At 73.7% G+C, this 112586-nt stretch carries 101 protein-coding genes, 2 tRNA genes and 1 pseudogene (1 of these 104 cut by a window edge); 47 read left to right on the forward strand and 57 right to left on the reverse strand.

Going from position 1 to position 112586, the window contains the following annotated elements:
* Positions 1 to 16: 16 nt before the first annotated feature.
* The 6 genes from ACZ6PY_RS10215 to ACZ6PY_RS10240 form a co-directional block, all read right to left on the reverse strand.
* Positions 17 to 90: transfer RNA gene (locus ACZ6PY_RS10215), tRNA-Met, on the reverse strand.
* A 125-nt stretch (positions 91 to 215) separates the two neighbouring features.
* Positions 216 to 289 (reverse strand) — tRNA-Met (locus ACZ6PY_RS10220).
* A 50-nt stretch (positions 290 to 339) separates the two neighbouring features.
* Entirely contained in the window at positions 340 to 1260 is a 921-nt protein-coding gene (locus tag ACZ6PY_RS10225) for a hypothetical protein (protein ID WP_466071004.1), read from the reverse strand.
* Positions 1250 to 1759 carry an RNA polymerase sigma factor gene (locus ACZ6PY_RS10230; RefSeq protein WP_466071006.1) on the reverse strand — a complete coding sequence of 170 codons (510 nt, stop codon included), beginning with the start codon at positions 1757 to 1759 and terminating at the stop codon, positions 1250 to 1252. The genes ACZ6PY_RS10225 and ACZ6PY_RS10230 overlap by 11 nt, the downstream gene beginning before the upstream one ends.
* Before the next feature lie 149 nt (positions 1760 to 1908).
* Positions 1909 to 4917 carry a UPF0182 family membrane protein gene (locus tag ACZ6PY_RS10235; protein ID WP_466071007.1) on the reverse strand — a complete coding sequence of 1003 codons (3009 nt, stop codon included), beginning with the start codon at positions 4915 to 4917 and terminating at the stop codon, positions 1909 to 1911.
* 123 nt (positions 4918 to 5040) lie between these two features.
* Complete coding sequence (locus ACZ6PY_RS10240) at positions 5041 to 6054, reverse strand: YlbL family protein (RefSeq protein WP_466071009.1); 1014 nt, start codon at positions 6052 to 6054, stop codon at positions 5041 to 5043.
* A gap of 184 nt (positions 6055 to 6238) precedes the next feature.
* On the opposite strand from ACZ6PY_RS10240, the gene ACZ6PY_RS10245 reads away from it, so the two are divergent.
* The gene (locus ACZ6PY_RS10245) at positions 6239 to 7441 is read left to right on the forward strand and encodes a zinc-dependent metalloprotease (RefSeq protein WP_466072044.1); all 1203 of its coding nucleotides are present in this window, start codon (positions 6239 to 6241) and stop codon (positions 7439 to 7441) included.
* Between the two features lie 167 nt (positions 7442 to 7608).
* Here the strand turns inward: ACZ6PY_RS10245 and ACZ6PY_RS10250 are convergent, their stop codons facing one another.
* Both ACZ6PY_RS10250 and ACZ6PY_RS10255 read right to left on the reverse strand, forming a co-directional pair.
* Positions 7609 to 8211: a hypothetical protein gene (locus tag ACZ6PY_RS10250; protein ID WP_466071011.1), complete on the reverse strand. Its 603-nt coding sequence runs from the start codon at positions 8209 to 8211 to the stop codon at positions 7609 to 7611.
* A 263-nt stretch (positions 8212 to 8474) separates the two neighbouring features.
* Positions 8475 to 9005 carry a M48 metallopeptidase family protein gene (locus ACZ6PY_RS10255; RefSeq protein ID WP_466071012.1) on the reverse strand — a complete coding sequence of 177 codons (531 nt, stop codon included), beginning with the start codon at positions 9003 to 9005 and terminating at the stop codon, positions 8475 to 8477.
* Positions 9006 to 9482: 477 nt separating this feature from the next.
* On the opposite strand from ACZ6PY_RS10255, the gene ACZ6PY_RS10260 reads away from it, so the two are divergent.
* From ACZ6PY_RS10260 to ACZ6PY_RS10270, 3 genes are all read left to right on the forward strand, one after another.
* Positions 9483 to 9650: a DUF5679 domain-containing protein gene (locus tag ACZ6PY_RS10260; protein ID WP_012014940.1), complete on the forward strand. Its 168-nt coding sequence runs from the start codon at positions 9483 to 9485 to the stop codon at positions 9648 to 9650.
* A gap of 180 nt (positions 9651 to 9830) precedes the next feature.
* Entirely contained in the window at positions 9831 to 10943 is a 1113-nt protein-coding gene (locus tag ACZ6PY_RS10265; protein WP_466071014.1) for a TOMM precursor leader peptide-binding protein, read from the forward strand.
* A gap of 10 nt (positions 10944 to 10953) precedes the next feature.
* Positions 10954 to 12300: an ABC1 kinase family protein gene (locus tag ACZ6PY_RS10270; protein ID WP_466071016.1), complete on the forward strand. Its 1347-nt coding sequence runs from the start codon at positions 10954 to 10956 to the stop codon at positions 12298 to 12300.
* 294 nt (positions 12301 to 12594) lie between these two features.
* Here the strand turns inward: ACZ6PY_RS10270 and ACZ6PY_RS10275 are convergent, their stop codons facing one another.
* From ACZ6PY_RS10275 to ACZ6PY_RS10285, 3 genes are all read right to left on the reverse strand, one after another.
* Positions 12595 to 12960, reverse strand: a complete 366-nt coding sequence (locus tag ACZ6PY_RS10275; protein WP_151462818.1) for a WhiB family transcriptional regulator — start codon at positions 12958 to 12960, stop codon at positions 12595 to 12597.
* Positions 12961 to 13095: 135 nt separating this feature from the next.
* Complete coding sequence (locus ACZ6PY_RS10280; protein WP_262284865.1) at positions 13096 to 13350, reverse strand: hypothetical protein; 255 nt, start codon at positions 13348 to 13350, stop codon at positions 13096 to 13098.
* 130 nt (positions 13351 to 13480) lie between these two features.
* Positions 13481 to 15640: an ATP-dependent DNA helicase UvrD2 gene (locus ACZ6PY_RS10285; RefSeq protein ID WP_466071018.1), complete on the reverse strand. Its 2160-nt coding sequence runs from the start codon at positions 15638 to 15640 to the stop codon at positions 13481 to 13483.
* Positions 15641 to 15731: 91 nt separating this feature from the next.
* On the opposite strand from ACZ6PY_RS10285, the gene ACZ6PY_RS10290 reads away from it, so the two are divergent.
* Entirely contained in the window at positions 15732 to 15974 is a 243-nt protein-coding gene (locus ACZ6PY_RS10290; protein ID WP_254334953.1) for a mycoredoxin, read from the forward strand.
* 57 nt (positions 15975 to 16031) lie between these two features.
* Here ACZ6PY_RS10290 and ACZ6PY_RS10295 read toward each other — a convergent pair whose 3' ends face one another.
* Positions 16032 to 17297 (reverse strand): MFS transporter, encoded by a 1266-nt coding sequence (locus ACZ6PY_RS10295; protein ID WP_466071021.1) that lies wholly within the window; start codon positions 17295 to 17297, stop codon positions 16032 to 16034.
* Positions 17298 to 17500: 203 nt separating this feature from the next.
* Between ACZ6PY_RS10295 and ACZ6PY_RS10300 the strand changes: the two genes are divergently transcribed.
* The 3 genes from ACZ6PY_RS10300 (at position 17501) to ACZ6PY_RS10310 (ending at position 19263) form a co-directional block, all read left to right on the forward strand.
* Positions 17501 to 18481 carry a helix-turn-helix domain-containing protein gene (locus tag ACZ6PY_RS10300; protein WP_466071023.1) on the forward strand — a complete coding sequence of 327 codons (981 nt, stop codon included), beginning with the start codon at positions 17501 to 17503 and terminating at the stop codon, positions 18479 to 18481.
* 72 nt (positions 18482 to 18553) lie between these two features.
* Entirely contained in the window at positions 18554 to 18784 is a 231-nt protein-coding gene (locus ACZ6PY_RS10305; RefSeq protein ID WP_466071025.1) for a DUF397 domain-containing protein, read from the forward strand.
* Positions 18785 to 18993: 209 nt separating this feature from the next.
* Positions 18994 to 19263 carry a hypothetical protein gene (locus tag ACZ6PY_RS10310; protein ID WP_466072046.1) on the forward strand — a complete coding sequence of 90 codons (270 nt, stop codon included), beginning with the start codon at positions 18994 to 18996 and terminating at the stop codon, positions 19261 to 19263.
* A gap of 300 nt (positions 19264 to 19563) precedes the next feature.
* Here the strand turns inward: ACZ6PY_RS10310 and nudC are convergent, their stop codons facing one another.
* The 3 genes from nudC to ACZ6PY_RS10325 all read right to left on the reverse strand — a co-directional run bounded on the left by nudC (position 19564) and on the right by ACZ6PY_RS10325 (position 23359).
* Positions 19564 to 20511, reverse strand: coding sequence for an NAD(+) diphosphatase (gene nudC, locus ACZ6PY_RS10315; protein ID WP_466071027.1), 948 nt, complete (start codon positions 20509 to 20511; stop codon positions 19564 to 19566).
* A gap of 55 nt (positions 20512 to 20566) precedes the next feature.
* Positions 20567 to 21904, reverse strand: a complete 1338-nt coding sequence (locus tag ACZ6PY_RS10320; RefSeq protein WP_466071029.1) for a M16 family metallopeptidase — start codon at positions 21902 to 21904, stop codon at positions 20567 to 20569.
* A gap of 144 nt (positions 21905 to 22048) precedes the next feature.
* Positions 22049 to 23359 (reverse strand): M16 family metallopeptidase, encoded by a 1311-nt coding sequence (locus ACZ6PY_RS10325; RefSeq protein ID WP_466071031.1) that lies wholly within the window; start codon positions 23357 to 23359, stop codon positions 22049 to 22051.
* 229 nt (positions 23360 to 23588) lie between these two features.
* Here ACZ6PY_RS10325 and ACZ6PY_RS10330 point away from each other — a divergent pair, with 229 nt between their 5' ends.
* Genes ACZ6PY_RS10330 through ACZ6PY_RS10345 form a run of 4 tightly spaced genes read left to right on the forward strand, consistent with a single transcriptional unit; the run spans position 23589 to position 26745 of the window.
* The gene (locus tag ACZ6PY_RS10330; protein WP_466071033.1) at positions 23589 to 24650 is read left to right on the forward strand and encodes an ABC transporter substrate-binding protein; all 1062 of its coding nucleotides are present in this window, start codon (positions 23589 to 23591) and stop codon (positions 24648 to 24650) included.
* Complete coding sequence (locus tag ACZ6PY_RS10335; RefSeq protein ID WP_466071035.1) at positions 24647 to 25426, forward strand: ABC transporter ATP-binding protein; 780 nt, start codon at positions 24647 to 24649, stop codon at positions 25424 to 25426. The genes ACZ6PY_RS10330 and ACZ6PY_RS10335 overlap by 4 nt, the downstream gene beginning before the upstream one ends.
* A complete protein-coding gene (locus ACZ6PY_RS10340; RefSeq protein WP_466071037.1) occupies positions 25416 to 26297 on the forward strand; it encodes an ABC transporter permease in 882 nt (293 codons plus the stop codon). Before ACZ6PY_RS10335 ends, ACZ6PY_RS10340 begins: the two co-directional genes overlap by 11 nt.
* A gap of 4 nt (positions 26298 to 26301) precedes the next feature.
* Complete coding sequence (locus ACZ6PY_RS10345; RefSeq protein WP_466071039.1) at positions 26302 to 26745, forward strand: RrF2 family transcriptional regulator; 444 nt, start codon at positions 26302 to 26304, stop codon at positions 26743 to 26745.
* A 122-nt stretch (positions 26746 to 26867) separates the two neighbouring features.
* Here the strand turns inward: ACZ6PY_RS10345 and ACZ6PY_RS10350 are convergent, their stop codons facing one another.
* The 6 genes from ACZ6PY_RS10350 to ACZ6PY_RS10375 all read right to left on the reverse strand — a co-directional run bounded on the left by ACZ6PY_RS10350 (position 26868) and on the right by ACZ6PY_RS10375 (position 37470).
* On the reverse strand, positions 26868 to 28127 hold the full coding sequence (locus ACZ6PY_RS10350; protein WP_466071041.1) for a DEAD/DEAH box helicase: 1260 nt from the start codon (positions 28125 to 28127) through the stop codon (positions 26868 to 26870).
* 212 nt (positions 28128 to 28339) lie between these two features.
* Entirely contained in the window at positions 28340 to 28543 is a 204-nt protein-coding gene (gene cspE, locus ACZ6PY_RS10355; RefSeq protein ID WP_013288421.1) for a transcription antiterminator/RNA stability regulator CspE, read from the reverse strand.
* Positions 28544 to 28743: 200 nt separating this feature from the next.
* Positions 28744 to 32199, reverse strand: a complete 3456-nt coding sequence (locus ACZ6PY_RS10360; protein ID WP_466071043.1) for an ATP-dependent helicase — start codon at positions 32197 to 32199, stop codon at positions 28744 to 28746.
* Complete coding sequence (locus tag ACZ6PY_RS10365; RefSeq protein WP_466071045.1) at positions 32196 to 35900, reverse strand: ATP-dependent helicase; 3705 nt, start codon at positions 35898 to 35900, stop codon at positions 32196 to 32198. Before ACZ6PY_RS10365 ends, ACZ6PY_RS10360 begins: the two co-directional genes overlap by 4 nt.
* Positions 35901 to 36055: 155 nt before the next feature.
* Positions 36056 to 36601 carry an LOG family protein gene (locus ACZ6PY_RS10370; RefSeq protein WP_466071046.1) on the reverse strand — a complete coding sequence of 182 codons (546 nt, stop codon included), beginning with the start codon at positions 36599 to 36601 and terminating at the stop codon, positions 36056 to 36058.
* A 2-nt stretch (positions 36602 to 36603) separates the two neighbouring features.
* Positions 36604 to 37470: an LOG family protein gene (locus tag ACZ6PY_RS10375; RefSeq protein WP_466071048.1), complete on the reverse strand. Its 867-nt coding sequence runs from the start codon at positions 37468 to 37470 to the stop codon at positions 36604 to 36606.
* A 155-nt stretch (positions 37471 to 37625) separates the two neighbouring features.
* Here ACZ6PY_RS10375 and ACZ6PY_RS10380 point away from each other — a divergent pair, with 155 nt between their 5' ends.
* Positions 37626 to 37787 carry a hypothetical protein gene (locus tag ACZ6PY_RS10380; protein WP_357938449.1) on the forward strand — a complete coding sequence of 54 codons (162 nt, stop codon included), beginning with the start codon at positions 37626 to 37628 and terminating at the stop codon, positions 37785 to 37787.
* A gap of 49 nt (positions 37788 to 37836) precedes the next feature.
* Here ACZ6PY_RS10380 and dapE read toward each other — a convergent pair whose 3' ends face one another.
* On the reverse strand, positions 37837 to 38910 hold the full coding sequence (gene dapE / locus ACZ6PY_RS10385; protein ID WP_466071050.1) for a succinyl-diaminopimelate desuccinylase: 1074 nt from the start codon (positions 38908 to 38910) through the stop codon (positions 37837 to 37839).
* Positions 38911 to 38934: 24 nt separating this feature from the next.
* Here dapE and dapD point away from each other — a divergent pair, with 24 nt between their 5' ends.
* The gene (gene dapD / locus ACZ6PY_RS10390; protein WP_466071052.1) at positions 38935 to 39894 is read left to right on the forward strand and encodes a 2,3,4,5-tetrahydropyridine-2,6-dicarboxylate N-succinyltransferase; all 960 of its coding nucleotides are present in this window, start codon (positions 38935 to 38937) and stop codon (positions 39892 to 39894) included.
* Positions 39895 to 39970: 76 nt separating this feature from the next.
* On the opposite strand, the gene ACZ6PY_RS10395 is transcribed toward dapD, so the two are convergent.
* Positions 39971 to 43312 (reverse strand): S8 family serine peptidase, encoded by a 3342-nt coding sequence (locus tag ACZ6PY_RS10395; RefSeq protein WP_466071053.1) that lies wholly within the window; start codon positions 43310 to 43312, stop codon positions 39971 to 39973.
* A 142-nt stretch (positions 43313 to 43454) separates the two neighbouring features.
* Between ACZ6PY_RS10395 and ACZ6PY_RS10400 the strand changes: the two genes are divergently transcribed.
* Together ACZ6PY_RS10400 and ACZ6PY_RS10405 are read left to right on the forward strand one after the other, a co-directional pair.
* On the forward strand, positions 43455 to 44021 hold the full coding sequence (locus tag ACZ6PY_RS10400) for a sugar O-acetyltransferase (protein ID WP_466071055.1): 567 nt from the start codon (positions 43455 to 43457) through the stop codon (positions 44019 to 44021).
* Positions 44022 to 44104: 83 nt separating this feature from the next.
* A complete protein-coding gene (locus ACZ6PY_RS10405) occupies positions 44105 to 46693 on the forward strand; it encodes a hypothetical protein (protein WP_466071057.1) in 2589 nt (862 codons plus the stop codon).
* Here the strand turns inward: ACZ6PY_RS10405 and ACZ6PY_RS10410 are convergent.
* The 4 genes from ACZ6PY_RS10410 to ACZ6PY_RS10425 all read right to left on the reverse strand — a co-directional run bounded on the left by ACZ6PY_RS10410 (position 46670) and on the right by ACZ6PY_RS10425 (position 50035).
* Positions 46670 to 47317, reverse strand: coding sequence for a nucleoside/nucleotide kinase family protein (locus tag ACZ6PY_RS10410; protein ID WP_466071059.1), 648 nt, complete (start codon positions 47315 to 47317; stop codon positions 46670 to 46672). The genes ACZ6PY_RS10405 and ACZ6PY_RS10410 overlap by 24 nt on opposite strands.
* Positions 47317 to 47958 carry an SIMPL domain-containing protein gene (locus tag ACZ6PY_RS10415; RefSeq protein WP_466071061.1) on the reverse strand — a complete coding sequence of 214 codons (642 nt, stop codon included), beginning with the start codon at positions 47956 to 47958 and terminating at the stop codon, positions 47317 to 47319. The genes ACZ6PY_RS10410 and ACZ6PY_RS10415 overlap by 1 nt, the downstream gene beginning before the upstream one ends.
* Positions 47959 to 47963: 5 nt before the next feature.
* Complete coding sequence (locus ACZ6PY_RS10420; RefSeq protein ID WP_466071063.1) at positions 47964 to 48989, reverse strand: prephenate dehydrogenase; 1026 nt, start codon at positions 48987 to 48989, stop codon at positions 47964 to 47966.
* A gap of 77 nt (positions 48990 to 49066) precedes the next feature.
* Positions 49067 to 50035, reverse strand: a complete 969-nt coding sequence (locus tag ACZ6PY_RS10425) for a DUF4034 domain-containing protein (RefSeq protein WP_466071065.1) — start codon at positions 50033 to 50035, stop codon at positions 49067 to 49069.
* Between the two features lie 145 nt (positions 50036 to 50180).
* Between ACZ6PY_RS10425 and ACZ6PY_RS10430 the strand changes: the two genes are divergently transcribed.
* Positions 50181 to 52022, forward strand: coding sequence for a M48 family metallopeptidase (locus tag ACZ6PY_RS10430; protein WP_466071066.1), 1842 nt, complete (start codon positions 50181 to 50183; stop codon positions 52020 to 52022).
* 48 nt (positions 52023 to 52070) lie between these two features.
* Here ACZ6PY_RS10430 and dapC read toward each other — a convergent pair whose 3' ends face one another.
* Together dapC and fdxA are read right to left on the reverse strand one after the other, a co-directional pair.
* Positions 52071 to 53180, reverse strand: coding sequence for a succinyldiaminopimelate transaminase (gene dapC, locus ACZ6PY_RS10435; RefSeq protein WP_466072048.1), 1110 nt, complete (start codon positions 53178 to 53180; stop codon positions 52071 to 52073).
* Positions 53177 to 53503, reverse strand: coding sequence for a ferredoxin (gene fdxA, locus ACZ6PY_RS10440; protein WP_007464872.1), 327 nt, complete (start codon positions 53501 to 53503; stop codon positions 53177 to 53179). The genes dapC and fdxA overlap by 4 nt, the downstream gene beginning before the upstream one ends.
* Before the next feature lie 79 nt (positions 53504 to 53582).
* On the opposite strand from fdxA, the gene ACZ6PY_RS10445 reads away from it, so the two are divergent.
* Positions 53583 to 54533 (forward strand): GNAT family N-acetyltransferase, encoded by a 951-nt coding sequence (locus ACZ6PY_RS10445; protein ID WP_466071068.1) that lies wholly within the window; start codon positions 53583 to 53585, stop codon positions 54531 to 54533.
* Here ACZ6PY_RS10445 and ACZ6PY_RS10450 read toward each other — a convergent pair whose 3' ends face one another.
* The 3 genes from ACZ6PY_RS10450 to mshB all read right to left on the reverse strand — a co-directional run bounded on the left by ACZ6PY_RS10450 (position 54534) and on the right by mshB (position 56504).
* Positions 54534 to 54998, reverse strand: a complete 465-nt coding sequence (locus ACZ6PY_RS10450) for a hypothetical protein (protein ID WP_466071070.1) — start codon at positions 54996 to 54998, stop codon at positions 54534 to 54536.
* Positions 54999 to 55086: 88 nt separating this feature from the next.
* Positions 55087 to 55560, reverse strand: coding sequence for a hypothetical protein (locus tag ACZ6PY_RS10455; protein WP_466071072.1), 474 nt, complete (start codon positions 55558 to 55560; stop codon positions 55087 to 55089).
* Positions 55561 to 55577: 17 nt separating this feature from the next.
* Positions 55578 to 56504 (reverse strand): N-acetyl-1-D-myo-inositol-2-amino-2-deoxy-alpha-D-glucopyranoside deacetylase, encoded by a 927-nt coding sequence (mshB, locus tag ACZ6PY_RS10460; RefSeq protein ID WP_466071074.1) that lies wholly within the window; start codon positions 56502 to 56504, stop codon positions 55578 to 55580.
* Positions 56505 to 56591: 87 nt separating this feature from the next.
* Between mshB and ACZ6PY_RS10465 the strand changes: the two genes are divergently transcribed.
* Complete coding sequence (locus ACZ6PY_RS10465; protein WP_466071076.1) at positions 56592 to 58736, forward strand: S9 family peptidase; 2145 nt, start codon at positions 56592 to 56594, stop codon at positions 58734 to 58736.
* A gap of 52 nt (positions 58737 to 58788) precedes the next feature.
* On the opposite strand, the gene ACZ6PY_RS10470 is transcribed toward ACZ6PY_RS10465, so the two are convergent.
* The 5 genes from ACZ6PY_RS10470 to ACZ6PY_RS10490 all read right to left on the reverse strand — a co-directional run bounded on the left by ACZ6PY_RS10470 (position 58789) and on the right by ACZ6PY_RS10490 (position 64762).
* The gene (locus ACZ6PY_RS10470) at positions 58789 to 60534 is read right to left on the reverse strand and encodes an ABC transporter substrate-binding protein (RefSeq protein ID WP_466071078.1); all 1746 of its coding nucleotides are present in this window, start codon (positions 60532 to 60534) and stop codon (positions 58789 to 58791) included.
* Between the two features lie 95 nt (positions 60535 to 60629).
* Entirely contained in the window at positions 60630 to 61616 is a 987-nt protein-coding gene (locus ACZ6PY_RS10475) for an ABC transporter permease (protein WP_466071079.1), read from the reverse strand.
* Between the two features lie 13 nt (positions 61617 to 61629).
* Positions 61630 to 62631: an ABC transporter permease gene (locus tag ACZ6PY_RS10480; protein WP_466071081.1), complete on the reverse strand. Its 1002-nt coding sequence runs from the start codon at positions 62629 to 62631 to the stop codon at positions 61630 to 61632.
* The gene (locus tag ACZ6PY_RS10485; RefSeq protein ID WP_466071083.1) at positions 62628 to 63662 is read right to left on the reverse strand and encodes an ABC transporter ATP-binding protein; all 1035 of its coding nucleotides are present in this window, start codon (positions 63660 to 63662) and stop codon (positions 62628 to 62630) included. The genes ACZ6PY_RS10480 and ACZ6PY_RS10485 overlap by 4 nt, the downstream gene beginning before the upstream one ends.
* Entirely contained in the window at positions 63659 to 64762 is a 1104-nt protein-coding gene (locus ACZ6PY_RS10490; protein WP_466071085.1) for an ABC transporter ATP-binding protein, read from the reverse strand. The genes ACZ6PY_RS10485 and ACZ6PY_RS10490 overlap by 4 nt, the downstream gene beginning before the upstream one ends.
* A gap of 347 nt (positions 64763 to 65109) precedes the next feature.
* Between ACZ6PY_RS10490 and ACZ6PY_RS10495 the strand changes: the two genes are divergently transcribed.
* From ACZ6PY_RS10495 to ACZ6PY_RS10515, 5 genes are all read left to right on the forward strand, one after another.
* The gene (locus ACZ6PY_RS10495) at positions 65110 to 66546 is read left to right on the forward strand and encodes a TldD/PmbA family protein (protein ID WP_466071087.1); all 1437 of its coding nucleotides are present in this window, start codon (positions 65110 to 65112) and stop codon (positions 66544 to 66546) included.
* Positions 66543 to 67937, forward strand: coding sequence for a TldD/PmbA family protein (locus ACZ6PY_RS10500; protein ID WP_466071088.1), 1395 nt, complete (start codon positions 66543 to 66545; stop codon positions 67935 to 67937). Before ACZ6PY_RS10495 ends, ACZ6PY_RS10500 begins: the two co-directional genes overlap by 4 nt.
* A gap of 239 nt (positions 67938 to 68176) precedes the next feature.
* Positions 68177 to 68983 carry a hypothetical protein gene (locus ACZ6PY_RS10505; protein WP_466071090.1) on the forward strand — a complete coding sequence of 269 codons (807 nt, stop codon included), beginning with the start codon at positions 68177 to 68179 and terminating at the stop codon, positions 68981 to 68983.
* A gap of 11 nt (positions 68984 to 68994) precedes the next feature.
* The gene (locus ACZ6PY_RS10510) at positions 68995 to 70905 is read left to right on the forward strand and encodes a fumarate reductase/succinate dehydrogenase flavoprotein subunit (RefSeq protein ID WP_466071092.1); all 1911 of its coding nucleotides are present in this window, start codon (positions 68995 to 68997) and stop codon (positions 70903 to 70905) included.
* A gap of 3 nt (positions 70906 to 70908) precedes the next feature.
* Positions 70909 to 72012, forward strand: coding sequence for a succinate dehydrogenase/fumarate reductase iron-sulfur subunit (locus ACZ6PY_RS10515; RefSeq protein WP_466071094.1), 1104 nt, complete (start codon positions 70909 to 70911; stop codon positions 72010 to 72012).
* Between the two features lie 85 nt (positions 72013 to 72097).
* Here the strand turns inward: ACZ6PY_RS10515 and ACZ6PY_RS10520 are convergent, their stop codons facing one another.
* Positions 72098 to 72535 carry a (deoxy)nucleoside triphosphate pyrophosphohydrolase gene (locus ACZ6PY_RS10520; protein WP_466071096.1) on the reverse strand — a complete coding sequence of 146 codons (438 nt, stop codon included), beginning with the start codon at positions 72533 to 72535 and terminating at the stop codon, positions 72098 to 72100.
* Positions 72536 to 72719: 184 nt separating this feature from the next.
* Here ACZ6PY_RS10520 and ACZ6PY_RS10525 point away from each other — a divergent pair, with 184 nt between their 5' ends.
* From ACZ6PY_RS10525 to ACZ6PY_RS10540, 4 genes are all read left to right on the forward strand, one after another.
* On the forward strand, positions 72720 to 73040 hold the full coding sequence (locus tag ACZ6PY_RS10525; RefSeq protein WP_466071098.1) for a 4a-hydroxytetrahydrobiopterin dehydratase: 321 nt from the start codon (positions 72720 to 72722) through the stop codon (positions 73038 to 73040).
* A gap of 118 nt (positions 73041 to 73158) precedes the next feature.
* Positions 73159 to 73473, forward strand: coding sequence for a hypothetical protein (locus ACZ6PY_RS10530; protein ID WP_262283890.1), 315 nt, complete (start codon positions 73159 to 73161; stop codon positions 73471 to 73473).
* Between the two features lie 97 nt (positions 73474 to 73570).
* Positions 73571 to 73933, forward strand: a complete 363-nt coding sequence (locus ACZ6PY_RS10535; RefSeq protein ID WP_151462085.1) for a PH domain-containing protein — start codon at positions 73571 to 73573, stop codon at positions 73931 to 73933.
* Position 73934: 1 nt separating this feature from the next.
* A complete protein-coding gene (locus ACZ6PY_RS10540; RefSeq protein WP_466071101.1) occupies positions 73935 to 74657 on the forward strand; it encodes a class I SAM-dependent methyltransferase in 723 nt (240 codons plus the stop codon).
* Between the two features lie 36 nt (positions 74658 to 74693).
* Here the strand turns inward: ACZ6PY_RS10540 and ACZ6PY_RS10545 are convergent, their stop codons facing one another.
* A complete protein-coding gene (locus tag ACZ6PY_RS10545) occupies positions 74694 to 75149 on the reverse strand; it encodes a hypothetical protein (RefSeq protein ID WP_466071102.1) in 456 nt (151 codons plus the stop codon).
* A 61-nt stretch (positions 75150 to 75210) separates the two neighbouring features.
* Between ACZ6PY_RS10545 and ACZ6PY_RS10550 the strand changes: the two genes are divergently transcribed.
* The 3 genes from ACZ6PY_RS10550 to ACZ6PY_RS10560 are packed head-to-tail and all read left to right on the forward strand — an operon-like array spanning position 75211 to position 76932.
* Positions 75211 to 75927, forward strand: coding sequence for a SanA/YdcF family protein (locus ACZ6PY_RS10550; RefSeq protein ID WP_466071104.1), 717 nt, complete (start codon positions 75211 to 75213; stop codon positions 75925 to 75927).
* A 34-nt stretch (positions 75928 to 75961) separates the two neighbouring features.
* Positions 75962 to 76330, forward strand: a complete 369-nt coding sequence (locus ACZ6PY_RS10555; protein ID WP_466071106.1) for a hypothetical protein — start codon at positions 75962 to 75964, stop codon at positions 76328 to 76330.
* A gap of 53 nt (positions 76331 to 76383) precedes the next feature.
* Entirely contained in the window at positions 76384 to 76932 is a 549-nt protein-coding gene (locus ACZ6PY_RS10560) for a GNAT family N-acetyltransferase (RefSeq protein WP_466071108.1), read from the forward strand.
* 219 nt (positions 76933 to 77151) lie between these two features.
* Here ACZ6PY_RS10560 and ACZ6PY_RS10565 read toward each other — a convergent pair whose 3' ends face one another.
* The gene (locus tag ACZ6PY_RS10565) at positions 77152 to 77937 is read right to left on the reverse strand and encodes a DinB family protein (protein ID WP_466071110.1); all 786 of its coding nucleotides are present in this window, start codon (positions 77935 to 77937) and stop codon (positions 77152 to 77154) included.
* Between the two features lie 115 nt (positions 77938 to 78052).
* On the opposite strand from ACZ6PY_RS10565, the gene ACZ6PY_RS10570 reads away from it, so the two are divergent.
* Positions 78053 to 79018 (forward strand): phosphotransferase enzyme family protein, encoded by a 966-nt coding sequence (locus ACZ6PY_RS10570; RefSeq protein WP_466071112.1) that lies wholly within the window; start codon positions 78053 to 78055, stop codon positions 79016 to 79018.
* 104 nt (positions 79019 to 79122) lie between these two features.
* A complete protein-coding gene (locus ACZ6PY_RS10575) occupies positions 79123 to 79899 on the forward strand; it encodes a hypothetical protein (protein WP_466071114.1) in 777 nt (258 codons plus the stop codon).
* A gap of 154 nt (positions 79900 to 80053) precedes the next feature.
* On the opposite strand, the gene ACZ6PY_RS10580 is transcribed toward ACZ6PY_RS10575, so the two are convergent.
* Positions 80054 to 80617 carry a dihydrofolate reductase family protein gene (locus tag ACZ6PY_RS10580; protein ID WP_466071115.1) on the reverse strand — a complete coding sequence of 188 codons (564 nt, stop codon included), beginning with the start codon at positions 80615 to 80617 and terminating at the stop codon, positions 80054 to 80056.
* Between the two features lie 210 nt (positions 80618 to 80827).
* On the opposite strand from ACZ6PY_RS10580, the gene ACZ6PY_RS10585 reads away from it, so the two are divergent.
* Positions 80828 to 81385, forward strand: a complete 558-nt coding sequence (locus tag ACZ6PY_RS10585) for an NUDIX domain-containing protein (protein ID WP_466071117.1) — start codon at positions 80828 to 80830, stop codon at positions 81383 to 81385.
* A 120-nt stretch (positions 81386 to 81505) separates the two neighbouring features.
* Here ACZ6PY_RS10585 and ACZ6PY_RS10590 read toward each other — a convergent pair whose 3' ends face one another.
* From ACZ6PY_RS10590 to ACZ6PY_RS10615, 6 genes are all read right to left on the reverse strand, one after another.
* Complete coding sequence (locus tag ACZ6PY_RS10590) at positions 81506 to 81853, reverse strand: immunity 8 family protein (RefSeq protein WP_466071119.1); 348 nt, start codon at positions 81851 to 81853, stop codon at positions 81506 to 81508.
* Between the two features lie 192 nt (positions 81854 to 82045).
* Entirely contained in the window at positions 82046 to 82429 is a 384-nt protein-coding gene (locus ACZ6PY_RS10595) for a nuclear transport factor 2 family protein (protein WP_466071121.1), read from the reverse strand.
* A 37-nt stretch (positions 82430 to 82466) separates the two neighbouring features.
* Positions 82467 to 83228, reverse strand: coding sequence for a hypothetical protein (locus ACZ6PY_RS10600; RefSeq protein WP_466071123.1), 762 nt, complete (start codon positions 83226 to 83228; stop codon positions 82467 to 82469).
* A 139-nt stretch (positions 83229 to 83367) separates the two neighbouring features.
* Positions 83368 to 84453: a redox-regulated ATPase YchF gene (gene ychF / locus ACZ6PY_RS10605; RefSeq protein ID WP_466071124.1), complete on the reverse strand. Its 1086-nt coding sequence runs from the start codon at positions 84451 to 84453 to the stop codon at positions 83368 to 83370.
* Positions 84454 to 84489: 36 nt separating this feature from the next.
* Positions 84490 to 85236, reverse strand: a complete 747-nt coding sequence (locus ACZ6PY_RS10610; protein WP_466071126.1) for a Type 1 glutamine amidotransferase-like domain-containing protein — start codon at positions 85234 to 85236, stop codon at positions 84490 to 84492.
* A gap of 30 nt (positions 85237 to 85266) precedes the next feature.
* Entirely contained in the window at positions 85267 to 85779 is a 513-nt protein-coding gene (locus ACZ6PY_RS10615) for a MarR family winged helix-turn-helix transcriptional regulator (RefSeq protein ID WP_466071128.1), read from the reverse strand.
* Between the two features lie 94 nt (positions 85780 to 85873).
* Here ACZ6PY_RS10615 and ACZ6PY_RS10620 point away from each other — a divergent pair.
* Positions 85874 to 86647: pseudogene (locus tag ACZ6PY_RS10620) on the forward strand (EamA family transporter); the annotation flags it as partial.
* A gap of 215 nt (positions 86648 to 86862) precedes the next feature.
* Here ACZ6PY_RS10620 and ACZ6PY_RS10625 read toward each other — a convergent pair.
* Positions 86863 to 87327 (reverse strand): hypothetical protein, encoded by a 465-nt coding sequence (locus ACZ6PY_RS10625; protein ID WP_466071130.1) that lies wholly within the window; start codon positions 87325 to 87327, stop codon positions 86863 to 86865.
* A 174-nt stretch (positions 87328 to 87501) separates the two neighbouring features.
* Here ACZ6PY_RS10625 and ACZ6PY_RS10630 point away from each other — a divergent pair, with 174 nt between their 5' ends.
* The 6 genes from ACZ6PY_RS10630 (at position 87502) to ACZ6PY_RS10655 (ending at position 94567) form a co-directional block, all read left to right on the forward strand.
* Positions 87502 to 88011, forward strand: coding sequence for a SigE family RNA polymerase sigma factor (locus ACZ6PY_RS10630; RefSeq protein WP_466071132.1), 510 nt, complete (start codon positions 87502 to 87504; stop codon positions 88009 to 88011).
* Positions 88008 to 88514, forward strand: coding sequence for a hypothetical protein (locus ACZ6PY_RS10635; protein ID WP_466071133.1), 507 nt, complete (start codon positions 88008 to 88010; stop codon positions 88512 to 88514). The genes ACZ6PY_RS10630 and ACZ6PY_RS10635 overlap by 4 nt, the downstream gene beginning before the upstream one ends.
* Positions 88515 to 88739: 225 nt before the next feature.
* Positions 88740 to 90230 carry a DNA-3-methyladenine glycosylase 2 family protein gene (locus tag ACZ6PY_RS10640; RefSeq protein WP_466071134.1) on the forward strand — a complete coding sequence of 497 codons (1491 nt, stop codon included), beginning with the start codon at positions 88740 to 88742 and terminating at the stop codon, positions 90228 to 90230.
* Positions 90227 to 90739, forward strand: a complete 513-nt coding sequence (locus ACZ6PY_RS10645; RefSeq protein WP_466071136.1) for a methylated-DNA--[protein]-cysteine S-methyltransferase — start codon at positions 90227 to 90229, stop codon at positions 90737 to 90739. The genes ACZ6PY_RS10640 and ACZ6PY_RS10645 overlap by 4 nt, the downstream gene beginning before the upstream one ends.
* Positions 90740 to 90776: 37 nt before the next feature.
* A complete protein-coding gene (locus tag ACZ6PY_RS10650; protein ID WP_466071137.1) occupies positions 90777 to 92591 on the forward strand; it encodes an ABC transporter ATP-binding protein in 1815 nt (604 codons plus the stop codon).
* Between the two features lie 143 nt (positions 92592 to 92734).
* Positions 92735 to 94567, forward strand: a complete 1833-nt coding sequence (locus tag ACZ6PY_RS10655) for an ABC transporter ATP-binding protein (protein WP_466072050.1) — start codon at positions 92735 to 92737, stop codon at positions 94565 to 94567.
* A gap of 331 nt (positions 94568 to 94898) precedes the next feature.
* Here ACZ6PY_RS10655 and ACZ6PY_RS10660 read toward each other — a convergent pair whose 3' ends face one another.
* Positions 94899 to 96752: a hypothetical protein gene (locus ACZ6PY_RS10660; RefSeq protein WP_466071139.1), complete on the reverse strand. Its 1854-nt coding sequence runs from the start codon at positions 96750 to 96752 to the stop codon at positions 94899 to 94901.
* 144 nt (positions 96753 to 96896) lie between these two features.
* On the opposite strand from ACZ6PY_RS10660, the gene valS reads away from it, so the two are divergent.
* The gene (valS, locus tag ACZ6PY_RS10665; protein WP_466071141.1) at positions 96897 to 99461 is read left to right on the forward strand and encodes a valine--tRNA ligase; all 2565 of its coding nucleotides are present in this window, start codon (positions 96897 to 96899) and stop codon (positions 99459 to 99461) included.
* Positions 99462 to 99538: 77 nt separating this feature from the next.
* On the opposite strand, the gene ACZ6PY_RS10670 is transcribed toward valS, so the two are convergent.
* From ACZ6PY_RS10670 to ACZ6PY_RS10690, 5 genes are all read right to left on the reverse strand, one after another.
* Complete coding sequence (locus ACZ6PY_RS10670; RefSeq protein ID WP_466071142.1) at positions 99539 to 100021, reverse strand: hypothetical protein; 483 nt, start codon at positions 100019 to 100021, stop codon at positions 99539 to 99541.
* Between the two features lie 181 nt (positions 100022 to 100202).
* A complete protein-coding gene (locus tag ACZ6PY_RS10675; RefSeq protein ID WP_466071144.1) occupies positions 100203 to 100913 on the reverse strand; it encodes an ABC transporter permease in 711 nt (236 codons plus the stop codon).
* A 3-nt stretch (positions 100914 to 100916) separates the two neighbouring features.
* Positions 100917 to 101870 (reverse strand): ABC transporter ATP-binding protein, encoded by a 954-nt coding sequence (locus tag ACZ6PY_RS10680; protein ID WP_466071146.1) that lies wholly within the window; start codon positions 101868 to 101870, stop codon positions 100917 to 100919.
* Positions 101867 to 102748, reverse strand: coding sequence for an ABC transporter permease (locus ACZ6PY_RS10685; RefSeq protein WP_466071148.1), 882 nt, complete (start codon positions 102746 to 102748; stop codon positions 101867 to 101869). The genes ACZ6PY_RS10680 and ACZ6PY_RS10685 overlap by 4 nt, the downstream gene beginning before the upstream one ends.
* Positions 102741 to 103655, reverse strand: a complete 915-nt coding sequence (locus tag ACZ6PY_RS10690; protein ID WP_466071150.1) for an ABC transporter ATP-binding protein — start codon at positions 103653 to 103655, stop codon at positions 102741 to 102743. The genes ACZ6PY_RS10685 and ACZ6PY_RS10690 overlap by 8 nt, the downstream gene beginning before the upstream one ends.
* A gap of 249 nt (positions 103656 to 103904) precedes the next feature.
* Between ACZ6PY_RS10690 and cysC the strand changes: the two genes are divergently transcribed.
* From cysC to galT, 3 genes are all read left to right on the forward strand, one after another.
* Positions 103905 to 105434, forward strand: a complete 1530-nt coding sequence (gene cysC, locus ACZ6PY_RS10695) for an adenylyl-sulfate kinase (protein ID WP_466071152.1) — start codon at positions 103905 to 103907, stop codon at positions 105432 to 105434.
* A 153-nt stretch (positions 105435 to 105587) separates the two neighbouring features.
* Positions 105588 to 106376: a DeoR/GlpR family DNA-binding transcription regulator gene (locus ACZ6PY_RS10700; protein ID WP_466071154.1), complete on the forward strand. Its 789-nt coding sequence runs from the start codon at positions 105588 to 105590 to the stop codon at positions 106374 to 106376.
* Positions 106373 to 107446: a galactose-1-phosphate uridylyltransferase gene (gene galT, locus ACZ6PY_RS10705; RefSeq protein ID WP_466071156.1), complete on the forward strand. Its 1074-nt coding sequence runs from the start codon at positions 106373 to 106375 to the stop codon at positions 107444 to 107446. Before ACZ6PY_RS10700 ends, galT begins: the two co-directional genes overlap by 4 nt.
* 261 nt (positions 107447 to 107707) lie before the next feature.
* Here galT and ACZ6PY_RS10710 read toward each other — a convergent pair whose 3' ends face one another.
* The gene (locus ACZ6PY_RS10710) at positions 107708 to 108925 is read right to left on the reverse strand and encodes an NADP-dependent isocitrate dehydrogenase (protein WP_151464737.1); all 1218 of its coding nucleotides are present in this window, start codon (positions 108923 to 108925) and stop codon (positions 107708 to 107710) included.
* Between the two features lie 134 nt (positions 108926 to 109059).
* On the opposite strand from ACZ6PY_RS10710, the gene ACZ6PY_RS10715 reads away from it, so the two are divergent.
* A complete protein-coding gene (locus ACZ6PY_RS10715; protein ID WP_466071158.1) occupies positions 109060 to 109887 on the forward strand; it encodes an MBL fold metallo-hydrolase in 828 nt (275 codons plus the stop codon).
* Between the two features lie 169 nt (positions 109888 to 110056).
* On the opposite strand, the gene mdh is transcribed toward ACZ6PY_RS10715, so the two are convergent.
* Positions 110057 to 111007, reverse strand: coding sequence for a malate dehydrogenase (gene mdh, locus ACZ6PY_RS10720; RefSeq protein ID WP_466071160.1), 951 nt, complete (start codon positions 111005 to 111007; stop codon positions 110057 to 110059).
* Between the two features lie 100 nt (positions 111008 to 111107).
* Entirely contained in the window at positions 111108 to 111971 is an 864-nt protein-coding gene (locus ACZ6PY_RS10725; RefSeq protein ID WP_466071162.1) for a bifunctional methylenetetrahydrofolate dehydrogenase/methenyltetrahydrofolate cyclohydrolase, read from the reverse strand.
* A gap of 410 nt (positions 111972 to 112381) precedes the next feature.
* Between ACZ6PY_RS10725 and ACZ6PY_RS10730 the strand changes: the two genes are divergently transcribed.
* On the forward strand, positions 112382 to 112586 hold the 5' portion of the coding sequence (locus tag ACZ6PY_RS10730) for a peptide ABC transporter substrate-binding protein (RefSeq protein WP_466071164.1). It continues 1403 nt past the right edge of the window; 205 of the gene's 1608 nt are visible here — the first part of the coding sequence; it begins with the start codon at positions 112382 to 112384; the stop codon falls past the right edge of the window.

The following is a 112586-nucleotide window of genomic DNA, read 5'->3' on the forward strand; positions in this document are numbered from 1 at the left end:
GCCTTTCGTGAACGAGTAGCGGGGACAGGATTTGAACCTGCGACCTCTGGGTTATGAGCCCAGCGAGCTACCGAGCTGCTCCACCCCGCGTCGGCTTGTACAGCCTATCTCATGTCCGTCGTGGAGATCAGCCGGGTTCCCCGATCCGCCGCGCCGGGCCGCACCCGTCATGGCGAAGGGCCCCGGAGTTCCCTCCGGGGCCTTTCGTGAACGAGTAGCGGGGACAGGATTTGAACCTGCGACCTCTGGGTTATGAGCCCAGCGAGCTACCGAGCTGCTCCACCCCGCGTCGGCTCGTTAACCGTAGCGCACGGGCCCCACGGGGCGCAAAACGGGCCGTCAGGCCAGCCACCTCCGGATCGCCTCGACCGCCCGACGGCTGTCCGCGTCGAACCGGGCGCGCTCGGTCGAGGTGCCCTCCCAGCCCTGCTCCCAGACCACGGTGACCACGTCGCCGGAGCGGATCGCGCGGACCAGGTGCACCTCGTCGCCGCCGGTCGGGTCGCCGTTCACGTCCCGCGACAGCGTCCGGGTCTCGAACAGCACCGACTCGTCGCCGTACCCGGTGTCGCCCAGCAGGCGCTGGCGCTGCGTCACCCCGGACGTGTCCGGGACCGGCTGCTCGGGGCAGTCACGCACGGCCTCCCGCAGCTCGGCCAGCGCGTCGTCGGCCCGCCCCGGACGGTAGATGGTGATGCTGTGCCGGTAGCTCCCGTCCGGGACGTACCCCTTCGGGGTGCCGGTCAGCTTGAACGGCAGGCTGCGCGCGCGGCGGGTGACCGTCCCCGCCTCGGCGGGCCTGGCCCCGCAGAGCGCCGGCAGAACCGGTCCGGGGATGAACTGGTCGCCGATGCCCGTGTCGTTCGCGGCGGCCAGGGTGAAGAAGGCCCGGTCCGGGATGCTCGTCGGGCCGGGGTCCGGCGGCCGGGCGCTCGTCTTCGGGGGCGCCTCCGGGACACGCGTGGAGGGCGCCGGAGAGGTGCGGCTCGGCAGCGGCGCGGGCGGGGTCGGGGTGGGCGACGGCGACGGGCTCTCGGTGGTGGTGGCCGGCGCCGGTTCGGCGTCCGGCCCGGCGGCGAGCACCAGCTGCGCCCCGGTGACGGTGCCGGCGACCAGGGCGGCGACGGCCAGCGCACCCACCACGGCCCGCTGCCGCGCCCGGCGGTCGGCATACCGGCGCACCCGGTCCGGGCCCGGGAGCACCCGCTCGTCGGTGTCCACGGCGAGCGCCCTGTAGAGGCGGGTCAGTTCACGCGACATCGTTGACCTCCAGCTCCTCCGCGGCCACGCCGGGCAGCAGCTCGGCCAGCCGGGCCCGGCCCCGGGACAGCCAGGACTTCACGGTGCCGGTGGGGACACCCGCCTCCCGGGCGATCTCCTCCACCGACAGGTCGAACAGGTAGTGCAGGGCGAGGGCCTGCCGGTGCCGGGCCGGCAGCTGCCGCAGCGCCCCGACCAGCAGCACGGTGTCCTCGCCGGGTGGCCCCACGTCGGCCGGCGGGCCGGTACGGCTGGCCGCGAGCCGCCAGCCGCGCAGCCGCCGCCAGCGATCCGTGGCCAACCGGCTGATCACCAGACGCAGCCAGGCCTCGGGCGCGGGATGGTCGGCCAGCTTCCCCCACTGCCGCCACGCGCGGGCGTACGCCTCCTGGACCAGGTCCTGGGCGTCACCGGCGTCGTCGGCCACCGCGCGGCCGTACCGGAGCGCCCGCCCCGACGTGCTGCGGTAGAAGTCGTCGAACGTGTTCGCGTCGCGCATCTGGACTCCGCCTCCCCTCACGCCCACCTGCTCTGATGACGGTGGAAGCGGGCACGAGGTTGCGGGTGTTCCGTCCGGTTCGCGACACGAGCCCGCGGCCCACGACCCTCAGGGGTCGCGGACCACGGGCTCGCGTGGTCGGCTCGGCGTCAGCCGTTCGGTGTCGGGGACGACGAGGGTGGGGCCGGCGGCGACGCCGGAGGGCTGCCGCTGGGGCCCGGGGCGGGCGACTGGTTCGCCGCCGCCTGCGCCTCCTGGAACGCGGACATGGCCTCGTCGAGCGTCTTCAGCGCCCGCCCGTACCGCTCGAAGTCGCCGGACGCCTGGGCGGCCTTGACCTCGGTGATCGCGCTCTGCACGCGGCCGGCCGCCTGGGCCAGCTCACCGGTGAGCACCGGCGGGGTGGTGCCGCCGGTCGGCGGGGCGGTGCCGCCGGTCGGCGGGCTCGTCCCGCCCGAGCTGGGCGGCGCGCCGCCGGGGGCCCGTTTGCCCTGCTCGACGAGCTGCTTGATGCCGTCGCTGAGGTTGTTCGCCAGTACCACGTACGAGCCGCCGTCGCCGTACGACAGCAGCACCCGCTGCAACTGTGGGAACGCGTTCTGGCTGTTGCTCTTCACGTAGACGGGCTCGACGTAGAGCATCCCGTCGCCGAACGGCAGCGACAGCAGGTTGCCGTACTGCACCTGGGACTGCCCCGACGAGAGCAGGTTGAGCTGCTGCCGGATGTCGCCGTTGTTCGTCATCTGCTGGTGCACCTGGACCGGCCCGGAGATGCGGGTCTGGTCCGGCAGCTCCAGCACCTCCAGCTGGGGCCGCCCGTTCACGTACGACCCGGAGATCAGCGCGGCCAGGTTCTCCCGGCGGTTCGGGGTGACCGCCGAGGTGAGCTGGAAGCGCGGCCCCTCCTGCCCGGGGAACTGGGTGAACAGGTAGTACGGGGGCTGCTTCGCGCCGCTGTCCGGGGCGTCCGGCACGTTCGGGACCTGCCAGAAGTCCTGGCCCGAGTAGAAGTCGCCGGGGTCGGTGACGTGGAACCGGGCGAGCAGGTTGCGCTGCACCTTGAACAGGTCGGCCGGGTAGCGGAAGTGCTCGGCCAGCTCCGGCGGGATGTCGCCCTTGGGCAGCACCAGGTCACCGCCGAAGGCCTTGTTCCACGCCTTGAGCACCGGGTCGGCGTCGTCGAACGCGTACAGCTTCACCGTGCCGTCGTACGCGTCGACCGTCGCCTTCACCGAGTTGCGGATGTAGTTGACGTTCTCCCGGGCCAGCTGGAACGTGCCGCGGCCGGTCAGCTCGTCGGCCGTCTCGGCCTGGAGGTTCACCCGCTCCGCGTAGGGGTAGGTGGCCGCCGTGGTGTAGCCGTCCACGATCCACAGGACCCGGCCGTTCACCACCGCCGGGTACGGGTCGCCGTCCAGGGTCAGGAACGGCGCCACCTTCTCCACCCGGTCCCGCGGGTTACGCACGTAGAGCAGCTTGGAGTCGTCGTTGACCGCCTCGGAGAGGAGGAAGTTCGACTCCTGCTCCTTGATCGCGTACAGCAGGCGGCGGGGGAACGAGCCGATCTCGACGCCGCCCTCGCCGCTGTAGGTGTAGTACTGCTCACCACCGCTGGAGGTCGGCTTGTCGAACTCGACGTCGCGGTCCCCGGTCTGCCCGACGATCGCGTAGTCGTCGGCCTTCATGCGCTCGCCGTAGTAGATCCGCGGCTGCTGGGCCGGGATCTGCTCGGTCGGCGAGGTGCACGCCTGCACCTCCTCCTTGGTCGCACCACCGAGGAAGCCGGAGACGAAGTACGGCGTGCCGTTGCCGCAGACCTGGTTGGCCGGCGCCGCGACCAGGCCGTATCCGTGGGTGTAGACGGTGTGCCGGTTGATCCAGTTGCTCTGCTGCGGGGTCAGCTCGTCGTAGTTGATTTCCCGCACGCCGACCACGTAGTCGGAGGTCTTGCCGCTCACCGCGTACCGGTCGATGTCCAGCTTCGGGCCGAAGTCGTAGAAGCCGCGGACCTGCTGGAGCTGCGTGTACGTCTCGGACACCAGCTGCGGGTCGAGCAGCCGGACGTTCTGCACCACCGAGGTGTCGGTGGCCAGGTTGGCCGGCGGGACGAGGTTGTTCGCCGCGTACGCGGTGTTCTTCGTGTCGGTCAGCCCGAAGGCGGTTCTCGTCGCCTTGATGCTGCGCTCGATGTACGGCGCCTCCTTGTCCCGGGCGCTCGGCTTGACCTCGAAGGTCTGCACGGCCCACGGGTAGATGCCGCCGATCGCCACCGCCGAGACGCCGAGCAGGGCGAGCGCGATGCCGGGCCAGACCAGGTTCCGCATCCACGCGTTGGAGAACACGATGATCGCGACGGCCACCACGACGGCGATCCAGGCGAGGATCTCCTTGGCCGGGAGCAGCGCGTTGATGTCCGCGTAACCGGCGCCGTAGAGCTTGGCGCCCTCGTTGTACTCCAGCAGCATGGCCCGCTGGTCCAGCACGTACGCGATGGCCTTGAGCAGCACGAAGACGGCCACCAGCGAGCTCAGGTGGGCCCGGGCGGCGTTTGTCATCCGGTCCCCGACGCCCTGCAGCCGCACCCCGCCGAAGATGTAGTGCACCGCCAGCGCGCCGAGCAGGGCGAGCACCACCGCGGTGAAGCCGACGCCGAGCAGGTAGCGCCAGAACGGCAGCTGGAACACGTAGAAGCCGATGTCGACGTTGAACTCCGGGTCCTTCACGCCGAAGCTGCCGCCGTTGCGGAACAGCAGCCACTGGCCCCACCGGCTCTGCGCGGAGAGGCCGGCGAAGAGCCCGATGACCGCGGAGGCCAGGGCGATCCAGGTGCCGAGCCGGGGGCTCAGCACCATCCGGTAGCGCTCGAGCGTGGCCTGCTCGGCGGAGTGCGGGCGCAGTTGCGGCCGCAGCCGGTGGGCCAGCCAGAGGTTGCCGGCGATGATCACCGCCATGCCGAGCCCGATCACCAGGAACAACAGCAGCCGGGTGGCGAGCACGCCGGTGAAGACCTGGGTGTAGCGGACCTCGTCGAACCAGAGCCAGTCCGTCCACGCGTTGACCCCCCACCCGAGCAGGGTGAAGAGCACGAACACCCCGATCAGAACTCCGATGGTGACGCGTCCGCGCCGGCTCATCCTCGGAAGGGGGCTGCTACGCATGACCACTGTTGGCTCCGCACGCTCGATGTGATCGGCTCCGACCAGGCACCCAGAGTACGGGGTGTTCCTGAACACGTCGGGTCAAGGTCACGTCACGATCGTCCGGCGGCCCTGCGCGCCCGGTCAGCAGCGGGTCGGCTGCCCCCCGGCGCGGAGCTTCTCCAGGGCCGTCAACGCGTCGTCCAGCGACGCCACCTTGAGCAGCGGCAGGTCGGGCTGCGGGTTGCGGACCGCCTCGGCGCAGTTGTCGGCGGGCACCAGGAAGACCTTCGCCCCGGCCTGCTTGGCGCCGACCAGCTTCTGCGCGATGCCGCCGATCGGGCCGACCCGGCCCTCGTCGTCGATGGTGCCGGTGCCGGCGATCACCTTCCCGCCGGTCAGGTCGGCCGGCTCCAGCTTGTCGACGATGCCCAGGGCGAACATCAGCCCGGCGCTGGGACCGCCGATGTCACCGAGGTCGATCTTGAGGGTGAACGGGTGCGGCTGCTGCTGGTCGATCTCGATGCCGATCCGCGGCCGGCCGTCCTGCTCGCGGCTCTTGACCGTGGCCGTGGCCGGCGCGCCCGCCCGGGTGTAGCCGATCTTCAGCTCGGTGCCGGCCGGCTTGGCGCGGATCAGCTCGGTGAGCCGGGCCGCGCTGGACACCGGCTGCCCGTCGACCGAGGTGATCACGTCGTTGGGCTTGAGCACGTCGACCGACGGGCCGCCCGCGGTGACCGTCTTGACCAGCACCCGGATCGGGTAGCCCAGCTCGCGCAGGGCCGCCGTCTCGGCGCTGGTCTGCGAGTTCTGGAAGTCCTCGGCGTTGCGCTGCTCGACCTCCTCCTGCGACTCCCCCGGCGGGTAGACCAGCTCGCGCGGCACCACCGCCTCGTCGGAGGAGAACCAGCCGGCCAGCGCCGAGCGCAGCCGGACCGTCGGCTGCACACCCACCGTGGTCAGCCGGAGCTGCCCGGCGGAGGTGGACGTCGCCCGGCCGGTGACCTGGATGATCTCCTTGCCGTTCTCACTGCCCAGGGTGTTGACCGTCGGGCCGGGACCGAGCACCACGTACGGGATCGGCACGCTCAGCACGCCGACGCTGAGCAGGGCGGTGAGCAGTGCACCGAGGAGTACGGTCACGCCGCGACGTCTCATGCGCCAGAGCGTACCGATCCGGCCCGGAACGTCCGGCGCGGTGACCGCAGGACTTCGCCCTCAGCGCAACGCCGACGCGCGCGACCTGCGGCGCGGCCCGCGTACCGTAGACGTCGTGCCTGATATTCCGTTCGGCTTCGCGCTCCCGGGTGGGCAACCACCAGACCCCAACGATCCCGCGCAGATGCAGCAGTTCATGTCGCAGTTGCAGCACCTGCTCTCCGCGCCGGGCAGCGGACCGGTCAACTGGGACCTCGCCCGGCAGGTCGCCGCGAGCCAGCTCGCCGCCGCCGGCGACCCGGCGGTCTCGCCGTTCGAACGCAACACGGTGGAGGAGGCGCTGCGCATCGCCGACCTCTGGCTGGAGCCGGCCACCTCGTGGCCCACCGGCATCCGCACCTCGGTCGCCTGGAACCGCAACGAGTGGATCTACAAGACCCTCAACGTGTGGCGCAAGCTCTGCGACCCGGTCGCCAGCCGGATGGTCGGCGCCATGGGCGACCTGGTGCCGCCGGAGGCCCGGGCCCAGCTCGGCCCGATGCAGTCGATGGTCGCCACGCTGGGCGGCGCGCTCTTCGGCGGCCAGCTCGGCCAGGCGCTCGGCTCGCTCGCCGCCGAGGTGCTCTCCGCCGGCGACATCGGCCTGCCGCTCGGCCCCGCCGGCACCGCCGCGCTCATCCCGGCCAACATCCGGGCGTACGGCGAGGGCCTGGAGCTGCCCGAGGACGAGGTCCGCCTCTACGTGGCCCTGCGCGAGGCCGCCCACCAGCGACTCTTCCAGCACGTCCCGTGGCTGCGCGGGCACGTGCTCGCCGCCGTCGAGAACTACGCGGCGGGCATCCGGGTCAACCGGGAGGCGATCGAGGAGGCGATGGGCCGGGTCGACCCGACCGACCCGGAGTCGATGCAGGCCATCGCCCTGGAGGGCATCTTCACGCCCGAGGACACGCCGGCGCAGAAGGCGTCGCTGGCCCGGCTGGAGACCGTGCTCGCCCTGGTCGAGGGCTGGGTGTGCCACGTGGTGGACAGCGCCGCGGGTGACCGGCTGCCGAACGTGGTCCGCCTCGGCGAGGCGTTCCGCCGCCGCCGGGCCGCCGGTGGCCCCGCCGAGCAGACCTTCGCCGCCCTGGTGGGCCTGGAGCTGCGGCCGCGCCGGCTGCGCGAGGCGACGGTGCTCTGGTCGGCGCTCACCGAGCACCGCGGGATCGCCGGCCGGGACGCGGTCTGGGGCCACCCCGACCTGCTCCCGTCGGACGAGGACTTCGCCAACCCGGAGGCGTTCGCCGCGACCACCAGCGACCTGGACGAGGAGCTGGCGAACTTCGACTTCACCGCGCCCGGCGCGCCGGAGGAGCAGGCCCGGGGCGAGGACGACGACAAGTCCTGAGCCGCACGTCCCCCGGGGCCCGCACGAGCACTCGTGCGGGCCCCGGCGCGTCCGCCCACTCCCGCTCTGCAGCCCTCGACCGCTGTGCAGCCCTCGACGCCACACCAGCGTCCGACCTGCCCCCGCTCTGCTCCCCCCGACGCAGCGGCCAACACCCGCCGTACGCGTCAGGCGGGCCGGCCGGAGAGCAGTGCCCGGGTCGCCTCCCAGCCCTCGAAGGCCGGGTCGAGCGTGGCCAGGTCGGCCGGGCCGCGCAGCCGCCGCCAGCCGGCGGTGACCGCCACGTCTCCCGGACGCGGGGCGGCGGCACGCACCTCGGTGGGCGCGGCGGTGTCCAGGTCGAGCGCCGGCAACCAGTCGGGCACGGGCAGCCGGGCCGCCACGCCGAGCAGCCCCGCGCCGCTCCCCTCGACAGGTGCGACCGCGACGGGCCGGCTGGACAGCGGCCGGAGCAGCTTGCCCAGGGTGAGCCCCGGCACGTCGGGCGCGTCGGCGACCACCACGGCCGCCTGGTCGTAGCCGGCCAGGGCGGCGAACACCGCGCCGGGGGTGGGCTCCGGCACCTCGTACACGGCCGTGCCGGGCCAGACCACCGCGTCGGCCAGCCAGCGGTCCTCCGGCGTCACCGCCACGGCGGTCTCCACCTCGTTCAGCGTGGCCAGCAGGTCCACCACGTCCTCGGCGAGCGCGCTCCGCCACCGGGCCGGATCGATCCCCGGCGGCGTCCACCTGACCGGGCCGAGCAACGCCACCACCACACGTCGAGCCACCCGACGACCCTAACCCCGCCACCCACCGCCGGCCCGCCGGCGCGGCGTCGATCGCCGTCGGATGCCGTCGGTTGCCGTCGGTTGCCGTCGGTTGCCGTCGGATGCCGTCGGTTGCCGTCGATCATGAAGTTGGCTGCGACAAAGCGGGCGAATCGCGCCGCTAACTTCATGATCGACGCTGAGGGGTGAGGAGTGGAAGGGCAGATGGGCGGAGGGGCGGAGGCGGCGGGAGCGGTGGGGGCGGGAGCGGTGGGGCGGGGGCGTCAGTCGGTCAGGGGGACGCCGGTGGTCGCCGCCACGCCTTCCAGGTAGCCGCGAGCGCGTTCGCTCTTCGGATAGCGGGCCACCAGGGCCCAGAACTCGCCGTTGTGGCTGGGCACGATGAGGTGGGCCAGCTCGTGCAGCAGCACGTAGTCGATCACCCACTCGGGCATGTCCTGGATGCGGTGGGAGATCCGGATGGTGCGGTCGGCGGGGGTGCAGGAGCCCCAGCGGCCGTTCTGGTTGGTCACCCAGCGGACGCTGGCCGGGGCGGCGGCCCGCGCGTGCTCGGGCAGGTAGAGGGTGATCAGTCGGGCGGCCCGGGCCAGCAGCTCGGCGTCGGAGCGGGCGAGCCGGCCCTCACGGGCGGCGAGCCGGGCCAGCATCCGGTCGACCCACTCGCTCTCCTCGGCACGGGAGAACTGGTCCGGGATGAGCACGACGACGCGCTCACCGTCGCGGTACGCGGACACCGTGCGTCGCCGGCGCTGGCTGCGCCGTACTTCGACGACGGGCTTCCGCGTCCCGGCCATCACTGGTCCGCGCAGCCTCGGATGACTGTCACGAGGGAAAGCTAATGCGTACTGACCAGGGGTCCGCAAGAGTCAACACGACGACACGCGCCCGGAAAATGGCGGTTGGTCGTCAGGAGTCCTGAAAAATTTCTTTGCGGCGGCAGTTGACCATCACCTGCGGGCCCCTGTCAACGTTAGGTGATCTACGGACGAGCTGTCGCGGTGGGCCGCCCCGAAGGGGGATCTGAGGGCATTCACCCGGCGTGTCCCCGCGAAACTGACTTATCCGACGTAACGCGGCATGCACACTCTCGACGTCGACTTGCTCACAGAGTCGACGCACAGCTGACATGGAACCGCCCAGACCTGGGTAGGGTCCGCCAACCAGCGGTCACGTGCGTGATCGCGGAGAACCCCCCGGCGCCGGCGCCACCCGTGGCCCGCCGCAGGGAAACCCGCCGGAGGCGTCCGGTGGACGAGACGAGGAGGGCTACCGTGGCCGACCAGGCCCAGACCTACAACGGTTACTGCGTGAAGTGCAAGGAGAAGCGGGACTTCGAGGGCCGTGTGGAGGTCTCGAAGACCGGCATGAACATGGCCAAGGGCAAGTGCCCGGTGTGCGGCACAACAGTGAACCGCATCCTCGGCAAGGCCAAGGTCTGACCCGACCGGGTCGCACGGGGGAGGGGTGGCGACCGCCACCCCTCCCCCGTCGTGTAGCCGACACCGGCTACCGGCCGGTTGTGGAAAACCCGGGTTTTCCTGTGGACAACGCTGGCCACGGCCCGGCGCACCTGTGGACAACGATCGACGGAGAGCGCGGACACGGTCACCATTCGTGGTGTGACCGAACCGGTGCCCCTCGCCCGTCCGACCCTGCTGCCCGGCCTCACCCGGCTGTGGCGGGACCGGCACACCCTCCAACTCGGGGTGGAACCCGGCCCGGCCGTGCTGCTGGAGCTGACCAGCCCGGGCGCCGCCCGCCTGCTCGACCTGCTCGACGGCACCCGGAGCGAGCGCGCCGTGCTCGCGGCAGCCACCGCCGCGCGGGTCCCGCCGGCCGAGGCCCGGCTGCTGCTCGACACGCTCCGGGCCGCCGCCCTCGTCGTACCCGCGCAGAGCCTGCTCCCCCGCGACCTCACCGGGCCGGTCCGGACCCGGCTCACCGGGGAGGCCGACGCCCTGGCCCTGGCCGCGCCCGCCCTGCCCGGCACGCCGGCCCGGCTGCTGCGCCGCCGCCGGGCGGCACGCGTGCTGGTCACCGGGGCCGGGCGGCTCGGAGCGGCGATCGCGGTCGCGCTGGCGCAGGCCGGGGTCGGTCACGTCGTACCCGACCTGGCCGGCCCGGTCCGCCCCGGTGACCTGGTGGGCACCGGGCTGACCGGCGCGGAGCTGGGCCGCCCGCTGGCGCCGGCGGTACGCGCGGCGCTGGCCCGGTGCGCACCGGGCACCGCGACCGCGCCGCTGCGGCCGGGCCGGGCCGACCTGGTGGTCCAGCTCGGCGTCGACCGCCCGGCGCCCCTGCTCGCCACCGGCTACGCGCGCCGCCGCCAGCCCCACCTCCTGGTCGACCTGCGCGGGGGCGTGCCGGTGATCGGTCCGCTGGTCCGCCCGCCGGCGGGACCCTGCCTGCGCTGCCTCGACCTGCACCGGACCGACCGCGATCCGGACTGGCCGGTCCTCGCCGCCCAGCTCGCGGCCGGTGCCGGCGACCGGGTCTGCGCGACCACCACCCGGTTGGCCGCGGCGGCCTACGCGGCGGCCGAGGCGTTGACCCACCTCGACGGGGGCACCCCGGAAACGCTCGGCTGCGCCGTCGAAATCGGGCAGGTCGGTCGCTTCCGGCATCGCCGGTGGCCGCCGCACCCTTCCTGCGGATGCTCCGGTCGTCGCCCGATCCGGTCTGCCGCACCCGCTCCCGGCCGCACAGCAGCAGCGGGGCCGCCGAGTCGGTAACAATGACCGGGTGACCGACATCCCGCGCCGGGCCGTGTCCCGGACCGCCAAGCTCGCCGCTCTGCCGCTCGGCTTCGCCGGTCGGACCGTCCTCGGCATGGGCAAGCGGGTCACCGGGCTCGCGTCCGACGTCATCTCCGCCGAGATCCAGCAGCGCACCGCCGAGCAGCTGTTCAGCGTGCTCGGGCAGCTCAAGGGCGGGGCCATGAAGTTCGGGCAGGCCCTGTCGGTCTTCGAGGCGGCGCTGCCGGACGAGATCGCGGCACCCTACCGGCAGGCGCTCACCAAGCTCCAGGAGGCCGCCCCGCCGCTGCCCGCGGCGACCGTGCACAAGGTGCTCGCCGAGCAGCTCGGGCCGGACTGGCGGGACCGGTTCGTGGAGTTCAACGACACCCCGGCCGCCGCCGCCAGCATCGGCCAGGTGCACCGCGCGGTCTGGCGCGACCCGGGCTACGGGCCGAACGGCGGCCCGCGCCACCGGGACGTGGCCGTGAAGATCCAGTACCCGGGCGCCGGGGACGCCCTGCTCGCCGACCTGAAGCAGCTCTCCCGGCTGGGCGGCATGTTCCGCGCGATCCAGCCCGGGCTGGACGTCAAGCCGCTGCTGGCCGAGCTGCGCGAGCGGATCACCGAGGAGCTGGACTACGAGCTGGAGGCCGAGTCGCAGCGCACCTTCGCGGCCGCGTACGCCGGCGACCCGGACATCTACATCCCCGAGGTGCTCGACGCCGCGCCCCGGGTGCTGATCACCGAATGGGTCGAGGGCACCCCGCTGTCGCAGATCATCCGCGAGGGCACCGAGGAGCAGCGCGACCAGGCCGGGCGGCTCATGGCCGAGCTGCACCTCTCCGCGCCGATGCGTGCCGGGCTGCTGCACGCCGACCCGCACCCGGGCAACTTCCGGCTGCTCCCCGACGGCCGGCTCGGCGTGATCGACTTCGGCGCGGTGGCCCGGATGCCGGAGGGGACCCCCGAGCCGATCGGCCGGATCGCCGCTCTGGCGCTGCGCGACGACGCGGACGGGGTGGTGGCCGGGCTGCGCGACGAGGGCTTCGTCAGCCCCACGGAGCCGATCGACGCCGAGGGGGTGCTGGACTTCCTCCGCCCGATGCTGGAGCCGATCGCCGCGGACGAGTTCCGCTTCACCCGGGCGTGGCTGCGGGCGCAGGCGGCCCGGCTGGCCAGCCCGCGCTCCCCCACCTACCAGCTCAGCCGGCAGCTCAACCTGCCACCGTCGTACCTGATGATCCACCGGGTGACGCTGGGCTCGATCGGGGTGCTCTGCCAGCTGGAGGCGAAGGCGCCCTACCGGGCGATCCTGGAGCGCTGGCTGCCCGGCTTCGCCCCGGTGAGCTGACCGACGCACGCCGAAGGGGCGGTGACCATCCGGTCACCGCCCCTTCCGTGGTGTAGGGATCTAGAGAGCGCCCAGGTCGCGGGCCGACTGGCTGCGGCCACGCATGGCGACGGTACGGGCGGAACGGGTTGCCTCAGTGCTCGTGGTGGTGCCGGCCTGAGGCCGGCGCATTCGAGCCCGGGACAACGCTTCGTGGAGTAGTTGCATCTCGGTTCCATTCGGCAGGTGCAGCATCGATGTCGGCTTTCTCGCGGCCGGTGGGTTCACCGGCGGGGACGTTGGAACGGGGTTGTGTCAGGCTGCCAGCCGGACGGAGTTCCGCGACTCGGACAGCCCACTGGCCGCCAGTCGCGCCTCCGCCTCGACCCGGAGCTGGGCGTCACGGGCGAGGTCCTCCTTGCGCGGACGGCCACGGGGCCGCTTGCGCGGGACGACCGCGCCACGCTCGAAGATCTCGCCGCCCCAGACGCCCCACGGCTCGGACCGCTCCACCGCGCCGGCGAGGCACTCGACGCGCAGCGGGCAGTCCCCGCAGAGCGACTTGGCCAGCTCGAGCTCGGCAGGCGAGTCGGAGAACCACAGGTCGGGGTCGAACTTCCGGCAGGGCAGGTTCGCCTCCACCTCGACGCTCACGTCGAGTGGGGCCAACGCCAGACTCATCCTCCGGTCACCTCTCTCTCACTTCGATCTCGTGGATCGCATTCCTGACGGCACTACGGCGGTGCAAAAAAACTGAGGCCGCGGATCCCGGTATGCGGGTTCCGCGGCCTCGAGGTGAGCCGGTGGTCTGGTGGATCAGACCGGTCTACCTCGAGGTGGAACGCCGCGGACATCCGTGCGCTTCTTGGCGCCATCGATGCCCATGCCCGTGAAGCCACTGGTCCCCTCGATCCCCGCCAGCGGCGCCACGGTCCGGTTCAGCTCGGCCTGAACCTGGGCCTGGTGCACCTGGGGAGTCGACGGTCGAGCGGCAAGGGCCACCCGGACGGACGACAGCGGAGCGCAGGCAGCTGGCATCGCCGCCGGACGCTCATAGGTGAAGATCTCCACGGGTGCCACCTCCCTGTCTTTCCTCGTGCCGACCTTGGACTCATCCCCCGTGAGCAGCCAGAATGGCGCCGCTCGCGAGGTGTGTCCTGAGGCTATTCCTCGCCTCGGGGCGAGGGCAAACGATTTACGGCTAGATTTCGAAACTTTTCTGCGGGCAGACCTCGTCCACCCCCGCACCGGCCACCAGGGCCAGCACCGTATCGCCGTAAAGGCCCAGTTTGCGGGGGCCGATCCCGGCGATCGCGATCAACTCCTCGGTGCGGCCCGGCTTCCGCTCGGCCAGCGCGGTGAGCGTGGCGTCGGTGAAGACCACGTACGCCGGCACCTTCTGCGCCCCGGCCACCCGCTGCCGCCACTCGCGCAGCCGCTCGTACAGCTCCTCGTCCAGATCGGACGGACACGTCGGGCAGCGGCCCAGCTTCCGGTCCGCCCCGGCGAGCAGGGTGGCGCCGCAGATCCGGCAGGAGACCACCTGGGCGCGCCGCCGCTCGGTGCGCCGGGCCGCGCCCGTGCCCGCGCCGGCCCGTTCCCCGCCGCCGGAACGGTCCAGCTGGGGCAGGAACCGGGACGGCCGCCGGGCCCGGCCGCCGGGCGAGCGGGCCGCCGCGTACGACAGCCAGAGCCACTCCCGTGCCCGGGTGATCCCGACGTAGAGCAGCCGCCGCTCCTCCTCGACCTGCTCGGGTGTCTTCGCGTACGTGGTGGGCAGGGTGCCCTCGGCCAGCCCGACGAGGAAGACGGCGTCCCACTCCAGGCCCTTGGCCGAGTGCAGTGAGGCGAGCGTCACGCCCTCCACGGTGGGCACGTGCTGCTGGGCGGCCCGCCGGGCCAGCTCCTCGTTGAAGTCGCCCAGGGTGACCGGGCGCTCGATCGCGGCGGCCTCGCCGATCGGCACCACCTCGGGCGTCGCCGCGTACTCCTCGGCGAGCTGGACCAGCGCGGCGAGCGCCTCCCACCGTTCGCGCGCGGCCCCGCCGGGCGGGGGCGCGTCGGGAGCCCAGCCGACCGCGGCGAGCCCCTCCACGACGGCGGCCGGCAGCGGGGTCTCCCCCGGGATCGACCGGGTGGCGGCGCGCAGGGCGATCATGGCCTGGCGCACCTCGGGGCGCTCGAAGAAGCGCTCCGCCCCCTGCACGACGTACGGCACCGCGGCCTCGGTGAGCGCCTTCTCGTACGCCTCGGACTGCGCGTTGGTGCGGAACAGCACCGCCATCTCCCGGGCCGGGGTGCCGCCGTCGACAAGCGCCCGGCAGCGGGCCGCGACCGCGTTGGCCTCGGCCGGCTCGTCGGTGAAGATCCGCAGCTCGGGTTCGGGGCCGGGCGGGCGTTGGCCCTGGAGCTCCAGCCGGAGCCGGGCCTCCGCCCCCCGGGCCTGGGAGATCACCGCGTTGGCCAGCCCCACCACCTGCGGGGTGGAGCGGTAGTCGCGGACCAGCCGGACCACGGTGGCGTTGCGGTGCCGGCGCGGGAAGTCGATCAGGTAGGACGAGGTCGCCCCGGTGAACGAGTAGATCGTCTGGCTGGCGTCGCCGACCACGGTGAGGTCGTCCCGGCCGCCGAGCCAGGCGTCCAGCAGCCGCTGCTGGAGCGGGTTGACGTCCTGGTACTCGTCGACCACGAAGTGCCGGTACTGGCCACGGACCTGCTCGGCGACGTCGGCGTGCTCCTCGATCCCCCACACCGCGGCACGCAGCAGGTCCTCGAAGTCGATCACGCCGTTGCCGCGCTTGAGCCGCTCGTACGCGGCGAAGACCTCGGCCACCTTCGCCGGCTCGTGCGGGGTCTCACGCAGCGCCTTGGCCGCGGCCACCACGTACTCACCCGGCTCGACCAGCGAGGACTTGGCCCACTCGATCTCCCCGGCCAGGTCCCGGGCGGCGGCCCGGTCGGTCCGCAGACCCACCTTGGCGGCCGCCAGGGTGACCACCCGGACCTTGCTGTCCAGCAACTCGGGCATGGCCCGGCCCTCCAGCAGCCGGGGCGCGAAGTAGCGGACCTGGCGCAGCGCCGCGGCGTGGAACGTGCGGGCCTGGACGCCGCCCACCCCCAGCCCGGTGAGCCGGGCCCGCATCTCGGCGGCGGCGCGGGCGGTGAACGTGACGGCCAGCACGTGCCGGGCGGCGATGTCGCCGGTGAGCGCCCGGTGCGCGATCCGGGAGGTCACCGCCCGGGTCTTGCCGGTCCCGGCGCCGGCCAGGATGCAGACCGGGCCGGCCGGGGCGGTCACCGCGGACCGCTGCTCCGGGTCGAGGCCGGCGAGCACCCGTTCCGCCGCTGAGTGAACCACCACAGCGAGGAATCATTCCAGCCTCCGGTGATGTTGCAGCCATTAGCCTGGCCTGATCGGACCGGGCGCGAGTCACCCCTTGGAGGACCTGACCATGTTGACGATGTATTCCACCTCGTGGTGCGGCTACTGCCACCGGCTGAAGTCGCAGCTCGACCGGGAGGGCATCGCGTACGAGGTGGTCGACATCGAGCAGGACACGAAGGCCGCGGAGTTCGTGATGAGCGTCAACGGCGGCAACCAGACTGTCCCGACGCTCCGGTTCGACGACGGAAGCGCCCTGACCAACCCGTCGATCGTCCAGGTCAAGCAGCACCTGACCAGCATCGCCGGCTGACCGGCCGCACCCGGCCGACAGCGGCCGCCCCCGGACGGGGGCGGCCGCTGTCGCGTCTCAGGGCGCCCGGTGCCGGCGCGGTGCGGCGAGCACCTCGTGGTCGAGCGGGCGGCGCGGGGCCGGAACGTGGACCAGGACCGGCTGGGGCGCGGTGAGCCGGCGGCCGCGCCAGAGGTAGAGGCCGGCGGCCGTCGTGGCCACCCCGACCAGGGCGAACAGCAGGCGGTAGTCGAAGACGCCGACGAGCAGCGCGCCCGCGCCGATGGAGACCGCCTGCGGGCCGCTGACCAGCGCCTCCGCGGCGGCGGCGACCCGGCCCAGCAGCCCCGGCGGGGTCCGCCGCTGGATCAGCGTGTTCAGCCCGACCATGGTCAGCGGCAGCGAGACCCCGGCCAGCAGCAGCGCCACCACGCCGAGCCAGAGCCGGGGGTACGCGAGCGCCAGCGCGGCCGGCCCGAAGAACGTCACCCCGGCGGCGAGCGCCCCCACCTCGCCGGACCGGCGCACCACGGCGGCCGAGACGAGCCCGCCGACCAGCCCGCCGACCCCCTGCACGGTGACCAGCACACCGACGAACGCGGCGTCCCGGCCCAGCCCCAGGTCGACGTACGCGAAGATCAGCGACTCGGTGAAGCCCATCATGAGCGAGCCCAGCCCGTACCCGAGCAGGGCCCGGCGCAGCGCGGGGTCGCCGGCCAGGTGGCGCAGCCCGGCGCCCAGCCCGGCCGGCCAGCGGCGCGCGGACCGGGCCGGTGCGGCCTCGGTGACCGGGAGCACGCCGACGACCGCGGCGGCCGTGAGGAAGCCGGACATGGCCAGGGTGACCAGCAGCCAGCCGCCGACCGCGGCGTAGAGCGCGGCCCCGGCCAGCGGGCCGACCAGCCGCAGCCCCTGCCGGACGGTCTGCAGCACCCCGTTGGCGTCGGCCAGCAGGTCGCTCGGCACCAGGTGCCGGATGAGCCCGCTGAGCACCGCGTTCACCGTGATGTACGACAGCCCGTAGAGCGCCGCCACCACGTAGATCACCCAGACGTCGGCGCGGTCGTGGACCGCGAACAGCGGGCAGAGCAGCACGGCCGCGCCGAGGTTGGCGGCCACGAAGAAGGGGCGGCGGCGGCACCTGTCGACCACCCATCCCACCATCGGGGCCAGCGCCATCGGGGCGATGACCGCGAAGATGGTCGCGCCGGCCATGCCGTCCGAGCCGGTCAGGTCCTTGACCCAGACGGCCAGGGCCAGCAGCAGGATCGACTCGGCCGCCATGCTCGCCAGCAGCGCGACGAAGAGCAGGCGGAAGTCGGGGCGGCGCAGGACGGTGCGCATCGGGTTCCCTCCGGCGGGGGTGCGCCAACGGGCGCGTCGGGGCGGGCGCCGGTGAAGGCACCCCTCCACAGTCCTCTTTTTGTCGCGTGACACGCCCCCGCCGGACCCTCCGACACCGGTCGCGCCGTCCATACTGACCGTGGGGGGCGAATTTCATACAGTTACCGTCGCGTCCTGCGACGGTCGACGGGAAAGAGGACACCGTGCCTCCTGCCGCACCAGGTCCGATCCTGCGCCGCCGCAGGCTCGGCATCGAGCTGCGCCGGCTCCGCGAACAGGCCGGTCTCACCGGCGACCAGGTCATCGAGCGGATCGGCTGGGCCTCCGCGTCCAAGCTGTCCCGCCTGGAGAACGGCCGCAGCCGTCCCGACCCGGACGACGTGGGCGTCCTGCTGACCCTCTACGGCGCGCCGGACGAGCTGCGCGAGGAGCTGCTGGGCATCACCCAGGAGGCCGGCGACATGCGCGGCTGGCTGCGCAACTTCCCGGTCATGACCCAGCAGCAGCGCGCCTTCGCCGAGCTGGAGGCGGGTTGCGCGGAGATCTCCGAGTACAACCCGGTCCTGGTGCCCGGGCTGTTGCAGACCCCCGGGTACGCCCGGCACCGGATCATGTCCGCGGCCCAGGTGGCCGAGGAGGCCGGCGACCTGGAGATCGAGGACCCGGAGACCGAGGTACGCGCCCGACAGGCCCGTCAGTCGCTGCTGACCCGCTCCCCCGACGCGCCGCGCTACACGGCCGTGCTGGAGGAGGCGGCGCTCGGCGGCCGGGCCGGGCCACCCGAGGTGCTGCACGAGCAGATCGCCCAGCTCTGCGAGCTGGCCCTGCTGCCGAACGTGACGCTGCGGCTGCTGCTGCGGGACACCCGGGTCGGTGACTGGTACCTCCCGCCGACCGCCTTCTCGGTCTACCGGTTCGCCGATCCGCTCGATCCGGAGACGCTGGCCATCGAAGGTGGGTTCACCGACGTCATGTCAACCGAGGCAAACACCCTAAATCGCTATAAAGTGGTGTTCGAGTGGCTGAGCTCGGCGGCGCTCTCCGCATCGGACACCCTCTCCTGGCTGATCGAGGCGACGGGACGGCTGACCGGCACGGCAGCCGAGTCCACAGTGGCGTTCGGGCCGGCAACGGCGCCGACCCAGCGCCGCCGCGACTCGGGGCGCCTGACGACGGACCGGTGATCGACGGGGACGGTCCGGCGGCCCGCGGCGTCACTCGTCCCCATCGGAGCACTCCAGACCAGGAGCAGAACCATGAACGAGATCCGCAACAGCTCGTCCGAGCGGCTCGCCGGCGCCGCCTGGCGCAAGAGCACCCGCAGCCAGACCTCCAACTGCGTGGAGGTCGCGCCGCTGCGCACCGGGCCGGAGGCGGTGGCCCTGCGGGACAGCAAGGACCCGCGCGGTCCGGTGCTGCTGTTCAACCGGGCCGGCTGGCTCGGCTTCATCGCCGGCGCGAAGAACGGACAGTTCGACCTGAACTGATCCGGCGAGCTTCCGGGGCCGTCGGCGTGGCGCCGGCGGCCCCTTGCGCGTCCATGCTCGACAACCGTGCTGACCTGGGGTCACCCGATCGGTCGACGCCGCGATCGATAGGCGAGTTTCACTTGCTGGGACGGCTGACGGGCGTAACATGACGCATGAGTGACGTGGAAGTTGCAGCCTGCATCCGTCCGTCCGCACCGGGGGACACCATGCGGTTCCTGATCGTCCGCACCGAGATCCGTGCCGCCGCCGACACCGACATCGCCGCCGCCTGGGCCGATGGAGGTCGGCTGCGGGACGAGACCAGCGCGCCGGAACCGCGCCGCCAGGTCGTCCACGCCGAGGACCGCGACGCCGCACTGCTGCTCGCCCGCGCGCTGTCCACCGTGGGTGCCGTCCGCGCCGGCCGGCACCGGGTCAAGGTGCTGCCCATCGAGGAGATGCACCCGGGTCACCCCTACCAGTGGGGCAGCAGTTGACCCGCCTCTGACGTCCGTCGCGACCGGACCGGCTCCCCCGCCGCGTTCCACGCCTCACCGGTCACGACGGCCCGTGTTCCCGGCCCGCGACCGCCGCGGCAACGACGGTCCGGGCCGGGACCACATCCAGCCCCGACCTCCCCGGCCGCCCGGTCGCCCGGCCGCCCGGTCGCCCCGGTCGCCCCGGTGATCATGAAGTTAGCGGCAAAATTAGCCCGATTTGTCGGCGCTAACTTCATGATCACCGGGGTCGGTCGAGCGATCTTGGAGTCGGCAGATCGCTGGTCGGTAGGTCGCTGGTCAGCAGTGGCCGTCGAGCCAGCGGTGGACCAGGAACAGGGCGATCGACGAGGGGGGCGGGAGCAGCAGGCGGTCGCCGCCGTCCACGCGAACCGGCTGGTCGGCCAGCGCGGCGCCGATCTCCCGCCGGGTGAACCAGCGGGCGTGGGCGATCTCGGCGGGATCCACCCGGATCGGCGCGTCGGCGTCCGCGCGGGCCAGGAAGCCGAGCATCAGCGAGCCGGGGAACGGCCAGGACTGGCTGCCGGCGTACCCGATCTCCTCGACCGCGACGCCGACCTCCTCGCGGACCTCGCGCAGCACGGCGGCCTCGGCCGACTCGCCCGGCTCCACGTAGCCGGCCAGGCAGGAGTAGCGGCGCTCCCCCGGGGTGCGCGGCCAGGTGGCGTTGTTGCCCAGCAGGCAGCGGCCGTCCGGGCCGTCGACGCCGTCGTGCACCAGCACGATCATCGCCGGGTCGGTGCGCGGCCAGATCCGGCCGCCGCCCGGGTCGACCCGGGACCAGCCGGCCTCGTCCACCTCGGTCGGCTGGCCGGTCGACGACGAGTAGCCGTGCCGGACGTGCCAGTTGAGCAGCGCCAGCGCGGTGGTGAAGATGCCGGCGTCGCGGTCGGTCAGCAGGTGGCCGACCTCGCGCAGGTTGACCCGGCGGGTGCCGGCCAGCTCCGGCAGCGGCGCGTCCACCGCGAAGACCGGTACGCCGTCCGAGTCGACGCCCAGGAACATCGGCACCGACCGGGGCACCTCGGGCAGTTCGCCGGAGCCGACCAGCACCAGCTCGGGCGGGGCCGCCACGCCGCGGACCAGCGCGCGGCCGTCGTCGGTCGAGTCCAGCACGAGCACCCGGGCGTGCTCCCACGCCTCGGCGAGCCAGTCCGGGTCGGTCCGCCGGTGCGCCGCCCGGTCCAGCGTGGTCCGGGCCAGCGGTGGGGCGGGCTCGCCGGTCATGCGCCTTCTTCCGTTCGGGACTGCGGGGCTCGCGGGCCCGGCTCGCTCCTCGCGCTCACGCGGACTCCGTGCGGATCGGGGCGAGCCCGGCGAGGCCGTCGGCGACCCGCTCGGCGTCGCCGAGCACCACGGTGACCGCCTGCGCCGGCGCGAGGTAGCGGGCCGCCGCCGCGGCCACGTCGTCCACGGTCGCCGCGGCCAGCCGGGCGGCGTGCTCGGCGAGAAAGTCCAGCCGCAGTCCGTTGCCCGCGTACGCGCTGGTCAGCGAGGCCAGCCCGGCCTGCGTAGACATGCCGAGCTGGAGCGTGCCGAGGGCGTACTGGCGGGCCTGCTCCAGCTCGTCCGGCTTGGGCGGCAGAGTGGCCAGCCGGCCCAGCTCGTACATGGTCTCCAGGAGGGCGGGCGCGGTCACCTCGGTGGCGACCTCGGCGGCGGCGACCAGCACCGACCCGGCCACCGAGTGCTCGATCACCGAGTGCGGCCCGTACGTGTAGCCCTTGTCCTCGCGGATGTTCTCCACCCAGCGGGAAGAGAAGTAGCCACCGAAGAGCAGGTTGGCCAGTTGCAGCGCGGCGTGGTCCGGGTGGGTGCGGGGCACCGCGGGCAGCGCGATCCGCACCGACGACTGCACCGAGCCGGGACGGTCGACCAGCAGCACCGGGCCGGGCTCCAGCGGCGGCGCGGGCGGCAGCTCGGCCGGCTGCCCCTCCCCCTTCCAGCCGGACAGCGCCCGCTCGGCGGCGTCCAGCGCCTTCTCCGGCTGCACGTCGCCGACCAGCACGAGCACCGCCCCGGCCGGGTGCACCCGCTCGGCGTGCAGCCGGCGCAGCACCGGGGGCCGCACCGCGCGCACCTGGTCCGGCTCGGGGGTCTGCACGGCGTACGGGTGCCGGCCGTAGATCCGCTTGAGCAGCGCGGTGCGGGCCAGGTGGGCGGGCTGGCTCTGGGCGACCTGGATGCGGTCGACCAGCCGCTCCCGCTCGGTCTCCACCCAGTCGGCCGGGTAGGTGGCCCCGGTGAGCACGTCGGCGAGCAGCTCCAGCATCCGGTCCAGGCCGGTGACCAGGCCCGCCCCGGAGAGCATCAGCCGGTCGGGGTCGATGCCGGCGGAGAGCCCGCCGCCGACCTTCTGCAACTCCGCGGCGAGCTGGGTCGCCGTGTGGGTCTCCGTGCCGGACAGCAGGGTCTGCGCGAGCATCCCGCCGCGGGCCAGGTGGGTCCGCCCGAACGGCATCCAGAGCCGCAGCTCGACCAGCGGGATCGCGCTGCGGCGCACGGCGATCACGGTGAGGCCGTTGCCGAGCGTGCGCTCGGCCTGCTTGGGGAGCTTGAGTTTGCGGTTGGGACCGAGCGCCGGCAGCGGCCGCGTGCCCGTCTCCACGGTTGCCGTCACTGCGCCTTCTCCGTTCGCGACTGCGGGGCTCGCAAACCCGGCTCACTCCTCGCGCTCACTGAGCTGCCTCCGTTCGCGACTGCGGGGCTCGCAAACCCGGCTCACTCCTCGCGCTCACTGGACTTCCTCCGTTCGCGGCGGCGCTCACCGGGCACCGCCGGGGATGACCTCGATGGACGCCCGGCGCTCCGGTCGCAGGGTGGCGGCGGCGGCGCGCACCTGCTCGTCGGTCACCTCGCCGACCAGCCGGGGCAGCTCGTTGATCAGGCCCGGCTCGCCGCGCTGCTGTTCCAGGACGGCCATTCCCAGCGCCCGGCCGAGCACGGCGTCGGTGTCCCTTAGCAGGTGCGTGGCCATCCGTGCCTGGGTCCGGGCCAGCTCCCCCTCGGTCAGCCCGTCGGTGGCCAGCCGGTCCAGCTCCTCGTCGACGGTCCGCAGCACCTTGTCCACGTCGCCGCCGGGCGGCAGGTGCGCCTGGAGCAGCAGCGCGGTGGGGTCGCGCACGTCGAACGGGTCGCCCATGAAGCCGAGGTAGCCGCCCAGGCTGGTGACCGAGCGGTCCCGCTGGACCAGCCGCTCGACCAGCCGGGAGGCGTCGCCGTCGGTGAGCACCTCGGCCAGCACCACGTACGGCAGGTAGCCGGCGAAGTCGGTCAGCGGGTCGGGCACGCGCCAGGCTCCGGCCACCGCCGGCAGCGGTGCCAGCTTGTCGGTGTACGAGGTGCGCCGCTCCGCCGTGAGGTCGGGCTCGGTGAAGTCGGGGCGTTCCGGGGCGGGGCGGGCCGGCACGTCGCCGAAGTGCCGCTCGATCAGCGCCGTCGCCTCGGCCACGTCGACGTCCCCGCTCACCGCCAGGACGGCGTTGCCGCTGGCGTAGTAGCGGCGGAAGAAGTCGGCCGCGTCGCCGACGGTGGCCGACTCCAGGTCGTCGAAGGAGCCGTAGCCGTCGTGCGCGTTGGGGAAGGTGTCGAACATGACCGGGGGCAGCGTGAGCCAGGGGAACCCGCCGTACGGCCGGTTGAGCACGTTGACCCGGATCTCCTCCTTGACCACGTCGACCTGGTTGCGCAGGTTCTCCTCGGTCAGGCGGGGGCCGCGCATCCGGTCGGCCTCCAGGAAGAGCGCCCGCTCCAGCGCGTTGCTGGGCAGGGTCTCGTAGTAGTCGGTGTAGTCCAGGTGGGTGGAGCCGTTGAAGGTGCCGCCGGCGCCCTGGACGTGCCGGAAGTGGGCCAGCTTCTCCAGGTTCTCCGAGCCCTGGAACATCAGGTGTTCGAAGAGGTGCGCGAAGCCGGTGCGTCCCTCCGGCTCGGAGCGGATGCCGACGTCGTAGACCACCGCCACCCCGATGACTGGGGCGCTGCGGTCGGGGGTGAGCACCACCCGCAGGCCGTTGTCGAGCGTGAACCGCTCGGCCGGGTATTTCGTCGCTGGAATTGTCGCTCTCCGCGTCGGCACGTGATCGACCCTAACGCGTCGGCAGCGCCCGCACCGGCGGTGTGCGCGGGCCCACCGGACGGCGGTGCCGGCCGGTGGCCGAGCGGCGCGACCATCTCCACCGAACAGGTGGGAATTGTCGAGAACTCCCAGGTCGGGCGTCCCGGATCGCGGACGGGTCTTGACGCCGCTCACGGCCTGCCCCAGTCTTCCTACCAACTAAGTAGGAATACTGCGGATTGGATACACGATGAGACGGCTCCCCTTCCGCCGCCTGGTCACCCTGGCCACCCTCGCCGTGGTCGGCGCGGCCACCCTGGGTGCCACCGCGGCCTGCGGCGACGACAGCGACGACGCGGCCGGCGGCTCCGGTCCGGTCACCCTGCGCCTGGGCTACTTCCCGAACATCACCCACGCGCCCGCCGTGGTGGGCGTGGAGAAGGGCATCTTCAAGGAGAAGCTGGGCGACGTCACGCTGGAGACCAAGACCTTCAACGCCGGGCCGGCGGCCATCGAGGCGGTCTTCTCCGGCGCGCTCGACGCCACGTACATCGGTCCGAACCCGACCGTGAACGCCTTCTCGAAGTCCAAGGGCGAGGCGGTCCGGGTGGTGTCCGGCGCCGCGTCCGGCGGCGTCGCGCTCGTGGTGAAGCCGGAGATCACCTCGGTGGAGCAGCTGCGCGGCAAGAAGATCGCCACCCCGCAGCTCGGCAACACCCAGGACGTCGCGCTGCGCTACTGGCTCAAGGAGAAGGGCCTCCAGACCACCAAGGAGGGCGGTGGCGACGTCAAGGTGGTCCCCCAGGAGAACGCGCAGACCGTGGAGACCTTCACCAGCGGCGCCATCGACGGCGCGTGGGTGCCCGAGCCCTTCGTCTCGCGGCTGGTCAACGCCGGCGGCAAGGTGCTGGTCGACGAGCGCGACCTCTGGCCGGACAAGAAGTTCGTCATCACCAACCTGCTGGTCAGCACCAAGTTCCTCAAGGCGCACCCGGACGTGGTGAAGAAGCTGGTCGAGGGGCAGGTCGCGGCCAACGAGTACGTCAACAGCAAGCCGGACGAGGCCCAGCAGGCCATCTCCGACCACATCGGGAAGATCACCGGCAAGCCGCTGGACCTCAAGCTGATCAAGCAGGCCTGGCCGACGTTGGAGTTCACCAACGACCCGATCCCGTCCTCGCTGAAGACCGGCCTGGACCACGCCGTCGCCGTCGGGCTGACCCAGCCGGTGGACCTGAACGGCCTCTACGACCTGACGTACCTCAACGAGGTGCTCAAGGCCGAGGGCAAGCCCGAGGTCGTCCAGCCGTGACGTCGACCGCGACGACCCCGCGCAGCGCGACCGGCTCGGTCGCGCTGCGCGGCGTGACCAAGGTGTACGGCCAGGGCGAGCACGCCGTCCTGGCGCTGGACGGGGTGTCGCTGGACGTCGCCCCCGGCGAGTTCGTCTGCCTGGTCGGCGCGTCCGGCTGCGGCAAGAGCACGCTGCTCAACCTCGTCGCCGGGCTGGACCGGACCAGCGGCGGCCGGATCGAGCTCGGCGAGGGGGTCAACCCCGGCCTCATGTTCCAGGAGTCGGCGCTGTTCCCGTGGCTCACCGTCGAGGGCAACGTCGAGGTGCCGCTCAAGCTGCGTGGGCTGCCCCGGAACGAGCGCAAGGCCCGGGTCGCCGAACTGCTGCGGACCGTCCACCTCTCCGACTTCGGCCGCAAGCGCCCGCACCAGCTCTCCGGCGGGATGCGTCAGCGGGTCGCGCTGGCCCGCACCCTCGCCCTGGACACCCCGGTGCTGCTGATGGACGAGCCGTTCGGCGCGCTCGACGCCATGACCCGGGACATCCTGCACGACGAGCTGGAGCGGATCTGGTCGGAGCGGAAGCTCACCGTGATCTTCGTGACCCACAACGTCCGCGAGGCGGCCCGCCTCGCCGACCGGATCATCCTGCTCTCCAGCCGGCCCGGCCGGATCATCTACTCCACCGAGGTCGACGTGCCGCGACCCCGGCGGATCGACTCGCCGGAGATCGCGGCCATCGCCGCCGACGTCACCGACCGGCTGCGTACGGAGGTGGGCCGCCATGGCCAGTGACACGCTCGCCGGGCCGCGTACCGACGCGGAGATCTCCGGCCTGGACGCCCTCGAGATCGCCGGCCGGGAGAAGGTGCCGTCCCGGCTGCACCGGGTCTGGTCGGCCACCTGGCCCAAGCTGGCCGCGCTGGCCCTGGCCATCGCCCTCTGGCAGGCCGTGGTCTGGAGCGGCTGGAAGGACCCCTGGGCGCTGCCCGGACCGGCGCCGGTCTTCGCGGACCTCGGCCACTACGCGCTCAGCTCGGCGCTCTGGGAGGGCCTGGCCACCACCGCCCGCCGGGCCGCCGTGGGCTTCGCCGCCGCGGTCGCCGTCGGGCTGCTGCTCGGCCTCGCGGTGGCCCGGGTGAAGGTGCTCCGCGCCGCGATCGGCTCGATGATCACCGCGTTGCAGACCATGCCGTCGATCGCCTGGTTCCCCCTCGCGATCCTGCTCTTCCAGCTCAGCGAGCAGGCGATCTTCTTCGTGGTGGTGCTCGGCGCGGCGCCCTCGGTGGCCAACGGCGTCATCCACGGCGTCGACTACGTGCCGCCGCTGCTGGTCCGGGCCGGCCGCAACCTCGGCGCCCGGGGGCTCAACCTCTACCGGTACGTGGTCGCGCCCGCCGCGCTGCCGGCCATCGTGGCCGGGCTCAAGCAGGGCTGGGCGTTCGCCTGGCGCAGCCTGATGGCCGGCGAGCTGCTGGTGGTCATCGCCAGCCGGACGTCGATCGGCGCGCAGCTGACCTACGCCCGGGAGCTGAGCGACCCCGTCCGGCTGATGGCCATCATGATCGTCATCCTGGTGGTGGGCATCGTGGTGGACGCCGCGTTCGGCGCGGCCGACAAGGCGATCCGCCGCCGCTGGGGCGTGCTGGACCAGGCCGGCAACTGAGGCCGTGTACGTCTCCGCGCGCGCCGACTACGCGCTCCGGGCCATGCTCGCCGTCGCCGACGCCGCCGGGTCCACCGGCGACGGAGGGCTCGGGGGCGGCGAGCTGGTCAAGGCGGCGAGCCTGGCCGACCGCCAGGGCATCCCGCTCAGCTTCCTCCAGGGGATCCTGCTCGATCTGCGCCGTGCCGGGCTGCTGCACAGCCACCGCGGCACCGAGGGCGGGTACGCGCTCACCCGCCCACCCGCCGAGATCAGCGTGGGTGACGTGCTGCGGGCGGTGGGCGGCGCGCTGACCAGCGTGCGGGGCATGCCCGCAGACCGGGCCGGCTACCACGGGGTGGCCGCCGGGCTGCGGGACGTCTGGCTCGCGGTGGACGGCGCCATCGCCCTGGTGGTCGACCGGACCACCCTCGCCGACCTGCTGGCGGACCGCGCCGCGGCGCCCTGACCCTCCGGTCGGTGTCGGGCCGCGGGTGCGACGCGGCCCGGAACCGACGCGGTCTCAGCGTCGCGAGGTGGCGGTGTCTGGCAGGCCGGGCGCCGCCACCTCGCCGAGCCGGGGGTGGCCGGTCAGCGGCGGCGCGGGCGGCGGGACCGGGCCGGCCGCGAGGCCTGCGCCGGGTGGGGTGCGGGCGGCGGGGTGATGGTGACCGGGACGCCGCTGGGCTGGCGGGCGCCGGTGACCCGGGTCAGTTCCTCGTCGCCGGAACGGACCCGGGCGGTGTGCGGGGTGATGCCGGCCATGGTCATCAGCCGGGAGACGTCGCGGCGCTGCTCCGGCAGGACCAGGGTGACCACGGTGCCGGACTCCCCCGCCCGGGCGGTCCGACCGCCACGGTGCAGGTAGTCCTTCGCCTCGGTGGGCGGGTCGGCGTTGACCACCATGTCCAGCCCGTCGACGTGGATGCCCCGGGCCGCCACGTCGGTGGCCACCAGTGCGGTGACCTGGCCGGTGCGGAACTGCTCCAGGATCCGGGTGCGCTGCGGCTGGGTCTTGCCGCCGTGCAGCGCGGCGGCGCGTACGCCCTTGGCGAGCAGTTGGCGGGCGACCCGGTCGGCGCGGTGCTTGGTGGCCATGAACAGGATGGTGCGGCCCTCGCGGGCGGCGATGTGGGCCAGCGCGGCCGGCTTGTCCTCCGCCTCCACGTGCAGCACGTGGTGCGTCATGGCGGTCACCGTGGCGGTGCCCGGGTCGACGGAGTGGGAGACCGGGCGGCTCAGGAAACGGCGGACCAGCTTGTCCACGCCGCCGTCCAGGGTGGCCGAGAAGAGCATCCGCTGGCCGTTCGGGGCGACCTGCTCCAGCAGCTTCGTGACCTGCGGCAGGAAGCCCATGTCGGCCATCTGGTCGGCCTCGTCGAGCACCGTGACGGCCACCTCGTCGAGCCGGGCGTCACGCCGGTCGATCAGGTCGTGCAGACGGCCCGGGGTGGCCACCACGACCTCGGCGCCGGCGCGCAGCGCGTCCGCCTGCCGCTGGAGGGAGAGCCCGCCGACCACGGTGGCGCAGCGCAGCCCGAGCGCCCGGGCGTACGGGGTGAGCGCCGCGGTGACCTGCTGGGCCAGCTCGCGGGTGGGCACCAGCACGAGCGCCAGCGGGCGACCGGGGCGGGCGCGGCGGCCGGCCGTGCGGTGCAGCAGCGGCAGCCCGAAGGCGAGCGTCTTGCCCGAGCCGGTGCGGCCGCGGCCGAGCACGTCGCGGCCGGCCAGCGAGTCCGGCAGGGTCGCCGCCTGGATCGGGAACGGCTCGGTGATGCCCTGCGCGGTCAGTTCACTGAGCAGCGCCGGGGCCAGGCCGGTGGCGGCGAAGGTGGGAATGGTCATGGTCATGCGGAAAGCCTTCCTCGACGCGGCACGTGTCGAGGAAGGGCGCCGGGAAGCGGCGCGTCACCGGCGTCACCGGTGGTCACAAGCACGAACCGAAAGGTACAGGCCGGCCCGCCGCAGCACGCCACGTCCCGCAGAGCGGGTGGGCTGCGCGGCGGACCGGCCCGTCACCGCGCCCGGGGGGGCGCGATGGGTGTTACGGAGTGATCCGAAGATCAGAGCGGACGGATGTTCTCCGCCTGCGGGCCCTTCTGGCCCTGGGTCACCTCGAACTCGACCCGCTGGTTCTCGTCCAGGCTCCGGTAGCCGGAGGTCTGGATCGCCGAGAAGTGGGCGAAGACGTCGGCGCCGCCGTCGTCGGGGGTGATGAAGCCGAAGCCCTTGTCAGCGTTGAACCACTTGACGGTGCCAATTGCCATTTTTGTTCGTCTCCTTGACGGAACGTTCGGACCCGCACCTGTTGCGGACCCGAGGAGTGCGTCGCGCGTGGCCGCACGCCGCACCTGTCGCTGCTGGTCGCCCCGCCCGGAGAACTCCGGACACAACAAAGAGCGCCTGGGGCCACAATCCGCCAGGCGCACACAGAGTCTCTGGAAACCAAAACTGCAACGTGGTCAGCCTAGCACGATCTCTGCAACGCCGCGCCCTCTGTCGGAAATTCCGGCACCGCGGCGACGAGGGCGGTCAGTCCCGCGGCGTCGAGCAGGTCGGCGGGACGCACGGTCACCCCGTCCCGGACGTAGTGGAAGGCCGCCCCGACCCGGTCGACCGGCACCCCGGCCAGCTCGGCCCAGGCCAGCCGGTAGACGGCCAGCTGCACGGCCGCGGCCTCGGCCTCCCGCCCGCTGGGCTGCCGGCCGGTCTTCCAGTCGACCACGTCGTAGCGGCCGCCCGGGCGGGCGAAGACGGCGTCCATCCGGCCCCGGACCACCACCCCGGCGATCACCGTGGCGAAGGGCACCTCCACCTCCACCGGCACCCGCTCGGCCCACTCGCTGGCCAGGAAGCGCTCCTGGAGCTCGGTGAGCGCGTCGTCCGGGGCGGCGTCTTCGTCGGCCGCGCCGGGCAGCTCGTCCACGTCGAGCAGCCGGTCGGCGCCGAAGCGCTGCTCCAGCCAGGTGTGGAAGGCGGTGCCCCGCCGGGCGTACGGGTTGGGCTCGGTGGGCATCGGCCGGCGCAGCGTCCGGGCCAGGGCCTCCGGGTCGCGGCGCAGCGCCACCAGCTGCGTCACCGACAGGTGCCCCGGCAGCTCCACCTCGACCGCCTCGGCCCGACGGGCCAGCTCGGCCCGCTCGGCGAGGAGCAGGTCGGCCTCCCGCCGCCAGCGGGTCACCTCGGCGTCCTCGGCGGGCGGCCCGGGGGCGCCCGGCAGTGCCTCATCGGCGTTCCCGGCGGCCGCGGCGCCCGCGGCCAGCAGGGCCTCCTCGCGGCGGGCCGCCTCGGGGTCGGCCAGGCAGCGGCGGACCAGGGCGGCCGCCTCGGCCAGCGCCGGACGGCGGGCGCCGAGCGGGTCGGCCGGCCACTCCGCCCGCAGCACCGTCTCCGTGGTCGGGTTGACCGCGTCCCCGGCGGGCTCGGGCGCCCAGGCGTCGACCAGGTGGCCCTCCGCGCCGGCCAGGCAGGCGTCGTGCACCTCGCGGAGGAAGACCGAAGGGCCGCGGAACCTCTTCGTCCCCTCCCCCCACCAGTAGCCGGAGCAGAGCAGCAGCCGGCGGGGACGGGTCACCGCCACGTACGCCAGCCGGCGCTCCTCCCGCTCGTCGTGCGCCCGCCAGGCGTCGGCGAAGTCCTCCACCGCCCGGACCACCCCGCGCTGGTCCTCCGCCGCGGCGAGGCCCAGCTCGGGGAGCCCGTCCGCGTCGCCGCGCAGCGGGAAGGGCAGCACGCCGAGCCCGCCCAGCCAGTGGTCGGAGTTGCGCACCGGCCCGGGCCAGACGCCCCGGGTGAGCCCGGCCACCGACACCACGTCCCATTCCAGCCCCTTGGCGGCGTGCGCGGTGAGTATCTGCACCGCGCCCTCCACCACCTCGACCTCGCCCGGGGTGAGGCCGCGCTCCTCGTCCTCGGCGGCGGCCAGGTAGGCGAGGAAACCGGCAAGCGTGGCGCCGGGCGTCTCACCGCTGAACCGGGCCGCGACGTCGCCCAGCGCGTCCAGGTGGGCGCGGGCCAGGCCGGCGTCGCCGGCGCCGTCCCGGCCGGCCCGGACCGCCACCTCCACGTCCAGGCCGATGGTCCGCTCGATGTCCGCGATCAGCTCGGGCAGGGACTGGTCCAGCCGGTAGCGCAGCAGCGCCAGTTCCATCCCGTACGACCGCAGCCGCGCGAACCCCTCCGCCGAGTACGCCTGCGCCGGCCCCAGGTCGGCCAGCGCCTCGACCAGGGTGGCCTCATCCAGCGCGTCCACGGTGATCTCCGGCCCGTCGTCGCCGGTGACCTCCCGGCGGGCCCGCGCGATGGCCCGGGCGCGCCGGTGCAGGGCGACCAGGTCGCGGGGCCCGATCCGCCAGCGCGCGCCGGTGAGCAGCCGCAGCAGCGCCGCCCCGTCGGTCGGGTCCGCGAGCACCCGCAGCGTGCAGACCACGTCGCGTACCTCGGGGGTGTCCAGCAGCCCGCCCAGGCCGACCACGTCGACGGGCAGGCCGCGGGCGCGCAGCGCCGCCTCGAGAGCCGGGATCTGGCTGCGCAGCCGGACCAGCACGGCGGTGGTGGGGCGCCGGTACGCCGGGATGTGCTCGGGCAGCGCGTCGGGCATCCCGGCCGCGCCGCGCCAGGCGGCCAGCACGCTGTCGGCGATCCAGTCGGCCTCGTCGGCGTACGTCTCCAGCAGCGCGCAGTGCACGGTGCCGGCGGCCCGCCCGCCGGGGCTGCGGTGCGGGATCGGGTCGCGGACGCTGAGCGCGGCGTGCAGCTCGGGCACCCGGGCGCCGGCCGCCCGCAGCGGCACCGACAGCGCGTTGGCGACGCCGAGGATCTCCGGCCGGTTGCGCCAGCTCGTGGTGAGGCTGAGCACCTCGGCCGGTGCGCCGTCGGTGCGGGCGAACTCGGTGGGGAACCGGTCCAGCGTGCCGGCGCTGGCCCCGCGCCAGCCGTAGATGGACTGGCAGGGGTCGCCCACCGCGGTGACCGGGTGGCCCCCGCCGAACAGGGCGTTGAGGAGCACCACCTGGGCGTGGCTGGTGTCCTGGTACTCGTCGAGCAGCACCACCCGGAACCGGTCCCGCTCGATCACCCCGACCCCGGGGTGGTCGCGCGCCACCCGCGCGGCCCGGGCCAACTGGTCGGCGAAGTCCATCGCCTCGAAGTCGTCCTTGCGCCGGCCGTACGCGCGGACCAGCGGCAGCAGCTTCAGCCGGGTCTGCTGGAGCTGGAGGGCCTTGCGCACGTCGGCGTAGACCCGCCCCGGCCGGGACTGCACCTCGGCGAAGAACCGGCCGGTCCAGGCGGCCAGCTCGTCCGGATCGACCAGGTGCTCGTCCAGCTCCCCGGCGAGGGCGAGCACGGCGTCGGTGATGGTCGACGGCATCCGGTCCACCTCGGACATGTCGCCGTCGTAATTGCGGACCAGCAGGTCGACGAGCTGCCAGCGGGACGCCTCGGTGAGCAGCCGGGTCGTCGGCTCGTAGCCGGAGCGCAGCCCGTGCTCGGTGACGATCCGGCCGGCGTACGAGTGGTAGGTGGAGACGGTCGGCTCGCCCGCCAGGGGATCCTCGTGCGGGTTTCGGCCCTGCCGGCCGAGCCGGCGGATGAGCTGGTCGAGCCGGGTGCGTACCCGGTGCGCCAGCTCCCCGGCCGCCTTGCGGGTGAAGGTGAGGCCGAGGATCTGCTCGGGGCGGACGTAGGAGTTGGCGACCAGCCAGACCACCCGGGCGGCCATCGTCTCCGTCTTGCCCGAGCCGGCGCCGGCGACCACCAGCAGCGGCTCCACCGGCGCGGCGATGATCGCCGCCTGCTCCCGGGTGGGCGCCGGCAGCCGGAGCAGCCTGGCCAGCTCGACCGGGGTGTAGCGGGGGCCGGCGTCGGCGGTCCGGGGCGTCGGGGTGGCGGTGGTGCCGAACAGCGTCGGCTGCGTCGTCATGCGGGCTCCGTGGGCGGCTCGACGACCTGGCGGCCCTGCCCGGAGACCGGGCAGCTCGTGCGCACCGGGCAGACCCGGCACTTCGAGTTGGCGACGGCGGCGAAGGTGGCGGCGGCCATCGTGTCGGCGGTACGCCGGACCAGCGCGGTGGCCCAGCCGGCCTCGGGGCCCTCCCCGGCGGCGGCCTGGGCCTGTTCCTTGGCGTCCTTGGCGCCGGTGCCGAGCTGCACGAGCGCGGCGCCCCCGGACTCCTCGCCGAACTCGGCGAACGCCCCCGCCTCCACGGCCGCCTGGTAGGCGCCGAGCTGCGGGTGCTCGGCCACCTCCCGCTCGGTGACCGCGGTGGACTTGCCGGTCTTCAGGTCGATCACCACGAGCCGCCCCTCGGCGTCGACCTCCAGCCGGTCGACCCGGCCGGTCAGCTCGACGGGCCGGCGCGGGTCGTCGAGGCGGACCGCGAACTCGTGCTCGATGGCGAGCAGGCGCCGCGGGTTGCCGGCCAGCCAGCGCAGCAGCTTGTCCACCATGGCCTCGGCGCGGGACCGTTCCGGGCCGACCATCCAGCGGGCGGCCAGCTCTATGGCGTCGAACCGGGCGGCCACGTACTCCAGCAGGGCCGTCCGGTCGACGCTGGCGTCCTCGGCCAGCATGGCGGCGGCGTGCACCAGGTTGCCGACCCCCTGCGCGGCGCTGGCCGGGGCGCTGCCGCCGTGCCGTTCCAGCAGCCAGCGCAGGCTGCACCGCAGCGCGCTCTCCATGGCCGACGGGGTGACCCGCACCGGCTCGCCCTCGTCGACCAGCGGCCGGTCGTCGGAGAGGCCACGCAGCCCCCACCAGTCGTCCGGGTGCGCGCCGGGCACCCCGGCGGCGGCCAGCCGGGCCAGCTCGGCCGCCGCCGCGCGCCGCCGGGTGACCGGCGCCGCCGGGTCGGTGATCGCGGTACGCAGCTCCGCCACCAGCGCGGACAGGGTGAGCCCGCGCGGCGGCAGGGTGACCGGCAGCGCGCCGGGCACCGCGTCCTGCGGGTCCTCGTCGGCCGCCGGCACGGGACCGTCCGGCACGGGCGGGACGGTCAGCGCGGCACCGTCGCCGGGCCGCCGCCCGGCCGCGCCGCCCGCCGTACGGTCGACCGGCGCCGTACGGTCGACCGGCGCCGTGCGGTCGACCGGCGCCGTACGGTCGACCGGCGCCGTACGGTCGACCGGCGCTGGGGCGCTGTCGCCGGGGCGCCCGTCCGGGCGACCCCGCCCCGGGCCGGCGTCCCCGGTCGTGCCACCGGCGGGGCCGCCGCCGGGGCCGCTCGGGTCCGGCCCGGGTGGGGCCGTGCCGCCCCCGCCGACGGCGGGCGGGTCGGTGGCGGCCAGCTCGTGCAGGAACCGGCTCGGCTGCTCCTCGTGGTCGTCACCGCCGACCGCCGCCGATGCGACAGCGGTGACCAGCAGCCGCCGCCGCGCCCGGCTGATCGCCACGTGGAACAGCCGGCGCTCCTCGTCCAGCAACGCCGAGGTCTGCCCGACCAGGCTGGCCCGCAGCCCGGCGCCGTCGGCCCGGCCGGCGAGCACGTCGACAAGCCGCTCCGAGCCGAGCAGGCTGCCGCGCAGCCGCAGGTCGGGCCAGACGCCCTCCTGCACGCCGGCGACCGCGACCAGGTCCCACTCCAGGCCCTTGGCGGCGTGGGCGGTGAGCAGGCGGACCGCCTCGCCCCGGTCGGCGCTGGCCGCGAGGGTGTCGGCCGGCAGCTCCTGCCCGAGCACGTGGTCGAGGAAGACCTCGGTGCGCGCGCCGGGCAGCCGGTCGGTGAACCGGGCCGCCGCGTCGAAGAGCACCATGACCGCGTCCAGGTCGCGGTCGGCGGCCTCGGCCCGCCAGCGCTGCGCGGTCTCGTGCTCGCCGGTGGCGGCCCGGCCCCGGGTGATCGCCCCGGCCCAGCGCTCGGCGAGGCCACTCTCCCGCCACACCGCCCAGAGCACGTCCTCGGCGGTCGCGCCGGGCGCGGCGGCGGCCTGCCGGGCGGTGTCCAGCAGGTGTGCCACGGTCTGCGCCGGCGCCGCCCAGCGCCGCTCGACGGCGGCCAGCTCGGCCGGGTCGCGCAGGGCCTCGACGATCAGCTCGCCGGACGGGCGGCGGTCGCCGGCGGCCAGCGCGAGCGCCCGCAGCCCCTGGCGCAGCCGCCGCTCGGCGAGCGGGTCCGCGCCGCCCAGCGGCGAGTGCAGCAGGGCCACCGCCGACTCCTCGTCGAGCCGGTCGGGGTCGAGCGCGCAGCGGAGCAGGAGCAGTAGCGGGGCCACGCCGGGCTGGAGGTGCAGCGGCAGGTCCTCGCCGTGCACCACGGTCGGCACTCCGGCGGTGTGCAGGGCGCGCCGCAGCGAGGGCAGCTGCCGGCCGGTGGAGCGGACCAGCACCGCCATCCGGGACCAGGGCACCCCGTCGAGCAGGTGCGCCTCGCGCAACGCGTGGGCCAGCCAGGCGGACTCGCTGGTGGCCGAGCGGAAGGTGCGGACCTCCAGCGCCCCGGGCGGGGCGTCGGGGAGCGGGCGCAGCCGCCGGTGCGCCGCCGGGCCGCGCAGCCGGCGGGCCAGCCGGGCGGTCGCCGCCAGCAGTTCCGGCCCGGCCCGGTAGGAGGTGGTGAGCGTGACCTGGGCGGCCGGCGCGCCGGAGGCGGTGCGGAACCGGTGCGGGAAGGTGGTCACCCCGGCCGGGTCGGCGCCCCGGAAGGCGTACGTGGAGGAGTCCGGGTCGGCGAAGGCGACCAGCGGCTTGCCGCCGCCGGCGACGACGGCGAGCAGGTCGAGCTGGGCGGGGTCGGTGTCGGCCAGCTCGTCGACGTAGACGTGGGCGAGCCGGCGGCGCTCGGCGGCCAGCAGCTCGGGGTCGTCCAGCAGCATTCCGGTGGCGGCCCGGACCAGCTCGGCCGGGTCGTAGGCGATCGAGCCCCGGTTGCTCACGTCGCGCAGGGCGAGGACGGCCACGTACTCGCGGAGGAAGCGGGCGGCGGCCGGCCAGTCGGCGCGGCCCAGCTTCTCGCCCAGCCGGGCCAGCTCGACCGGGCCCACGCCCCGCTCGGCGGCGCGCATCAGCAGGTCGCGGAGCTGCTGGGCGAAGGCCCGGGTGCGCAGCGCGGGGCGCAGGTCCTCCGGCCAGCCGACCGGGTCGTCGTCCGGCTCCTCGCCGACGATGTCGAGCAGCTCGCGGATGATCAGATCCTGCTCGGGGCCGGTGAGCAGCCGGGGTGAGGGTTCGCCGCGCTCGGCGGCGGCCCGGCGGAGCAGCCCGAAGGCGTACGCCGGGAAGGTGCGGACCAGCGGCTCGCGGACCACGCGGTGGCCGTCACCGGCGATCCGCGCCTCGATCCGGTGGCGCAGCTCGGTGGCGCCCCGCCGGCCGAAGGTGAGCACCAGGACGTGTTCCGGGTCGACGCCCTCGGCCACCCGCGCGGCGACCGCCTCGACAAGCGTGGCGGTCTTGCCGGTGCCCGGGCCGCCGACGACGAGCATCGGCCCGTCGGTGTGGGCGACGACCTCGGCCTGCACCGGATCCGGCCGGCGCGGCGGCGGGTGCGCGGCATCGCCCGCGGACCCCCCGGATCGCGGCTCCGTCCCGGCCGGCCCCGCGGACCGACCACCCCCCTGCCCCGCCCCGGCGACCTGGGAGACCCCCGCCCCCACCCCACCGGCCCGGCGCACCAGCCGATACGCCTGCATCCCCGACATCCCACCACGCCGGTACGACACCCCAAAACCCCGCGCCCCGCCCCTCTCCCCCACACCCCCTGCACGGCGATCATGAGGTTGGCGGCACGCAGGGAGATCAACTTCGCCGTCAACCTCATGATCAACGGGGGCGGGGCGGGGGCGGGTCAGGTCAGGCGGGCGTCCAGGAGGTCCAGGGCCGCCGGGACCGTGTCGGCCACCAGCAGGAGGTCCAGGCCTGCGGGTTTGAGGAAGTGCTGCCTGGTCAGGGTGCGCAGCCAGTCGAGCAGGGGGCGGTAGAAGCCGTCGGCGTCGACCAGCACCATGGGCTTGGCGTGCATGGCCAGGGTGGCGGTGGTCCAGACCTCGAACAGCTCGTCCAGGGTGCCGAGCCCGCCGGGCAGGGCCACGAACGCGTCCGACTTGTCGATCATCAGGGTCTTGCGGCTGGCCATCCCGTCGGTGACCAGCAACTCGTCGGACGCCAGGTCGGCGACCTCCAGGTCGACCAGGGCCTGCGGGATGACGCCCAGCGTCCGGCCGCCGGCCGCCCGCGCCCCGTCGGCCACCGCGCCCATCATCCCCACGCACCCGCCGCCGCTGACCAGCGTGTGCCCGCGCCGGGCCAGCTCCGCGCCGGTCCTCGTGGCGAGGTCCAGCCAGCGGGCGTCGAGGGTCCGCGAGGACGCGCAGAACACGCAGACGTTCGCCACGGTCAGCCCTGCTCCGCCGGCCCGTCGGGGGCGGCCTCGGCGGCGGCCTGCTGGTCGGCGCCGAGGCGGGCGACGGCCTCCTCGCGGACGGCCTCCTGCTCGGCCGAGAGCACCGCCTCGGCCTCCACGATGTGCCGGACCGCCTCGTTGACGTCGTCGGTGAGGCAGATCAGGTCCAGGTCGTTCGGGCCGATCTTGCCCTCGGCGGCCATGCTGTTCCGCAGCCAGTCGAGCAGGCCCCGCCAGTAGTCGACGCCCATCAGCACCACCGGGAAGCGGGTCACCTTGCCCGTCTGCACCAGGGTGAGCGCCTCGAAGAGCTCGTCCATGGTGCCGAAGCCGCCGGGCAGCACCACGAAGGCCTGGGCGTACTTGACGAACATGGTCTTGCGGGCGAAGAAGTAGCGGAAGTCGATGGCCAGGTCGACCCAGTCGTTGATGCCCTGCTCGAACGGCAGCTCGATGCCGAGCCCGACGGAGAGCCCGCCCGCCCCGCTGGCGCCCCGGTTGGCGGCCTCCATCACGCCCGGCCCGCCGCCGGTGATCACCGCGTAGCCGGCCCGGGCCAGCGCGCCGCCCATCTCCTCGGCCAGCCGGCACTCGGCGCTGTCCGGCTTGCTCCGGGCCGAGCCGAAGACGCTGACCGCGGGCGGCAGGTCGGCGAGGGTGTCGAAGCCCTCGACGAACTCGGACAGGATGCGCAGCGCCCGCCAGGCGTCCCTGGTCTTCCAGTCGCCCCGGCCCCGGGAGTCGAGCAGCCGCTGGTCGGCGGTGCTGGTCGGGATGGCCTGGTTGCGCAGGGTCACGGCGCCCCGGTGCCGCACCCCGCTCGGCCCGCGGCCGGGTGGCCGCCCGTTGCTCTGGCTCATGGGGCCACCGTAGTGGAGCCGGGGCGGCGCGGTGTGGAGGCGGGCGACGCGGAGAAATTCTTCGTGATCATGGGCAACTAAATGGCTCGCTCGTACGTCTTACTATTCACATACCGGGTATGCCCGGCGACGCGCCTTCGGGGGAGGAGCCAGCGTTGATCAGCAACAGCGAGATGATCCGGATCCGCCGGCAGATGCAGCGGCGGATCCGTGACGTGGTGGCCGAGCGCCGCCGCGCCCGGATGATGGAAGCCCACCACACCGACCTCACCGGCGAGACCACCGAGACGGACACCCCGCTGACGACCACGCTCTGATGGTCCGACCGGGGGCCCGCGCCACCGGCGCGGGCCCCCGGTCGCGTACTCAGGACGGGGCGAGCCAGCGGTGCAGCGTGGCCGCGCCGTCGCGGATCTTCGTCAGCTCGACGTGCTCGTCCCTGTGGTGGGCCAGGTTGGGGTCGCCGGGGCCGAAGTTCAGCGCCGGGATGCCCATGGCGGCGAACCGGGCCACGTCCGTCCACCCCAACTTGCCGATCGGGGCCGCCCCGACCGCGGCCAGGAACTCCTGCGCCGGCGGGTTGTCCAGGCCCGGGGCCGCGCCGGCCGCCGCGTCGGTGACCGCCAGGTCGAAGCCGGCGAACACCTCGCGCAGGTGCGCCTCGGCCGCCGCCGGGTCACGGTCCGGGGCGTACCGGTAGTTGATTTCGATCTCGCAGCGGTCGGGGACGACGTTGCCCGCCACCCCGCCGGTGATCCGCACCGCGTTCAGGCCCTCGCGGAAGTCGCAGCCCTCGATGGTGACCCGGCGCGCCTCGTACGCGGTCAGCCGGCGCAGCACCTCGCCGGCGCCGTGGATGGCGTTCACCCCGTGCCAGGAACGGGCCGCGTGGGCCCGCTCGCCGTGCGTGGTGACGATCGCCCGCATGGTGCCCTGGCAACCCGCCTCGACGATCCCGTACGTCGGCTCCAGCAGCAGCGCGAAGTCGGCGGTGAGCCACTCCGGGTGCGCCTGGGACACGAGGGTGAGGCCGTTGTACCTCGACTCGATCTCCTCGGCCTCGTAGAAGAAGTAGGTCACGTCGTAGCGCGGGTCGGGCAGGGTCACGGCCAGGTGCAGCGCGAAGGCCACGCCCGACTTCATGTCGGAGGTGCCGCAGCCGTACATCAGGTCGCCGCGCATGGTCGACGGGAAGTTGTCGTTGAGCGGCACGGTGTCCAGGTGGCCGGCGAGCACCACCCGCCGCGACCGGCCCAGGTCGGTGCGCGCCATCACCGTGTTGGAGTGCCGGTAGGTGGTGAGGTGCGGCACGCCCCGCAGCACCTCCTCGACGCAGTCGGCGATCGCCTTCTCGTTGAGCGACACGGACTCGATGTCGACCAGCGCGCGGGTCAGCGCCACCGGATCGGCCAAGACCTCGGGGGTCAACGGGTTCTGCATGTCTCGCACGGTACCGTCAGCACCGTGACGACCGCACAGTCTGCCTGGGGCATCGGCCTGGCCACGATCACCGCTGACGACCAGGTGCTGGACACCTGGTATCCGACCGGGAAGCTGGGGCTCGGCGAGCTGCCGCTGGTCGCCGGCGAGGACGAGGCCGACGTGCTGGACCTGCCGCCCGGCGCGGTCGGCGAGCGGGCGCTGCCCGGCCTGCGCACGGTCCAGGTGGTCACCGTGATCGGCTCGCTGGACGACCCGATCAAGGACGCCCCGGACGCGTACCTCCGGTTGCACCTGCTCTCCCACCGCCTGGTGCGGCCCAACGAGCTGAACCTCGACGGCATCTTCGGCAAGCTGGCCAACGTGGCCTGGACCTCGGCCGGGCCGTGCCCGCCGGAGCGGGTCGACGAGCTGCGGGTGATCGAGCGGGCCGCCGGCCGCCACCTGTCCGTGCACGGCGTGGACAAGTTCCCCCGGATGACCGACTACGTGGTCCCGGCCGGCGTGCGCATCGCCGACGCGGACCGGGTCCGGCTCGGGGCGCACCTGGCCGCCGGCACCACCGTGATGCACGAGGGCTTCGTCAACTTCAACGCCGGCACGCTGGGCACCTCGATGGTCGAGGGGCGGATCGTGCAGGGCGTGGTGGTCGGCGACGGCTCGGACATCGGCGGCGGCGCGTCGATCATGGGGACCCTCTCCGGCGGTGGCACCGAGAAGGTGCGCATCGGCGAGCGCAGCCTGGTCGGCGCCAACGCGGGCGTGGGCATCACCCTGGGCGACGACTGCGTGGTGGAGGCCGGCTGCTACATCACCGCCGCCTCGAAGATCACCCTGCCGGACGGGCGGGTGGTCAAGGCCCGCGAGCTCTCCGGCGTGGACGGCCTGCTGTTCTGGCGCAACTCGGTGACCGGCGCGCTGGAGGCGAAGCCGCGCACCGGCCGGGGCATCGAGCTGAACGCGGCGCTGCACGCCAACGACTGAGCGACGACGCGGGACGGGCCGGGGCGGAGAGCCCCGGCCCGTCCGCCGTCCGGGCCCGCGGGCCCGGACGACCGGCTCACCGCAGGCGGTACGCCTGGATGATCCGCTGGCTGACCGTGTTGCCGGCGCGGTCCCGGGCGGTGGCCCGCAGCGAGGCGTAGCCGGGGCCGGCCGGGTGCCGGACCGTGGCCGCCCAGCCCGCGCCCTGCCGGTGCAGGGTCGCCCTGCGCCAGGTCTTCCCGCCGTCGTACGAGACGTCGACGGTGAGCGCCGTGACGGGGGCGGCCGGTGCGCCGGGCTGCCGCTGCACCGTCACCGGGATGGTGAAGGTCCGGCCGGCCGGGGCGCTGTTGTCCACGGCCAGCGGCGGGGCGAAGCGGACGGCCATGGCCGGCAGCCGCACCCAGTCGTCACCCGGGACCCGCTTCGAGCGGAACGTCCAGGCGGCCGAGACCTCGGTGCTCAGGTCGGTGAAGCCCCGCGTGGCCGAGGTTTCCAGCCGGTAGCTCGCGGCGCCCGGTGGCACCTGGAACTCGCCGTACCCCGGGGCGGGCTGCTCGGCGAGCAGCTTCCCGTTGCGGTAGAGCGCGGTCCGTTCGGTGTCGTTGAGCGAGCCGCCGGGGTGGCCGGCGGCGTCGCTGTGCACCGGCAGCGAGACCACGAGGGTGTCGCCGTTGCGGGTGATGCCCTGCTCCGGCCAGCGCGGCTGCGGGAACGACGGCCCGTACGGCGCGCTGTTCCAGTCCTCCCGGTAGGTCCGGCCGGCCCGGTAGCGGGTCGGCACCGACTCCAGCACCGCCCGCACCTCCAGCCAGCCGTCCTCGCCCCGCGTGCCGAAGCCGAGCTGGGAACTCCAGCCGGTGCGGGTCGTGGAATAGTGCTCGACCCGCTTACCCGGCACCGGAACGGGCACGACGATCGCCGAGCCGCCGATGTTGTAGTCGGACTCCGGGAAGACCGACCGCTCGTTCTCCAGCCCCGCGTAGCCGGCCGCGAACCGGTGCGTGACGGTGGCCAGGTCGGCGGGCCGGTAGTGCCGGACGAACCCGGTCGGCATCCGCCCCGGGAACAGCTCGTTGAGGGCGTAGAAGTACGGGCTGCTCTCCGGCGCCGTCGGTTCGAGCCACTGGCTGGCCAGGGCCCCGACGAAGAGGGAGTCGGAAACGCCGCGCCCGAGCTGGCCGCTGTGGAGGCCGTCGAAGCTGGACGTCCAGAGCCCGAATCCGTAGGTGGCGTCCTCGGTGGACCAGTTGGCCGAGAGGTCGATCAGCAGCGGGGCCGCGCCGCGCCGCGGCACGGTGGACCGGACCGGCTTCGCCCGTCGGGCGTCGACGGTGAGCCGCTGGTCGCCGCCGACCACCAGTTCGGGCTGGGCCAGCATGGACACCTCGGCCCAGCCGTCCTCCCCCGGCACGTAGATCAGGCTGTTCAGGCCGTACCGGCCCTTGGGGAGGCGGATCCGCGCCTCGCCGTCGGCGTCGTACACGTCCCGGTACAGGGCGCCGTCCAGCCCGACGAGGGTGGTGAAGTAGTCACCGGTGAGCGCGCCGGCCCGGTCGCGGTGCACGACGGTCAGGTCGTAGCTCTCCACCTCGCGGTCCACCGCCAGCGGCGTGACCGCGACCGCGTCGCCCGCGCGGGCGACCAGCCTGCCGGTCCAGTAGCCGTCCAGGCCGCCGAGCCGGGTGTTCGCGGTGACGGTGACCTGGGCCGTCCCGCCGGCCGGCACGGTGAGCCGGGAAGCGCTGAGGGTGAACATGCCGGCCGGGGCGGCGCGCCCGTCCGGGCCGGTGACGTCGGCCGTGAGGTCGAGGGTGAGCGGGCCGGCCCCGCCGTTGCGGTAGGTGACCGTGCGGGCGACCGGCTGGTCGTCACCGTGCGGCCAGGCCGTCGTTCCGAACGAGATGCTGGGCGGGTCGCTGGTGACCTGCTCGGTGATCGCGTGGGCCACGTCGACCCGTCCCGCGCCCTGCTGGAACGCCGTCTGGTCGGGGTGCGGCTTCGCCGAGGCCATCAGCGTGGCCTTGTACCGCCCGGCGGTCCACCCGGGGTGCTGCTGGGCGAGCAGTGCCACCGCACCGGCCACGTGGGGCGTGGCCATCGACGTGCCGGAGAGGGAGACGTAGCGGTCCCCCACCGGGTCACCGATGGTGCCGTTGGCGGCCCGGGCGGCCACGATCTCGACGCCGGGCGCGGTGATGTCGGGCTTGAGCCCGCCGTCGACCCGCGGCCCCCGGCTGGAGAAGTCGGCAAGCGCGTCGTCCCGGTCGACCGCGCCGACCGCGAGCGCGGCGTCGGCGGTGGCCGGCGAACCGACCGACCCGTCGGCGCCGTCGTTGCCGGCGGCCACCACGAACAGCGTGCCGGTCTGCGCGGTCAGCGTCTCGACGGCCTGCTCCAGCGGGTCGACCTCGGGGAAGTCCGCGCCGCTGAGGCTCATGTTGACCACGCTGGCGTGCTTCTCGGCCGCGGCCCACTGCATGCCGGCGAGGATCGCCGACTCGGTGCAGCCCTCGTTCTCGCAGACCTTGCCGGAGAGCAGGGTGGCGTCGGGGGCGACACCGCGGTACTTCCCGCCGGAGGCGGCCCCGCTGCCCGCGATGATCGAGGCCACGTGCGTGCCGTGCCCGACCATGTCGTCCGACTCGGCCGACTCGCTGAAGTTCCGGGAGTCGGCGATCCGGCCGGCCAGGTCCGGGTGGCTGAGGTCGACGCCGGTGTCGAGCACCGCGACGCTGACCCCCTTGCCGGTGAAACCGGCGGCCCAGGCCGCCGGGGCGCCGATCTGCGGCACGCTGTGGTCCAGGGTGACGCGCCGCCGGCCGTCCAGCCAGATCCGGTCGACATCCCCCGCCGCGTCGACCCGGGCGCCGGCCCGGTCCGCCGTGACCGCGCCCCAGACCGCGCCGGTGTCGGCCTTCGTCGCGACCAGCGCCGCGCCGCCGATCGCCGGCAGGTCGCGGGTCACCCGCGTGCCGGCCACCGGGGCCGCCGCCCGTCGGGCCGGACCCGGCCCGTACGACACGAGCAGCGGAAGCGTGTCCCGCCGGGCGTCGTCGTAGCCGGCCGCGACGAGCCCGGTGACGTCGAACAGCCGCCGGTCGACCCGGCCGGCCCGGACCAGGGGCAGCGCGTCCTGCGGCAGCACGGTGAGGTGGCCGCGTTCCCGGCTGACCAGGAAGCCGACACCGGCGCGGCCGGCGCCGGGGCGGACCGCCGCCTGTCCGGCGGCGGTGACGGTGACCCGGTCGCCGGTGATGAGGGTGACGGTGACCGGTTGGCCGGCGCGCGCCGCCGCGGCGCGGGCCGGGGCGTGGTCCGTGGTGGCCGCCGGGGCGGCGGAGGCCGGCAGGGGCAGGCCCAGCGCCAGCCCGAGGGTGAGGCCGAGGCCGGCGATTCTTCTTCGATTCCGGGGCAACGTTCCTCCTTCGTGAAGCGTCTTCATCGATGAGCACACATCGACGCAGAGGGTCAGAATTGCATACCGCGTATGCAATCGGAAGTCGTCTATCCGACGGAACCGGTCCCGCAGCCGCCGCCCGGCGGGGCATGATCGCCCGGTGACCGCCATGAAGGACCGCATGCTCGCCGGCGAGCCGTACATCGCCGACGATCCGGAGATCACCGCCGATCTGGACCGGGCCGCCCGGCTCGGCGAACGCTTCAACCGCAGCTCCGCCGACGACCCGGAAGGGCGCCTCGCCGCCCTCCGCGAGCTGCTCGGCTCGGTCGGCGAGGGCACCTGGGTGCGCCCGCCGCTCTACTGCGACTACGGCCACCAGACCCACATCGGGCCGCGCAGCTTCGTCAACTTCAACGCGGTCTTCCTCGACGTCGCCCGGATCACCATCGGCGCCGATGTCCAGATCGGACCGAACGTGCAGCTCCTCACCGCCACCCACCCGGTCGAGCCGGCGGCCCGGCGGGCCAAGTGGGAGGCGGCCCAGCCGATCACCATCGGCGACAACGTCTGGCTCGGCGGCGGGGTCATCGTGCTGGCCGGCGTGACCATCGGGGACAACACCGTGGTCGGCGCGGGCGCGGTGGTGACCCGGGACCTACCCCCCAACGTGGTGGCCGTGGGTAACCCCGCTCGTCCGGTTCGGAGCCTCGACGAGACCATCTGACCTGCTGAAACGACGCTTCGGCGGGTGCGGACTCCGGCCCGGGGGTGCACTCTGGGTAGTGACCGGTTCACCCAGGGGGCGTCATGGAACGGGTGCTCGAACTGCGCGTGCACGGGGTGTCGAACACCCCGCCCGACCAGCTGCTCGGGCTGCGCCCCGCCCCCGGCGGCGACGGCGCGCAGCCCGACCTGGTCGCCGGCGGCGCGGTCACCGGCTTCTACCGCGCCAGCACGGCCGGCCGGGACGACCCGATCACCGTCGAGGCGTACAGCTGGGGGCAGTTGACCTCCGGCGCGCGGACCCGGCGCGACGTCGAGCGGGCCCTGTGGACGCTGCTGCTGCCCTTCACCCTGGCCAACGTGGCCCTCTACGCCCGCACCGGCATCCCGCCGGACCCGGACCAGGAACGCTGGGCCAGTCGCTCCGGGATCACCGCCTGGCTCATCCGGCTGTTCTGCCTGAGCCTGACCGGCACCCTCGTGATCACGGCGACCGGCATCGGGGTGGACCTGATCGGCTGGCAGTGCGTCGGCCCGGACTGCCTCGGCCACCTTCCCGGCCCGATGGAGTTCCTCGGCAACGCCTGGTGGCGCCAGGACACCCGGGCACTCGCCGCGGGACTGCTGATGCCACTGCTCGTGCTGGCCGGTCTCGGCGTGGTCGCCTGGCGCACCTACCAGTACGAGGCGGAGATGCCCGCCGAACCGCACGTCCGCCCCGCGGCGCGGCAGGACGGCCCGCCCACCGACCCGCCGGACCGGCCGGAGCCGCTGGAGAACCCGCTCCAGGACCCGACCTTCTGGAACGGCGAGGGGCAGCTGCGCCGGGCCGCCGTGCTGCACCTGTGCACCGGAGCGGTGATCGCGGCGGCGGTCCCGGTGGCCGCGGTGATCGTCATGGACCCGCCGCGCGGGCTGCGGGCCGCGATCGCCTGGCCGACCGTCGGCGTACTCGCGGCCGTGGTGGCGATCGCCGTGGTGGCGTTGGGTCGGCCCTGGCTGACCCGGCGGCAGGGCGCCACGCCGCTCGGCCGGTGGAGCGTGACCGTGGCGCTGCTCACCGGGCTGGGGCTGGCCGGGACGTTCACCCTGCTCCTGTTGCCCGACGGTCCCGCCGGCCGGCCGCTGTCCACGTACCGGCCGCCCATCGGGTGCGCTGCCGATCCGGGCATCGCGGGCTGCCGCACCGACCGGTCGCTGCCCGGCTACGACACCGCGGTCGCCTGGCTCGCCACGTACCAGGCGCTGCTGCTGGTCACCATCGGGGCGGTGAACCGCTCCGGACGGCGCGCCCTGTTCGGGCCGGTGGCCGGCAGCCTGCTGCTGCCGCTCGGGGTGGCCTGGACCGAGCGCGGCCTGCCCGGCCTCCCGGACGCGCCGGAGGCCGTGAGCAGCTGGACCCTCGCCGGGCCGGCCATCGCGATCGCCGTGACCGGGCTGCTCCTGCCGCGGACCCGGCCGGCCGTGCCGGAGCAGCCGCTGGGCGCGCACACCGACCTCGCCTGGGGCGGGCGCGGCCCGGCGCTCCTCGCCGGCTTCGGGTGGATGATGGCGGTCGCCTACTGCGCCGGTCTCCTCTACTGGGTCAGCGACCGGCTCGACAGCCGGGCGGACCCGAGCGGCCACAGCCGGGTGGTGCCCCCACTGGCGGTCCTCTGGGCCGGGCTGGCCTGCGTGGTCGCCCTGCTCGCCCTGCTCGCGATGCTGGTCCGGGCCGCCGTGCTGCTCCAGTCGCTGCGCCGGGCCGAGTACGCCGCCCTCACCGCCGACGACGCCGGCCTTTCCGCGCACGACCTGCGCCGCTGCCGCGACGTCAGCACGTTCCGGGCGCTGCACCGGCTGGTCGGCGAGCACGCGATCCGGCTGGTCGGCTGCTACGCGGCCGTCTCCGTGGTGCTGGTGACGCTCTGCTGCGCGGCCGCGCTCTCCCGCAGCCGGCCCAGCCCTCTCTCCCCCTCCGGGTGGCAGGCCGTCATCCACTGGGCGGCCAACCTGGGTGACACCATGCTCGGCTGGCTGCCCGTGGTGATGAGCGCGCTCGGGCTGCTGGTCTACCGCACCGACACGGTGCGCCGCTCGGTCGGCGTCATCTGGGACGTCGGCACGTTCTGGCCCCGGGCCGCGCACCCGCTCGCCCCGCCCAGCTACGCCGAGCGCGCCGTGCCGGAACTCCAGACCCGGGTCGCCGGGCTGCTCGCGCTCCCCCCGCTGCACCCCGACCGGATGGACGGGGTGATCCTCTCCGGGCACAGCCAGGGCACCGTCATCTGCGCCGCCATGCTGCTGCAGCTACCCCGCCGGTGGCGACGGCGGACCTGGTTCTTCTCCTACGGATGCCAGCTCACCCGCCTCTACGGCCGGGTCTTCCCCGCGTACTTCGGCCCCGACCGGCTGCGCACCCTGGCCCGGGCGCTCACCTGGCCCGGCGGCCACGTCTCGTGGACCAACTTCTGGCGCGACACCGATCCGCTGGGCTGGCCGGTCACCGCCGGGGAACGGGACGTGCCGGTGGTCGACCCCGAGGCGCTGCACCCCGTCGGGGGTGAGGTGGCCGACCCGCCCATCCGCAACCACAGCGGCTATCCCGAGTCGGCCGAGTTCACCCGGGAGCGAGCCGTGGTGGCGCGGCTGCTGCGCCGGGCCGTGCCGTCACCCCGGCAGGGGGTCGGCTAGCCGGACCACCAGGTCGGCGTGCTCGGCCGTGCCGGCGACGAGCCGGGCGTTGGCCTCGTCGCTGCCGAGCGCCCAGGCGCGGGCCTGCTCCGGCGTCTTCCCGTACGCCTCGTGCCGGGCGGTGAGCCGGCGCAGCCGCAGCTCGGCGTCGAGGTCGAGGAACCAGACCTGGTGCAGCAGCGTGCGCACCTCCTCCCACGGCTCGTCGCGCACCAGCAGGTAGTTGCCCTCGGTCACCACGAGCCGCACCTCGGGCGGCACCTCGATCGCTCCGGCGACCGGCTCCTCCAGGTCGCGCCGGAACGCCGGTGCCCACACCGAGGTCGGCTCCAGCCGGCGCAGGCGGCGCAGCGTGGAGACGAAGCCGTTGGCGTCGAACGTGTCCGGCGCGCCCTTGCGCGCGTCCCGGCCCAGCCGGGTCAGCTCCGACTGGGCCAGGTGGAAGCCGTCCATGGGCACCAGCCGGGCGGCCGGACCCACCTCGGCGACGATCCGCTCGGCCAGCGTCGACTTGCCCGCTCCCGGCGCGCCGGCGATGCCGAGCAGCTGCCGCGGGCCGTCCCCGGCGAGGGCCCGGGCCCGGGCCACCAGCTCGCCGAGCGGCAGCACCTGCGCGGCGGCCATCAGCCGAGCACCGGTTCGCTGATGGTGAACCGGGCCTCGACCGCCGCCTGCACCGGCTGGGGCTGCGGATCCAGCTCCAGCTCCGGGGCCGCCTCCCCGGCCCGGCCGAAGCCCGCCTTCGCCATCATCGGCGGGGCGGTGGCCAGGCCGGTGTCGGCCAGCTCCAGCAGGGCGGTCACCCGGACGCCGAGCGCCTCGGCGTATTCCCGGGCCCGGGCGAGGGCGTCCGCGATCGCGGCATGCCGGGCCTCCCGGTACGCCGGGCTGTCCGGCCGCAGCGACCACCACGGACCGGCCACCTCGACCTGCTCCTGGTCGGCCAGGCGCAACATCAGCTCGCCGAGCGCGGTGAAGTCGACGACGGTGACCATCGTGGTCACGCTGCCGTGGTAGGCCACCACCCGCTCGCCCGAGCGCTTCGTCTCCGGCCAGACCCGGAGCTGGCCGGTCTCCCGCCGCTCCACGGCCGGCTCGGCCGCGTCGAGCAGCACCCGCACGGCGGCGGTCCGCTCGGCCAACCGGGCCAGCGTGGTCTCCCGGTCGCGGTCCCGCGCGGTCGCGGTCACGGTGAACCGGGCCAGCTCGGGGGCCACCTCCCGGTACGCCTCGCCGCGTACCGCCACGACCGGTGCGTCCGCCATGCGGCTCAGCCTAGTGGTGGGGTGGCCGGAAGGTGGCCCGTGTAGGTGACCCCGCCCGCCGCCACCCGGCAGCCGGTCAGGTGGCCGCCGGCCGCGCCCAGCTCGCGCAGGTAGGCCAGCTCCCCGGCGTGGTCGGCGGCGGCGGGGAACTCGCGCCGGTGGGCGGTGAAGGCGCGGCCGTGCAGGGCGGCGCGGGCGGTGCGGCCCTCGGCGAGCCGGCCGGCCAGCTTTCCGGGGTCGCCGGCCCGCAGCGCCTCGGCCAGCTCGTCGAGGTAGGCCCGGACCGCGTCCAGCTCGGCCAGCACACGCTCGCGGTTGCCGAGCAGCATGTTCGCCGTCCGCTCGGGCGGCCCGCCGGCCACCCGGGTGCCGTCGGAGAAGCTGCCGGCGGCGAGCGCGAGCACCGCGTCGCGCAGCGCCGAGCGCTGCACCGTGCCGGCCAGCGCGCCGGCGAGCAGGTGGGGCAGGTGGGAGGCGAGCGCGGCGGCGCTGTCGTGCTCCGGGGCGGACATCGGCACCACCCGGGCGTGGAAGACGTCGATGAGCAGCGCGGCGAGCGACCGGAACGCGGGCATCCCGGTCGGGCCCGGGCAGAGCACCCAGGCGGCCCCGTCGAGCAGTGCCGGGCTGGCCGCGTCGAGGCCGGCCCGGTCGGCGCCGGCCATCGGGTGGCCGGGCACGAACCGGTGCCCGAGGCCCTGCCCGGCGGCGGCCGTGGCCACCTCGGCCTTGGTGCTGCCCACGTCGGTGAGCACGCACCGGTCGTCGGTGGCCGCGGCCACCGACGCCACCGTCGAGGGCAGGGTGGGCAGCGGGCCGCACAGGAACACGACGTCCCGGCCGGCGACCGCCTCCTCGACCGTGTCGGGCGCGGCGATGCCCTGCTCGCGGACCCGCCGCCGGGTCGCCGGGTCCGGGTCCCAGCCGGCCACGTCGAGCCCGGCGTTCCGCAGCCGGAGCAGCACCGACCCCCCGATCAGGCCGGTGCCGACCACCGCCGCGCGCGCCTGCCCGCCGGCCCCGCCCACCATCGGCCCACCTCGGCGTCCCGTCGTCCGGAGCCGGCCCCGGCCCCGCTGGAAGTCCCGCCGAGGATACCGTCCGCGGCTCAGGCCTGGCCGTCCGTCACCGTCCGCCGCCACCGGGCGTACGCCCGGCCGGGGTCGCCGAGGTACGTCCACGGCAGCTCGGTCACCAGGTCGCCGAGCGCCTGGAAGCGCTCCGCGGCGGCGGCGTGGTCGCCGCCCACGGCGAAGCACATCGCGAAGTTGTTGTGCGGCTGCGGCCAGCCCGGGTAGCGCCCGTGCTCCGGGTGGCGCACCGACTGGTCGGCCGCGGCGCGCAGCTCGGCGAGCACCCCGGGGTCGCGGAGGTGGGCGTCGTCCTCCCCGGAGGGCAGCTTCAGCCACATCTCCAGGTGGGCCGCCGCGACCAGGTGGGCCAGGCCGCTGGCGGCCGGCGCCTTGGCCGCCGCGGACCGGGCGAAGTCGAACATCTCCTCGTCGCTGCCGAACCACTTGGCGCACCGGTACTGGAGCATCTGGACGTGTGCCAGCCGGTGCCACGGGTGCCGGGCGACCACGTCGGCGAAGCGCCGCTCCGCCTCCTCCCGGTCCACCTGGCGGCCCCGCGCCGAGGTGACCAGGAAGGCCCTGGCCGTGGTGTCGTCGGGGTCCCGCGCGGCCACCTCGTCCAGCAGGTTCTCGGCGAAGGTCAGCCGCTTGCGGAACTCGCGGAACTGCTCCTGGCTGGTCAGCGAGGAGGAGGCGCCGCCCCGGGCCTCCCAGGCCCAGTGCACGGCGTGCGTTCCCCGGACCAGCAGCGGAAGGGTGGCGCGCGGCTCGGCGTCGGCCCACTCGCCGATCCACTCCTGCACGCCCGGCACCCGGCCGGCGGCGGACAGGCAGAACGCCTGGTGGTCGGGGTCGGTGACGGTGACCAGCACGTCCCGGGCGGTCCGCCAGTCCCGCCGGGCCAGCGCCTCGGACAGCACCCCGGCCGCCGGGTCACCCATCGTCGGGTCGACCGGCAGCCCGGGTCCACTCTGCTGCTTCGTCCTCCGCCGGAACGGCCACATGCTCTCGTCCTCCCCCGTGCGCGTCGACGGAGATCGTAGGGGCGGCCGGGTGGGCACGGAAGGGGGTTGTCCGAGCCGCCCTCGCGTCGTACGGTCCCCCGGCGGCCCGACCGGACGGGCCGGTCTCAACGGGGAAAGGAAGCACATGTCCGCCACGTACCGGGCGCTCGCCTCGGTGGTCATGTTGATCGGTTTCTACGTCGTCGCGCTGCTCCAGCTCGCCGCCGTGGCCGCGCTCGGCGTCTGGCTGTTCAGCCACACCAGCGGTGTGATCACCGGCAAGCTGCTGCTGCCGCTGGTCGTCGCCCTCGGCGCCGTCGGGGTCGGGCTGTGGAAGGCGATCCGCACCAGGAACGAGCCGGCGCCCGGCCTGATCCTGGACGAGCGGGCGGCCCCGTGGCTCTGGGCCACGGTGCGGGAGCTGGCCGTCGCGGTCGGCACCCGCGCGCCCGACGAGATCCGCCTGGTGCCCGAGGTGAACGCGGCGGTCGGCGAGCAGAGCCGCCTGCTCGGCCTGGTCGGCGGGCGGCGGACCCTCTACGTGGGACTGCCGCTGCTCCAGGCCATGCGGGTCGACCAGCTCCGCTCGGTGCTGGCGCACGAGCTGGGCCACTACTCCGGCCGGCACACCCGGCTGGGCGGCGTCGCCTACCGGGGACGGCTCGCCATCGGGGAGACCGTCGAGCGGATCAGCCCGCGCAACCCGGTCGGTTGGATCTTCCGGGGCTACGCGAAGCTCTACCTGCTGGTCGACAACGCGGCCTCGCGCCGCCAGGAACTGGAGGCGGACCGCGCCTCGGTGCAGATCGCCGGGCACCAGGCCGCTGCCTCGGCGCTGCGGACCCTGCCCGCCCTCGACGCGGCCTGGCGCTTCTACGAGACCCGGTACGTCGACCCGGGCTGGTCGGTCGGGCTGGCGCCGGACGACTTCTTCGGCGGCTTCGGCCACCTCCTGCAGGCGCGCCGGAACGAGATCGACGAGCTGCGGGAGAACGCCCCGGAGGGGCCGGCGTCCCGCTGGGACACCCACCCGCCGATCGGCGCACGCGTCGCCGCGATGGACCAGATCCCTCCGGTGCACGTCACGCCGGACGATCGGCCGGCCTGGACCATGCTCGCCGACGTGGTGGGCGCCGGCCGGGCCCTCCAGAGCCTGATCGTCGCGCACGGCTCCCGCCGCCTGCTGCCCTGGCCGGAGTTCATCGCCGAGTCGATCGCGGCCGGGGTGCAGCAGCGGGCGGACCGGATCTACCGCGCGGTCGGCCGGTTCACCGGCACGCCGCAGCCGGGCCTGCCCACCGTCCTGGAGCTGGTCCGCGCCGGCCGGCTCGGTGAGTTCGCCGAACAGTTCTTCACCAACGCCACCCGCCGGGAGGCGGCGGCCGCCTTCGCCGGCCCGATGGAGACGCTGCTCGACAACGCTGCGGTCCGCTCAGGCCGGGCGTACTGGCAGCTCTCCTGGTCCGAACCCGCCCGGCTGGTCGGTCGCTCCGGCGAGCCGTGGGACCTGGCCGAGATCGCCAAGCTGGCGGTCGCCCCGGAGACGCTGGACGTGGCGCTCGCCCGGCTGGCCGAGCTGGGCGTCGACGTGCGGCAGTCGACGGTGGTCCAGGCCCGGGCCTCCGCGCGGAACGCCGACCTGATCGCCGCGCTCGCGAATATCAAGATCGACGGCCGGGAGCACGACGTGTACGTGCTGGACAACGGCCTGGTCCTGGTCCCCGAACCGGGGAAGGCGCACGAGGGTGAGAAGCGGCTCAAGGAGGTGCTGAGCGCGACGCCGGTCGCCGAGGTGGCGAGCCGGAACCCCTTCCTGCCGTACGAGGAGATCCGCTCGGTCGAGGTGACCAAGCGGGTGCCGCTGAAGGCGGTCATCACCCTTCACGACGGCCGGACCGTGTCGGTGCAGGAGCTGATGGCCAGCGAGTTCCTGGAGAAGCACAGCCGGGACACGCTGCTGCGGGTGTTCGAGCAGATCAACGACTGACCCGGTCGCGGCGGCCGACCCCTCGGGGCCGGCCGCCGCGGCGCGCGGTCAGGCCTCGGCGAGCCGGCCGGCGACCGCGTCGACGTGCTCGTCGGACTCGGTCAGCGCCACCCGGACGTGCCGGGCGCCGGCCGGGCCGTAGAAGACGCCGGCCGCCACCAGGATGCCCCGGCGGGCCAGCCAGTCGACGGTGTCCCAGCAGTCCTCGTCCCGGGTCATCCAGAGGTAGAGCCCCGCCTCGGAGTGCTCGACGGTGAAACCGGCGCCGGTGAACGCGGCGTGGAGCTTCTCCCGCCGGGCCCGGTAGCGCTCCCGCTGCGCGTCGGCGTGCGCCTGGTCGCCGAGCGCGGCCACCATGGCGGCCTGCACCGGGGCGGGCACGATCATGCCGGCGTGCTTGCGGACCTTGAGCAGCTCGGCCACGAGCGCCGGGTCGCCGGCCACGAAACCGGCCCGGTAGCCGGCCAGGTTGGAGCGCTTGGACAGCGAGTGCACCGCCAGCACATCCTCGTACGACCCGCCGCAGACCTCGGGCGAGAGGACCGAGACGGGCTCGGCGTCCCAGCCCAGCGGCAGGTAGCACTCGTCGCTGGCGACCACCGCGCCGCGCTCCCGCGCCCAGTCGACCACCTTGCGCAGGTGGCCGGCGGGCAGCACCCGCCCGGTCGGGTTGCCGGGCGAGTTCACCCACACCAGCCGGACCCGCGGGTCGGGCCCGAGGGCGGTCAGCGAGTCGGTGCGCACCGTGGTGGCGCCGGCCAGCCGGGCCCCGTCCTCGTAGGTCGGGTAGGCGACGGACGGCACCACGACCACGTCACCGGGACCGATGCCGAGCAGCGTGGGCAGCCAGGCGACCAGTTCCTTGGAGCCGATGGTGGGCAGCACCCCGAGCCCGTCGACGCCCGCGCCGCAGGCGCGGGCCACCCAGGCCGCGATGGCGGCCCGCAGCGCGGGCGTGCCCGCGGTCAGCGGGTAGCCCGGCGCGTCCGACGCGTCGGCCAGCGCCTGCCGGATCAGCGCCGGCACCGGGTCGACCGGCGTGCCCATCGAGAGGTTGATGAGACCACCCGGGTGCGCCGCGGCCGTCGCGGCCGCGGCGTCCAGGGAGTCCCAGGTGAACTCGGGCAGCCGCGACGAGACCGGCGCGGGCCGGTTCAGTGGCCCTCTCCGCGCGGCGGCTGCGCGGCCACGAAGGTCGCGTCCTTCTCCACCTTGCCGATCTTGGAGGCGCCGCCCGGCGAGCCCAGATCCTCGAAGAACTCGTAGTTCGCCCCGGTGTAGTCCTTCCACTGCTCCGGGACGTCGTCCTCGTAGAAGATCGCTTCGACCGGGCAGACCGGCTCACAGGCACCACAGTCGACGCACTCGTCGGGGTGGATGTAGAGCATCCGATTGCCCTCGTAGATGCAGTCGACCGGGCACTCCTCGATGCATGCCTTGTCGAGCACATCCACGCACGGCTCGGCGATGATGTAGGTCACCGGTCTTCTCCTCCGCAAGACTCGCCGCGATCATCCGCGACGGTAAGAGCCTAGTATCTCGCCGGGGAGGGGGTCGATCGTGCTCCGACAGCAGGACGTGGGACACCGGATCGTGGTCCGGCGGATTGTGGGGATTCGCGAAGGCCGGCCGCTGTTCACCGACGCGCTCGGCGAGCTGGTCGAGCTGAGCGAGACCCACATCACGCTGGCCACCGACCGGGGCCGGGTGCGGGTCCCGGTGGACGAGGTGCACCGCGCGAAGCGGGTGCCGCCGGCCCGCCGGCCGACGGCCGCCGCCGTGGTCGCCCTGGAGCTGGCCGCCGACGAGGCGTGGCCCGCCCCGGTACGCGGGCGGCTCGGCGACTGGCTGCTGCGCGGCGCCGACGGCTGGACCGGACGGGCGAACAGCGCGCTGCCGGTCGGCGATCCGGACCGCCCGCTGCCCGCCGCGCTCGACGCGGTGGAGCGCTGGTACGCCGAGCGCGGCCAGCCCGCCATGGTGAACACCCCGCTGCCGCTGGCCGCGCCGGTGGGCGCCGAGCTGGACGCGCGGGGCTGGACCACCCGGCCGCCGGTGCTGGTGCAGACCGCGCCGCTCACGGCGTTGCCGGCGGGTCGCCCCGACCTGCCCCCGGTCGGCCTCTCGGCCGCGCCCTCGGCGGAGTGGCTGGCGGTGGCCGCCGGCCGCAAGGGCGGGCTGCCGGACGCCGCCCGGCACGTGCTCACCGCCGTGGACCGGATCCGCTTCGCCCACCTGCACGTCGACGGGCGGCTGCTCGCGGTGGGCCGGGGCACGGTCACCGGCGGCGGCCGCTGGCTCGGCCTCACGCTCATCGAGGTGCTGCCGGAGGCACGCCGGCGCGGGTTCGCCGGCGCGGTCATCCGGGCGCTGGCCGACTGGGGCCGGGCGGAGGGCGCCACGCGCGCCTTCCTCCAGGTGGAGCAGCACAACGCCCCCGCGGTGGCCCTCTACCAGCGGCTCGGCTTCACCACCCACCACACCTACCTGACCCGGGTCGCCCCGGCCTGATCAGCGGCGGACGACCTTGCGGGGCTTCGCGGCCTTCAGCTCGGCGTAGCGCTTGAGCTGCCGGGAGCGGTGGTCGCGGCCCAGCGCGGTGAGGACCAGGTAGCCGGCCAGCACGCCGGCCACGGTGGCCGCGAGGTAGAGCCAGATCTGGGCGAAGAAGAGGCCGGCGCCGCCCTCGAACGGGTTCTCGCCGACCAGCAGCGGGCCCACGAAGACGGTGAGCGCCAGCGCCGCGACCACCGCGACGGCCAGGTCGCCGGTCCAGTGGCCGGCCGGCCGGTCCGCACCCCAGCGGAACGCCGTGGCGGCCAGGATCAGCCCGATGACCAGGAACATCACCAGCGAAACCCGGCCCGCGGCGGTGTCGTCGTCCGGGTAGGCCAGCTTGATGACCACCCGGGCCGCCACGTTGACCACGAACAGCGCGGCCGCCAGTACGCCGACCGCACGCCACCGCTGGAACATCGCACGCCTCCCGCCGTACCGCCCGCCCCCACCGGGTGGGCTCCTGGCAGGAATACTTACCACCGCAACCTGTGCGGCGTCTGCACCCTCAGCGGACGGCCGGCGGCACCACGAGCTGCCGGAAGCCCAGCACCGCGAAGGTGATCGCGCCGGCGACGATCAACCCGAGGCCGAGCACGTTGTCGCCGCTGAGTGCGAGATCGCCCTCGACCGTGCGGAAGCCGCCCGCGACGATCACCACGAACCAGGGCAGGGCGGCCAGCGCCGCCGCCCAGCGGGTGCCCACCGCCCGGTGGGCGAACCCGCTCACCAGCACCGTCAGCACCACCACCGCGGCGATCCCGCCCAGCGCGAGGGCGAGCCCGACCAGGGCCTTGCCGGCACCCCCGGGACGGCCCTTGACCACCTCCCAGGCCCAGGTGGCGTAGAGCAGGTCGAGCACCGCGACGAGCACGCCGGCCCAGACCGCCACCACGCCGCCGGCGACGCGCAGCACGAGGTCGAGCGCCCGGCCCGACGGCTCGGGCGGCGCGGCGGGCTCCTGCTCGGGGGCGACCGACATGGGTACGGCGGGCAGCGTCACCGGAGGCCGGCCGCCGCCGTGACCGGGGACCGGTCCGGCCGGTCCGGCGCCAACCCGGCGAACAGGTCGTCCTCCCAGCCGTACGGGCCGCTGCCCGGCCCCTTCGCGCCGACCGCGAGCGTGAAGAACTCGACCCCCATGAACTCGGCGCCGAAGTTGCCGGCGATCGAGTAGAGCCAGGAGTTGGCCGGGATCTGGGTGGCGTGGGCCCGCATGGCCGCCTCCTTGGCGGCGTGCTGGTCGGTGGCGTCGATGCGCGCGGCGATCCCCTCGTCGGGGGTGCCGAAGGGCAGTTCGTCGATGCTGTCGATGCCGGCGAAGGGGTTGTCCGACGACTCGGTGAACGCGTCCAGGCCGGCCTCCAGCACACCGCGCGGCATCGCCGTCCAGTAGACCTTCGCCGGGGCGATCCCCTCGGCGGCGGCCAGCTCCACGCCGCGCATGGCGACCCGGTGCGCCTGGATGTGGTCCGGGTGGCCGTAGAAGCCGTTCGGGTCGTACGTAATCATCACCTGCGGGCGGACCTCCCGGATGATCTCCAGCAGGTGCCCGGCGGCCTCGTCGAGGTCGGCCTGCCAGAACGCGCGGGGGTGCGCGTTGGTGGCCAGGCCCATCATCCCGGAGTCGCGGTAGCGGCCCGCGCCGCCCAGGAAGCGGTGGTCGGTGACGCCGAGCGCCGCGCAGGCGGCCGCCAGCTCGCCGATCCGGTAGCCGCCGAGCTGGTCGGCCTCGCCCGCGGCGAGCCGGGCCAGCGCCGGCACGTGGATCTCGCCCTCCTCGCCCAGCGTGCAGGTCACCAGGGTGACGTGGGCGCCGGCGGCGGCGTAGTGCGCCATCGTCGCGCCGGTGCCGATGGACTCGTCGTCGGGGTGCGCGTGGACCAGCAGCAGGCGTCGGTCGGGCAGCGTCGTCACGCCCGTCACTCTAACCGGCGGTCCTCCCCGCCCGATGCTTACGCGTCCGCCCAGGTCGGCCACATCACGCCCGGGCCGGGCCTACTCTCTACAGGCGTGGACTTTCCCGAGCTGGCCGCCCGCACCCGTCGGTTCAGCCATGGGGCGCCGCGCTCCGTTTCCGTCGCCGACGACGGCTCCCGGGTCATCTTCCTGCGCTCGTCGGGACCGGAGGACCCGGCCGACGCGCTCTGGCTGCTCGACGTCGCCACGGGCGAGGAGCACCTCGTCGCCGACCCGGCGGTGCTGCTCGGCGCGGACGGCGAACCGGCGGCGCTGGCGCCCGGCGAGCGGGCGCTGCGCGAGCGGCTGCGGCTCAGCGCCGCCGGCATCGGCTCGTACGCCCTGGACGGCGCCGGCCGGGTGGCCGCGTTCGCGCTCGCCGGCCGGCTGTTCCGGGCCGACCTGGTGCACGGCGACGTGGTCGAGGTGGCCGCCGTCGGCCCGGTGATCGACCCGCGTCCCGACCCGACCGGCGAACGGCTGGCCTACGTCACCGACGCCGCCGAGGGGGTGCGCCGGGGCCAGTTGCGGGTGGTCGAGCCGGACGGCACCGACAACCTGCTGGCCGGCGAGGACAGCGGGGTGACCTGGGGGCTGGCCGAGCACATCGCGGCGGAGGAGTTCCACCGGTTCCGCGGCTACTGGTGGTCCCCGGACGGGCGCTCCGTGCTGGCCGCGCGGGTCGACGAGTCGCGGCTGGACCGCTGGCACCTGCACGACCCGGCCGACCCGGCGAGCCCGCCGACGTCCGTGGCGTACCCCCGGTCCGGTGGGCCGAACGCGGAGGTCAGCCTGCATCTGCTGGACCTCGACGGCGGCTGGGTCGACGTGCACTGGGACCGGGAGACCTACCCGTACCTGACCTCGGTCGACTGGGCGGACGGCGGCCCGCTGATCACGGTGCTGCGCCGGTCGCAGCAGCACGGGCTGGTGCTGGCCGTCGACCCGCGCACCGGCGAGACGCAGGTGCACGCGGAGCTGGCCGACCCGCGCTGGGTGGAGCCGATCCCGGGCACCCCGGCGCACCTGCCCGACGGGCGGGTGCTGGTCGGCGGCGAGCTGGCCCACGACGGGTACGACGCCCGCTGCCTGTTCGCCGACGGCACCCTGCTCACCCCGCCCTCGCTCTACGTGCGGCGGGTGGTCGGGCGGCTGCCGGCCGGGCCGAACTCGGCGGCGGACCTGCTGGTCGAGGCGAGCGAGGGCGAGCCGAGCCAGCGCCACCTCTACCGGGTCCGCACGGCGATCGGGGGTGGGGTGGACGCCCGCCGGATGGGCAGCGACCCCGGCTGGCACACCGCCGCGATCGGCGGCAGCACCCTGGCCGTGGGGGTGGCCTCGCTGGAGCACCCGGGCACCCGCTGGCGGGTCTGGCACGGCGACCGCGAGGTGGGCGAGCTGGCGTCGCGGGCCGCGACCCCGCCGTACGCGCCGCGGCCGACGCTGGTCCGGGTGACCGACCGGCGGCTGCCGAGCGCGGTGCTCTACCCGGGCGAGCACGTGAAGGGCACGAAGCTGCCGGTGCTGCTGGACATCTACGGCGGCCCCGGCCACCAGGAGGTGATCGCGGCGCGGGGGGCCTGGCTGGAACGGCAGTGGTGGGCCGAGCAGGGCTTCGCCGTGGTGACCATCGACAACCGCGGCACGCCCGGCATCGCCCCCTCCTTCGAGAAGGCGATCCACCGGCGGGTGGCCGACGTGATCCTGACCGACCAGGTGGACGCGCTGACCGCGCTGGCCGGCAAGCACCCGGACCTGGACCTGGAACGGGTGGCGGTGCGCGGCTGGTCGTTCGGCGGCTGGCTGGCCGGGCTGGCGGTGCTGCGCCACCCGGAGCTGTTCCGGTGCGCGATCGTCGGCGCGCCGGTCACCGACTGGACGCTGTACGACACCGCGTACACCGAGCGCTACCTGGGGATGCCGGACGACGGGATGGACGTCTACGCCCACCACTCGCTGGTCGAGCTGGCCGCCGAGCCGGTCGGCGACCCGGCGCAGGCCCGGCCCATGCTGCTGGTGCACGGCCTGGTCGACGACAACGTGCTGGCCGCGCACACGCTGCGGCTCTCGGCGGCGCTGCTGGCCGCCGGCCGGCCGCACGCGGTGCTGCCGCTCACCGGGGCCAGCCACATGGCCGCCGGCGGGGTGGCCGAGCGCCTGCTCCGGCTGGAGCTGGACTTCCTCCGCCGGCACCTGTGAACGCGCGAAGGCCCCGGCCGGATCGGACCGGGGCCCCCGCGGGGTCAGGCTGTCACTGCTTGACGTAGGCGTTCACGAAGCTCGGCCAGCCGAAGATGCTGCCGATGAAGAGGCCGCCGGCCTTCTCACCGTGCGCGACGGAGACGACCTCGTTGTACAGCGGCACCGCCGGCGCCGACTCCTTCATGAGCTTCTCGTCCAGCTTGCTCCACTCGTCGGCCTGCTTGGCCGGGTCGAGCGCGAGCACCCGGTCGAACTCGGCGTTGATGGCGTCGTTGTTCAGCTGCGAGGTGTTGCTGTTGCCCTCGGCCTTGATGTTGCGGCCGTCGAAGAGCACCGGCAGGATCGACGCGCCGCTGGGCCAGTCCGCCGCCCACGAGTCGACCCAGATGTCCCACGGGTTGCTCTTCTTCTTCACGAAGTCGAGGTAACCGTCCTCGGGGATCGGCTTGATGGTGACGGTGAAGCCGGCCTTCTCCAGGGCGTTCTTGACCTGGGTGGCGGTCTCCTGCGAGGGGGTGTCGTCGGAGGTGCCGAGCACCAGGTTCACCGCCTTGCCGGCGAGCAGCTCCTTGGCCTTTTCGGGGTTGCCGCTCTCCCCGGCCGGGTACGCGTCGAACTGCTTGTAGCCGAGCGTGGTGGGCGGCAGCAGCGTGGTCAGCGGCACGGCGCCGTACGGGCCGCCGAGGTTCTTGGTGATGCTGCTGCGGTCGATCGCGTAGTTGATGGCCTGCCGGACGGCCAGGTCGGTGACCCGCGTCGTGTTGATGCTCAGCCGATAGGCGTTCGGCGTGGCGGCGACGATCATCCGCTCCTTGAGCTTGGCGTCGCCGGTGACCTTCGCGATCAGCTCGGACGGCACGCCGCCGGTCGCCACCGCGGCGGCGTCGTTGCCGGTGCCGGCGAGCACCCGGTTGGTCTGGGTGGCGTTGTCCGCGCCGAGGGTCCAGACGAACTTGTCCGGGTACGCGTGCCGCACCGGGTCGGTCGCCGGGTCCCAGTTCGCGTTGCGCTCGAGCACCATCTCCACGCCGGGCGTGTGCTTGGTGAACTTGTAGGGCCCGGACGAGAACGGCTGGTTGTCCAGGTTGACGCCGGTGTCCTTGTCCGGCGGCAGCGGCGCGGTGGCCGGCAGCGACACGGCGAACGGCAGGTCACAGCGCGGCTTGTTGAACTCGAAGCGCAGCGTCTGCGCGTCCGGGGTGCTGAGGCCCGGCGGCAGCGAGGTCTTGTTGGCCTTGAAGTTCCACTTGGTGTCGTACTGCGGGCTGTCGACCAGCCACTCCTGCAGGTAGGTCGGGCCACCGGTCAGGTCGGGGTCGAACGAGCGGGCGATGCCGTACGCGATCTCCTTGGAGGTGATCGGACGGCCGTCCTCGAACTTGACGCCCTGCTTGATCTTGAATTCCCAGACCTTGCAGTCGTTGTTGACGTTCTTGCCGGGGGTCTCGGCCAGGTCGCCGACCAGGGTCACGTTGCCCTTGCCGTCGTCCTTGAAGGTGGTGAGGAAGCGGGCGTAGAGCTGGCTCCCCATGAGGCCGGCGAACGAGTAGACCCGCTGCGGGTCCAGGTGGGAGATCTTGTTCTCGCGCAGGATGTAGAAGGTCCCACCCTTGGCCGCGCCGGGCACGTCCGCCGCCGGGCCGAGCGAGTCCTTGGGGTCGGTCGCGATGGCGCCGCTGCGGGGCTTGTTGGTGTCCACGCTGTCGGCGTTGTCGCCGGTGTTCTTGCTGCATGCACTGAGTGCGACCACCAGTGCCATCGCACCGCCCATGGCGGTGGCGAGTCTTGCTCGCATACTCACTCCTCCGGGTCCGATGAAGGAAAGCTTCGCTCAGCTTTCATCCGCGGTAAATTTCGAGCAGATAACGAATCGACGGCGACCCGCGAGGCTCAGCCGAGGCGGACCCGCGGATCGATGAACGCGTAGAGCAGGTCGACCACGATGTTCGCGACGACCACGAAGAGCGCGGAGACCAGCACGGTGGCCATGATGGTCGGCAGGTCGCCCTGGCGGACCGCCTCCACGGCGGTACGCCCCAGCCCCTGGATGCCGAAGGTCGTCTCGGTGATGACCGTGCCACCGAGCGCCGCGCCCACGTCCAGACCGGCGATCGTCACGATCGGCGTGATCGCCGCCCGCAATGCGTGCCGCCCGTAGACCTTCCGCTTCGCCACGCCCTTGGCCCGGGCGGTGCGCACGAAGTCCTCCGAGAGCGTCTCCAGCATCTGCGCCCGGGACAGCCGGGCGTAGATCGCGGAGAACAGCAGGGCCAGCGTCACCCAGGCCAGCACCAGCCCGCGCGCCCACTCGACCGGGTTGTCGAGGAAGGGCACGTACCGCGGCGTCGGCAGGATCTTCAACGAGTACACGAAGATCAGCAGCAGCACGGCGCCGACGAAGTAGAGCTGCAACGAGGCGAAGGTGAGCGTGAGCCCGATCGAGACGCGATCGAGCAGCGAGCCCCGCCGCAGCGCCGATATCATGCCGAGCCCCACCCCGAGGGCGAGCCAGAGCACCGCCGCCGGCAGCACGATGTTCAACGTCACCGGCAGCACCCGGGCGAAGGTGTCGCGCACCGCCTCGCTGTTGACGTACGAGTAGCCGAGGCAGGGCGCCTCGCACTTGCCGCCCTGCGCGCTGCCCAGGTCGCGGCCGACGAAGATGCCCTTCATGTAGTTGGCGTACTGCGTCGGCTTCGGGTCGTTCAGACCCAGCTCCGTCCGCACCCGCTCCAGGCGCTCGGCGTTGCAGTTCTTCGGGCACATGCCGGTGACCGGGTCGCGGGGCAGCGCGAAGAACATGAGGAAGCTGACGATGCTCACCGCGAGCAGCACCGAGACCGCCAGCAGCACTCGCTTCAGCAGGAACCGGACCATGGCGCCGAACCCCTTACCGTGACGACTTCGGATCGAGCGCGTCGCGCAGCGCGTCGCCGAAGAGGTTGAACGCCAGCACGAGCGCGAAGATGGTGATGCCCGGGAAGAAGACGTACGCCGGGTCGGTCTGCAGGTAGTCGATGCTGCGGTAGATCATCCGGCCGAAGCTCGGGACCGACTCGGGCAGCCCGACGCCGAGGAAGGACAGCGCCGCCTCACCGGTGACGTACGACGGCACCGCGAGGGAGAACGCGACCAGGATGGGCGCCCAGATGTTCGGCAGGAGCTGCCGGAAGAGCATGTGGCCGAGCCCGGCGCCACTGGCCCGGGCCGCCTCGACGAACTCCCGCTCGCGCAGTGACACCACCTGCCCGCGCACGAGTCGCGCCGTGCCGGTCCAACCGAACGCGGCGAACACCACGATCAACGTGGTCACCGCGAACCAGGTGGGCACGGCGTCCCGGGGGCCGTAGAACCGCAGGGAGAACGTCGGGACCACGGCCAGCGCGAAGATGAGGAACGGCATGGCCAGCGCGACGTCGGTGACCCACATGATCACCGAGTCGACCACGCCGCCCAGGTAACCCGCGACGATGCCCAGCACCACGCCGATCGCCGTGGTGACGACCGCGGCCCCCAGCGCGATCAGCAGCGACGTGCGGATGCCGTAGATCATCCGGATGAAGATGTCCCGGCCCAGGCCGGGTTCGAGCCCGAACCAGTGGTCGCCGCTCACCCCGCCCACGTAGCCGAGCGGCATGCCGGTGGAGTCGAGCAGGTCACCGAACTGCTGGCTCGGCGACATGCCGTAGAGCCGCTGCAGCAGCGGTGCCGCGATCGCCGCCACGATGAACACGGCCAGCACGATGCCGCTGACCAGGGCGGTGCGGTCCCGGCGCAGCCGGTTCCAGACCAGTTGGCCGGGCGAGCGCCCGACGAGCCCCTTCTCCTCGGGGCCCTCACCGGTGGACTCGATCTCGGCAAGCGCCACGCCCTCGACCGGGGACAGGCTCATTTCGACACCTCCTCGGCGGTCGCGGCGGCCGGTGCGGCGCCCTGGCTGATCGTTCCCGTCTCCGGGAAGTGGCAGGCGGTGGCCTGGTGGCCGCCGTCCCGGGGGACCAGCGCCGGCTCCTCGGTCGCGCAGCGCTCCTGCGCCTTCCAGCAGCGGGTGCGGAAGCGGCAGCCCGACGGCGGGTTGAGCGGGGTGGGCACGTCGCCGGTGAGCCGGATCCGCCCGGCCGGCCCGAGCGCCGTGACGTCGGGGATGGCCGACAGCAGGGCCCGGGTGTACGGGTGCTGCGGCCGCTGGTAGATCTCGTCGCGGTCGCCGATCTCGACGATCTTGCCGAGGTACATGACGGCGACGCGGTGGCAGAAGTGCCGCACCACGGCGAGGTCGTGGGCGATGAAGACGAACGCCAGGTCGAGGTCGCGTTGCAGGTCGCGCAGCAGGTTGATGACCTGGGCCTGGATCGAGACGTCCAGGGCCGAGACGGGTTCGTCGGCCACGATGAGCTTCGGGCGCAGCGCGAGGGCGCGGGCGATGCCGATGCGCTGGCGCTGCCCGCCGGAGAACTCGTGCGGGTAGCGGTTGTAGTGCTCCGGGTTCAACCCGACCAGTTCCAGCAGTTCCTGCACGCGCTTGCGGATGCCGCCCGGCGGGTTGATGCCGTTGACCTGCAACGGCATGGCCACGATCCGCCCGACGGTGTGCCGGGGGTTCAACGAGGCGTACGGGTCCTGGAAGATGATCTGGAGGTCCTGCCGCAGCGGCCGCAGCGCGCCGCGACGGGCGTGGGTGATGTCCCGCCCCGCGAACTCGATGGTGCCGGAGGTGGGCTCCAGCAGCCGCACCAGCATCCGCCCGGTCGTGGTCTTCCCGCACCCGGACTCCCCGACCAGGCCCAGGGTCTCCCCCGGCCGCACGTCGAAGTTCAGGCCGTCGACCGCCCGGACGGCCCCCCTGGCGCGGAAGCCCTCGCGCACCGGGAAGTGCTTGGTCAGCCCCCGCACGCGCAGCAGCGGCTCGGTCTCGGTGCTCATCGGGCCACTCCCACCTGGGCGATGTCCTGCTGGTAGAGCCGGGTGCGCTCGTCGGCCGGCAGGTGGCAGGCGACCAGGTGGCCCGCCTCCCCGGCCGCCCGCAGCTCGGGCACCTCGGTGCGGGAGCGGTCGCCGTTGCGGTCCGCGTACCGGCAACGCGGGTGGAACGCGCACCCCGACGGCAGGTTGATCAGCGACGGCGGGTTGCCCTTGATCGGCACGAGGTCCGCGTCCGCGTCACCGTGCAGCGACGGCACACTCGACAACAAACCCCAGGTGTACGGATGCTGCGGCCGCCGCAGCACCTGTTCCACGCTGCCGTGCTCGACGGCCCGGCCCCCGTACATGACGAGGACGTCGTCGGCCACCTGGCTGACCACGCCCAGGTCGTGGGTGATCAGGATGATCGCCGACCGGAACTCGTCCTGGAGGTCGCTGAGCAGGTCCAGGATCTGAGCCTGCACCGTCACGTCCAGCGCGGTGGTCGGCTCGTCGGCGATCAGCAGGTCCGGGTCGTTGACCAGGGCCATGGCGATCATCGCGCGCTGCCGCATGCCACCGGAGAACTCGTGCGGGTACTGGTCGAACCGCTTCGCCGGCTGCGGGATGCCGACCCGGCCCAGCATGTCCACGGCCCGGGTGCGCGCCTCCCGCTTCCCGGCCCGCGGATGGTGCACCCGGTACGCCTCGGCGATCTGCCTGCCGACCGTGTAGTAGGGGTGCAGCGCCGACAGCGGGTCCTGGAAGATCATGGCCATGTCCCGGCCCCGGAGCCGCCGCACCTCCTCCTCCGGCAGCCCGACCAGCTGGCGACCACCGACCGAGATCTCCCCGGTGATGGTGGCCCGCTTCGTGTTGTGCAGGCCGAGGATCGCCAGCGACGTGACGCTCTTCCCCGAACCGGACTCGCCGACGATGCCCAGCGTGCGGCCGCGCTCGACGGCGAACGACACCCCGTCGACGGCCTTCACCACGCCGTCCTCGGTCTCGAACCGCACCCGCAGGTCCTTGACCTGCAGGTAGGGGCCCTCGCCGGTGCGCTGCGCCGGCACCTCGGGGCGGTCCGGCTCCCCGGACGGCACTGTCTCCGACCTGCCCATGACCGCCTCCCTCTGTGACGAAGAGAACTTACAACAAACTTCTGGAGGCGAAAATAAGCTACAGAACGCGGCCTGTCAGCGGCCCGAGCGTAACGACTGGGTTTCCAACCTGAACAGCCCTCACCAGGACATTCATGGTTGCGACTGGGCAACGTCTCTTCCCCGCCGCAGGTGGGGTGCGACCATGGCGGTGGCGATCCAGGGAAGATCCACGCCGGCGCGAGGTGGAGCTGAGGATGACCGCGGCGGTGTTCGACCACGACGGCCCGTGGACCGACCGGGCGACGATCCGGCCGGAGGATCTCGTCCCCTGACGGATGTCGGCCTGGTCGCCTAGGGTCGGGCGCATGACCGGATTCGACGCGGCCACCGCCGCGGTCCAGGCCGCCCTCGACGCCGGAGCGCGGTACGCGGACGCCCGGGTGATGCACCGCCGCTACGAGTCGATGTCGGCCCGCAACGGCGACATCGAGGAGCTGACCCAGGACGAGAGCATCGGGCTGGGCGTGCGCGCCCTGGTCGGGTCGAGTTGGGGCTTCCACGCCGTACCCGAGCTGTCCGACGCCGCGGCCCGCGACGCCGGCCGGCGCGCCGCGGCGATCGCCACCGCGAGCGCGCGGGTCCCGGGCCCGCCCATCGACCTGGTCCCGGTCGAGGCCACGGTGGCGAGTTGGGCCTCGGCCTGCGACGTCGACCCGCTCGGCGTGCCGCTCTCCGACAAGGGCGACCTGCTGGCCGGCGCCACCGCGACGATGCGGGAGCACGGCGCCGACCTGGCCGAGGGGCTCTACCAGATCTGGGACACCGCCAAGTGGTTCGTCTCCAGCGAGGGGCACCGCATCGACCAGCGCATCCGCGAGTGCGGCGGCGGCATCTCGGCCACCTCGATCGGGGACGGCGAGACCCAGCGCCGTTCCTATCCGAGCTACCGGGGCCAGTACGGCACCACGGGGTGGGAGCTGGTCACCTCGCTGGACCTGGCCGCGCACGCCGCCCGGATCGCCGAGGAGTCGCGGGAGCTGCTCACCGCCCCGGAGTGCCCGTCCGGCGAGACCGACCTGATCCTCGGCGGCGAGCAGCTCGCCCTGCAGATCCACGAGTCGGTCGGGCACGCCATCGAGCTGGACCGGATCCTCGGCTGGGAGGCGGCCTTCGCCGGCACGTCCTGGCTGGACCTGACCCGGCTCGGCGCGCTGCGGTACGGCTCCGAGCTCATGAACGTCACCATCGACCCGACCATCCCCGGCGCGTTGGGCAGCTTCGGCTTCGACGACGAGGGCTCCCCGGCGGTCAAGCGGGACGCGGTCCGCGAGGGGCGCTGGGTGGGGGTGCTCGCCGGCCGGGACTCGGCCGCCGTCGCGGGCCTGGACTACGGCGGCAGCGTACGGGCGGACGGCTGGGCGCGGCTGCCGATGGTGCGGATGACCAACGTGGGCCTGGAGCCGGGCCCGCACACGCTCGACGAGATCATCGCGGCCACCGACGACGGGGTGCTCATGGACCTCAACCGCTCCTGGTCCATCGACGACAAGCGACTCAACTTCCAGTTCGGCTGCGAGGTCGGCTGGGAGGTGAAGAAGGGTCGCCGGGGGCGGATGCTGCGCAACCCCACCTACACCGGGATCGGGCCGGTCTTCTGGCGGTCGATGGACATGCTCTCGTCGGAGATCGTGCCGTGGGGCACGCCGAACTGCGGCAAGGGGCAGCCGGGCCAGACCGGGCACACCGGCCACCCGGCCGCCCCGGCCCGCTTCCGCAACGTCCGGGTGGGGGTGCGGGCATGAGCGAGCTGGACCTCGCCGGCCGGGTGGTGGAGCTGGTCCGGCGGCTGGCCGGGCCGGACGCCCAGGCCGAGGTGGTGGTGACCCGGGCCGACCTGGCGCTGACCCGGTTCGCCAACTCGTTCATCCACCAGAATGTCGCCGAGTCGGGCACCGCGGTCCGGCTGCGGCTGCACGCCGACGGGCGGACGGCCGCGGGCAGCGGGAGCCTGGTCGACCCCGACGGGTTGACCGCGCTGGTCGAGCGGACCCTGGCCGCCACCCGCCTCGCGCCGCCCGACCCGGCCTGGCCGGGGCTCACCCCGCCGGCGCCGGTCCCGTCCGGCGCACCCGTCGACGAGGCCACCGCGGCGGCCTCACCCGACGAGCGGGCCGCCCGGGTACGCGCCTTCGTGGACGCGGTCGAGGGGCTGGAGGCCGCCGGCTACTGCCGGACGGCCCACCGGTCCGGGGCGTTCGCCAACTCGGCAGGGCAGTCGGCGGTGGGGCGGTCGGTCGAGGCGGCCATGGACGGCATCGCCCGCACCGGCGGCGCCGACGGGGTGGCCCGGCACACCGCCGACCGCCTGGCCGACCTCGACGGCGGGGCCCTGGGCGCGCGGGCGGCGGCGAAGGCGCGGGCCGCGGCCGACCCCGTCGAGCTGCCACCGGGGCGCTACGAGGTGGTGCTCGAACCGGCCGCCGTGGCCGACCTCCTGCAGAACCTCTCCTGGTACGGCTTCAACGGCAAGCGGCACGCCGAGCGGCAGTCGTTCGCCGAGCCGGGCACCTCCCAGTTCGACCCGGCGGTGACCCTCGTGGACGATCCGCTGCACGCCACCGGGCTGCCGTACGACCTGGAGGGCACGCCTCGGCGGCCGCTGACCCTGGTGGAGGCGGGCACCACGGCGGCGGTGGCGCACGACCGGCGCAGCGGCGCCGAGGCGGGCACCGGGTCCACCGGGCACGGGATGGTCGGCGCGTCCACGTTCGGTCCGCTCCCGCGCAACCTCCGCCTGCTGCCCGCGGGCGGCTCGGCGGAGGTGGCCGTCGGGCAGCTCAGTGCCGGGGTGACCGGCGCGGTGGCCGACCCGGACACCGCCCGCCTGGTCGCCGGGATGGCGCGGGGCCTGCTGGTCAGCGACTTCTGGTACACGCGGGTGCTCGACCCGAAGCAACTGGTGGTCACCGGGTTGACCCGCAACGGCGTCTGGCTGGTGGAGGACGGGGTGCCCACCCGGGCCGTACGCGACCTCCGGTTCACCGAGTCCTACCCGCGGGCGTTGGGCCCGGGCCGGGTGCTCGGCCTGGGCCGCGTGCCGGTCCGCCAGCCGGACCGGATGGACGGCTTCTGGTGGGAGGCCCCGGCGCTGCGGCTGGCGTCCTGGAACTTCACCGGCGGCGCGTCCGGCTGACGACCCAAGATATTGATCTTGGTGCGGGTCTTTCCAACCTCCCGGACACACGGGACACTGCGTTGCGCGGCCGGGCCGCGAAGATCGGCGTAACGTGTGTCATTTAGCTGCACCGGTTCGCCGGTGCGGTCTGTGCGTGCGCAAGACGTGGCAGTGGACGCGGTCTCGCCGGTCCGCTGACCGGTACGGAAGGTGTGATCCGCCGCCCCCGCGAGGGCGCCGTCAGGGAGACGACTCGAATGACATCAACGGCAACGAGGCCGCGGGGAGCGCGGGCGCGCGCCGCCATCACGGCGAAGACGTTGCGAACGGACCGCTGGTGGTTCGCGCCACTGATCACCGTCGTCGGGCTCAGCGCCTGGGTCATCTACGCGACGGTCCGGGTCTTCATGCACAAGTGGTACTGGGTGGACCAGTACCACTACCTGACGCCGTTCTACTCCCCCTGTGTCACCGACCGGTGCGTCGAGGGCTCGTCGCACTTCGGCAGCTTCCTGCCCGGCTGGTGGATCATCCCGGACGCGGCGCTGACCCTGCCGTTCCTGCTGCTGTTCCGGCTCACCTGCTACTACTACCGCAAGGCCTACTACCGGTCGTTCTGGCTGTCGCCGCCGGCCTGCGCCGTGCCGGACGGGCACCAGGCGTACAGCGGTGAGACCCGGTTCCCGCTGCTCGGCCAGAACCTGCACCGCTACTTCTTCTACGCCGCCGCGATCATCTCGCTGATCAACACCTACGACGCCATCTACGCGTTCCACTCGCCCAACGGTTTCGGCTTCGGCCTGGGCAACCTCGTCCTGCTGGTCAACGTGGTGATGCTCTGGGCGTACACCATCTCCTGCCACTCCTGCCGGCACATCATCGGCGGGCGGCTCAAGCACTTCTCCAAGCACCCGCTGCGCTACCGGGCGTGGACCGGGGTGTCCTGGCTGAACGTCCGGCACATGCAGCTCGCCTGGATCACCCTCGGCACCCTGGCGCTGACCGACTTCTACGTCATGGCGGTCGCGGCCGAGTGGTTCCCTGATCTGCGGTTCATCAACTGAAGGCCCCTGACATGACTGAGACGCGAATCGAACGACACCACTACGACGTCGTCGTGATCGGGGCCGGCGGCGCCGGCCTGCGCGCGGCGATCGAGGCCCGGCTGGCCGGCAAGAAGACCGCGATCATCTCGAAGTCGCTGTTCGGCAAGGCGCACACGGTGATGGCCGAGGGCGGCGCCGCGGCCGCCATGGGCAACGTGAACTCCCGGGACAACTGGCAGGTGCACTTCCGGGACACGATGCGCGGCGGCAAGTTCCTCAACAACTTCCGGATGGCCGAGCTGCACGCGAAGGAGTCGCCGCAGCGGATCTGGGAGCTGGAGACGTACGGGGCGCTGTTCGACCGGACCAAGGACGGGAAGATCTCCCAGCGCAACTTCGGCGGCCACGAGTACCCGCGGCTGGCGCACGTCGGCGACCGCACCGGCCTGGAGCTGATCCGCACCCTCCAGCAGAAGATCGTCTCCCTCCAGCAGGAGGACAAGCGGGAGCACGGCGACTACGAGGCCCGGATCCGGGTCTTCTCCGAGACCACCATCACCGAGCTGCTGCTCGACGGCGACCGGGTGGCCGGTGCGTTCGGCTACTACCGCGAGTCCGGCGAGTTCATCCTCTTCGAGGCTCCGGCCGTGGTCCTGGCGACCGGCGGCGTCGGACGCTCCTACAAGGTCACCTCGAACTCCTGGGAGTACACCGGGGACGGTCACGCCCTCGCGCTGCGCGCCGGGGCGACGCTGATCAACATGGAGTTCCTCCAGTTCCACCCGACCGGCATGGTCTGGCCGCCCTCGGTGAAGGGCATCCTGGTCACCGAGTCGGTCCGCGGCGACGGCGGCGTCCTCAAGAACTCCGAGGGCAAGCGGTTCATGTTCGACTACGTCCCGGACGTGTTCCGCAAGCAGTACGCGGACAACGAGGCCGAGGCGGACCGCTGGTACAAGGACCCGGACAACAACCGGCGCCCGCCGGAGCTGCTCCCCCGCGACGAGGTCGCCCGCGCCATCAACAGCGAGGTCAAGGCCGGTCGGGGCACGCCGGCCGGCGGCGTCTTCCTGGACATCGCGTCCCGGCTGCCGGCCGAGGAGATCCGCCGCCGACTGCCGTCGATGTACCACCAGTTCAAGGAGCTGGCCGACGTCGACATCACCAAGGAGCCCATGGAGGTCGGCCCGACCTGCCACTACGTGATGGGTGGCGTCGAGGTGGACCCGGACTCCGGTGCGGCGTACGGCACGGTGCGCGGGCTCTTCGCCGCCGGTGAGGTCTCCGGCGGCATGCACGGCTCCAACCGGCTCGGCGGCAACTCGCTGTCGGACCTGCTCGTCTTCGGCAAGCGGGCGGGCGGCCACGCCGCCTCGTACGCCGACCAGCTCACCTCGCGCCCCGCGGTGTCGGTGGCGGCGGTGGAGGCCGCCGTGGAGACGGCGCTGGCCCCGCTCCAGCGGGACACCGGCGAGAGCCCGTACACCCTCCAGCAGGACCTCCAGGCCGTGATGGGCGACCTCGTCGGCATCATCCGGCGGGAGAACGAGCTGGTCGACGCGCTGGCCCGGCTGGCCGAGCTGCGCGAGCGGGTGGCCAAGGTGAGCGCGGCCGGCGGCCGGCGCTACAACCCGGGCTGGCACCTGGCCCTGGACCTGCGCAACATGCTGGTGGTCTCCGAGTGCACCGCGAAGGCCGCCCTGGAGCGGCAGGAGTCACGCGGCGGGCACACCCGGGAGGACCACCCGGCCATGGACCCGAAGTGGCGGCGGGTGAACCTGGTCTGCGCGCTGGACGGCGACACGGTCCGGCTGACCCGGAAGCCGCTGCCCAAGATGCGCCCGGAGCTCATCTCGCTGTTCGACCGGGCCGAGTTGTCCAAGTACCTGACCGACGAGGAACTCGCCGAGTTCGACGCCCTCACCGAGGGGGAGCGCTGAGGAATGGCAACTGACAAGACGCAGGCAACCGGCAAGCCGGGCACGAAGCGGCCCTTCCGCATCTGGCGGGGCGACGAGAACGGCGGCGAGCTGCGCGACTACACGGTCGAGGTGAACGAGGGCGAGGTCGTCCTCGACGTGATCCACCGCCTCCAGGCCACCGACGCGCCGGACCTGGCGTGCCGGTGGAACTGCAAGGCGGGCAAGTGCGGCTCCTGCTCCATGGAGATCAACGGCAAGCCGCGGCTGAGCTGCATGACCCGGATGTCGACCTTCGAGGAGGGGGAGACCGTCACGGTCACCCCGCTGCGCACCTTCCCGGTCATCCGGGACCTGGTCACCGACGTCTCGTTCAACTACGAGAAGGCGCGGGAGACCCCGGCGTTCGCGCCGCCGGCCGACGTGGCCCCGGGCGACTACCGGATGCAGCAGGTGGACGTCGAGCGCTCGCAGGAGTTCCGCAAGTGCATCGAGTGCTTCCTCTGCCAGAACGTCTGCCACGTGATCCGCGACCACGAGGAGAACAAGCCGGCCTTCTCCGGTCCCCGGTTCTTCATCCGGGCCGCCGAGCTGGACATGCACCCGCTCGACGCGAAGACCGACCGCAAGGAGTACGCGCAGTCCGAGATGGGACTCGGCTTCTGCAACATCACCAAGTGCTGCACCGAGGTCTGCCCCGAGCACATCAAGATCACCGACAACGGGATCATCCCCATGAAGGAGCGGGTCGTCGACCGCAGGTACGATCCCCTTGTGTGGCTTGGTAGCAAGATCTTCCGGAGGGGTCAGGTGCCTCAGACCAGCGTGACCAGCGGGCATTCGAGTGGCGCCGTGACCGGCCCCGCCGCCCATGGCGGGGTGCACTCGCACGCCGGCGGCTCGCACGACACGGCGGCCGAACGGCAGGCGCAGCAGGGTGTCAACTGGCACCGCGAGGTGCCGCACCCGACCGCTCCCGCGGTCGACGTCAACGGCAAGCTGCCGCTGACCGAACTGACCTTCGACCGGGCCGCCGCGCCGTCGCCGTTCGGTGACGACGTGACCTTCCCGCTGCCCCCGGAGCACCTGAACTTCGCCCACCCGCAGCAGGACGAGCCGAAGCACTGAGCAGCACGCTGACAACGACGACGGGGGCCGCGGCACATGCCGCCGGCCCCCGTCCCGTTTCCGTCCCGGTGTCCGATCCCGCCGGTCAGGGGTTGGCGAGCAGCGGGGGCAGGGCGGCGACGATCGGCACGTCGGCCGGCAGCCAGGGAACGGTGTCGAGTTCGCCGGCCGCGAGCCAGCGCAGCTCCAGGTGCTCCAGTGCCTTCGGCTGGTCGTCGTGGAGGAGGCGGGCCACGTACACCCGGAGGACGGAACGGCCGTGGGCCATGCGCACGTCACGGCCGACCCGGGCGCCGATCTCCACCCGGACGCCGAGTTCCTCGGCGCACTCGCGGGCCAGCGCCTCGGCCTCGGTCTCCCCCGGCTCCACCTTGCCGCCGGGGAACTCCCAGCGCCCGGCCACCTCGGGTGGCGCGGAGCGCGCGCAGGCCAGGACCCTGCCGTCCGCGATGATCGCCGCCCCGACGACCACCCTGGGCTCCCGCCGGTCCTGCCCGTTGCCGCTAACCCATTCGGTCCGCACGGGCGTCCAGCGTGCCAGATCAATCGGCGGTTTGGGTAGCTGAGTCGACCGTCAGGTCAGCAGAACACGGAAGTGTGGGCGTGGACACACCATCTGTGCGACGACAGACTAGAGGGCGTCGACTGGGACACGGGATGGCGACGATTTGGCCACAAGCCGGGAACGACGCCCTGGAGGTGCGGTGATGCGCGTGCTGTTCAACGGCCGGGCCAAGCACGACTACCTCAGCGACGCGCTCGCCCTGCTGTCCGGCTGGACCCGGGAGGGCGAACAGATCCGCCGCACGCTCGTCATCGACGACACCCAGCACGCGGCGCTCACCGAGCGCGTCGCGGTGGTCGCCGACGCGCTGCGCGTGCGCCCGGAGATCAGCCGCCGGGCCGACCGCACCCAGATCAGGGTGGGTCACGGCGACGGCGAGCCGCTCACCGAGGGCGAGGTGCTGCTCGCCGCGCGCATCGAGGACGCGGTCCGCGCGGTCACCGACCTCCGAGCGTCCTCCTGAGAAATCCCTGAAAGTTTCTTGTTAGCAACTAAATCCTCCGGGGTAGGACTTCCGGCACCAGGGAACCGCAAAGGCTCCCGAAGACGACGGAACGTGCCAAACCCTTGAGGAGCTGACCATGACGACCCCCACCGCCACCAACCGGGCCACCGACCACGTCGAGCGCGACGTCCGGCACCCGCACCGGCACGGCGAGGAGACCAAGCCGGCGTGGAAGACCACCGAACTGGCGGTCTACCTGCTCGCCGTCATCGGCGTCCTGATCGCCTCGAACGCCGTCGGCGACGGGGCCGCGAACAACGGCGGCGACTACTTCGCCGCCGACAAGGCCTGGTGGTACATCACCCTGCTGACCGTCGGTTACCTGATCAGCCGGGGCCTGGCCAAGGCCGGCAGCCGCAGCCGCGACCACGACCCCCGCGTCGACCACTGACCCCGAACCCCGGCAGCCCCCGTCCACAAGGACGGGGGCTGCCGCCGTCGGTCACCGGGTGCCGGCCGGCTGGCGAGCCCCACCTACCGTCGAGGGCATGGCCGATCCGACGTACGACCGCAAGGAACAGTTCCAGCAGATCCAGAGCGGGCTCCTGCCCGGCGAGCAGATCATCGCCGTCTACGACGCGGTCGGCACGGGCACCGGGTTCATCGGCCTGACCGACCGGCGGGTCGTCATCCAGGACCGCTCCTTCGTCGGGAAGCGGTACGCGATCACCAGCATCCCGTACGCGAAGATCACCAGCGTGAGCGTGGTGAGCAACAAGTCGTGGGGCGGCTCGTTCTTCTCCACCGGGGCCATCGCCATCCACGTCGGCACGCACACCTACGAGGTGGAGTTCCGGGGCGCGCAGAAGAGCCACCACGTGCACAACGTCATCCTCCACCACATCTCCTGACGTGCCGGTCGACCTGCCGGCGCTCTACGACGCGGACAACGCGTGGGGGCGCGACGACGACTTCTTCCTGCGCTTCGTGGGACGAACGCCGGCCCGGGTCCTCGACCTGGGCTGCGGCACCGGACGACTCACCCTGGCCCTGGCCGCCGCCGGTCACCGCGTCACCGGCGTCGACCCGGAGGCCGCGTCGCTCGCCGCCGCCCGGGCCAGACCCGGCGGCGACCGGGTCACCTGGCTGCCCGGCACCGCCGCCGACCTGCCCGGCGCGGCGTACGACGTGGCCGTGCTGACCAGCCACGTGGCGCAGGAGATCCGTGACGACGGGACGTGGACGGACACCCTCCGCCACCTGCGCCGGGTCCTGGTCGACGGCGGCCGGCTGGCGTTCGACTCCCGCGACCCGGCCGCGCGGCGCTGGGAACGCTGGAACCCCACCGACTCGCTCCGCCGGCTCACCCTGCCGGACGGCACGACGGTGGACGCCTGGACCGAGCTGACCGCCGTGCGCGACGGCATGGTGAGCTTCCTGCACCACTACCTGCTGCCCGACGGCGCGGAACTGCGCAACCCGGGCACGCTGCGCTTCCGCACCGAGACGGAACTGCGGACCGCCCTCGCCCGGGCCGGCTTCACGGTCGAGCGGGTGCTCGGCGGCTGGGCCGGAGAGCCGGTCGGCACCGGCGACGACGGAGAGCTGATCGTGCTCGCCCGCGCGGCACGGTGACCGAGGGGTCAGCGCCGGTGGGACAGCGATCCGGGGTCAGCGCCGGTACGACAGCGTGAAGTCGAGCGTCCAGTCGGCGCCGTCGGCGGACCGCTCCCAGCGGCCATCGACGGCGGTGCCGTCCTCCCGCAGCGTCCCGATGAACCGCTGGTGGAAGCCGGGCGCGTCCCGCCACATCCGCCAGACGCCGTCGGCGAACGTCATCCGGTAGACCCGGTGCACGCCGCGGGCGTCCGCGTACAGCACCGCGAACTCCTCGTCCGAGTCGTCCAGGCCGATCAGCTGGGTGGTCGGGAGCGGGTTGTTCTCCCGCCAGGCGAGCGGCGCCGTCTCCGGCACCGGATCGGCGTCGCTGTGCTGGCGGAGGAACCGGCCCTCCTCCACCCAGGTGAACTCCGTCCAGCCGACACCGAGACCCTCGACCTCCGGATGCACCGTCCACCGCCCGACCAGCACGTCGAGCCGCGCGAGCGCCGGATGCCGCTTGCCCATCGCCGTCCTCCTCCTGCCGCCGGGAACCCGGTGTGCGGCGCCGCCTGACAGAATCGCCCGCATGCGGGGGCTGTTCGCGAGGGTCAGGGGATGGCGCACCGACCGCAGACCGACGGTACGCCGGATCCGCCGTACCGTGGTGGTGGTCGTGGTGGGCGCGGCGCTGGTGGCCGCCGGCACCGCGGCCAGCGTGGTGTGGGTCCGCAGCGGCGCGAAGGGCCACCTGTTCGCCGAGGCCGACGTGCCGGAAGCCCCGGTCGCCCTGGTCCTCGGCACCAAGGTGGAGGCCGACGGCACCCCGTCGCCGTTCCTCGCCGCCCGGCTGGAGATCGCGCAGCGGCTCCTCGCCGCCGGCAAGGTCCGGGTGATCCTGGTGTCCGGCGACCACATGAACGACGACTACGACGAGCCCGACGCCATGCGGCGCTGGCTCGTCGACCGGGGCGTGCCGGCCGAGAAGGTGGTGCTCGACCACGCCGGCTTCGACACCTACGACTCCTGCGCCCGGGCCCGCCGCGTCTTCGGCGTGGAGCGGGCGACGGTGGTCACCCAGTCCTTCCACCTGGCCCGGGCCGTGTCGGTCTGCCGGCACCTCGGCGTGGCCGCCAACGGCGTGGGCGACGACACCGCCCGGCGGTACGCGCAACGCTGGCGGGTCAGTGCCACCCGGGAGTACGGCGCCTGCGTCAAGGCCACGGTGGACGTCCTCTCCGGCCGGGATCCGGTGCACCTGGGGCGCCGGGAGACCGGGGTGGACGACGCCCTGCGCGCCGGCTGAGGCGCGGCCCCGCCGCCGGGGGTAGGGTCGCGGCGTGGTGAAGCTGGCCGAGGAGACGCTGGCGGCGGTCGGTCGGATGACCGTCGCGGCAACCGAACTGGAGCATGTGCTGTCCCGGCTCGGCGCGGGTGAGGCGGACCCCGACGAGATCTTCGCGCGGGCCGGGGCGCCGCTGCTCGCGGCCCGTGCGGCGGCCCGGTCCGCCCCGCCGGCGATCCGGGCGGACTACGCCAGTCTGGTCGAGGGGGCCGCGACCCAGCTGGCCGTGGGCCAGGCCGCGCTGCGGGCCGTCTGGCGCGGCGGCCGGACCGATCCGGCGCTGTTCAACGAGATCACCGCGCGGCTGCTGCGCTGCCGGGACGTCCTGCACGACCGGGTCCTCGCGCCACAGGGGACCGACTAGACGGGCGCCGGGCTACGCGGCGGCCGTCCGCGGGCCGGCGCTATCGTTGCCGGATGCCCGCGCTAATCGCGCCCACCGTCCGGCTGCACTCCGCCTGGCTGGCGGCCCACCGGGAGTGGGGTCCCGGCCGCCACGAGGACGGTTTCGGGCTGCGCCCGGCCGACGAGGTGGTCACCCCCGCCGGGTTCGCGGCCTGGGTCGCCCGGTTGACCGACGAGGCGGGCCGGACGCCGGAACCGGGCAGGGTGCGGTGCACCTACCGGTGGATCGTCGAGGGTGAGACGGTGCTCGGCGGGATCGCGCTGCGGCACGACCTCGACGACGTCCTGCTGCGGGTCGCCGGCCACATCGGCTACGGCATCCGGCCGTCGGCGCGGCGGCGGGGCCTGGCCACCTGGGCGCTGGGCCGGATGCTCGACGAGGCGCGCGGGCTCGGCCTGGAGCGGGTGCTGCTCGTCTGCGCCGACGGCAACACCGCGTCGGCGCGCACCATCGAAAGCCAGGGTGGGGTCCTCGATGGCGTCCGGGCCACCGAACTGGGCGCCGCGCGGCGTTACTGGATCGCGCTGCGGGCGCCGCTCACGCGCCCCCACCCGGGCTGACGCTCCTGGCACATACGCGCTTCGCCTGAGAAGGTGGAGCAGACCTGGGCGGCGGAGTCGCCCACGAAGGTGCAGATGGTCGCCTGCCCCGACCGGGTCGGCAGCGGGGCGACGACCCGCCGCTGCACGTACGTCGTCCTGGCCGGCCCGGACAAGAAGATCTACGCCGAGGTCAGCGACCGGGCCGCCGTCGCCGCGTTCCGCGAGCTGGTCAACGGGTCAGCCGGAACCCGCCCCGCGTGCCTCCAGCACGGCCAGGTCGCGCTCCGCGTAGAGCCGGTGCTCCCACTCCTCGTTGAGGACGACCAGCAGGCACTCCCGGATCGGGTAGCTGCGGGGTCGCGGCCAGCCCGGGCCGTCCACCGGCTCGGTGTGGCCGTCGAGTGACTCGGGGGTCAGCCGCTCGATGACCTGGCGCACCGTGGACATCCGGTCGCGGCGCAGCGCGAGCACCGCGTCGAGCGCGGGCCGCGCGCCCCGGTCGCGCGGCACACCCGGCGTGTCCGGCATCTCGTCCCACGGCAGGTCGAGAGGATCCCACGGTGACGGGTCGCCGAGCAGCGCCCGCCCGATCCACGCGTCGGTGGCGAAGACCAGGTGCCGCAGCGTCTCGATGAACGACCACTCACCGTCGACCGACTCGTGCAGCAGCTCGGGCCGCAGCCGGCCGGCCCGTTCGACGGTTTCGCCCCAGAGCCGCTCCAGGATGTCCCACGCCTCGCGGAAGCCGGCCGGGTCGGTCGGTCGCATCCTGGCCCGGTCGGGGTGCCGCCGGTCCAGCTCCGCCTGGATCAGCGGCCCGACGTCGACCCCGTTGATCGTCAGGTTCTCGATCTCACCGCGGATGTCGACGCCGACCAGCTCGGCGCCGCGCATGCTGACCCCGCTCAGGTCGACGCCACGGAACCGGGCGCCGGACAGGTCGACGGTGCGGAGCTGGGCTCCGCTGAGGTCGACGTGCTCGAACCGCGAGCCGCTCAGATCGGCGGAGGTGAATTCGGCCACCCGAACAGGCTAACCGCGACGCCCGACACTCCGCGCCCCGGACGAGCCGGCCGCGCGGCCCGCCGGCGGGAGAAATGGCCTTGCCGGCCGGTCGGCGGGCTGCGACGCTCCGACCGTGATCGACAAGCCGGATGTCGACGAGCGGCTGCTGGCGGCCGAGGTGGCCGCCGCCTGGGGCGTGGACATCGCCGGCCTCGTCTTCCTGCCCGTCGGACTGGACGGGGACGCCTGGGCGTACCGGGTGGACACGTCCGGCGGCGGGCGCTACTTCCTGAAGATGCGCCGCGGCGAGTACACGCCCGCCGCCGTCCTGCTGCCCGCTTTCCTCCGCGCCCAGGGCATCCGGCAGGTCGTCGCGCCGATCGACCGGCCGGACGGCGGGGTCAGCCACGGGTTCGGCGACCACCGGCTGCTGCTCTACCCGTTCCACGACGGCGGCAGTCTGTGGGGCCGTGGCCTCACCGACCGCCAGTGGATCGAGTACGGCGAGTTCCTGGGTCGGCTGCACGCGGTCACGCCGAGCGCCGACATCGCCGCGGTCCTGCCGGTCGAGACCTGGCGGTCGAGCGCCGGCGAGCGCCTGCGCGCCCTCGGCGAGCAGGCCGCCGCGAGCGACATTCTCGGCGCCTTCTGGGACCGGTACGGTGCCGCGCTGCACCGGTTGTCGGAAACGGTCGACGACCTCGCCGCCCGCCTCACGCACGGTCGGCACGTCGTGTGCCACGCCGACATCCACCCCGGCAACCTGATCGCCGACGGCGACGGTCCCCTGCACGTCGTGGACTGGGACGCGCCGATCCTCGCCCCCCGCGAGCGGGACCTGATGTTCGTCTTCAGCCAGGACTTCGGCGACCACCCGATCACCGCGCGCCGCGCCGAACTCTTCCGCCGCGGCTACGGGCCGTGGGAACCGGACCAGACCACGCTGCGCTACTACCGCAGCGAACGGCACCTCGACGACGCCGCCGTCTTCCTGCACAGCATCCTCCACTCCGGGGCCAGCCCGGAGTCCCGCGCCAACGACCTGCACTGGCTGACCCGCATCGCCGAGACCGTCGCCGACCCCGGCTACGCGGCCTGACGCCGCGACATCAGCCCACGGTTCGAGCACGATTCCGTGGCCGGGACAGCGCCGATCGGTCCGGACGCGAGAAGATGACGGAGCGGCAGGACGGGAGCAGGGACGTGAGCGAGCACACTGTGGACACCCACGACCAACCGGCCGGGCTGGCCCCGGCGACCCTCCGTGCGCTCCGGCGTGCGGTCGGGACACGGCCCCGGCGGTGGCTGATCGCGATCACTCTGCTGCTGGGCCCGCTGGCCGCCCTGGCGATCGCCGCCGCGGAGCAGCCCGCCGACCTGACCTTCGCCACCCTCTCGGATCCGGTGCAGAGCCTCATGTCCGTGACGATGCCGTTCCTCGGCGTCCTGCTGGCCCGGGACCTGCGCCGGGCACCCGGCACCACCCGCTTCGCCCCGACCCTGCTGGCGGCGACGCTCCTGGCGGCCGCCGTCGGACTCTTCGGAGTCCTGGTGTCCGCCGCCGCTCTCGCGCTCGCACCGTCGGGCACCGCCCCGGACCCCTGGCGGCACGCCGCCACCATCGCGCTGGGCGGCGTGCTCGTGCAGATCGTCGCCCAGCTGGTGGGGACCGGGCTGGGCCTGCTGCTGCGGCCCTCCGTCGTCGCGTGCCTCGCCACCATCGTGGTGCCGCTGGGCGCGTGGGCCGTGCTGGGGGCGGTCGACGCCCTCCAGCCCGCGCAGGCCTTCACCCCCTACGCCACGGTCCGGCACCTGCTCTCCGGCCGGATGAGCGCGGCGAACTGGGCCCAGTGGCTCGTCGTGCTCCTGATCTGGGGTGCCGGCCCGAACATCGCCGGCATGGCCCGCCTGAAGCGGCGGGAGCCGCAGGGCGACCCGACGCCGGACGCCACCGCCCGCGACTCCGCTCCGGCGGCGTGAGGCGCCCGGTTCGTCCGACCTGCCTGATCCGCTGACGGTGACGATCTGGGCCGACACTAGTTGCTCCGCAACGGGTACCACGATCGCCACGAGACACAGGGCCACGAGATCCTCGAACCGGCCCGGAGTGCGGGCCGATCCGAGGCTGGGGTACTCAGCGCCTGGTCTCGTACCTGGTCAGGATCACGCCGTTCGGGAACGTCCGGGTCTCCACCAGGCTCAGGTTCACCCACTTGTCCAGGGCCGTGAAGAACGGCGTGCCGCCACCAACCAGGACCGGATGGGTGACGATCGCGTACTCGTCGATCAGCCCGTCCCGCATGGCCGCCGCGGCGAGTGTGGCGCCGCCGATGTCCATGGGTCCGCCGTCCCCGGCCTTGAGCCGGGTGATCTCGGTGACCGCGTCGCCGGTGACCAGGCGGGCGTTCCAGTCGACCGAGCTGGCCGTCGAGGAGAACACCACCTTCGGCATGTCCCGCCAGCGGCGGGCGAACTCGATGTGCGCCGGTGTGGCACCCGGCTGCTGGTCGGCGGTCGGCCAGTGGGAACTCATCGTCTCCCACAGTCTGCGCCCGTACAGCGCCATGCCCGTCGCCCCCACCCGGTCGGACCACCACTGGAACAGCTCGTCGCTGGGCGCATCCCAGCCGATGTCGTCGCCCGGCGCGGCGATGTAGCCGTCCAGGCTCACGTTCATACCGAAGGTCAGTTTTCGCATGGTGTCAGCCTCTCGTGGGTCGGTCCTCGACGTACAGACCAGCACGACGCGGAAGAATCATCGGTCAGGCCACACCGAGGGTCGGCCCACCACCCACCGACGGCGATGAGCTGTAAGGCTCCGGAGCGCTCGGATCGCGGCAGACCCCGACGTCCGGACTTCCCCTTCGGCGGGAGCGAGCTTGTCCCATCCCTGTGCTCTGATCCCGTCATGCAGGTCGTCGTCACAGGCGCACTCGTGGAAAGCGGCGCGGTCCTGCTGGTACACCGCAGGCCGACCAAGCGGGTTTACCCAGATGTCTGGGATCTGCCCGGGGGGCAGGTCGAAGCGGGTGAGTCGGAACTACAAGCCCTCGCGCGGGAGATGCACGAGGAACTCGGTGTCCACATCGTGGCGGAGTCCGCTTCCCGGTTGGGCGTCCTGCACACCGGCAGTGGCGAGGACGCCGTCCACGTGGGCGTCTGGCACGTTGACGACTGGGTCGGCTCTCCGACCAACCGTGCCCCTGACGAGCACGACGACATCGCATGGGTCGGGATCAGCGAGCTGGGCGACCTTCCCCTCGTGCACGGCGTCCTGGCGGCAATGGTTCGTTCGCTGCCTGAGTTCGAGTGGGCCCGCAGGCACGCCGATGTGACCGACCGTAACCAGGGCGACCGAGGAACCACGGCCGACTGCCGGGCGTGCTGGGACGGATTCGTCAAGCAGGTGGTGGGACTAAGTCCTTCCGTCGGCGGTCGCGGCAGTCGTCCGCAAGGCTCTGGCTGAGGGATGGCAACAAACCCACGGGGTGACCTGCTGGTGCACCCGAGCCCAGCCGTCGGGACGGCTATCCGGAGTCCACGATCGCCCAGGGGCGCCCGGACCGATCGTCAACCAGCTAGTCACTCACGAGCCGTAGTCCTCGAACTCATGCTGCGCCAGCCGTCCCAACTTCTCGGCGACCTCACTCCAACTGGCACCCTCGATGTTTTGGATCAGCTTGCGGAGGAACTGCTCGACGCGACCATCGTGGAATTGCTCGACAAAGAGCCAGTGTCTTCCAACGATGACATCCTGGTCGGCGAGCATCCGTGACAGAGCAGCCGGAGTGCACACCGTTGCCTGGAACCGCTCCTCACCCGGACCATCGCTCGGGCCTGCGTAAATCTCCACAAGCTGCATCGTGACGGCGGGGTCTTCGGGAGGGCCTTGCGAAAGGTCGGGGAACCTGATCGAGTGGACGACCGCGCGCATGCCCGGACTCTAGCGGCCGATACGCGTCCTCGTGCTGACCAATGGGACGATCAGCTAGGGAACCGGATCGGCTTGCACGTCCAGCAGCCGTACGCCCTATCGAGAGGCACGCAGCGTTCGCCAGGGCTACCTGGAGCCCGCCACTGGCCCTTGCTGACCTCTGCGTCGGGTACGGTTCGGGCACCGCCGACCTCAAGACTTCGTCTGCGGCTTGGCTGACAGGCCCCACAGCTCAACGATGCGATCGTCCTCGATGGTGAACATCTCCAGCATCGTTGCCGTCGAGCCATCGGCGAAGCCGGCCATCTCGGTCCGAGTTGCCACGCGTTGGTTGTCCGCGACCAGATCTTTGAGGGTTACCTTCAGGGCGGGGTGCTGGTCCCACATACGCTGCCAGGCCTTTTGCGCGCACTCCCAACCGCTGGCCTTCAGCGGATGGCTGTAGAAGCTGCTGGCGAAGATCTCTCTGGCGGCCATCGCATCCCGACGGTTGAAGGCTCCGTACATACGCTCTGCGATCTGGCGTCCTTGATCCACGAAGCGAGTATGCCGCCACCCCACGACATCGTCAGCCATCCCGACTGCTTAGTGGATCTAGGAGATGCCGTCAGCTTCAGGCGTGGGGGGCTGGGTTGGCAGGTTTGTCCCTCAGCACGTCCAGCAGGCGACGGTATTCAACCTCGGCTCCGATCGCTGCCCGATGTTCGGGATGTGCGAGGTAGTACCAGATCGCGTCGCTGATGAACCAGGCATCGACGGTCTTGATCGGTAGCCGTCGCGGGCGCAGCACGAGGCCGCGACGACGTACCAGGTCGGGTCGGGCATAGGTGAGGGTCAGAGTGTCGGCGTACAGGGCCGGCCGTTGCGGGTAGCCGGGGGCCAATGCCTCCCATGGCACCCGCACTGACCCGGCCAGTGTGCGCCACCACAGGCCCTCAGGCCGCAGGTGAACAAGGAACCCGCACCAGGCTGAGACCAGCTGCCTACCTGCCAGCGCGGCGACCAGGACCGGCAGGACGGCGTCGAGGGGCCGCAGGTTGTGTGCCCAGATCGGTGGGACCACAGAGCTGATCTGCGCGGAGGCTGCCAACGCCAGAACAACTGCGCCCCAAACGGCGGTGAAGCTGGGCGGCGTGCTGAAGGACGAGACCTCCGGCCGTACGACGAAGACTGCAGGCCGCTCATCCGGCAAGGCATAACCCAACAGCACCAACAGGAGCAGAAAGCCAACCAGGAGCCCGATAACCAGCACGTCAACGATCTTGTGGCCCGAGCCAGCGAACCACGGCACCAGGGGATAGCCGACAGAGACGGCCAGCGCGATGGCGAGGACGGTCCGGCGCTGCCGGACCACAGCTGCTCGGAATGCAGACACGCCCCACAGTACGCGTGCCGGACCACCGACTCTTCCAACAAACATCTGGTGGGACGCGAGCGATGAGGTGCGGGATTGTGCCCCCCGGTGTGCCCCAGAGCGAGGACACACCCTCCTGACCTGCGGGAACGGGCCGGATTCAGACGTTGAAGCGGAACTCCACCACGTCGCCGTCCTGCATGACGTACTCCTTGCCCTCGATCCGGACCTTGCCGGCGGCCTTCGCCGCCGCCATCGATCCGGCCTCGACCAGGTCGGTGTAGGAGACCACCTCGGCCTTGATGAAGCCGCGCTGGAAGTCGCTGTGGATGACCCCGGCGGCCTCCGGCGCGGTGGCGCCGACCGGGACGGTCCAGGCCCGCGCCTCCTTGGGGCCGGCCGTCAGGTACGTCTGGAGGCCCAGCGTGCGGAAGCCCACCCGGACGAGCTGGTCCAGCCCCGGCTCGGACTGCCCGATCGACTCCAGCAGCTCGCGGGCCTCCTCCTCGGGCAGGTCCACCAGCTCGGACTCGATCTTGGCGTCCATGAAGACCGCCTCGGCCGGGGCGACCAGGCCGCGCAGCTCGTCGAGGAACTCGGCGTTGCCCAGCTCGGCCTCGTCGACGTTGAAGACGTAGAGGAACGGCTTCGTGGTGAGCAGGTGCAGCTCGCGCAGGTGCTCCAGCTCGATCTTGGCGGCAGCGGCGCCCGCGTACAGGGTGGTGCCCCCGTCGAGGACCTCGACGGCCTTCTTGGCGGCCTCGACGGCGGCGGCCCGGTCCTTGCGGAGCTTGGCCTCCTTCTCCAGCCGCGGCAGCGCCTTCTCCAGGGTCTGGATGTCGGCCAGGATCAGCTCGGTGTTGATCGTCTCGATGTCGTCGGCCGGGGAGACCTTGCCGTCGACGTGCACCACGTTCGGGTCGGAGAAGGCCCGCACCACCTGGCAGATCGCGGAAGCGTCCCGGATGTTGGCCAGGAACGCGTTGCCCCGGCCCTGCCCCTTGGAGGCGCCCCGGACCAGGCCGGCGATGTCGACGAACGAGACCGGCGCCGGCAGCACCTTCTGCGAGGCGAAGATCTCCGCGAGCTTGGCCAGCCGCTCGTCGGGGAGCCCGACCACGCCGACGTTCGGCTCGATGGTGGCGAACGGGTAGTTCGCCGCGAGCACGTCGTTCTTGGTCAGCGCGTTGAACAGGGTGCTCTTGCCCACGTTGGGCAGGCCGACGATGCCGATGGTGAGACTCACGACGAGCCAGCTTACGCGCTTCGCCGCCGGGACCGGTCAGGCGGGCCGGGCGGGCAGCAGCCGGGGTTCGATCCGGGTCTCCCGCACGGTGCCGTCCTCGGCGCGCGCCAGCTCGTACGCGGCCACGCCCTCCCGGTCGGCCACGGCCTCGGCCAGCCGGGTGCCCCGGTAGATCAGCCCGACGCCGTCGTCCGTGCAGTGGCTGGTCGGCAGCGTGCCGTCGGCGACCAGCCGGTGCATGAGCGGCCGGCGCTGGTCCTCGCTGTCGTAGTGCACGCCGTTGCCGTACGGGAGCCAGCCCAGGCCGTCGGTGAACGGGCGCAGGGTGGGGCCGTAGCTGTCGGTGGCGCCGCCGAGGTGCCAGCAGATCGAGCCGGCGGAGACCCCGCCGAGCACCACCCCGGCCTGCCAGCACTCGTGCAGGATGTCCGGCAGGCCGTGCACCCGCCACACCGCGCAGAGGTTCGCCACACTGCCGCCGCCCACCCAGATGATGTCCTGGGCGAGCAGGTGGGCGCGGATGTCCTCGACGTTGGGCATCGGGTAGAGCGCCAGGTGGGAGGGGCGGAACCGGGTGCCGGCGAACGCGCCGTAGAAGACGGTGAACGAGGTGGGCTGGTCGCCGACCGCCTGGTTGAGGTAGCAGACGCGGGGCGCGTCGCCGGCCCGCGCCAGGTCGGCCATCAGGTCGAAGAGCTGGCTGGGCCGGGCGTCCCACGGGCCCCGGTGCCGGCTGAAGAAACCCATGCTGGTGGCGACGATCGTCGGTTCACTGGCGGGCATGGCCGTCCTTCCGGTCGGTGCTGATGGAGATCATCCTGCCGGATCCGGCGGCTCCGCCTCGACGGCGGCCAGCAGCGTACGCAGCAGATCGGCCAGCCGGTCCTGGTCGGCGGGGGGCAGCGCGTCGAGAATCCGCCGCTGCACCTCCAGCCCGGCCTCGGCCGACTCCTCGACCACCCGGCGGCCGGCGTCGGTGAGGGTGACCCGCAGCGCCCGCCGGTCGGCCGGGTCGGGTGAGCGCCGGACCAGCCCGGCCCGCTCCAGCCGGTCGAGCCGGCCGGTCATCCCGCCGGAGGTGAGCATCAGCGAGGCGGCGAGGGCCTTCGGCGCCAGGGTGTACGGCGCGCCGGACCGGCGCAGCGCGGCCAGCACGTCGAAGTCGCCGCGGCCGATGCCCCAGCCGGCGTACACCTTCTCCTGGCGGTCGCCGACCAGCCGGGCCAGCCGGTAGATGCGGCCGAAGACGGCCATCGGCTCGGGTCGCATGCCGGCCCGCTCCCGGCGCCACTGCTCGACGATCAGGTCCACGTCGTCGGTTGCCACGGCTGTCGATTGTGCCCGACGCCACCCTTCCCATTTCACTCGGCACCAATTAGCTTAGGTCTAAGCTACTTAGCGCTGAGGAAAGAAGGTCGCCGTGGACCGCCGCTGGACCGACATCGCGCTGACCGCCGTCGCCCCGACCGTCTGGGGCACCACCTACCTGGTCACGGCCGAGCTGCTGCCCGCCGGCCGCCCGCTCTGGTCCGGCGCGATCCGCGCCCTGCCGGCCGGCCTCCTGCTGCTCGCGCTGACCCGCCGGCGGCCGCGCGGCGTCTGGTGGGGGCGGGCCGCCCTGCTCGGCGCGCTCAACATCGGGGCCTTCTTCCCGCTGCTCTTCGTCGCCGCGTACCGGCTGCCGGGCGGCACCGCGGCCGTGCTCGGAGCCGCCCAGCCGCTGCTGGTCGCCGCGCTCACCGTCGCCCTGCTCCGGGACCGGCCCGGCCGGCCGGCGCTGCTCGCCGCGCTCGCCGCCCCGGCCGGAGTCGCCCTCGTGGTGCTCCGGCCGGGCGCCGGCCTCGACCCGCTGGGCGTCGCGGCCGGCCTGGCCGGCACCGCGGCGATGGCCGCCGGCCTGGTGCTCACCCGCCGCTGGGGCCGGCCGCCCGGTGTGGGCACCCTCGCGGCGACCAGCTGGCAGCTCGTCGCCGGCGGCCTGCTGATCGTGCCGGTCGCCGCCGCCGTCGAGGGCGCGCCGCCCGCGCCCGACGGGCCGGCCCTGCTCGGGTACGCGTGGCTCGGGCTGGTCGGCACCGCGCTGGCGTACGCGCTGTGGTTCCGGGGCGCGGCCCGGCTGCCGGTCACCCGGGTGTCGGTGCTCGGCGCCCTCAGCCCGCTCACCGCCGCGACCCTCGGCTGGCTGGTGCTCGGCCAGGCGCTCAGCCCGACCCAGCTCGCCGGCTTCGCGGTGGCGGTCGCCGCCATGGTGCTCGGCCAGCTGCCCGGACGCGCCACGCCGGCTGAGCGGGGCGGCCAGCCGACGCAGCCCGGCACGTTGCCGGGAGCAGCCGCGCCGGGTGCGGGCGCCCCACAACCGTCGCGGCCCGACACGCTGCCGGCAGCGGCCGCGCCCGGTGGCGGCGCTCGTCAGCCGGCGCGCAGCCGCCGCCAGTCGTCGACCGCGACGTCGCCGGCCACACCCTCGGGCAGCGCCCCGGGCGGCAGCTCCGCCGCGGCGGCGAGCGGCAGGGTGAACCGGTGCGCCGCGGACGGCGCGGCCGCGTGCGACTGGTCGAGCAGCCAGCGCACCTCGTCGGCCGTCCAGCCCAGCCCGGCCCGGCCGGCGAGCTCCCTGACCAGCCGCAGGCCGACCCGGGTGTCGTCGTCGTAGAAGCGCATGCACCAGTGGTGGGCCCACATGCCGAGCGCGCGCAGCCCGGGCGCGTCGAGGGAGCCGACCAGCCGGCCGCACGCGGTGTCGGCGAAGGCCCGCCCCGGGTCGTCGGCCCGGTCCCGCTCGATCGCCCCGTACGCGGCCGGGGCCACCACCCGCATCCGGTCGTAGAAGCCCTGCACCACCGCCGCGTCCAGCCGTGCCCGCCCCGACCGCATCAGCGGACACCCCGCCCGGCCACGCTCGCCATGCCCCGCACCTTTTCTTGAGTTGGTGGCGCGACGGTACCGACCACTACCGACACTTTCGTCGCCGGAATCCGTTGCCACGCCAGGGATAGCTGGCGTGAGCTGGGGCGTCTGTATTGGTGACGACGACGAGCGGGAGGGTGGGTGGACGAGGACGACCGGGTCCGGCTGGCCGAGTTCGTGACCAGCCGCGCGCCGGCGCTGATGCGGGTCGCGTACCTGCTCACCGGCGACCGGCACGCGGCCGAGGACCTGTTCCAGTCGGCGCTGGCCAGGACCATCCCGAGGTGGCGGACGCTGCGGCACGCCGACCCGGAGGGCTACCTGCGCACGGTCATGTACCGGGAGCAGGTGAGCTGGTGGCGGCGGCTGCGGCGACGCCGCGAGACGGCGCTCACCGGGGCCGACGAGGCGGTCCAGCCGGACCCCAGCGGCGGCACCGACGTGCGCCTGGCGATGCGCGCGGCGCTGCGGCTGCTGCCGCCGGCCCAGCGCACGGTGCTGGTCCTGCGCTACTACGAGGACCTCACCGAGACCCAGGTCGCCGAGGCGCTGGGCTGCTCGGTCGGCACGGTACGCAGCCGGACCCACCGGGCGGTGACCCGGCTGCGCCAGCTCATGCCGGACGTCGAACTGCTGGAGGTACGGCGGTGACCACGCCCTTCGAGGACCTTCTCCGCGCCACCCTCTCCGACCTTGCCGAGGAGGCACCCACAGTGCAGGACCAGTTGACCCCGGCGGAGCGCCGGTTCCGGAACCGCCGGCGGACCACGGTGACGCTCGGCGCGGCGGGAGTGGTGGCCGCCGTGCTGATCGGCGCACCCATCGCGCTGGCGGCCGGCGGCGGGGACACCTCTCCCCGCCCGGCCGCGCCGTCGGCGCCCCCGACCCCCGCGGGTCCCCCCGGGTCCCCGTCCCCCGCCGAGCCCACGACGGTCCCGTCGCCCAGCGGCCCGCCCACGGCCGTGCCGGGCCCGCCCGGCGACCCGACGGCGGGGCCCGTGCCGAGCGCCTCGCCGCCGGGCCGGCCCGGCCGACCGGGCGCGCCCGCGCCGGGCCCGAGCCGGCCGGGCGAGCCCACCGCGGTCCCCTCCCCCGAGGGCCCCGGGGGCGCACCCGGCCCCCTGCCCACCCCGTCCCCCAACCCACGCCGCTGACGCCGACGACCCGGCCGGCGCCGTCGCCGACCCGGCCGGCGGCGCCCGCCGGGTCGACCTGATGTCCACCAGGGGCGGCCTCCCGAGCAGCACCAGGAACGGCGGTACGCCCGGCCCGGGCGGGCGCCCTCGGCTGGCGGCTTTCCGAGCGCTCGGGGCGGGCCCGCACGGCCGCGTCCGAATCCCGCCAGCCGACGGCCCGACCTGCGAGGCAGGATCGGTGTCATGGAACTCGACTTCGAGCGGTGCTACCGGGCCGTCGACAGCCGCGACCAGCGGTTCGACGGCTGGTTCTACACCGGCGTGACGTCGACCGGGATCTACTGCCGGCCGTCCTGCCCGGCGACGACGCCGAAGCGGCAGAACGTCCGGTTCTTCCCGTCGGCCGCCGCCGCACAGGGCGCCGGGCTGCGGGCCTGCCGCCGCTGCCGTCCCGACGCCGCACCCGGTTCGCCCCAGTGGGACGTCCGGGCCGACGTGGTCGGGCGGGCGATGCGGCTGATCGCCGACGGGGTGGTCGACCGGGACGGCGTACCGGGTCTGGCGGCCCGGCTCGGCTACACCGAGCGGCACCTGCACCGGATGCTCCGGGCCGAACTGGGCGCGGGGCCGCTGGCGCTGGCCCGGGCGCAGCGGGCGCAGACCGCCCGCATCCTCATCGAGACCACCGGGCTCGGCCTGGCCGAGGTGGCGTTCGCCGCCGGGTTCGGCAGCGTCCGGCAGTTCAACGACACCGTCCGCGAGGTGTACGGGGCCACCCCGTCCGAGCTGCGGCTGAGCCGGGGCGGCCGGCGGGCGGCCGGCGGGGCGGGCACCATCACGCTGCGGTTGGCCTACCGGCCGCCGTTGCACGCGGGGGCGCTGCTGGACTTCCTGGCGCTGCGGGCGCTGCCCGGCGTCGAGGAGGTCCGCGACGGGGCGTACCACCGGGGGTTGCGGTTGCCGCACGGGCCCGGCACCGTGTCGCTGGCCCCGGCCGACGGGCACGTGGCCGCCACCCTGCGGCTTGCCGACATGCGCGACCTGGCCCCGGCGGTGGCCCGGTGCCGGCGGCTGCTGGACCTCGACGCCGACCCGGCCGCGGTCGACGCCACCCTGGCCGCGGATCCGGCCCTGGCCCCCGCGGTGGCCGCCGAACCCGGCGTCCGCCTCCCGCACGCCGTGGACGGCTTCGAGATGGCCGTCCGCGCGATAACCACCCAGCAGATCTCCCTCCGATCGGCGAGAACAACCCTGACCCACCTCCTGGCGGCCGCCACCACCCCGCCCGCCGATCATGAGGTTGACGGCGAAGTCGATCTCCAAGACCGCGGTCAACTTCATGATCGACCGCCGAGGTTGCGGGCGTTCCCGACCGCGGAGCAGGTGCTTGACCTCGGTGACACGGCCTTCCGGATGCCGGGGGCGCGGCGGGAGACGATCCGGGCGGTGGCGCGGGCCGTCGCCGACGGGGAGCTGGACCTGGCACCGGGTGGGGACCGGGAGGAGGCGGTGCGGCGGCTGGTCGCGCTGCCCGGGGTCGGGCCGTGGACCGCGGGCTACGTGGCCATGCGCGCGCTCGGCGACCCCGACGTCCTCCTCCCCACCGACCTGGGCGTACGCCGGGGCGCCGCCGCGCTCGGCCTGCCCGACGACCCGAAGACCCTGAACGCGTACGCGGACCTCTGGCGCCCCTGGCGGTCCTACGCGGTGATCCGACTTTGGAGAGCGGCATGACCACACTGGACAGCACCGTCATCGACACCCCCGCCGGCCCGCTGAGCGTGCTCGCCGGCCCCGACGGGGCGGTACGCGCGGCCGGCTTCACCGCCGACCCGGCGAACCTCGTACCCCTGGTCCACTTCGGACTGCGCGGCGCGCTGCGCGAGCGGGCCGACCTCGGCCCGGTGACCGCGGCCGTCCGCGCCTACCTGGCCGGGGATCTGACCGCCATCGACACCGTTCCGGTCGAGCAGCGGACCGGCGGCGCCTTCATGGCGCACGCCTGGCAGGTGCTGCGCGACGTCAAGCCGGGCGACCCGGTGACGTACACCGGTTTCGCGGCGCTGGCCGGCCGACCGCCGGCGGTCCGCGCCGCCGCGGCGGCCTGTGCGCGCAACGCCGCCGCGCTCTTCGTGCCCTGCCACCGGGTGCTGCGCACCGACGGCACGCTCGGCGGCTACCGCTGGGGGCTCGACGTGAAGAAGTGGCTTCTCGGGCATGAGGGACGGGTGACGGCTAGCTGACAGCGGCGATGTCGCACCCTGCCGCTACCGTCGGGTAGTGCCTGCGCAGAGCGACGGCAACCCCGCGGCGTGTCCCGACGCCCGTCCCCACCCGCTGCGCAACCTCTGGCGACTGCGGCCCTACCTGCGCCCCCACGCGGCCGAGTTCGCCTGGCTGCTGCTCGCCGCGCTGACCGCCACGGCGGCGAGCCTCGCCGTGCCGCTGGTGGTGCAGCGGGTGGTGGACGGGCCGGTGGCCCGGCACGACGTGGCCGGGCTGTTCCGGCTCGGTGCCCTGGCCCTGCTGCTCGGCCTGGCCGAGGCGGTGCTGATCTTCATCCGGCGGTGGACCCAGTCCTCCTCCTCGGTCGGCATGGAAGCGGCCATCCGGGCCGACATCTACGCCCACCTGCAACGCCTCCCGACCGACTTCCACGACCGGTGGCAGTCCGGTCAGCTGCTCTCCCGGATCACCAGCGACCTGTCGGTGATCCGCCGGTTCCTCTCCTTCGGCCTGCTGTTCCTGGTGCTCAACCTGATCACCTACGCCGCCGTGGTGGTGCTGCTGATCCGGCTGCACCCCTGGCTCGGGCTGCTGGTGGGGGCCAGCGCCGTCCCGCTGTTCCTGATCAGCCGCCGCTTCGCCCGGCACTACCACGCGGCGTCCCGGCGGATGCAGGACCAGCAGGGCGACGTGGCCACGCTGGTCGAGGAGACCGCGCAGGGCCTGCGCACCATGCGGGCGTACGGGCGAGGGCCCGAACTGGGCGCCCGGTTCGCCACCGGCGCGCGCCGGCTGCACGACACCGGGATCGGCAAGGCCCGCCTGCTGGCCCGCACCTCCGCCCTGTTCGACCTGGTGCCCAACCTGATCCTCGCGGTGGTGCTGGTGGCCGGGGCCGCCGCCGTCGCCCGGGGCGGGCTCAGCATCGGCGAGCTGGTCGCCTTCGTCAGCCTTCAGCTCATGCTGGTGTGGCCGGTGCAGTCGCTCGGCTGGATCATCGCGAACGGGCAGGAGGCGGCGACCGCCGCCGACCGGATCCAGGAGGTGCTGGACACCCCGCCGTCCATCGTCGACGCTCCGCACGCCCGCGCGCTGGACCGCACCGAGGTGCGCGGCCGGCTCCGCTTCGAGCGCGTGAGCTTCCGCTACCCCGGCAGCCCCGCACCGGTGCTCCGCGAGATCGAGCTGACCGTGGAGCCGGGCGAGACGCTGGCCCTCGTCGGTGCGACCGGCTGCGGCAAGAGCACCCTGCTGTCCCTGGTCCCCCGGCTGCACGAGGTGACCGGCGGCCGGGTCACCCTGGACGGGCACGACCTGCGCGACCTGCGGCTCGGCTCGCTGCGCCGGCTGGTCGGGGTGGCCTTCGAGGAGCCGACCCTGTTCTCCATGTCGGTCTGGGAGAACCTGACGCTGGGCCGGCCGGAGGCCGGCGAGGAGGAGGTCCGGGCCGCGCTCGCGCTGGCCCAGGCCGAATTCGCGTACGACCTGCCGTGGGGCCTGGGCACCCGCGTCGGCGAGCAGGGGCTCTCGCTCTCCGGCGGGCAACGCCAGCGGCTGGCGCTGGCCCGGGCGGTGCTCGGCCGGCCCGCACTGCTCGTGCTCGACGACCCGCTCTCCGCGCTCGACGTGCACACGGAGGCCCTGGTCGAGGCGGCCCTGCGGCGGGTGCTGCGGGACACCACGGCGCTGCTGGTGGTGCACCGGCCGTCCACGGTGGCGCTCGCCGACCGGGTGGCGCTGCTCGACGGCGGCCGGATCGCCGCAGTCGGCACCCACAGTGAGCTGCTGGCCGGGGTCCCGGCCTACCGGGCGGTGCTCTCCGCCGAGCCGGATCGACGGGCGGACGGCGTCGGCCTGGTGCGGTCGTGACCGGGGCCGCCGGGCGACGCCGGATACCCCGGCAGCGCGGCGACCCCGACCCGTCCCGGCAGCGCGGCGACCCCGACCCGTCCCGGCAGCACGGTGACCCCGACCCCGACCCGTCCCGGCAGCGCGGTGACCCCGACCTCGACCTGTCCCGGTGGCGCGGGCGGGCCACCGACCCCGACGCCGACCGCAGCCGCGCCGAGGACTCGTCGCCGGAGGCGGTCGCCCGGCTCCGGGCCCGCAGCCGGGCCCTGCTCCGCGACCTGCTTCGTCCGCACCGGGCCCGGCTCGGCCTCGCGGTGTCCCTGCTGCTGGCCCAGAACGCCGCCGCGATGGCCGGCCCGTACCTCGTGATGCTCGGCATCGACCGGGGCATCGGGCCGCTGCGGGCCGGCGACTCCGGCCCACTGGTCGCCGTCGCCGCCGCGTTCGTCGTCGCCGCCGCCACCGAGTACGCGACCCGGCGCGCCTTCCTCGCCCTCGCCGCCCGGATCGGCCAGGCCGTCCTGCTCGACCTCCGCAAACGGGTGTACGGCCACTTCCTCCACCTCGACGTCGGCTTCCACGAGCGCTACACCTCGGGCCGGATGGTGTCCCGGCTGACCAGCGACCTGGACTCGATCGCCGAACTGGTCGACGGCGGGATCGACAAGCTGGTGATGGCCGCGCTGTCGGTGCTGTCGGTGGCGGGGATCCTGCTCTGGCTGGACCTGCCGCTGGCCGCGGTCACCCTGCTGGCGTTCCCGTTCCTGTTCGGGCTGTCCCGGTGGTTCGCTCGCGCGTCCGCCGGGGCGTACCGGCGGACCCGGGAGGCGGTGGCGCTGGTCATCGTGCACTTCGTCGAGTCGTTGCGCGGGATCCGGGCGGTGCAGGCCTACCGGCGGGAGCCCCGCAACCAGCGCATCTTCGCGGCCGTCAACGACGACTACCGGCAGGCCAGCCTCCGCGCGTTCCGGCTCATCGCGGTCTACTCGCCGGGCATCCGGCTGATCGGCAACCTGACCGCCGCGGCGGTGCTCGGCTACGGCGGCTGGCGGGTGCTGGGCGGGCGGACCGAGGTCGGGGTGCTCGCCGCGTTCCTGCTCTACCTGCGCCGGTTCTTCGAACCGATGGAGGAGCTGAGCCAGTTCTACAACGCACTGCAGTCGGCCACCGCCGCGCTGGAGAAGCTGGCCGGGGTGCTCGACGAGCGGCCGGCCGTGGCCGAGCCGGAGCGGCCGGTGCCGCTGCCCGCCGGCCCGGGGCGCGGGGCGGTGGTGTTCCGCCGCGTCCACTTCGGCTACCGGCCCGACGCGCCGATCCTGTCCGGGCTGGAGCTGACCGTGCCGGCCGGGCAGACCGTCGCGCTGATCGGGCCGACCGGCGCCGGGAAGTCCACAATCGCCAAGCTGCTGGCCCGGTTCCACGACCCGGCCTCGGGCACGGTGAGCCTCGACGGGGTGGACCTGCGGCATCTCGCCGACGCCGAACTGCGCCGGGCCGTGGTGCTGGTCACCCAGGAGAACCACCTGTTCAGCGGCTCGGTCGCCGAGAACATCCGGTTCGGCCGCCCGGACGCCGACGACGCGTCCGTGGAGGCCGCCGCCCGGGCCATCGGCGCGCACGATTTCATCGCGGCGCTCCCCGACGGGTACGCCACCGACGTGCACCGGCGGGGCGGCCGGCTCTCCGCCGGGCAGCGACAGCTCGTCGCGTTCGCCCGGGCGTTCCTGGCCGACCCCCGGGTGCTGATCCTCGACGAGGCCACCTCGTCGCTGGACGTGCCGACCGAGCGCCTGGTGCAGCGGGCGCTGCGCAGCGTCCTGCGGGACCGCACCGCGCTGGTGATCGCGCACCGCCTCTCCACCGTGGAGATCGCCGACCGGGTGCTGGTCCTCGACGGCGGGCGGATCGTGGAGGACGGGTCCCCGGCCGAGTTGGCGGCCGCCGGCGGCAGGTACGCCGCCCTGCACCGCCAGTGGCGCGACTCCCTGATCTGACCGACGCACCTTCCGACCGAGCACCGTCCGGCCTCTGAGCCGATGCCTCGACCCTCCCGTGTCCGCCAGCGGGCCGACGCTCGTGACGTTCGCGGCCCGCGCCGTCGTAGCGGTGCCCTCCGTCTCGAGCGACCTCGCCGGCAAGGCACTTCCTCGCCACCTCGCGGAACGCCCCGGAGATCATGGAGAGTTACCGTTCGGGACCACCGGCAACTCTCCAAGATCGCGCCGTTCGGGGAGATCTTGGAAGCAACGTGCCCGTGGAGGGGCCGCTTGCGTCCAAGATCTCGACGGGTTCCGCCGGTGTCGCCGACAGGTCCGGTTCAAAGCGTCAGTCGGTGTGGGGAACTTCCCGCTCCGCCGGTCCCGCAGCGCCCGAACCGGGCGCGGGAGGCCCCGCGGCATCCGTACCTGGAGCGTCCGGCCCGGCGGCGCCCGAACCCGGAGCGGTCGGCCCGGCGGCATCCGTGCCCGCAGCGACCTGACCCGCGGCATCGACACCTGGGACCGGCGGTCGGGCAGCATCCGAACCCGGTATGGGAAGACCGGCAGCGTCAGCACCTGGCTGCGCCGGAGCTGTGACGCCCGCACCGGAAGTGAGCTGCGCGCCGACCGGAGCCGGGGCAGCCGGTGCCGGAGGCGGGGCAGCCGGTGCCGGAGACGAGGCGTGGGCAGTGATCAGGGCGGCCTCGGCGCGCAGGTCGCGGCGGATGCGGTCGACAGCTCGACCGAAGCCGAAGAGCAGCACCAGGACCAGCGCGGCCACCCCGGTGAGCACCGGGACGGTGAGTGCCGGCTCGCCCAACCGGTCGGTGCTCAAGCCGCGGAGCAGGGAGGGGGCCAGCGCCAGGGCGGAGAGCACCAGCGCGGCCATCCCGAGCGCCAACGCCCCGGCCGCCCGCCCCGGCTCCTCCACGCCACCGGCCTCCACACCACCGGCCGCTGGGCCGGCAGCCGGCCGGCCGGATGGCACACCTCCAGCCGGTGCGGTGGCGGCGAGCACCAGGCCGAAACCGACGGCGAGCCCGAGCCCGAGCGCCGAGAGCAGCGCCGGCAGCTGCCCGGCGGCCGGCAGCTCGGCGCGGACGACCGGTGCGGCGAGCGGCATCGCCAGGGCGGCCAGCAGCAGGCCGGCCGCGTCCCAGGGCAGCAGGCCCGGCGTGAAGCGGGCCAGCGCCGCGCCCGCGGCGACCGCCACCAGGCCGACCAGCACGACCAGGTAGGCCTGCGCCCGGTCACCGACGAAGTTGAGGCGCAGCCCGTAGAGCAGGAGCGGTCCCGCGGCGAAGCCGAGCACCACCCAGCGGGCGGCCGCTGCGCGGCCGGTCCGGTACGCGTAGCCGAGCAGGACCAGCGCGGCCACGGTGGCCACGGCCACCGGCGAGAAGTAGGCGAAGGACTCCACGAACCGCTCGCGGCGCGGCCCGACGAGGCCGTCCTGGCTGATCCGGAACACGTCGACCACCCACCAGCGGATCACCAGCCCGCCCAGGGTGACCAGCGCCGCCACGGCGGCCGCCACCAGTGGACCGATCCGGGGCCGGCCGGAGGGCGCGCCCGGGCCGGGCCGGTCGAGGTGGGCGAGCACCGCGGCGACGACCACGACCAGCAGGGTGACCCCGACCTGGACCGGCCAGGCGCGCCCGCCGTCCGGGTAGCCCGCCCCCGCCCCTAGGCGGAGCAGGTCCTCGACGGCGGAGTGCAGCACCAGTCCGGCGGCCAGCCCGGCGGCGAGCAGCCAGCGCAGCGACCGGGCGGGCCGGGACAGCGCCAGCAGCGCGCCGCCGAGCACCAGCCCCGCGGCGAGGGCGCTGGCCAGCACGGTCAGCACCTGCCCGGTGGTGGGCGACTGGCGAGGCACCAACCCGACGCCGTGGTCGAAGGCCAGCTCGCCGGTGAGGTAGTCGAGCGCCAGGCCGACCGCGGCGACCGGCCAGCCGGGCAGCCGACCGAACACGGCAACGCCGGCGATTACGACGGCGAGCAGCGCGCCTCCGGTCAGCGCGACAAGCGTGACCGTGAACTCCGACGGCCCGAACGGGAAGCCCTGGGTCAGGTCGGCGAAGCCGGTCTGCCGGGCCACCGCGAGCCCGCGTGCCCCGAAGAAGGCCCCGACGGCGACCGCCGCGACCGTGCCGGCCACAGTGGAACGGGCTGCTGGCGGTGTGCGCGCGATCTCGTCCATGGCGATGCCTCCCCCGCGTCCGTGGACGGGGCAGATGCTGTCACACGCCGCGCCGGCTCGCTGCCCCCTCGGAGCGGGGTGCCGGATACCGCCACGAGGCCGAAAGACGTGGAGTGGCAGGGGCCGCCTGCCTACGATCAGCGGATGACCGATACGGCGAGGACGGCCCGCGCCGGCGTCCCCGAGCGTCCGACCCTGGACGGCATCGAGGAGACCTGGGCGCGCCGCTGGCAGGAGGACGGGACGTACGCGTTCGACCGCACCAAGGAGCGGTCGGACGTCTACGCGATCGACACCCCGCCGCCGACCGTATCGGGCGAGCTGCACATGGGGCACGTCTTCTCCTACACGCACACCGACACGGTGGCCCGGTTCCAGCGGATGCGCGGCCGCACCGTCTTCTACCCGATGGGCTGGGACGACAACGGCCTGCCCACCGAGCGGCGGGTGCAGAACGTCTACGGGGTGCGCCCCGATCCGGAGCTGCCCTACGACCCGGGCTGGCGGCCGCCGGCCGCGCCGGTGAGCGAGGCGGCCCGGAAGGACCCGGTGGCGATCTCGCGGCGCAACTTCATCGAGCTGTGCGAGGTGCTCACCGCGGAGGACGAGAAGGTCTTCGAGGCGCTGTGGCGGCGGCTCGGGCTGTCCGTGGACTGGTCGCTGACCTACACGACGATCGGGCGGGTGGCCCGGGCGACCAGCCAGCGGGCGTTCCTGCGCAACCTGGCCCGGGGCGAGGCCTACCAGGCCGAGGCGCCGACGCTCTGGGACGTCGGCTTCGCCACCGCGGTGGCCCAGGCCGAGCTGGAGGACCGGGAGCGGCCCGGCGCCTACCACCGGCTGCGCTTCCACGGACCGGCCGGGCGCGAGGTGCTGATCGACACGACCCGGCCGGAGCTGCTGCCGGCCTGCGTGGCGCTGGTCTGCCACCCGGACGACGAGCGCTACGCGGGCCTGGTGGGCAGCCTCGTGCGCAGCCCGGTCTTCGGGGTCGAGGTGCCGGTGCGCGCGCATCCGCTGGCGGACCCGGCCAAGGGCACGGGCATCGCGATGGTCTGCACCTTCGGCGACCTGGCCGACGTGACCTGGTGGCGGGAGCTGCGGCTGGACACGCGGGTGGTGATCGGCCGGGACGGGCGGCTGCTGCCGGAGCCGCCGGCCGGCGTGCCGGCCGGGCCCTACGCGGCGCTCGCGGGGCAGACCGTGAACGGCGCCCGGCGCACGATCGTCGAGCTGCTCGCCGACGCGGGTGACCTGGTGGGCGAGCCTCGCCCGATCACCCACCCGGTGAAGTTCTACGAGCGCGGCGACCGGCCGTTGGAGATCGTCTCGACCCGGCAGTGGTACCTGCGCAACGGCGGCCGGGATCTCGACCTGCGGGAGGAGCTGCTGGCCCGCGGCCGCGAGCTGCGCTGGGTGCCGGAGCACATGCGGCACCGCTACGAGAACTGGGTGGGTGGCCTCACCGGTGACTGGCTGGTCAGTCGGCAGCGGTTCTTCGGCGTGCCGGTGCCGGTGTGGTACCGGCTCGACGACGCTGGCGAGCCGGACTGGTCCCAGCCTCTCACACCGGATGAGTCGATGCTCCCGATCGATCCGTCGAGCGAGCCGCCGCCGGGCTTCGAGGAGGCGCAGCGTGGGGTGCCGGGCGGTTTCGTCGGCGACCCGGACGTGCTGGACACCTGGGCCACCTCGTCGCTGACGCCGCAGATCGTCGGCGGCTGGGAGACCGACGAGGACCTGTTCCGGCGGGTCTTCCCCATGGACCTGCGCCCGCAGGGGCAGGAGATCATCCGCACCTGGCTCTTCGACTCCGTGGTGCGGGCACACCAGGAGCAGGGCGTGCTGCCCTGGCGGGACGCCGTGCTCTCCGGCTGGATCCTCGACCCCGACCGGAAGAAGATGTCCAAGTCCAAGGGGAACGTGGTCACCCCGATGGGCCTGCTGGAGCAGCACGGCTCGGACGCGGTCCGCTACTGGGCCGCCAGCGGCAAACCCGGCATGGACCTGGCCTTCGACCCGGCGCAGATCAAGGTGGGCCGCCGGCTCGCCACGAAGCTGCTCAACGCCTCGAAGTTCGCCCTCGGGCTGGGCGCCGGGGACGCGCTGCGGGCTCCGGCGACCGCGCCGTTGGACACCGCCATGCTCGCCGAGCTGTCCGGCGTGGTCGCCACGGCGACCGCCGCCTTCGACGGGTACGACCACACGGCGGCGCTGATCGCCGCGGAGGCGTTCTTCTGGCGTTTCTGCGACGACTACATCGAGCTGGTGAAGGAGCGCGCCTACGGCACCGGGCCGGGTGCCGACTCGGCCCGGGCGGCACTGGCCACCGCGCTCTCGGTGCAGTTGCGGCTGTTCGCCCCGGTGCTGCCCTTCGTCACCGAGGAGGTCTGGTCGTGGTGGCGCTACGGGTCGGTGCACCGGGCGCCGTGGCCGACCACCTACGAGGTGGGCCGGGCGGTCCAGGGGCCGGGTGACCCGGAGCTGCTGCGGCTGGCCGCGGACGCGCTGGGTCAGGTGCGCCGGGCCAAGTCGGAGCGGAAGCTGTCGATGAAGGCGGAGGTGCCGCTGGCCGAGGCACTCGGGCCGGCCGCCCTGCTCGAACGGCTCACCCTGGTGGCCGACGACGTCCGGGCGGCGGGGCGGATCGCCAAGCTCGACCTGCTTCCCGACCGCACCACCGAACTCGTCGTCGCCTGCGCGTTCTGAGCCGGGCGCCGACCGGCCGGCCGAGAAGGGGTGGCTGTCGCCTGGCGAACAGCCACCCCTTCTCGACGCGGTCCGGCTCAGGTGGCCGAGCAGGCGGTTTCGAGCTGCTTCACGGCCTTGGTCAGCGCGGTCTTGCTCGGCGCCTTCTTGGGCGCCGTCGCCCACGTGTCGGCCAGCTCCGACATCTCGGTCGCCACGTCCTTCACGGCGTCGTTGACGGCGGTGCTGGTGGTGAAGGCGTTCGCGTAGAGCGAGGCGGCGCCCGCGGAGTACTGGGCGCTGACCGCCGAGTGCCCGGCCGGCGGCCCGATCTTCTCCGCCGAGGCGACCTTCTTGAGGGCGGTCTGGATGTCCTTGTCGATGGTGGCGCAGGCGGCCTTCGTGGCGGCGTCCATGCCCGGCGCGGCGGTCGCCGTGGCGCTCGGCACGGCGGCCGGCGCCGTGGTCGCCGTGCCGGTGGCGCCACCGGACGCGGCCGGCTTGTCGCCGTCGTCGCAGCCGGCCATGACGAGCACCGCCACGGCGGCCGGAATCAGCAGTGCGAGCCGAGTTGAGCGCATCGTTTCTCCCCGTTGTCTCGTCTTTCGCCCGCCGGAAGCTACCAGAGGTGGGCGTCGTCCGCGGCGGGTGACGCCGGCGGCCCGGGGCCCGCTGAACCACTTCGGACAGCTCTCCGGGCGCCGGCCGGCCCCGCTCGACGCGCCTGGATCGGCGGCGCCGGGCGGGGCCGTGTGGTCCGGGTCAGCTGGTCTCGCCGGCCACGCTGAACGAGCGGAGGCGGTCGATCGCGAGGACCGTGAAGCCGACCGCGATGAGCGCGCTCATCACCGAGGCGACCGGCACCGACACGTCCGTGGCGAGCATCTCGGTCGGCGCGATCCGGTCGGCGAGGGCGATCACGTACTGCTGGATGGAGAGCACCTTCGTGCCGCTCACGAAGTTGCCGAGCAACCCCTCCCAGATCAGCACGTAGACGAGGCCGAGCAGCACCGGCCGCCGGGTGAGCAGGCTGAGCGCCACGAAGAACGCGCAGTAGGCCAGCGCCCCGATCGACGCGGCGACGGCGAGCGCCAGGCCGAGGCGTACCGAGTGGGCGAGCACGCCCGCGACGTAGAGCGGCACGGCGACGGTGACCGCCGTGACGCCGGCGCCGACGGCCAGCTTCGGCAGGACGATCTGCCAGCGCGGCAGCGGCTTGGTGAGGATGTGCACCACCGTGCCGTCATCGATCTCCGCGCCGAGCACGCCGGTGCCGACGATCAGCGCGACCACCGGCAGCACGACGGCCAGGCCGAGCCCGACCAGCACGGCCGGCCCCCACTCGCCCGGGTCGACGCCGAGCGAGCGGGAGAGGATGGCCAACACCAGCAGCAGCGCGGGCAGCGGGAGCAGCAGCAGGAACCGGCGCCGGCCGAACAGGCCGCGCGCGGTGATCCAGGAAACGGTCGACATCGTTCAGCTCCCCACCAGGTAGGAGAAGACGCTCTCCAGCGATTCGTCCTCGGGCGTCAGCGACCGGACCCGGAGGCTCCGGGCCAGCGCGATCTTCGGCAGCGCCCGGGTGAAGGCGCCGTAGTCGCCGGCCCGCACGGTCAGCCCGTCCCGGCCCAGTTCCACCCCGGTCACCGACTCCTCGGCGATCAACGCGACCGCGAGGGCGCGGTCGTCGGTGGAGCGGACCCGGAAGACGTGCGGCCGGTTGGTCATCAGCCGGCGGATGGTGCGGTAGTCGCCGGAGGCGGCCAGCCGGCCGGCGACCATCACCTGCACGGTGCCGGAGACCTGCTCGACCTCCTCCAGGATGTGCGAGCTGAACAGGATGGTCCGGCCGGCGTCGCCGAGGCGGTGCAGCAGGGCCATCATGTGCAGCCGCTGCCGCGGGTCCATGCCGTTGAACGGCTCGTCGAGCAGCAGCACCCGCGGGTCGTGCACCAGGGCGGCGGCCACCCGGGTGCGCTGCCGCATGCCCTTGGAGTAGGTGCCGATCTTCCGGTCCTGCGCGGATTCCATCTCGACCAGCGCGATGGCCCGCCGGGCCGCCGCCTCCGGGTCGGGCAGCCGGTGCAGCTTGGCGCTGGCCAGCACGAACTCGTACGCGCTGAGGAAGGTGTGCACGGCCTCCCGCTCGCTGACCAGGCCCAGCCGACGGTAGACCTCGGGGTTGCGCCAGGTCGGCATGCCGTCGAGGGTGACCTCGCCCCGGGACGGGGAGAGGAAGCCGGCCATCATGTGCAGCAGGGTGGTCTTGCCGGCGCCGTTCGGGCCGAGCAGGCCGGTCACGCCGGGCCCGAGCCGCATGGTGACGTCGTTGACCGCCACCACGTTGCCGTACCAGCGGGAGACGCCGGCCAGGTCGAGGGTGGAGGCGGGGGTGGCCGGGGCCGCCGGCTCCGCGCTGATCGTGGTCATCGGGCGGCCACCTTCCGGTATCGCAGCAACAGCAGGGCGACGCAGCCGGCCACCAGCAGCGCGGCGACGGCCAGGTAGAGGGGCCCGAAGCCGCCGATCTGCGTCTCGGGATCTCCGCCGGGAACGAGCAGGTCGCCCAGGGTGTACTGGCCGACGGCATGGACCAGGGCGGTGGGCGAGCCGAGCATCGCCAGCTCGTTGACCGTCCGGGACGGCATGATCGACAGGATGCCGACGATCGGGGCGGTCATCAGGAACACCGCCACGATGCCGCCGGCCGCGAACGCCCGCTTGCCGGTGAGCGAGGCGATGAGCAGCCCGACCGAGGCGAAGACCACCGCCCACAGGGCCGCGTAGAGCAGGCCGGGCAGCAGGTCGAGCAGCTCGTTCCAGACCCCGCGCATCCCGTCGTCGGTGGTGAACGCGGCGCCCAGGAACATCACCAGCTGCGGCGCCCCGAGCAGCAGCCAGAGCGCGGTGACCAGCGACCCGAGCTTGGCCAGCGCGTAGTCGCCGCGCGGCAGCGGGCGGGAGAAGTAGAGCGGCAGCACGCCGCTGTGCAGGTCGCGGGAGACCAGCTCCGGCCCGACCACCGCGACGAAGAAGATGACCAGCCAGCTCATCGCGTCGGCGAACTGGGCGTACGTCATGACGACCTGGCCGGTCTGGGTGCGTACCGCGGTCAGCCCGGCGGCGACGATCAGCACGATGCCCATCACCAGCCAGGGGAAGATCTTCGCCTTGGCGGAGCGGCCCAGCCCGAAGGCGGTGCGCAGGCCGTGCAGGTAGAGCGCGCCGAAGACGTGCCGGCGGCCGAGCCGCGGGCCGGTGTAGCGCTGATAGCCGATGTCGTGGATGACGCCGGTCGGCTCAGACATGGCTGGGCTCCCTCGTGGCGAAGAGTTCGGCCACCCGGTGCCGCCGCTGGTCGAGCCGGTGCAGCGGCAGGTCCAGCTCGGCGACCGCGCCGATGATCAGGTCGTAGGTGGCGTCGTCGGCGAGCGGGACGAGCAGCAGCCGCCCCTCCCGGGACACCGGCAGGTCGAGCGCGGCGAGCCGGGCCGCCAGGTCGTCCGTACCCTCGCTCACCTCGACGGCGAGCACGTCGATGGCCGTGGTCATCGCGGAGATCCGGTCGGCGCGCAGCAGCTTGCCGCCGTCGATGGCGACCAGGGTGTCGCAGATCCGCTCGACCTCACCGAGCAGGTGGGAGCAGACCACCACCGAGATGCCGAACTCGGTGCCGATCCGGTGGATCAGGTTGAGCATGGCGTCCCGGCCGGCCGGGTCGAGACCGTTGGTCGGCTCGTCGAGCAGCAGCAGGTCCGGGTCGTGCACCAGGGCCTGGGCGAGTTTCACCCGCTGCTTCATGCCGGTGGAGTAGCCACCGACGGCCCGGTGCCGCTCCTCGTGCAGGCCGACGTGGCGCAGCGCCTCGGAGGCCCGCTCCCGGGCGACCGTGCGCGGCAGCCCGCTGATCCGGCCGAGGTGGGTGACCAGCTCGGCGGCGGACAGGTCGGGCGGGAGGGCGTCGTGCTCGGGCATGTAGCCGACCCGGGCGCGGACGGCCGCCGGATCGGTGGTGGGGTCGAGGCCGAGCACGGAGACCCGACCGCTGGTCGGGGCGAGCAGGCCCAGGAGGATCTTGATCAGGGTGGACTTGCCGGCGCCGTTCGCGCCCACCAGCCCGATGATCCCCGGCTCGACCGACACGGTGAGGTCGGCCAACGCGGTGACCCGGCCTCCGTACGTCTTGGTCAGCGACTCGGTCGCGAGCAGTGTCACGCGGCAAGCGTAGGGAGCGCGGGCCGCTCCGGGTATCGGGAAACGCTCGGGGTTGCCCCTGATTCCGCCCGGACGCTGACCGACCGGACGGCCCGACCGGTCCGTCCGGCCGGCGGACCGCCCAGGACGGCGGTCGGGCCGCCCCGGGACGGCCGGTTTGCCGGCCGGTGACCGGGAGGTGGAGTGGCGCTCTCGACCGATCGCCGGTGGGCTGAGAAACTGTGTGCCGGCCGGTGAGTTGGGGGTTTCATGAGCAACGGGTGGGTGCTGCCCGAGGACGTTCTGCGGGATGCGCCGGCGTACGCGCCTAGGCCCGGTGAGCTGGCCGATCTCGGATTGCTGCTGACCGGGGCGTACGCCCCGCTGACCGGCTTCATGACGCGGGCCGACCTGGCCTCGCTGGGCCGGCGCGGCCGGCTCGCCGACGGCACGCCGTGGCCGGTGCCGGTGACGCTGCAGGTGCCGGCCGCGCTCGCCGACGGGCTGGAACTGGACGACCCGCTGCGCCGGGCGCTGGTGCTCACCGACGGCGAGGGCGCGCCGGTGGCCGCGATGGACGTCACCGACGTCTGGCCGGTCCGCGAGGGCACGGCCGGCGTGGGCGGCCCGGTGCGCCGGCTGGGCGACGGCGGTCACGGGCCGTTCCAGCGGCTGCGGCGCAGCCCGGAGGAGGTCCGCGGGCTGCTGCCTCCGGGGCGGGTGCTCGGCGTCTTCGCCGACCGTCCGCTGCACCGGCCGCAGCTCGCGCAGATCGCGCACGCCGCGCGGACGCTCGGCGCGCACCTGCTGGTGCTGATCCCGGTGGGTGAGGAGGCGACCGGCGGGCTGCCGGCCGAGGCGCTGGTGCGCAGCGTGTTCGCCGCGCGGGACCGGATGCCTCCGGCCACCCTCGTGGCGGTGCCGCTGGCGCGGCGGCGCGACGAGATCAGTGACGCGCTGCTCCGGGCCCGGGTCGCCGCCGCCTACGGGGTCACCCACCTGCTCTCCACCGAGGGCATGCTCTCCGGGGCGGGCCTGCGCGTGCTGGTGCCCCGCGAGCTGGCCTACGACAGCCGCGACGGGCAGTGGCGATGGCGGGAGGACATCCCGCCGCGCAACCGGAAGCTGGCGCTCAGCCAGGAGGAGATCGACGACCTGCTGGACCGGGGCTTCCCGCTGCCCGAGTGGCACACGCCGCCGGCGGTGGCCAAGGAGCTGGCCCGGGCCCGCCCGCCGCGCCGGCACCGCGGCCTGGTGATCTTCCTGACCGGTCTCTCCGGCTCCGGCAAGTCGACGATCGCCCGCGGGCTGGCCGACCATCTGCGCGAGGGCGGCGACCGCACCATCACCCTGCTCGACGGGGACATCGTGCGCCGGGAGCTCTCGGCGGGGTTGGGCTTCAGCAAGGCGGACCGGGATCTCAACGTGCGCCGGATCGGTTGGGTGGCCGCCGAGATCGCCCGGCACCGGGGCGTCGGCATCTGCTGCCCGATCGCCCCGTACGCGGCCGCCCGGGCCACCGCCCGGGAGATGGCGCACGCCGCCGGGGCCGGCTTCCTGCTGGTGCACGTGGCCACCCCGCTGGAGGTCTGCGAGCAGCGCGACCGCAAGGGCCTGTACGCGCGGGCCCGGGCCGGCCTGATCACCGGGATGACCGGGATCGACGACCCGTACGAGGAGCCGACCGACGCCGACCTGGTGGTGGACACCACCGACATGACCGTCGAGGAGGCGGTCCAGCGCGTCATGGAGCACCTCACCGAGACCGGTTGGGTGGAGCCCCGCCTCCAGCCGGCCTGATCCCGGCACCGTCCGGACCGCCGCCGTCCCGCCCCGGGACGGCGGCGGTTCCGCGTTTGCTTCCGTTGCCCTCCGCTGCGCGGTAGTGTTTATCTTTGTTGGAACACGTTCGACCGCGTGGAGACGGGTCGACAGTCGGGAGGTGACGGCGGGGTGCTGGCGCGACAGCGGCAGGCGGTCATCCTGGAACGGGTCCGCGCCGCCGGCGGCGTCCGGGTCACCGAGCTGGCCACCGAATTCGGCGTCTCCGACATGACCATCCGGCGCGACCTGGAGACGCTGCACGACCAGGGCCTGCTCGCCAAGGTGCACGGCGGGGCGACACTGGCCGGGCCCGGCTCGACCGACGAGCCCGGCTTCCACGCCAAGTCGGTCCGCCAGTCCGTGGAGAAGGCGGCCATCGCCGGCCGGGCCGCGCAGCTGGTCCGACCCGGCGCCGCGATCGCGCTCTCCGCCGGCACCACCACCGCCGAGCTGGCCCGCCGCCTGACCGACGTGCCGGGCCTCACCGTGGTGACGAACTCCCTGCCGGTGGCCGAGATCCTGCACGTCGGCGGCCGGCCGGACCAGACCGTGGTGCTCACCGGCGGGGTGCGCACTCCCTCGGACGCGCTGGTCGGCCCGCTGGCCGTGGCCGCGATCGGCGCGCTCCACCTGGACCTGCTCTTCCTCGGCGTGCACGGCATCAGCGAGCGGGCCGGGTTCACCACCCCCAACCTCATGGAGGCGGACACGGACCGGGCCCTGGTGGCGGCCGCCGACCGGCTGGTGGTGCTCGCCGACCACACCAAGTGGGGCACGGTCGGCATCTCGTCGATCGTCGGCCTGGACGCGGCGGACGTGCTGGTCACCGACGACCGGTTGGGGCCGGATGCGCGACGGGTACTCGAGGACAGGGTTGGCGAACTGGTGATCGTGCCGGGCCCGGAGGGGGCGGAGTGAAGCGTACGCAGATCGAGCTGGCGGACGGCCGCGAGTTGATCTACTTCGACGAGCGGGACGACGCGGTCCGCGACCAGCCGGACCGGCGGGAGTTGCCGCCGCCCCCGCACGCGTCGCAGCTCCGCTACGACCCGCTGACCGACGAGTGGGTGGCCGTCGCGGTGCACCGGCAGACCCGGACCTTCCTCCCCCCGGCCGACCAGTGCCCGCTCTGCCCCTCCCGGGGTGACCGGCTCAGCGAGATCCCCGCCCCCGACTACGACGTCGTCGTCTTCGAGAACCGGTTCCCCTCACTGAGCCAGCGGGTCGCCGAGGAGCCGGCCGAGATCACGCCGTTCACCCCGGTCCGCCCCGGGCGCGGCAAGTGCGAGGTGGTCTGCTTCACCGACGACCACAACGCTTCGTTCGCCAGCCTCTCCCCCGGCCGGGTGCGGACCGTGCTCGACGCCCTCGCCGACCGCACCACCGCGCTGAGCGAGCTGCCCGGGGTGGAGCAGATCTTCCCGTTCGAGAACCGGGGCGTGGAGATCGGGGTGACCCTGCACCACCCGCACGGCCAGATCTACGCCTACCCGTTCGTCACGCCGCGCACCCGGACCATGCTGGCCGCCGCCCGCCGGCACGCCGACCGCACCGGGGGCAACCTCTACGCCGACGTGCTCGCCGCCGAACGCGCCGCCGGCGACCGGGTGGTGGCGAGCAACGAGCACTGGACGGCGTACGTGCCGGCCGCCGCCCGCTGGCCGTTCGAGGTGCACGTGGCCCCGCACCGCCCGGTGCCCGACATCCCGGCGCTGGACGACGCCGAGCGCGACGCGTTCGGGCCGCTCTACCTGGACGTGCTGCGCCGCTTCGACGGGCTGTTCGACCTGCCGATGCCCTACATCGCCGCCTGGCACCAGGCCCCGGTGCACGTCGACCGGGAGTTGGGGCACCTGCACCTGCAGCTGTTCAGCATCCGGCGCGCCAAGGACAAGCTGAAGTACCTGGCCGGCTCCGAGTCGGGGATGGGCGTGTTCATCAACGACATCGCCCCCGAGCGGGCCGCGGAACTGCTCCGGGCCGCCTGACCCGCCCGCCCCACAACAGGGCGCGGGGGGCCCGGGACAGGGCCCCCCGCAAGGGAAGGGACGGGCTCGGCTGTGCGCGACAGCCGGGAAGGCTGGCTGATCGGCGCTCAAGCCGCGAGGCGACCGCGGTCAACCTTCCTGGACGGGACTGGCATCACGTCCACCCTGCTCAACGAGGCGCGCCCGCCACGGGTGACGCCACCCACGGACGCGACGGAGCCCGCCGGCACAGCCGGCGGGCTCCGGGGCGAACGGTGACGGTCAGGCCGAGAGCTTGCGGGCCAGGTTCTCGTCGAGCGCGTTCATGAACTCGTCGGTGGTCAGCCACGGGGCGTCCCGCGAGATGAGCAGCGCGAGGTCCTTGGTCATCTGGCCGCCCTCGACGGTCTCCACGATGACCTGCTCCAGGGTGTTGGCGAACTCGGTGACCGCCGGGGTGCCGTCCAGCTTGCCCCGGTGGGCCAGGCCCCGGGTCCAGGCGTAGATCGAGGCGATCGGGTTGGTCGAGGTCTTCTCACCCTTCTGCCACTGCCGGTAGTGCCGGGTGACCGTGCCGTGCGCGGCCTCGGCCTCGACGGTGCGGCCGTCCGGGGAGAGCAGGACGGAGGTCATCAGACCCAGCGAGCCGAAGCCCTGCGCGACGGTGTCGGACTGGACGTCACCGTCGTAGTTCTTGCAGGCCCAGACGTAGCCACCCTCCCACTTGAGCGCGGCGGCGACCATGTCGTCGATCAGCCGGTGCTCGTAGGTGATGCCGGCGGCGTCGAACTCGGCCTTGAACTCGTTCTCGAACACCTCGGCGAAGATGTCCTTGAACCGGCCGTCGTACGCCTTGAGGATGGTGTTCTTGGTGGACAGGTAGACCGGGTAGCCGCGGTCCAGGCCGTACCGGAACGAGGCCCGGGCGAAGTCCCGGATCGACTCGTCGAAGTTGTACATGCCCATGGCGATGCCGCCGCCGGAGAAGTTGGCGACCTCCATCTCCATCGGCGCGCCGCCGTCGGCCGGGGTGTAGGTGACGGTCACCTTGCCGGGGCCGGGGACGACGAAGTCGGTGGCCTTGTACTGGTCGCCGTGCGCGTGCCGGCCGATGATGATCGGCTTGGTCCAGCCGGGAACGAGCCGCGGCACGTTCGACATGATGATCGGCTCGCGGAAGACCACGCCGCCGAGGATGTTGCGGATGGTGCCGTTCGGCGACCGCCACATCTTCTTGAGGCCGAACTCCTCCACCCGGGCCTCGTCCGGGGTGATGGTGGCGCACTTGACGCCGACGCCGTGCTCCTTGATGGCGTTGGCGGCGTCGACCGTGACCTGGTCGTCGGTCTCGTCGCGGTGCTGGATCGACAGGTCGTAGTAGTGCAGGTCGACGTCGAGGTAGGGCAGGATCAGCTGCTCCCGGATCTGCTTCCAGATGATCCGGGTCATCTCATCGCCGTCGATTTCCACGACCGGGTTGTTTACCTTGATCTTCGCCATCGGCCGGCGCTCCTCTCGGGGGACACGTGCTCAAGCAGTACGAGCGTACTGCAAACTGACCGGGGCTCCCCAGCCGGCCTCACCCCGTGGAGAACGGGGTCGCCCGGGACGGGCCGCGGTGGCATCCTTCCCGGATGCCGCTGACTCACACGGTCGGGTCTATCACGGTCACCGCCCTGCTCGACGGGGCGGGTCCCTTCTTCCAACCGCGCGCCGAGGCGTTCCCGGACGCCACCCCCGCCCAGTGGGAGGAGGCCGACCGGCGGGACCCGGACACCGTCACCCCGGACGGTCGGTGGTGGCTGCCGTTCCGGGCGTTCGCGCTGCGTACCGGGGACGGGCCGGTCACCCTGGTCGACGCGGGGATCGGCCCGGCCGACGCGCTCGCCGCGAGCTGGGCGCCGGTGCCCGGCCACCTGCCGGCCGAGCTGGCCGCCGCCGGCATCGACCCGGCCGACGTCCGCACCGTGGTGCTCACCCACCTGCACACCGACCACATCGGCTGGGCGGGCCCGCTCTTCCCGAACGCCGACCACCTGGTGCAGCGCGCCGAGCTGGCCGCGCTGGAGCTGTTCCACCCCGAGCTGCCGGCCCGGCTCCTGGGCCCGTTGCGCGCCGCCGGCCAGCTCCGGGTGGTCGACGGCGACACCGAGCTCACCTCCGGGGTACGCGTGCTGAGCACCCCCGGACACACTCCCGGACACCAGTCGGTGCTGGTCGACGACGGCGCCGACCGCCTCCTGGTGACGGGCGACCTCCTGGTCCACACCCTCCAACTGGCCGACCCCACCCTGCCCTACGCCCACGAGGAAGACCCTGCCCAGGCGAGCGAGACCCGAACAACCCTCCTGCGCTCCCTGGCCCCGGCAACCCTGGCCACCCCCCACCTGGGCCACCCCTTCACCCCACACCCCCACCCCGACCTCCCGCCCGACCCTCCGCCCCGACCCCCGCTCGGTTGATCATGAGGTTGGCGGCGATGTCGATCTCCATTACTGCCGCCAACTTCATGATCACCGGGGTCGGGAGGGGGAGGGAGGGGGGGAGGGAGGGAGGGGCGGCCGGTGGGTGGGATGTGCGGAGGGGCGGGCCGGCGGTGCCGGCCCGCCCCTCCGGCGGTGGTTCTCGGGGTCACATGCTGGCGACGTCGGCCTGCTTCGCGCGGACGGCCTCGGCGGCCTCCTTGAGGGCGGCCAGCTCGTCGGCGTCCAGGTCGGTCTCGACGACCCGCTTGACGCCCTCGGCGCCGATCTCGGCCTCGACGCCCAGGTAGACGCCGGAGATGCCGTACTGCCCGTCGACCCAGGCGCAGACCGGCATGACCTCGCCGGAGTCCTCGGCGACGGCCTTGGCCATCCGGGCGGCGGCGGCCGACGGCGCGTAGTACGCCGAGCCGGTCTTCAGCAGCGCGACGACCTCGGCGCCACCGTTGCGGGTCTTGACGACCAGCTCCTCGATCTGCTCGGCCGGCATGGCCTCCCGCAGCGGCTTGCCGTTCACGGTGCTCTTCGACGGCACCGGCACCATGGTGTCGCCGTGCGAGCCCAGGGTCAGGGTCTTCACCGACTTCACCGGTACGTTCAGCGCCTCGGCCACGAAGTTGGTGAACCGGGCGGTGTCCAGCATGCCGGCCTGGCCGAGCACCCGGTTCTTCGGGAACTGCGTGGCGAGCTGGGCCAGCGCGGTCATCTCGTCGAGCGGGTTGGAGACGACGATGACGACGGCGTTCGGGGCGTACTTGGCCACGTTCTCGGAGACCTGCCGGACGATCTTGGCGTTGGTCTCCAGCAGGTCCATCCGGCTCATGCCCGGCTTGCGGGGCAGGCCGGCGGTGATGACGACGACGTCGGAGCCCTCGATGGCCTCGTAGCCCTCGCCGTTCGGCCCGGTGGTGACGCCGACGACCTTCGTCTCGAAGCCCTCGACGGCGCGGGACTGGTTGAGGTCCAGCGCGAGACCCGCCGGCTTGCCCTCCACGATGTCGGTGATCACGACGGTGTCGAAGACGTCGTACTCGGCCAGGCGCTGTGCGGTGGTGGAGCCGTAGAAGCCGGCCCCGACGACAGTGACCTTCTTACCCATGGTCGTCCCACTCCCTGATACCAGTCGGTTTTCCGGACCGTATCAGCCATCCTGGCACCGATCGGGCCAGGGGCGGACGGTTATGACATGCCTGGGCGGCTCAGTCCTGCCGCTCCGCACGCTCCACGACGTTGGTCAGCAGCATGGCCCGGGTCATCGGACCGACCCCGCCGGGCATCGGCACCAGCTTGCCGGCCACCTCGGCCACCTCCGGGTCGACATCGCCGGTGTAGCGGCCCTTGCCGTCGGCGCCGATCACCCGGGTGATGCCCACGTCGACCACTGTCGCGCCCGGGTTGACCATGTCGACCGTGAGCAGCCCCGGCACGCCGGCCGCGACGATGACGATGTCGGCCTCGCGGGTCTGCGCCGCGAGGTCCAGGGTGCCGGTGTGGCAGAGGGTCACGGTGGCGTTCTCGCTGCGCCTGGTGAGCAGCAGGCCGAGCGGCCGGCCCACGGTGTTGCCCCGGCCGACCAGCGCGACCTTCGCACCGCGCAGCGGCACGTCGTGCCGGCGGAGCAGCTCGACGATGCCGCGCGGTGTGCAGGGCAGCGGGGCGTCGTAGCCGAGCACGAGCCGGCCCAGGTTGACCGGGTGCAGGCCGTCGGCGTCCTTGTCCGGGTCGATCATCTCCAGCGCCCGCTGGGTGTCCAGGTGGGCCGGGAGCGGCAACTGGACGATGTAGCCGTGGCAGCCGGGGTCGGCGTTCAGCTCGGCCAGCACCGCGTCGAGCTGCTCCTGGGTGGCGTCGGCGGGCAGCTCGCGACGGATCGAGGCGATGCCCACCTCGGCGCAGTCGCGGTGCTTGCCGTTGACGTACGCCTGGGAGCCGGGGTCCTCGCCCACCAGGACCGTGCCGAGTCCGGGGGTGATGCCGCGCTCCGCCAGCGCCTTGACCCGGGTCCGCAGTTCGTCCTTGATCTCCGCCGCGGTCGCCTTGCCGTCCAGGATCGTCGCCGTCACGACTGGATCGTCTCACGCCCCGCGCCCGGCGGGCCGACGACGGAGAAGGGTGACCAACCGTGACGTGGGTTAAGTCACGGAGAGTCACTAACTGTGGATCGCGCCACACGCGGGAACGGACGGCCGGCACCGGATAGGACGGGCCGGACAGAGCCACCCCATCCGCCCGAGTACGCCGTGACCCCACCGGACGGCGCGGCCGGGCGGCGCGAAATCCCTGGCTGACCCATCTGCGAGGTATCGCGTAGCAGGCCGGTCGGGCGACGACAACCCCGGCCGGCGCATTCCGTTATCGGTTCGCAACGCCTCCGTTGCTGATCAGGTCGAGCGCGACCTACCGTTGCCGCTCGTTGCGCAGTGTCACCCAGCGCCGGGCCCGACTGCGCAGCGTGAGGAGATGAGGAGAGTTCATGCGCGTTCGTAGACTCGCCGCCTGGGCCGCCCTTCCACTCGTGGTGACGCTGGGCCTGGCGGCCTGCGGCAGCGGGGGGAACGGCGGATCGAGTGGCAGCGGCCAGGATGCGGCGGTCAGCATCCAGATCGCCGAGCCGCAGCACCTGGTGCCCACCAACACCACCGAAACGTCCGGCTCGCAGGTGCTCGCCGGCCTGTTCA

This window comes from Micromonospora sp. NPDC048907, from assembly GCF_055586885.1.

Coding starts and splice junctions, on each gene's coding strand:
- cysC (WP_466071152.1), top strand. CDS start 103,905: ATGAGCAACGGGTGGGTGCTGCCCGAGGACGTTCTGCGGGATGCGCCG.
- ACZ6PY_RS10420 (WP_466071063.1), bottom strand. CDS start 48,989: ATGGTGGGCGGGGCCGGCGGGCAGGCGCGCGCGGCGGTGGTCGGCACC.
- ACZ6PY_RS10425 (WP_466071065.1), bottom strand. CDS start 50,035: ATGTGGCCGTTCCGGCGGAGGACGAAGCAGCAGAGTGGACCCGGGCTG.
- ACZ6PY_RS10485 (WP_466071083.1), bottom strand. CDS start 63,662: ATGAGCACCGAGACCGAGCCGCTGCTGCGCGTGCGGGGGCTGACCAAG.
- ACZ6PY_RS10235 (WP_466071007.1), bottom strand. CDS start 4,917: ATGCGTAGCAGCCCCCTTCCGAGGATGAGCCGGCGCGGACGCGTCACC.
- ACZ6PY_RS10580 (WP_466071115.1), bottom strand. CDS start 80,617: ATGCGAAAACTGACCTTCGGTATGAACGTGAGCCTGGACGGCTACATC.
- ACZ6PY_RS10585 (WP_466071117.1), top strand. CDS start 80,828: ATGCAGGTCGTCGTCACAGGCGCACTCGTGGAAAGCGGCGCGGTCCTG.
- ACZ6PY_RS10515 (WP_466071094.1), top strand. CDS start 70,909: ATGGCAACTGACAAGACGCAGGCAACCGGCAAGCCGGGCACGAAGCGG.
- ACZ6PY_RS10375 (WP_466071048.1), bottom strand. CDS start 37,470: ATGAGCCAGAGCAACGGGCGGCCACCCGGCCGCGGGCCGAGCGGGGTG.
- ACZ6PY_RS10245 (WP_466072044.1), top strand. CDS start 6,239: ATGCAGCAGTTCATGTCGCAGTTGCAGCACCTGCTCTCCGCGCCGGGC.
- ACZ6PY_RS10410 (WP_466071059.1), bottom strand. CDS start 47,317: ATGGCCGCCGCGCAGGTGCTGCCGCTCGGCGAGCTGGTGGCCCGGGCC.
- ACZ6PY_RS10675 (WP_466071144.1), bottom strand. CDS start 100,913: ATGTCGACCGTTTCCTGGATCACCGCGCGCGGCCTGTTCGGCCGGCGC.
- ACZ6PY_RS10500 (WP_466071088.1), top strand. CDS start 66,543: ATGAGCGAGCTGGACCTCGCCGGCCGGGTGGTGGAGCTGGTCCGGCGG.
- ACZ6PY_RS10240 (WP_466071009.1), bottom strand. CDS start 6,054: ATGAGACGTCGCGGCGTGACCGTACTCCTCGGTGCACTGCTCACCGCC.
- ACZ6PY_RS10625 (WP_466071130.1), bottom strand. CDS start 87,327: ATGCGGTCGGGGCGGGCACGGCTGGACGCGGCGGTGGTGCAGGGCTTC.
- ACZ6PY_RS10350 (WP_466071041.1), bottom strand. CDS start 28,127: ATGACCATGACCATTCCCACCTTCGCCGCCACCGGCCTGGCCCCGGCG.
- dapE (WP_466071050.1), bottom strand. CDS start 38,910: ATGCAGAACCCGTTGACCCCCGAGGTCTTGGCCGATCCGGTGGCGCTG.
- ACZ6PY_RS10450 (WP_466071070.1), bottom strand. CDS start 54,998: ATGTTCCAGCGGTGGCGTGCGGTCGGCGTACTGGCGGCCGCGCTGTTC.
- ACZ6PY_RS10535 (WP_151462085.1), top strand. CDS start 73,571: ATGGCCGATCCGACGTACGACCGCAAGGAACAGTTCCAGCAGATCCAG.
- cspE (WP_013288421.1), bottom strand. CDS start 28,543: ATGGCAATTGGCACCGTCAAGTGGTTCAACGCTGACAAGGGCTTCGGC.
- ACZ6PY_RS10230 (WP_466071006.1), bottom strand. CDS start 1,759: ATGCGCGACGCGAACACGTTCGACGACTTCTACCGCAGCACGTCGGGG.
- ACZ6PY_RS10525 (WP_466071098.1), top strand. CDS start 72,720: ATGCGCGTGCTGTTCAACGGCCGGGCCAAGCACGACTACCTCAGCGAC.
- ACZ6PY_RS10685 (WP_466071148.1), bottom strand. CDS start 102,748: ATGTCTGAGCCGACCGGCGTCATCCACGACATCGGCTATCAGCGCTAC.
- ACZ6PY_RS10405 (WP_466071057.1), top strand. CDS start 44,105: ATGGAACGGGTGCTCGAACTGCGCGTGCACGGGGTGTCGAACACCCCG.
- ACZ6PY_RS10645 (WP_466071136.1), top strand. CDS start 90,227: ATGACCACACTGGACAGCACCGTCATCGACACCCCCGCCGGCCCGCTG.
- ACZ6PY_RS10470 (WP_466071078.1), bottom strand. CDS start 60,534: ATGCGAGCAAGACTCGCCACCGCCATGGGCGGTGCGATGGCACTGGTG.
- ACZ6PY_RS10505 (WP_466071090.1), top strand. CDS start 68,177: ATGACATCAACGGCAACGAGGCCGCGGGGAGCGCGGGCGCGCGCCGCC.
- ACZ6PY_RS10290 (WP_254334953.1), top strand. CDS start 15,732: ATGTTGACGATGTATTCCACCTCGTGGTGCGGCTACTGCCACCGGCTG.
- ACZ6PY_RS10480 (WP_466071081.1), bottom strand. CDS start 62,631: ATGAGCCTGTCCCCGGTCGAGGGCGTGGCGCTTGCCGAGATCGAGTCC.
- ACZ6PY_RS10550 (WP_466071104.1), top strand. CDS start 75,211: ATGCGGGGGCTGTTCGCGAGGGTCAGGGGATGGCGCACCGACCGCAGA.
- ACZ6PY_RS10475 (WP_466071079.1), bottom strand. CDS start 61,616: ATGGTCCGGTTCCTGCTGAAGCGAGTGCTGCTGGCGGTCTCGGTGCTG.
- ACZ6PY_RS10715 (WP_466071158.1), top strand. CDS start 109,060: ATGCCGCTGACTCACACGGTCGGGTCTATCACGGTCACCGCCCTGCTC.
- ACZ6PY_RS10640 (WP_466071134.1), top strand. CDS start 88,740: ATGGAACTCGACTTCGAGCGGTGCTACCGGGCCGTCGACAGCCGCGAC.
- ACZ6PY_RS10430 (WP_466071066.1), top strand. CDS start 50,181: ATGTCCGCCACGTACCGGGCGCTCGCCTCGGTGGTCATGTTGATCGGT.
- ACZ6PY_RS10295 (WP_466071021.1), bottom strand. CDS start 17,297: ATGCGCACCGTCCTGCGCCGCCCCGACTTCCGCCTGCTCTTCGTCGCG.
- ACZ6PY_RS10310 (WP_466072046.1), top strand. CDS start 18,994: ATGCGGTTCCTGATCGTCCGCACCGAGATCCGTGCCGCCGCCGACACC.
- ACZ6PY_RS10495 (WP_466071087.1), top strand. CDS start 65,110: ATGACCGGATTCGACGCGGCCACCGCCGCGGTCCAGGCCGCCCTCGAC.
- ACZ6PY_RS10710 (WP_151464737.1), bottom strand. CDS start 108,925: ATGGCGAAGATCAAGGTAAACAACCCGGTCGTGGAAATCGACGGCGAT.
- ACZ6PY_RS10275 (WP_151462818.1), bottom strand. CDS start 12,960: ATGAGTCTGGCGTTGGCCCCACTCGACGTGAGCGTCGAGGTGGAGGCG.
- ACZ6PY_RS10530 (WP_262283890.1), top strand. CDS start 73,159: ATGACGACCCCCACCGCCACCAACCGGGCCACCGACCACGTCGAGCGC.
- ACZ6PY_RS10560 (WP_466071108.1), top strand. CDS start 76,384: ATGCCCGCGCTAATCGCGCCCACCGTCCGGCTGCACTCCGCCTGGCTG.
- ACZ6PY_RS10225 (WP_466071004.1), bottom strand. CDS start 1,260: ATGTCGCGTGAACTGACCCGCCTCTACAGGGCGCTCGCCGTGGACACC.
- ACZ6PY_RS10455 (WP_466071072.1), bottom strand. CDS start 55,560: ATGTCGGTCGCCCCCGAGCAGGAGCCCGCCGCGCCGCCCGAGCCGTCG.
- nudC (WP_466071027.1), bottom strand. CDS start 20,511: ATGACCGGCGAGCCCGCCCCACCGCTGGCCCGGACCACGCTGGACCGG.
- ACZ6PY_RS10610 (WP_466071126.1), bottom strand. CDS start 85,236: ATGCCCGCCAGTGAACCGACGATCGTCGCCACCAGCATGGGTTTCTTC.
- ACZ6PY_RS10415 (WP_466071061.1), bottom strand. CDS start 47,958: ATGGCGGACGCACCGGTCGTGGCGGTACGCGGCGAGGCGTACCGGGAG.
- mdh (WP_466071160.1), bottom strand. CDS start 111,007: ATGGGTAAGAAGGTCACTGTCGTCGGGGCCGGCTTCTACGGCTCCACC.
- ACZ6PY_RS10545 (WP_466071102.1), bottom strand. CDS start 75,149: ATGGGCAAGCGGCATCCGGCGCTCGCGCGGCTCGACGTGCTGGTCGGG.
- ACZ6PY_RS10490 (WP_466071085.1), bottom strand. CDS start 64,762: ATGGGCAGGTCGGAGACAGTGCCGTCCGGGGAGCCGGACCGCCCCGAG.
- ACZ6PY_RS10510 (WP_466071092.1), top strand. CDS start 68,995: ATGACTGAGACGCGAATCGAACGACACCACTACGACGTCGTCGTGATC.
- ACZ6PY_RS10340 (WP_466071037.1), top strand. CDS start 25,416: ATGGCCAGTGACACGCTCGCCGGGCCGCGTACCGACGCGGAGATCTCC.
- ACZ6PY_RS10595 (WP_466071121.1), bottom strand. CDS start 82,429: ATGGCTGACGATGTCGTGGGGTGGCGGCATACTCGCTTCGTGGATCAA.
- ACZ6PY_RS10360 (WP_466071043.1), bottom strand. CDS start 32,199: ATGACGACGCAGCCGACGCTGTTCGGCACCACCGCCACCCCGACGCCC.
- valS (WP_466071141.1), top strand. CDS start 96,897: ATGACCGATACGGCGAGGACGGCCCGCGCCGGCGTCCCCGAGCGTCCG.
- ACZ6PY_RS10255 (WP_466071012.1), bottom strand. CDS start 9,005: ATGGCCGGGACGCGGAAGCCCGTCGTCGAAGTACGGCGCAGCCAGCGC.
- ACZ6PY_RS10330 (WP_466071033.1), top strand. CDS start 23,589: ATGAGACGGCTCCCCTTCCGCCGCCTGGTCACCCTGGCCACCCTCGCC.
- ACZ6PY_RS10365 (WP_466071045.1), bottom strand. CDS start 35,900: ATGCAGGCGTATCGGCTGGTGCGCCGGGCCGGTGGGGTGGGGGCGGGG.
- ACZ6PY_RS10660 (WP_466071139.1), bottom strand. CDS start 96,752: ATGGACGAGATCGCGCGCACACCGCCAGCAGCCCGTTCCACTGTGGCC.
- ACZ6PY_RS10670 (WP_466071142.1), bottom strand. CDS start 100,021: ATGCGCTCAACTCGGCTCGCACTGCTGATTCCGGCCGCCGTGGCGGTG.
- ACZ6PY_RS10305 (WP_466071025.1), top strand. CDS start 18,554: ATGAACGAGATCCGCAACAGCTCGTCCGAGCGGCTCGCCGGCGCCGCC.
- ACZ6PY_RS10680 (WP_466071146.1), bottom strand. CDS start 101,870: ATGACCACGATCAGCGCGGAGCCGGCGGCCCCGGCCACCCCCGCCTCC.
- ACZ6PY_RS10590 (WP_466071119.1), bottom strand. CDS start 81,853: ATGCGCGCGGTCGTCCACTCGATCAGGTTCCCCGACCTTTCGCAAGGC.